The sequence below is a fragment of the Candidatus Kuenenia stuttgartiensis genome, from assembly GCF_900232105.1.
Taxonomy (GTDB): domain Bacteria; phylum Planctomycetota; class Brocadiia; order Brocadiales; family Brocadiaceae; genus Kuenenia; species Kuenenia stuttgartiensis_A.
On record NZ_LT934425.1, the window covers coordinates 115039 to 230381 of the forward strand.

General features: G+C 41.6%; 116 protein-coding genes, 3 tRNA genes, 1 other RNA gene, 4 pseudogenes and 1 riboswitch (1 of these 125 running past the window's edge). Of the genes and pseudogenes, 59 read left to right on the forward strand and 65 right to left on the reverse strand.

The features are described from left to right. The 12 genes from atpD to hemL form a co-directional block, all read right to left on the reverse strand. Window positions 1-980, reverse strand: the 5' portion of a protein-coding gene (gene atpD, locus KSMBR1_RS00595; protein WP_211436038.1) for a F0F1 ATP synthase subunit beta. The gene continues 436 nt to the left of window position 1, outside the view; only the first 980 of its 1416 coding nucleotides appear in the window; the start codon lies at window positions 978-980; the stop codon falls past the left edge of the window. Between the two features lie 137 nt (window positions 981-1117). Further along, window positions 1118-1990, reverse strand: coding sequence for an ATP synthase F1 subunit gamma (atpG, locus tag KSMBR1_RS00600; RefSeq protein WP_099323582.1), 873 nt, complete (start codon window positions 1988-1990; stop codon window positions 1118-1120). 3 nt (window positions 1991-1993) lie between these two features. Beyond that, window positions 1994-3508, reverse strand: a complete 1515-nt coding sequence (gene atpA / locus KSMBR1_RS00605; protein ID WP_099323583.1) for a F0F1 ATP synthase subunit alpha — start codon at window positions 3506-3508, stop codon at window positions 1994-1996. 121 nt (window positions 3509-3629) lie between these two features. Further along, the gene (atpH, locus tag KSMBR1_RS00610; RefSeq protein ID WP_099323584.1) at window positions 3630-4178 is read right to left on the reverse strand and encodes an ATP synthase F1 subunit delta; all 549 of its coding nucleotides are present in this window, start codon (window positions 4176-4178) and stop codon (window positions 3630-3632) included. Next, a complete protein-coding gene (gene atpF / locus KSMBR1_RS00615) occupies window positions 4168-4677 on the reverse strand; it encodes a F0F1 ATP synthase subunit B (RefSeq protein ID WP_157775577.1) in 510 nt (169 codons plus the stop codon). Before atpF ends, atpH begins: the two co-directional genes overlap by 11 nt. 24 nt (window positions 4678-4701) lie before the next feature. Next, a complete protein-coding gene (atpE, locus tag KSMBR1_RS00620) occupies window positions 4702-4974 on the reverse strand; it encodes an ATP synthase F0 subunit C (protein ID WP_099323586.1) in 273 nt (90 codons plus the stop codon). A gap of 173 nt (window positions 4975-5147) precedes the next feature. Next, the gene (atpE, locus tag KSMBR1_RS00625; RefSeq protein ID WP_099323587.1) at window positions 5148-5474 is read right to left on the reverse strand and encodes an ATP synthase F0 subunit C; all 327 of its coding nucleotides are present in this window, start codon (window positions 5472-5474) and stop codon (window positions 5148-5150) included. Window positions 5475-5582: 108 nt separating this feature from the next. Then, complete coding sequence (gene atpB / locus KSMBR1_RS00630) at window positions 5583-6356, reverse strand: F0F1 ATP synthase subunit A (protein ID WP_099323588.1); 774 nt, start codon at window positions 6354-6356, stop codon at window positions 5583-5585. A 234-nt stretch (window positions 6357-6590) separates the two neighbouring features. Then, window positions 6591-7046 (reverse strand): ATP synthase subunit I, encoded by a 456-nt coding sequence (locus tag KSMBR1_RS00635; protein WP_099323589.1) that lies wholly within the window; start codon window positions 7044-7046, stop codon window positions 6591-6593. Beyond that, the gene (locus KSMBR1_RS00640; protein ID WP_157775583.1) at window positions 7009-7263 is read right to left on the reverse strand and encodes an AtpZ/AtpI family protein; all 255 of its coding nucleotides are present in this window, start codon (window positions 7261-7263) and stop codon (window positions 7009-7011) included. Before KSMBR1_RS00640 ends, KSMBR1_RS00635 begins: the two co-directional genes overlap by 38 nt. 8 nt (window positions 7264-7271) lie before the next feature. After that, complete coding sequence (locus KSMBR1_RS00645) at window positions 7272-7892, reverse strand: Na/Pi cotransporter family protein (protein ID WP_099323591.1); 621 nt, start codon at window positions 7890-7892, stop codon at window positions 7272-7274. Between the two features lie 57 nt (window positions 7893-7949). Further along, window positions 7950-9233, reverse strand: coding sequence for a glutamate-1-semialdehyde 2,1-aminomutase (hemL, locus tag KSMBR1_RS00650; protein WP_169702778.1), 1284 nt, complete (start codon window positions 9231-9233; stop codon window positions 7950-7952). Window positions 9234-9357: 124 nt separating this feature from the next. Here hemL and purN point away from each other — a divergent pair, with 124 nt between their 5' ends. The 11 genes from purN to KSMBR1_RS00705 all read left to right on the forward strand — a co-directional run bounded on the left by purN (window position 9358) and on the right by KSMBR1_RS00705 (window position 23391). Next, entirely contained in the window at window positions 9358-9987 is a 630-nt protein-coding gene (purN, locus tag KSMBR1_RS00655) for a phosphoribosylglycinamide formyltransferase (RefSeq protein ID WP_099323593.1), read from the forward strand. A gap of 15 nt (window positions 9988-10002) precedes the next feature. Beyond that, window positions 10003-10872, forward strand: a complete 870-nt coding sequence (locus KSMBR1_RS00660; RefSeq protein ID WP_099323594.1) for a carboxypeptidase regulatory-like domain-containing protein — start codon at window positions 10003-10005, stop codon at window positions 10870-10872. Window positions 10873-11007: 135 nt separating this feature from the next. After that, window positions 11008-12801 carry a TOL_0244 family TonB-dependent receptor gene (locus KSMBR1_RS00665; protein WP_164994912.1) on the forward strand — a complete coding sequence of 598 codons (1794 nt, stop codon included), beginning with the start codon at window positions 11008-11010 and terminating at the stop codon, window positions 12799-12801. Window positions 12802-12993: 192 nt separating this feature from the next. Next, window positions 12994-13872, forward strand: coding sequence for a PhnD/SsuA/transferrin family substrate-binding protein (locus KSMBR1_RS00670; protein WP_099323596.1), 879 nt, complete (start codon window positions 12994-12996; stop codon window positions 13870-13872). 56 nt (window positions 13873-13928) lie between these two features. Further along, window positions 13929-14915 (forward strand): ABC transporter substrate-binding protein, encoded by a 987-nt coding sequence (locus KSMBR1_RS00675; protein ID WP_099323597.1) that lies wholly within the window; start codon window positions 13929-13931, stop codon window positions 14913-14915. Between the two features lie 13 nt (window positions 14916-14928). Next, complete coding sequence (locus tag KSMBR1_RS00680) at window positions 14929-17826, forward strand: hybrid sensor histidine kinase/response regulator (RefSeq protein WP_169702776.1); 2898 nt, start codon at window positions 14929-14931, stop codon at window positions 17824-17826. 249 nt (window positions 17827-18075) lie between these two features. Further along, complete coding sequence (locus KSMBR1_RS00685) at window positions 18076-18321, forward strand: DUF433 domain-containing protein (RefSeq protein ID WP_099323599.1); 246 nt, start codon at window positions 18076-18078, stop codon at window positions 18319-18321. Window positions 18322-18323: 2 nt separating this feature from the next. Continuing rightward, complete coding sequence (locus tag KSMBR1_RS00690) at window positions 18324-18674, forward strand: DUF5615 family PIN-like protein (protein ID WP_099323600.1); 351 nt, start codon at window positions 18324-18326, stop codon at window positions 18672-18674. A 31-nt stretch (window positions 18675-18705) separates the two neighbouring features. Further along, window positions 18706-19713, forward strand: a complete 1008-nt coding sequence (locus tag KSMBR1_RS00695; protein WP_099323601.1) for a GGDEF domain-containing response regulator — start codon at window positions 18706-18708, stop codon at window positions 19711-19713. A gap of 6 nt (window positions 19714-19719) precedes the next feature. Then, window positions 19720-22380, forward strand: coding sequence for a DEAD/DEAH box helicase (locus tag KSMBR1_RS00700; protein WP_099323602.1), 2661 nt, complete (start codon window positions 19720-19722; stop codon window positions 22378-22380). Window positions 22381-22398: 18 nt separating this feature from the next. Next, the gene (locus tag KSMBR1_RS00705) at window positions 22399-23391 is read left to right on the forward strand and encodes an SWIM zinc finger family protein (protein ID WP_197705298.1); all 993 of its coding nucleotides are present in this window, start codon (window positions 22399-22401) and stop codon (window positions 23389-23391) included. A gap of 505 nt (window positions 23392-23896) precedes the next feature. Here KSMBR1_RS00705 and KSMBR1_RS00710 read toward each other — a convergent pair. Further along, window positions 23897-25132 (reverse strand): BaiN/RdsA family NAD(P)/FAD-dependent oxidoreductase, encoded by a 1236-nt coding sequence (locus KSMBR1_RS00710; RefSeq protein WP_099323603.1) that lies wholly within the window; start codon window positions 25130-25132, stop codon window positions 23897-23899. A 428-nt stretch (window positions 25133-25560) separates the two neighbouring features. Next, window positions 25561-26298 carry a carboxypeptidase-like regulatory domain-containing protein gene (locus KSMBR1_RS00715; RefSeq protein ID WP_157775590.1) on the reverse strand — a complete coding sequence of 246 codons (738 nt, stop codon included), beginning with the start codon at window positions 26296-26298 and terminating at the stop codon, window positions 25561-25563. A 461-nt stretch (window positions 26299-26759) separates the two neighbouring features. Between KSMBR1_RS00715 and KSMBR1_RS00720 the strand changes: the two genes are divergently transcribed. From KSMBR1_RS00720 to KSMBR1_RS00730, 3 genes are all read left to right on the forward strand, one after another. Then, window positions 26760-26978: a PTS sugar transporter subunit IIA gene (locus tag KSMBR1_RS00720; RefSeq protein WP_099323605.1), complete on the forward strand. Its 219-nt coding sequence runs from the start codon at window positions 26760-26762 to the stop codon at window positions 26976-26978. Between the two features lie 193 nt (window positions 26979-27171). Next, window positions 27172-28908: an IS1634 family transposase gene (locus KSMBR1_RS00725; RefSeq protein WP_099323573.1), complete on the forward strand. Its 1737-nt coding sequence runs from the start codon at window positions 27172-27174 to the stop codon at window positions 28906-28908. Between the two features lie 36 nt (window positions 28909-28944). Further along, window positions 28945-29229: a PTS sugar transporter subunit IIA gene (locus tag KSMBR1_RS00730; RefSeq protein WP_157775592.1), complete on the forward strand. Its 285-nt coding sequence runs from the start codon at window positions 28945-28947 to the stop codon at window positions 29227-29229. Between the two features lie 511 nt (window positions 29230-29740). On the opposite strand, the pseudogene KSMBR1_RS23870 reads toward KSMBR1_RS00730, so the two are convergent. Then, window positions 29741-29953, reverse strand: a pseudogene (locus tag KSMBR1_RS23870) (IS3 family transposase); the annotation flags it as partial. 423 nt (window positions 29954-30376) lie between these two features. Here KSMBR1_RS23870 and KSMBR1_RS00745 point away from each other — a divergent pair. Both KSMBR1_RS00745 and KSMBR1_RS00750 read left to right on the forward strand, forming a co-directional pair. Then, on the forward strand, window positions 30377-30574 hold the full coding sequence (locus tag KSMBR1_RS00745) for a hypothetical protein (RefSeq protein WP_099323609.1): 198 nt from the start codon (window positions 30377-30379) through the stop codon (window positions 30572-30574). Window positions 30575-30767: 193 nt separating this feature from the next. Beyond that, window positions 30768-31697: a hypothetical protein gene (locus tag KSMBR1_RS00750; protein WP_099323610.1), complete on the forward strand. Its 930-nt coding sequence runs from the start codon at window positions 30768-30770 to the stop codon at window positions 31695-31697. A gap of 57 nt (window positions 31698-31754) precedes the next feature. On the opposite strand, the gene KSMBR1_RS00755 is transcribed toward KSMBR1_RS00750, so the two are convergent. Together KSMBR1_RS00755 and KSMBR1_RS00760 are read right to left on the reverse strand one after the other, a co-directional pair. Further along, on the reverse strand, window positions 31755-32915 hold the full coding sequence (locus KSMBR1_RS00755; protein ID WP_099323611.1) for an amidohydrolase family protein: 1161 nt from the start codon (window positions 32913-32915) through the stop codon (window positions 31755-31757). After that, on the reverse strand, window positions 32915-33664 hold the full coding sequence (locus KSMBR1_RS00760; RefSeq protein WP_099323612.1) for an FmdE family protein: 750 nt from the start codon (window positions 33662-33664) through the stop codon (window positions 32915-32917). The genes KSMBR1_RS00755 and KSMBR1_RS00760 overlap by 1 nt, the downstream gene beginning before the upstream one ends. Before the next feature lie 207 nt (window positions 33665-33871). Between KSMBR1_RS00760 and KSMBR1_RS00765 the strand changes: the two genes are divergently transcribed. Both KSMBR1_RS00765 and mqnC read left to right on the forward strand, forming a co-directional pair. Then, window positions 33872-34726: a menaquinone biosynthetic enzyme MqnA/MqnD family protein gene (locus tag KSMBR1_RS00765; protein ID WP_099323613.1), complete on the forward strand. Its 855-nt coding sequence runs from the start codon at window positions 33872-33874 to the stop codon at window positions 34724-34726. Then, entirely contained in the window at window positions 34716-35798 is a 1083-nt protein-coding gene (gene mqnC / locus KSMBR1_RS00770; RefSeq protein ID WP_099323614.1) for a cyclic dehypoxanthinyl futalosine synthase, read from the forward strand. The genes KSMBR1_RS00765 and mqnC overlap by 11 nt, the downstream gene beginning before the upstream one ends. Before the next feature lie 211 nt (window positions 35799-36009). Here mqnC and KSMBR1_RS00775 read toward each other — a convergent pair whose 3' ends face one another. The 3 genes from KSMBR1_RS00775 to KSMBR1_RS00785 are packed head-to-tail and all read right to left on the reverse strand — an operon-like array spanning window position 36010 to window position 39078. Continuing rightward, a complete protein-coding gene (locus KSMBR1_RS00775) occupies window positions 36010-36960 on the reverse strand; it encodes an alpha-L-glutamate ligase-like protein (protein ID WP_099323615.1) in 951 nt (316 codons plus the stop codon). Continuing rightward, entirely contained in the window at window positions 36960-38486 is a 1527-nt protein-coding gene (locus tag KSMBR1_RS00780) for a UUP1 family membrane protein (protein WP_169702775.1), read from the reverse strand. The genes KSMBR1_RS00775 and KSMBR1_RS00780 overlap by 1 nt, the downstream gene beginning before the upstream one ends. Continuing rightward, window positions 38479-39078, reverse strand: a complete 600-nt coding sequence (locus KSMBR1_RS00785; protein ID WP_157775596.1) for an ATP-dependent zinc protease family protein — start codon at window positions 39076-39078, stop codon at window positions 38479-38481. Before KSMBR1_RS00785 ends, KSMBR1_RS00780 begins: the two co-directional genes overlap by 8 nt. Window positions 39079-39896: 818 nt before the next feature. On the opposite strand from KSMBR1_RS00785, the gene KSMBR1_RS21445 reads away from it, so the two are divergent. The 4 genes and pseudogenes from KSMBR1_RS21445 to KSMBR1_RS20560 all read left to right on the forward strand — a co-directional run bounded on the left by KSMBR1_RS21445 (window position 39897) and on the right by KSMBR1_RS20560 (window position 41137). Further along, a complete protein-coding gene (locus KSMBR1_RS21445) occupies window positions 39897-40229 on the forward strand; it encodes a hypothetical protein (RefSeq protein WP_164994902.1) in 333 nt (110 codons plus the stop codon). A gap of 86 nt (window positions 40230-40315) precedes the next feature. Continuing rightward, window positions 40316-40444 carry a hypothetical protein gene (locus KSMBR1_RS22585; RefSeq protein ID WP_261341075.1) on the forward strand — a complete coding sequence of 43 codons (129 nt, stop codon included), beginning with the start codon at window positions 40316-40318 and terminating at the stop codon, window positions 40442-40444. Then, a pseudogene (locus tag KSMBR1_RS20555) lies at window positions 40429-40545 on the forward strand (hypothetical protein); the annotation flags it as partial. The gene KSMBR1_RS22585 and the pseudogene KSMBR1_RS20555, both read left to right, overlap by 16 nt. Window positions 40546-40954: 409 nt before the next feature. Continuing rightward, window positions 40955-41137, forward strand: a complete 183-nt coding sequence (locus KSMBR1_RS20560) for a hypothetical protein (RefSeq protein WP_157775599.1) — start codon at window positions 40955-40957, stop codon at window positions 41135-41137. 325 nt (window positions 41138-41462) lie between these two features. On the opposite strand, the gene KSMBR1_RS00805 is transcribed toward KSMBR1_RS20560, so the two are convergent. From KSMBR1_RS00805 to KSMBR1_RS00815, 3 genes are read right to left on the reverse strand one after another with little or no spacing between them, the layout of a single operon-like run. Then, window positions 41463-41966, reverse strand: a complete 504-nt coding sequence (locus tag KSMBR1_RS00805; RefSeq protein WP_099323621.1) for a nitroreductase family protein — start codon at window positions 41964-41966, stop codon at window positions 41463-41465. 11 nt (window positions 41967-41977) lie between these two features. Next, window positions 41978-42664 (reverse strand): HAD family hydrolase, encoded by a 687-nt coding sequence (locus tag KSMBR1_RS00810; protein ID WP_099323622.1) that lies wholly within the window; start codon window positions 42662-42664, stop codon window positions 41978-41980. Window positions 42665-42688: 24 nt separating this feature from the next. Beyond that, the gene (locus tag KSMBR1_RS00815; protein ID WP_099323623.1) at window positions 42689-43105 is read right to left on the reverse strand and encodes an EamA family transporter; all 417 of its coding nucleotides are present in this window, start codon (window positions 43103-43105) and stop codon (window positions 42689-42691) included. A 508-nt stretch (window positions 43106-43613) separates the two neighbouring features. On the opposite strand from KSMBR1_RS00815, the gene KSMBR1_RS00825 reads away from it, so the two are divergent. From KSMBR1_RS00825 to KSMBR1_RS22985, 12 genes are all read left to right on the forward strand, one after another. After that, a complete protein-coding gene (locus KSMBR1_RS00825) occupies window positions 43614-44573 on the forward strand; it encodes an ROK family protein (protein ID WP_157775605.1) in 960 nt (319 codons plus the stop codon). After that, a complete protein-coding gene (lepA, locus tag KSMBR1_RS00830) occupies window positions 44540-46342 on the forward strand; it encodes a translation elongation factor 4 (protein ID WP_099323626.1) in 1803 nt (600 codons plus the stop codon). Before KSMBR1_RS00825 ends, lepA begins: the two co-directional genes overlap by 34 nt. Before the next feature lie 13 nt (window positions 46343-46355). After that, on the forward strand, window positions 46356-47861 hold the full coding sequence (locus KSMBR1_RS21730; RefSeq protein ID WP_157775608.1) for a S26 family signal peptidase: 1506 nt from the start codon (window positions 46356-46358) through the stop codon (window positions 47859-47861). Between the two features lie 2 nt (window positions 47862-47863). Beyond that, on the forward strand, window positions 47864-48682 hold the full coding sequence (gene lptB, locus KSMBR1_RS00840) for an LPS export ABC transporter ATP-binding protein (protein ID WP_099323628.1): 819 nt from the start codon (window positions 47864-47866) through the stop codon (window positions 48680-48682). 89 nt (window positions 48683-48771) lie between these two features. Next, window positions 48772-49518, forward strand: a complete 747-nt coding sequence (locus KSMBR1_RS00845; RefSeq protein WP_099323629.1) for a LysM peptidoglycan-binding domain-containing protein — start codon at window positions 48772-48774, stop codon at window positions 49516-49518. Between the two features lie 16 nt (window positions 49519-49534). Next, on the forward strand, window positions 49535-49753 hold the full coding sequence (locus KSMBR1_RS00850; protein WP_099323630.1) for an FmdB family zinc ribbon protein: 219 nt from the start codon (window positions 49535-49537) through the stop codon (window positions 49751-49753). A 381-nt stretch (window positions 49754-50134) separates the two neighbouring features. Beyond that, a complete protein-coding gene (locus KSMBR1_RS00855; RefSeq protein WP_099323631.1) occupies window positions 50135-50620 on the forward strand; it encodes an HIT family protein in 486 nt (161 codons plus the stop codon). A 1-nt stretch (window position 50621) separates the two neighbouring features. Continuing rightward, window positions 50622-51302, forward strand: a complete 681-nt coding sequence (ispD, locus tag KSMBR1_RS00860) for a 2-C-methyl-D-erythritol 4-phosphate cytidylyltransferase (RefSeq protein ID WP_099323632.1) — start codon at window positions 50622-50624, stop codon at window positions 51300-51302. A 51-nt stretch (window positions 51303-51353) separates the two neighbouring features. After that, the gene (locus tag KSMBR1_RS00865; protein ID WP_099323633.1) at window positions 51354-52028 is read left to right on the forward strand and encodes a hemerythrin domain-containing protein; all 675 of its coding nucleotides are present in this window, start codon (window positions 51354-51356) and stop codon (window positions 52026-52028) included. Window positions 52029-52227: 199 nt separating this feature from the next. Continuing rightward, on the forward strand, window positions 52228-52914 hold the full coding sequence (locus tag KSMBR1_RS00870) for a 3-keto-alpha-glucoside-1,2-lyase-like domain-containing protein (RefSeq protein ID WP_157775610.1): 687 nt from the start codon (window positions 52228-52230) through the stop codon (window positions 52912-52914). 103 nt (window positions 52915-53017) lie between these two features. Further along, window positions 53018-54451 carry a lysine--tRNA ligase gene (gene lysS, locus KSMBR1_RS00875; protein ID WP_099323635.1) on the forward strand — a complete coding sequence of 478 codons (1434 nt, stop codon included), beginning with the start codon at window positions 53018-53020 and terminating at the stop codon, window positions 54449-54451. 427 nt (window positions 54452-54878) lie between these two features. Further along, entirely contained in the window at window positions 54879-55217 is a 339-nt protein-coding gene (locus KSMBR1_RS22985) for a transposase family protein (protein WP_419470381.1), read from the forward strand. Here the strand turns inward: KSMBR1_RS22985 and KSMBR1_RS20565 are convergent. Beyond that, on the reverse strand, window positions 55211-55414 hold the full coding sequence (locus tag KSMBR1_RS20565) for a hypothetical protein (RefSeq protein WP_157775612.1): 204 nt from the start codon (window positions 55412-55414) through the stop codon (window positions 55211-55213). The genes KSMBR1_RS22985 and KSMBR1_RS20565 overlap by 7 nt on opposite strands. A gap of 257 nt (window positions 55415-55671) precedes the next feature. On the opposite strand from KSMBR1_RS20565, the gene KSMBR1_RS00890 reads away from it, so the two are divergent. The 3 genes from KSMBR1_RS00890 (at window position 55672) to KSMBR1_RS00900 (ending at window position 61302) form a co-directional block, all read left to right on the forward strand. After that, complete coding sequence (locus KSMBR1_RS00890; RefSeq protein WP_099323638.1) at window positions 55672-56775, forward strand: IS4-like element ISCku3 family transposase; 1104 nt, start codon at window positions 55672-55674, stop codon at window positions 56773-56775. Between the two features lie 448 nt (window positions 56776-57223). Next, complete coding sequence (locus KSMBR1_RS00895) at window positions 57224-58066, forward strand: ISL3 family transposase (RefSeq protein ID WP_099323639.1); 843 nt, start codon at window positions 57224-57226, stop codon at window positions 58064-58066. 1079 nt (window positions 58067-59145) lie between these two features. After that, window positions 59146-61302 carry a Tex family protein gene (locus KSMBR1_RS00900; RefSeq protein WP_099323640.1) on the forward strand — a complete coding sequence of 719 codons (2157 nt, stop codon included), beginning with the start codon at window positions 59146-59148 and terminating at the stop codon, window positions 61300-61302. Between the two features lie 9 nt (window positions 61303-61311). Here KSMBR1_RS00900 and KSMBR1_RS00905 read toward each other — a convergent pair whose 3' ends face one another. From KSMBR1_RS00905 to KSMBR1_RS00955, 11 genes are all read right to left on the reverse strand, one after another. Next, window positions 61312-62895: an N-acyl-D-amino-acid deacylase family protein gene (locus KSMBR1_RS00905; RefSeq protein ID WP_099323641.1), complete on the reverse strand. Its 1584-nt coding sequence runs from the start codon at window positions 62893-62895 to the stop codon at window positions 61312-61314. A gap of 51 nt (window positions 62896-62946) precedes the next feature. Further along, a complete protein-coding gene (locus tag KSMBR1_RS20570; RefSeq protein WP_157775615.1) occupies window positions 62947-63141 on the reverse strand; it encodes a hypothetical protein in 195 nt (64 codons plus the stop codon). Window positions 63142-63357: 216 nt separating this feature from the next. Continuing rightward, entirely contained in the window at window positions 63358-64809 is a 1452-nt protein-coding gene (gene rpoN / locus KSMBR1_RS00910; RefSeq protein WP_164994896.1) for an RNA polymerase factor sigma-54, read from the reverse strand. A gap of 76 nt (window positions 64810-64885) precedes the next feature. Then, the gene (gene recR, locus KSMBR1_RS00915; RefSeq protein WP_099326932.1) at window positions 64886-65491 is read right to left on the reverse strand and encodes a recombination mediator RecR; all 606 of its coding nucleotides are present in this window, start codon (window positions 65489-65491) and stop codon (window positions 64886-64888) included. A gap of 31 nt (window positions 65492-65522) precedes the next feature. Next, window positions 65523-65870 carry a YbaB/EbfC family nucleoid-associated protein gene (locus tag KSMBR1_RS00920; RefSeq protein ID WP_099323643.1) on the reverse strand — a complete coding sequence of 116 codons (348 nt, stop codon included), beginning with the start codon at window positions 65868-65870 and terminating at the stop codon, window positions 65523-65525. Window positions 65871-65880: 10 nt separating this feature from the next. Continuing rightward, a complete protein-coding gene (gene dnaX / locus KSMBR1_RS00925) occupies window positions 65881-67554 on the reverse strand; it encodes a DNA polymerase III subunit gamma/tau (RefSeq protein WP_099323644.1) in 1674 nt (557 codons plus the stop codon). 309 nt (window positions 67555-67863) lie between these two features. Continuing rightward, window positions 67864-68129, reverse strand: an RNA gene (gene ffs, locus KSMBR1_RS00930) — signal recognition particle sRNA large type. A 15-nt stretch (window positions 68130-68144) separates the two neighbouring features. After that, a tRNA-Ser gene (locus tag KSMBR1_RS00935) sits at window positions 68145-68237 on the reverse strand. Between the two features lie 102 nt (window positions 68238-68339). Then, a tRNA-Ser gene (locus KSMBR1_RS00940) sits at window positions 68340-68429 on the reverse strand. Between the two features lie 390 nt (window positions 68430-68819). Further along, window positions 68820-69317 (reverse strand): tRNA adenosine(34) deaminase TadA, encoded by a 498-nt coding sequence (gene tadA / locus KSMBR1_RS00950; protein ID WP_230405770.1) that lies wholly within the window; start codon window positions 69315-69317, stop codon window positions 68820-68822. A 305-nt stretch (window positions 69318-69622) separates the two neighbouring features. After that, window positions 69623-69696, reverse strand: a tRNA-Arg gene (locus tag KSMBR1_RS00955). Between the two features lie 414 nt (window positions 69697-70110). Between KSMBR1_RS00955 and KSMBR1_RS00960 the strand changes: the two genes are divergently transcribed. The 4 genes from KSMBR1_RS00960 (at window position 70111) to KSMBR1_RS00975 (ending at window position 75286) form a co-directional block, all read left to right on the forward strand. Further along, the gene (locus KSMBR1_RS00960) at window positions 70111-70296 is read left to right on the forward strand and encodes a hypothetical protein (protein WP_099323646.1); all 186 of its coding nucleotides are present in this window, start codon (window positions 70111-70113) and stop codon (window positions 70294-70296) included. 63 nt (window positions 70297-70359) lie between these two features. Next, window positions 70360-71916 carry a hypothetical protein gene (locus tag KSMBR1_RS00965; RefSeq protein ID WP_099323647.1) on the forward strand — a complete coding sequence of 519 codons (1557 nt, stop codon included), beginning with the start codon at window positions 70360-70362 and terminating at the stop codon, window positions 71914-71916. A gap of 544 nt (window positions 71917-72460) precedes the next feature. Next, window positions 72461-74197 carry an IS1634 family transposase gene (locus KSMBR1_RS00970; RefSeq protein ID WP_099323573.1) on the forward strand — a complete coding sequence of 579 codons (1737 nt, stop codon included), beginning with the start codon at window positions 72461-72463 and terminating at the stop codon, window positions 74195-74197. A gap of 339 nt (window positions 74198-74536) precedes the next feature. Further along, window positions 74537-75286 carry a hypothetical protein gene (locus KSMBR1_RS00975; protein WP_099323648.1) on the forward strand — a complete coding sequence of 250 codons (750 nt, stop codon included), beginning with the start codon at window positions 74537-74539 and terminating at the stop codon, window positions 75284-75286. 13 nt (window positions 75287-75299) lie between these two features. Here the strand turns inward: KSMBR1_RS00975 and KSMBR1_RS22990 are convergent, their stop codons facing one another. The 4 genes from KSMBR1_RS22990 to KSMBR1_RS00990 all read right to left on the reverse strand — a co-directional run bounded on the left by KSMBR1_RS22990 (window position 75300) and on the right by KSMBR1_RS00990 (window position 77039). Further along, entirely contained in the window at window positions 75300-75449 is a 150-nt protein-coding gene (locus KSMBR1_RS22990) for a hypothetical protein (RefSeq protein WP_420886540.1), read from the reverse strand. Beyond that, the gene (locus KSMBR1_RS00980; protein ID WP_099323649.1) at window positions 75428-76102 is read right to left on the reverse strand and encodes a polyphosphate polymerase domain-containing protein; all 675 of its coding nucleotides are present in this window, start codon (window positions 76100-76102) and stop codon (window positions 75428-75430) included. Before KSMBR1_RS00980 ends, KSMBR1_RS22990 begins: the two co-directional genes overlap by 22 nt. A gap of 4 nt (window positions 76103-76106) precedes the next feature. Continuing rightward, complete coding sequence (locus tag KSMBR1_RS00985; protein ID WP_157775618.1) at window positions 76107-76553, reverse strand: hypothetical protein; 447 nt, start codon at window positions 76551-76553, stop codon at window positions 76107-76109. Between the two features lie 285 nt (window positions 76554-76838). Next, complete coding sequence (locus KSMBR1_RS00990; RefSeq protein WP_099323651.1) at window positions 76839-77039, reverse strand: hypothetical protein; 201 nt, start codon at window positions 77037-77039, stop codon at window positions 76839-76841. A gap of 634 nt (window positions 77040-77673) precedes the next feature. Continuing rightward, a riboswitch (cobalamin riboswitch) is annotated at window positions 77674-77890 on the forward strand. 142 nt (window positions 77891-78032) lie between these two features. On the opposite strand from KSMBR1_RS00990, the gene KSMBR1_RS00995 reads away from it, so the two are divergent. The 6 genes from KSMBR1_RS00995 to KSMBR1_RS01020 all read left to right on the forward strand — a co-directional run bounded on the left by KSMBR1_RS00995 (window position 78033) and on the right by KSMBR1_RS01020 (window position 84339). Continuing rightward, window positions 78033-78803 carry an energy-coupling factor ABC transporter permease gene (locus KSMBR1_RS00995; RefSeq protein ID WP_157775621.1) on the forward strand — a complete coding sequence of 257 codons (771 nt, stop codon included), beginning with the start codon at window positions 78033-78035 and terminating at the stop codon, window positions 78801-78803. After that, on the forward strand, window positions 78787-79149 hold the full coding sequence (locus tag KSMBR1_RS01000; RefSeq protein WP_099323653.1) for a hypothetical protein: 363 nt from the start codon (window positions 78787-78789) through the stop codon (window positions 79147-79149). The genes KSMBR1_RS00995 and KSMBR1_RS01000 overlap by 17 nt, the downstream gene beginning before the upstream one ends. A gap of 88 nt (window positions 79150-79237) precedes the next feature. Further along, a complete protein-coding gene (cbiQ, locus tag KSMBR1_RS01005; RefSeq protein ID WP_099323654.1) occupies window positions 79238-80026 on the forward strand; it encodes a cobalt ECF transporter T component CbiQ in 789 nt (262 codons plus the stop codon). After that, the gene (locus KSMBR1_RS01010) at window positions 80020-80895 is read left to right on the forward strand and encodes an energy-coupling factor ABC transporter ATP-binding protein (RefSeq protein WP_099323655.1); all 876 of its coding nucleotides are present in this window, start codon (window positions 80020-80022) and stop codon (window positions 80893-80895) included. The genes cbiQ and KSMBR1_RS01010 overlap by 7 nt, the downstream gene beginning before the upstream one ends. Before the next feature lie 250 nt (window positions 80896-81145). Next, window positions 81146-82240 carry a threonine-phosphate decarboxylase CobD gene (gene cobD / locus KSMBR1_RS01015; protein ID WP_099323656.1) on the forward strand — a complete coding sequence of 365 codons (1095 nt, stop codon included), beginning with the start codon at window positions 81146-81148 and terminating at the stop codon, window positions 82238-82240. Window positions 82241-82803: 563 nt separating this feature from the next. Then, window positions 82804-84339, forward strand: coding sequence for a cobyric acid synthase (locus KSMBR1_RS01020; RefSeq protein WP_099323657.1), 1536 nt, complete (start codon window positions 82804-82806; stop codon window positions 84337-84339). Window positions 84340-84517: 178 nt separating this feature from the next. Here KSMBR1_RS01020 and KSMBR1_RS01025 read toward each other — a convergent pair whose 3' ends face one another. Both KSMBR1_RS01025 and KSMBR1_RS01030 read right to left on the reverse strand, forming a co-directional pair. Further along, the gene (locus KSMBR1_RS01025; RefSeq protein WP_099323658.1) at window positions 84518-84985 is read right to left on the reverse strand and encodes an MOSC domain-containing protein; all 468 of its coding nucleotides are present in this window, start codon (window positions 84983-84985) and stop codon (window positions 84518-84520) included. A 36-nt stretch (window positions 84986-85021) separates the two neighbouring features. Further along, window positions 85022-85222 carry a hypothetical protein gene (locus KSMBR1_RS01030; RefSeq protein WP_099323659.1) on the reverse strand — a complete coding sequence of 67 codons (201 nt, stop codon included), beginning with the start codon at window positions 85220-85222 and terminating at the stop codon, window positions 85022-85024. An 823-nt stretch (window positions 85223-86045) separates the two neighbouring features. Here KSMBR1_RS01030 and KSMBR1_RS22855 point away from each other — a divergent pair. The 4 genes and pseudogenes from KSMBR1_RS22855 to KSMBR1_RS01050 form a co-directional block, all read left to right on the forward strand. Next, entirely contained in the window at window positions 86046-86465 is a 420-nt protein-coding gene (locus KSMBR1_RS22855) for a reverse transcriptase family protein (protein WP_099323660.1), read from the forward strand. Further along, window positions 86425-86943: a reverse transcriptase domain-containing protein gene (locus KSMBR1_RS01040; protein WP_164995060.1), complete on the forward strand. Its 519-nt coding sequence runs from the start codon at window positions 86425-86427 to the stop codon at window positions 86941-86943. Before KSMBR1_RS22855 ends, KSMBR1_RS01040 begins: the two co-directional genes overlap by 41 nt. 18 nt (window positions 86944-86961) lie before the next feature. Continuing rightward, on the forward strand, window positions 86962-87237 hold the full coding sequence (locus KSMBR1_RS22995) for a group II intron maturase-specific domain-containing protein (protein WP_099323535.1): 276 nt from the start codon (window positions 86962-86964) through the stop codon (window positions 87235-87237). 137 nt (window positions 87238-87374) lie between these two features. Further along, window positions 87375-88525, forward strand: a pseudogene (locus KSMBR1_RS01050) (IS1380 family transposase); the annotation flags it as partial. Window positions 88526-88792: 267 nt separating this feature from the next. On the opposite strand, the gene KSMBR1_RS01055 reads toward KSMBR1_RS01050, so the two are convergent. Together KSMBR1_RS01055 and KSMBR1_RS01060 are read right to left on the reverse strand one after the other, a co-directional pair. After that, on the reverse strand, window positions 88793-89065 hold the full coding sequence (locus tag KSMBR1_RS01055; RefSeq protein ID WP_099323662.1) for a hypothetical protein: 273 nt from the start codon (window positions 89063-89065) through the stop codon (window positions 88793-88795). Window positions 89066-89324: 259 nt separating this feature from the next. Further along, complete coding sequence (locus tag KSMBR1_RS01060; RefSeq protein ID WP_099323529.1) at window positions 89325-89735, reverse strand: hypothetical protein; 411 nt, start codon at window positions 89733-89735, stop codon at window positions 89325-89327. 105 nt (window positions 89736-89840) lie between these two features. On the opposite strand from KSMBR1_RS01060, the gene KSMBR1_RS20575 reads away from it, so the two are divergent. Next, entirely contained in the window at window positions 89841-90113 is a 273-nt protein-coding gene (locus tag KSMBR1_RS20575) for a hypothetical protein (protein WP_131493604.1), read from the forward strand. Window positions 90114-90178: 65 nt separating this feature from the next. Here KSMBR1_RS20575 and KSMBR1_RS21455 read toward each other — a convergent pair whose 3' ends face one another. Next, window positions 90179-90535 (reverse strand): hypothetical protein, encoded by a 357-nt coding sequence (locus KSMBR1_RS21455; RefSeq protein WP_172953461.1) that lies wholly within the window; start codon window positions 90533-90535, stop codon window positions 90179-90181. 121 nt (window positions 90536-90656) lie between these two features. Between KSMBR1_RS21455 and KSMBR1_RS01070 the strand changes: the two genes are divergently transcribed. Both KSMBR1_RS01070 and KSMBR1_RS01075 read left to right on the forward strand, forming a co-directional pair. Beyond that, entirely contained in the window at window positions 90657-91712 is a 1056-nt protein-coding gene (locus KSMBR1_RS01070) for a Mu transposase C-terminal domain-containing protein (protein ID WP_230408029.1), read from the forward strand. Between the two features lie 2 nt (window positions 91713-91714). Next, on the forward strand, window positions 91715-92506 hold the full coding sequence (locus KSMBR1_RS01075) for an ExeA family protein (protein ID WP_099323525.1): 792 nt from the start codon (window positions 91715-91717) through the stop codon (window positions 92504-92506). Window positions 92507-92859: 353 nt separating this feature from the next. Here KSMBR1_RS01075 and KSMBR1_RS01085 read toward each other — a convergent pair. From KSMBR1_RS01085 to KSMBR1_RS01105, 5 genes and pseudogenes are all read right to left on the reverse strand, one after another. Next, window positions 92860-93390 (reverse strand): annotated as a pseudogene (locus KSMBR1_RS01085) (transposase); the annotation flags it as partial. Window positions 93391-93426: 36 nt separating this feature from the next. Continuing rightward, on the reverse strand, window positions 93427-94185 hold the full coding sequence (locus KSMBR1_RS01090; protein ID WP_099323665.1) for a hypothetical protein: 759 nt from the start codon (window positions 94183-94185) through the stop codon (window positions 93427-93429). An 85-nt stretch (window positions 94186-94270) separates the two neighbouring features. Beyond that, window positions 94271-95029, reverse strand: a complete 759-nt coding sequence (locus KSMBR1_RS01095) for a YaaW family protein (protein ID WP_099323666.1) — start codon at window positions 95027-95029, stop codon at window positions 94271-94273. An 88-nt stretch (window positions 95030-95117) separates the two neighbouring features. Further along, complete coding sequence (locus tag KSMBR1_RS01100) at window positions 95118-95495, reverse strand: YkvA family protein (protein ID WP_099323667.1); 378 nt, start codon at window positions 95493-95495, stop codon at window positions 95118-95120. A 79-nt stretch (window positions 95496-95574) separates the two neighbouring features. After that, entirely contained in the window at window positions 95575-95856 is a 282-nt protein-coding gene (locus KSMBR1_RS01105) for a hypothetical protein (RefSeq protein WP_169703973.1), read from the reverse strand. A gap of 23 nt (window positions 95857-95879) precedes the next feature. Between KSMBR1_RS01105 and KSMBR1_RS20585 the strand changes: the two genes are divergently transcribed. Further along, window positions 95880-96077 (forward strand): hypothetical protein, encoded by a 198-nt coding sequence (locus KSMBR1_RS20585; RefSeq protein WP_157775624.1) that lies wholly within the window; start codon window positions 95880-95882, stop codon window positions 96075-96077. On the opposite strand, the gene KSMBR1_RS01110 is transcribed toward KSMBR1_RS20585, so the two are convergent. Beyond that, window positions 96066-96416, reverse strand: a complete 351-nt coding sequence (locus tag KSMBR1_RS01110; protein WP_197705299.1) for a GIY-YIG nuclease family protein — start codon at window positions 96414-96416, stop codon at window positions 96066-96068. The two genes, KSMBR1_RS20585 and KSMBR1_RS01110, sit on opposite strands and share 12 nt — an antisense overlap. Then, window positions 96356-96613: a GIY-YIG nuclease family protein gene (locus tag KSMBR1_RS21735; protein ID WP_315850544.1), complete on the reverse strand. Its 258-nt coding sequence runs from the start codon at window positions 96611-96613 to the stop codon at window positions 96356-96358. Before KSMBR1_RS21735 ends, KSMBR1_RS01110 begins: the two co-directional genes overlap by 61 nt. A 252-nt stretch (window positions 96614-96865) precedes the next feature. On the opposite strand from KSMBR1_RS21735, the gene KSMBR1_RS22590 reads away from it, so the two are divergent. Beyond that, on the forward strand, window positions 96866-96988 hold the full coding sequence (locus KSMBR1_RS22590) for a hypothetical protein (RefSeq protein WP_261341076.1): 123 nt from the start codon (window positions 96866-96868) through the stop codon (window positions 96986-96988). 218 nt (window positions 96989-97206) lie between these two features. Here the strand turns inward: KSMBR1_RS22590 and KSMBR1_RS01120 are convergent, their stop codons facing one another. From KSMBR1_RS01120 to KSMBR1_RS01130, 3 genes are all read right to left on the reverse strand, one after another. Continuing rightward, entirely contained in the window at window positions 97207-98085 is an 879-nt protein-coding gene (locus tag KSMBR1_RS01120; RefSeq protein WP_099323669.1) for a hypothetical protein, read from the reverse strand. A gap of 170 nt (window positions 98086-98255) precedes the next feature. Further along, on the reverse strand, window positions 98256-98621 hold the full coding sequence (locus KSMBR1_RS01125) for a helix-turn-helix domain-containing protein (RefSeq protein ID WP_099323670.1): 366 nt from the start codon (window positions 98619-98621) through the stop codon (window positions 98256-98258). 183 nt (window positions 98622-98804) lie between these two features. Further along, complete coding sequence (locus KSMBR1_RS01130; RefSeq protein WP_099326935.1) at window positions 98805-99542, reverse strand: SagB/ThcOx family dehydrogenase; 738 nt, start codon at window positions 99540-99542, stop codon at window positions 98805-98807. Window positions 99543-99970: 428 nt separating this feature from the next. Here KSMBR1_RS01130 and KSMBR1_RS01135 point away from each other — a divergent pair, with 428 nt between their 5' ends. Further along, window positions 99971-102001: an amylo-alpha-1,6-glucosidase gene (locus tag KSMBR1_RS01135; protein WP_099323671.1), complete on the forward strand. Its 2031-nt coding sequence runs from the start codon at window positions 99971-99973 to the stop codon at window positions 101999-102001. A 112-nt stretch (window positions 102002-102113) separates the two neighbouring features. On the opposite strand, the gene bfr is transcribed toward KSMBR1_RS01135, so the two are convergent. The 11 genes from bfr to egtD form a co-directional block, all read right to left on the reverse strand. After that, entirely contained in the window at window positions 102114-102590 is a 477-nt protein-coding gene (gene bfr, locus KSMBR1_RS01140) for a bacterioferritin (RefSeq protein WP_099323672.1), read from the reverse strand. A gap of 148 nt (window positions 102591-102738) precedes the next feature. Continuing rightward, window positions 102739-103035: a sensor histidine kinase gene (locus KSMBR1_RS01145; protein WP_157775627.1), complete on the reverse strand. Its 297-nt coding sequence runs from the start codon at window positions 103033-103035 to the stop codon at window positions 102739-102741. Between the two features lie 18 nt (window positions 103036-103053). Beyond that, complete coding sequence (locus KSMBR1_RS01150; protein ID WP_157775630.1) at window positions 103054-103431, reverse strand: hypothetical protein; 378 nt, start codon at window positions 103429-103431, stop codon at window positions 103054-103056. 595 nt (window positions 103432-104026) lie between these two features. Then, on the reverse strand, window positions 104027-104506 hold the full coding sequence (locus KSMBR1_RS22265) for an ATP-binding protein (protein WP_164995745.1): 480 nt from the start codon (window positions 104504-104506) through the stop codon (window positions 104027-104029). Then, window positions 104490-104708 carry a P-loop NTPase family protein gene (locus KSMBR1_RS22270; protein WP_099323675.1) on the reverse strand — a complete coding sequence of 73 codons (219 nt, stop codon included), beginning with the start codon at window positions 104706-104708 and terminating at the stop codon, window positions 104490-104492. Before KSMBR1_RS22270 ends, KSMBR1_RS22265 begins: the two co-directional genes overlap by 17 nt. A gap of 112 nt (window positions 104709-104820) precedes the next feature. Next, window positions 104821-105948: a Mu transposase domain-containing protein gene (locus KSMBR1_RS01165; RefSeq protein WP_157775633.1), complete on the reverse strand. Its 1128-nt coding sequence runs from the start codon at window positions 105946-105948 to the stop codon at window positions 104821-104823. Window positions 105949-106577: 629 nt separating this feature from the next. Beyond that, window positions 106578-108056 carry an ISNCY-like element ISCku10 family transposase gene (locus KSMBR1_RS01170; protein WP_099323677.1) on the reverse strand — a complete coding sequence of 493 codons (1479 nt, stop codon included), beginning with the start codon at window positions 108054-108056 and terminating at the stop codon, window positions 106578-106580. 203 nt (window positions 108057-108259) lie between these two features. Continuing rightward, window positions 108260-108667, reverse strand: coding sequence for an IS630 family transposase (locus KSMBR1_RS01175; protein ID WP_099323678.1), 408 nt, complete (start codon window positions 108665-108667; stop codon window positions 108260-108262). A gap of 144 nt (window positions 108668-108811) precedes the next feature. Further along, complete coding sequence (locus KSMBR1_RS01180; RefSeq protein ID WP_099323679.1) at window positions 108812-109366, reverse strand: helix-turn-helix domain-containing protein; 555 nt, start codon at window positions 109364-109366, stop codon at window positions 108812-108814. A gap of 524 nt (window positions 109367-109890) precedes the next feature. Further along, window positions 109891-113298 (reverse strand): IscS subfamily cysteine desulfurase, encoded by a 3408-nt coding sequence (locus KSMBR1_RS01185; protein ID WP_099323680.1) that lies wholly within the window; start codon window positions 113296-113298, stop codon window positions 109891-109893. A gap of 20 nt (window positions 113299-113318) precedes the next feature. Continuing rightward, window positions 113319-114320, reverse strand: a complete 1002-nt coding sequence (gene egtD / locus KSMBR1_RS01190) for an L-histidine N(alpha)-methyltransferase (protein ID WP_099323681.1) — start codon at window positions 114318-114320, stop codon at window positions 113319-113321. 278 nt (window positions 114321-114598) lie between these two features. Here egtD and KSMBR1_RS01195 point away from each other — a divergent pair, with 278 nt between their 5' ends. Further along, entirely contained in the window at window positions 114599-114898 is a 300-nt protein-coding gene (locus tag KSMBR1_RS01195; protein WP_157775636.1) for a DDE-type integrase/transposase/recombinase, read from the forward strand. 23 nt (window positions 114899-114921) lie between these two features. Then, window positions 114922-115089, forward strand: coding sequence for a transposase (locus KSMBR1_RS01200; RefSeq protein ID WP_164995102.1), 168 nt, complete (start codon window positions 114922-114924; stop codon window positions 115087-115089). Window positions 115090-115343: the final 254 nt, after the last annotated feature.

The window sequence follows — 115343 nt, forward strand, 5'->3', positions numbered from 1 at the left end:
GCATCCAGGTGGGGAAATGTTGTTACAGGAGCAGGGTCGGTAAAATCATCTGCAGGAACATACACCGCCTGCAATGAAGTGATAGAACCTTTTTTCGTAGTAGTAATCCTTTCCTGCAAATCGCCCATTTCAGTAGCGAGGGTAGGCTGATAACCTACAGCAGATGGCATACGGCCTAAAAGGGCAGATACCTCAGAGCCCGCCTGAACGAATCTGAATATATTATCAATAAACAAAAGGACATCCTGTCCCTCAACATCCCTGAAATATTCTGCCATGGTCAGACCGGTCAATGCGACTCTTAATCTTGCCCCGGGCGGTTCATTCATCTGACCAAAAACAAGAACGGTCTTATCGATAACCCCCGACTCTTTCATTTCAAGCCACAAATCATTCCCTTCACGCGTCCTTTCACCAACGCCCGCAAAAGCGGAATAACCTCCATGCTCCGTAGCTATACTTCTGATAAGCTCCATAATCAGCACCGTTTTTCCAACCCCGGCGCCACCAAACAGCCCGATTTTTCCACCACGGGCAAATGGGGCAAGAAGATCAATAACTTTCAAGCCTGTTTCCAAAACGGTGGTAGTCGTCTCTCTCTCCTCAAATGAAGGCGGGGCGCGATGAATGGGCAGGTAATTTTTCGCCTCAAAATCTTCCTTGGTGTCAATAGGCTTTCCTAACAGATTAAAAATCCTTCCAAGCACCTCTTTTCCAACAGGAACCGATATGGGACCGCCGTCATCTAACACTTCCATGCTTCTTACAAGTCCGTCGGTGGAAGACATTGCAATACATCGTGCCGTATCGTTTCCAAGATGCTGGGCAATTTCGGCAACAACAGAAATCTTTTTCTTCACATCATTAATACTGACCGCGCTTTTGATTGGCGGCAATTTTCCCGGCTGGAATCTCACATCAACTACAGGTCCGATTACTTGTACAATTTGTCCAATATTACGTTCAGTTATATTTACCACTTATATATCCACTCCTTCCATTATTTCCTCTGTCGAAAACAGATAGTTCGGTAAAAGTATGTCTCTCTATCCAATAACTATCAGCGAATACCTGAAAGCCGCTTAAATAAAATGATATCCTGCCTGATGACTATATATCATGCCAAGGCTTCAGCACCTGAAACTATCTCGAGCAATTCTTTGGTAATTGCCTCCTGCCTTGCTTTATTATAGATGCTCGTCAAGTTATCTATCATATCCCCTGCATTTTCGGTAGCGGCAATCATTGCAACTCTCCTGGCGGCAAATTCAGATGTCAGCGATTCTAAAATGCACTGATAAATCTGCGTCTCGATATATTTAGGGAATATATTATTGAGAATATCTTCGACGGAAGGCTCTACAATATACTCCCTTTTTTCTCTTCCTTCCCCGCCAAATCCTTCCTTTTCAATAGGAAACAAGCGGATGCTTGCAGGAAACGACTGCATTACGGTGTGAAATTTGGTAAAAAATACATGCAACTCTCCATACTCCAGATTATTATAGTCCCGGATTAATTTTGCAGCAAAGGATTTAACCCAATCCAAACCCAGTTTTTCCACACTTTCAGGGATAGACTCTTCGATAGAATAGACGTCTCTTCTTTTCGAAAAATACAGATTCGCCTTTTTCCCTATAAGGATTAATTTTACTTGCCGATTGTTTTCCTTAATAAATCTCACTGTTTTTTGAATAATATTATTATTATATGCACCACATAGTCCCTTATCCGCAGTGATCAGCATAACTTTTACCGGAGAATTTACGCTTTCTTTTTTAGCAAACCAGCGGTAAGCACTTTCCTGCGGCAAAGAAGAAATTAAATCACTTACCATCTGATGAAGTTTTTCTGCAAAAGTTCTCGATGCGTGCACCCTGCTTTCCACTTTTTTCAAACGGCTGGCGGCTACCATTTCCATAGCCCGTGTAATCTGTTTTATGCTTGAAATGCCTCTGATTCTCTCTTTAATTTCACGCGTACTCTGCATCCGCTAACCCTTCTTGTCAAAAATTTGCTTAAATTCCCTGATAGCGTTTTCCAGCTTCGACGATAATTCCTGGTCGATTTTTTTCTTCTCGTTAATTTCCAAACTTATCGAGGCGTGTTTTTGCTTCATGAAAGCAAGAAATTCTTTCTCGAATTTTTTTATTTTGTCAACCGGAATATCATCCAAAAAACCGTTTATTCCGGCAAAAATAGCCATAACCTGATCTTCCACCAAAGCGGGTTCATACTGCGGCTGTTTCAGGATTTCTACCAGTCGTTCACCTTTTGCGATCTGGGCCTGGGTAAATTTATCCAATTCCGAACCAAACTGCGCAAACGAAGCCATTTCCCTGTATTGCGCCAACGTAAGCCGCAACATGCCTGCAACCTTTTTCATTGCCGGTATCTGTGCGTTTCCTCCCACCCTGGATACAGACAACCCTACAGAAATCGCTGGCCTTACGCCGGCATTAAACAAATCGCTTTCAAGATAAATCTGTCCATCTGTAATGGAAATAACATTTGTCGGAATATAAGCAGAATAATCACCGCCTTGTGTTTCTACCACTGGCAAGGCTGTAAGAGAACCAGCACCAAGCTCATCGTTCAATTTCGCCGCTCTTTCAAGCAAACGTGAATGCAAATTAAAAATGTCTCCCGGAAATGCTTCCCGCCCCGGTGGACGTCTTAAAAGGAGAGAAATCTGTCGGTATGCAATCGCGTGCTTGTATAAATCATCATACATAACAACCGCATGCATGCCGTTATCCCTGAAATATTCTCCCATAGCACAACCTGCATAGGGCGCTATATATTGCAATGGAGCAGGATCTCCGGCAGATGCAACGACAACAATGCTGTTGTCCATCACATTATTTTCTTCCAATGTCTTCACTACACTCGCAACCGTCGACATCTTTTGCCCGATTGCCACATAGATACAGTACACCCCTGATGTTCTTTGGTTGATAATAGTATCCACCAAAATCGCCGTTTTCCCGGTCTGCCGGTCGCCGATAATCAGTTCGCGCTGTCCTCTTCCTATGGGAATCATTGCATCAATCGCCTTTATACCTGTCTGTAAAGGTTCTTTTACAGGCTGTCTTTCCACTACGTTCGGAGAATTTCCCTCAATGGGCCTGAATTCGTCGGTAGCGATCGGACCCTTTCCATCAATCGGCAGGCCCAGCGCATTTACTACACGCCCCAACATCGCCTTGCCCACCGGCACCTGAACAATTTTTCCCGTAGTTTTTACAATATCGCCTTCCTTTATTTTATCCTCGGAACCAAGCAAAATTGCGCCCACATTATCCTCTTCCAGATTCATGGCAATGCCATATACATTATCCGGAAACTCCAATAATTCGTTTGACATACATTCATCAAGACCGTAAATACGGGCAACGCCATCACCGACCTGCATCACATAGCCGACATTTTCTAACTTTAACTTTTCTTCGTAGCTCTCAATTTCTCTTTTTATGATTGAAGCAATATCCCCTAACGCCATATACATCTACTCCTGTATAAACCATTAAAATCATGTGGCAAGTTTACACCTGACACGAAACAAACCTGGCCAAGCATATAATACCGTACTGACTTTCCAACTTTAAGAAACCACCAAGCGGCCATGATTAATTTGCCCTGATTTCCATAAGTTTCGACCTTAAATTTCTCAATCGGCTAGCAACGCTGCCGTCAATCATTTTATTTTCAATCTCAACTACAAGTCCACCCAGTATTTGAGGATTCTCAACAACTTCGATCTCCACAATTTTCCCGGTGAGTTTTTTTATGCCTGCCCTGAGATTTTCCAGTCTCTCGCCAACTATAGGTATTGCAGCCTGTATTTTTGCCCTGACCACTCCTTTTTTCTTATCAACAACCTTTCGGTACACATCAGGGATTACGTCCAAAAGCGCCTCTCTTCTGCGATCTACCAATAAATACAAAAAATCAATCATCAGTCCGGAAACGTATTCGCCAAACACCGCTTTGATAGTATCTTTTTTTTCCTTATGTGTTATGGAAGGGTGCAGGAGCATCTTCTTAAAATCTGCATGCCTTGTCATTGTATCAGAAAGCAGATCGAGATCCTTTTCAATCTGTCCTAGCAAATCCCTATCGGCCGCCACTTCAAGGAGCGCATTCACAAAGGTAACCGCAACGCTCTTATCTAACACTCAGCCCCTCCATATCTTTAATCACATCATCAACCAACGTTTCCGCAGTCTGCTGATTGATGGACTGTTGAATTATACGAGAAGAAGCCAGCATAGAAAGGGAAACCACCTGGTTCCTGATTTCGGTAAGGGCCTTTTTCCTTTCCTGTTCAATGCCTTCCTGCGCCTTCAAACGAATCAGTTCCGCTTCATCCTGCGCACGGCTTACAATCCCTTCGCCAAGTTTCCCCCCTTCATCGATCGCTTCCTGAATCTTCATTGCCGCAGCAGTTTCGACTTCAGCGAGTTTCACCTGATAGTCGATTTTCATCTTTTCGACAGCGGACTTATCCCCTTCTATCTTTGCGTAACTGCTTTTTATCCCTTCGCTTCTCTCCTTCATGAGAGCCGATATTTTACCAAAAAGAAACTTTTTGAGAACAAAAAGCAGTATTAAAAACCCAACGCCCTGGACTATAACAGACTTAAAATTTATTCCAAGGGTATTTAAAATGTCCAATGAAATCTCCTCCTACATCAATTCTTACTTGATAGCGTGTTGAATTACCTCTAAAACAGCTTCCGTCTTCGGCAATTTTCCAAGAAGGATAAAAGACACCATCAATGAATAAATCGTCAGAGATTCAATAAACGCAAGACCAACAAACATAACCAATTGTATCTTCCCCGCCATGTCAGGCTGTCTGGCCATACCATTTGCCGCACCATAAACTGCAATTCCCTGTCCAATACCGCACCCAAAGGCAGCGATAGCCAATAATGACACTGCAATAGCTAATAAAGCAAAATATACCACCTATACCCCTCCTTCTAAAAAAAGTAATTTAAAATACAGATATCACCAACTTCAATCGCAATCTTTTTCTGATTGCAGCACAACTTTCTTCTCCTCTTTTTCCCGCACTATACTATTCATCTTATGTAACAAAACACTCTATGCAGAGCGCGATAAGAAGCAGAAAATACCCGTTATTTCGCGCTCAACTGAAGAACTATCCCCGCGGCAGACGAAAGTAATTCTTCGTTTGAAGTATTCTTCCTGAATATTTTAAGAACCTCCTCAGATTTAGGCAGTTTTCCAAACAGCATAAACGATATCATTAGAGAATAAATCGCAAGAGACTCAATAAAGGCAATTCCGATTATCATTGCCAACTGCACCTTCGCCGCAACCGAAGGCTGCCGCGCCATACTTTCAACGGCGCTGCTCACCACTTTTGCCTGAGCGAGAGCACAACCAAACGCTGCAACTGCAACTACAGGAATTCCAATCACTAATGCTACAAAATAATCCATTTCACTACTCCTTTTATTGAAAATTTGAACCATTTAAAAATAGCATCAAACTCTTATTGGAGAGATAAAAAATGAAAACCAGAACCCACTGCGCAGTTGCAGATTAACTTAATGATGTTCTTCTTCATCGTGGATGCCAATAGCCCCTGCAATGTAAAAACTCGCCAGAAGCGCAAAAATCATCGCCTGGATAGTGCTTCCAAGTAAAGCAAGAAATACCATTGGCAGATGTATCGGTAACGGTATAAAACCAAGCAGAAAGGGAGCAAACCCGATAAATATCGCAATCACCGTATCCTCACCCAGGATGTTTCCAAAGAGTCGCATGGATAACGACAGGGGACGGGAAAGCACTTCCTGCATTATATGCAGCGGAAAGGTAAGTGGTGCAAGCCATACAGGTTTACCCACCATATGCTTAAGATAACCAAAAACTCCCTTGCTCTTTATCCCTTGATACTGCGTTGCAAAGAAAACAATAAGCGCAAGTGCAACTGTTGTGTTTAAATTACTCGTAGGTGAATGGAACAGGGGTATCTGCCCCAACATGTTCATGCAAAATATATAAATAAAGAACGTGCCAATAAAAGGTATAAAACGCTCTGCCACCCGCCCCATCTGTGATTTTGTAAAATTTTCCAGCCCTTCAACTATAAGTTCCAACAGGGACTGAATCCTCCCGGGCACCATCCGTAATTTCCGGGTTGCCAGAAGGGAAAATAGTCCCAGAAAAATGATTATCAACGCAGACATCACTATCGGTACCCACTCATGTTTTGTCAAACCAAAAAACTGACTGTGTGCGTCCGATGGAATAAAATCTAAAAATGATGGCAATTCGGTGGAAGTACCACCATCGCCGCCGTGACCTTCAGCAGACACTCTCCCTTGCTCCTTTCGATATGAATTCTATTTTAAACCTAAGCTGGCATAGCCAGAACCAAACAAGCACTAAAAGCGAAATACGAAAGAGAAACCACAGATTATACCGATTTCGTCGTTAGCTCAGCCGAACGATTCCAGAGATTAAAGAAACGGCACAAGCTTATAATTGACCAATTTCACCGTTAAATATTTTGCCAAAAAATGCAAAGAAATTACTAATCTGACAAGATACTAACCATTCACCTTTTCGTAAGGGAATTTTACCCTATTGTTCAATTGCCTTACGAACAAGCTCCCCAATATTTTCAGCATTATTACGGCCATTACCATGCTTAGTCCTATAAACAGAGCGATTATATTGACCTCTAAAAAGACGCATGCAAAAAAAAGCATCCCCCCCGCTATGAAATACTTCGCAATACTCACCTTGAGGATAAACCCCTTTATTTGCGCCCTTTTTTTCTCAACACCAAAACGTATTCCCCACCACGACATTTTAAACAACAACAAACTAATGAAACACCCTATTGCAACACTTAACGTCAATTTTGCGGACATATAAGAAAACGAACCCGCTATTATAATCAGCGATAAATAAAATGACATCTGGAAGACTCTCCCGGGAAATCCTTCATCCAGAGAAAGAGTATCAGTTTTCTCGTCCTGCAGACTTGTTCTCGTTTTCATCAGATATTTTTTTTATTACTTGAAAAAAGTTAATAAAACTGCCAATAGCACCCCAAAACAGAAAAATCATTAGAAACCATGGAGCGGTTCCATATCTTTTGTCAACATAAGTACCCAGGAAATATCCACCGGCCAAAGCGCCCGCCGTTGTAAATCCGAAACTCCCAACCAGACCTATTATTCTGTATGTCTCAGGGTCTTTCTTAATAAAAAACAAGATAGCTCCTATTGGGAAAAATATCTTTCTATCGCCTGCTTAATGTGCATTGCCACTTTTGATTGTGAATCGACAATATTTAAATACAAAGAGGCGCTTTTCGGCTGACATATCCCCATAATCAATCGTTCTTCATGTTCTTCTGAATAATCGCAAACAAGCCTGCTTATGCTATCATATTTATCGCACACATGTTTTCTCAACAACTCATTTTTTGTCAAAATAGCATCCTTAGCAGTTTTTAACACATCCAATGTCTCTTTAAATAATTGTGTCACTTCATTTGCAGCCTTATCGCCAAAGAGTAATTTCTCATTTATTTTGACCCGAATGTGACGTATCATGTTATCCATTACATCCGTGGCCATCTCTATATGTCCCACTACGACTGCCAGAGTTTTAAACCGGTTTTTCTCAGATTCGTCATTTTTATTAACACCGCTTAACATGCTTACCGTCTCATTTTCTTCGTCATGCACCAATCTGCTGATTCTCTGTGCATCATCAAGCAATTCCACTTTATTTTTCAAGAACCCCAGCATGCACAAATTTAAAACAGACTCGGCATTTAAACACATAGAACTTATCCGTTCCAATATCACTTTCGCGTCGTCATTTACATTTGTCATATCAAAACCTTTTTTCCCAACTCTTTGATTTTCGGATATAACCGCATATAAAGATTTTCATAGCGTTTTCACCACTTCGCCAAACGCGGCAATGGTATCATTTATCTCTTTCTCGCCATGCACGGTCGAAACAAAAACCGCTTCAAACTGCGAAGGGGCAAAGTAAAATCCACGCTCAAGCATACCGTGAAAAAACTTTGCGTATCTGCCAGTATCGCATAGTTTTGCAGTAGCATAATCAACCACCGGTTTGCTTGTAAAAAAGGTGCACAACATAGACCCTACCCTGGTATGATATGCAGGAATATTGGCATCATTGCATACCTTCTCCATACCAGCCGCTAATTGTTTTGACCTTTCTTCCAAGCCTTTATAAACAGCATTGTCTTTTAATATTTCCAAAGTAGCAATCCCCGCAGTCATCGCTACGGGATTACCTGATAAGGTACCGGCCTGATACACGGGGCCTACAGGAGATATGCCATCCATAATTTCTTTTTTACCGCCGTATGCACCAACAGGAAGCCCTCCCCCTATAATCTTCCCCAGCGTAGTCAGATCAGGTGTAATGTTGTAAAGCGCCTGCACGCCGCCATGCGCAACCCTGAAACCGGTCATTACCTCATCGAAGATGAGGACAATACCATATTTTTTCGTTATTTCCCTTAATCCTGCCAGATAATTCTTCGCCGGCGGAACGACGCCCATGTTTCCGGCGACTGCCTCCACAATAATACATGCAATTTCATTACCTCTCCTGGAACAAACCTCATTTACCGCATCAATGTTATTGTAGGGAAGGGAAATGGTATGTTTTACAAAATCGCCGGGAATCCCGGGACTGTTTGGCATGCCTAATGTTGTGGCGCCGGAACCGGCCTGTACCAGCAAACTATCCACATGCCCATGGTAACAACCCTCGAACTTAATAACCTCATCGCGTTTTGTATGTCCCCTGGCGAGACGGATTGCACTCATAGTTGCTTCTGTGCCGGAGTTCACCATCCTGATCTTTTCGATAGACGGCATCGCTTCCTTCACAAGTTTTGCCAGTTGTATTTCAAGTTCCGTTGGAGCGCCGTAGCTGGTGCCATTCGCAACCGCTTCGTTTACCCTTTTTACAATTCTCGGGTCAGCATGGCCAAGAATCAGAGGTCCCCATGAACCAACATAATCTACATACCTATTGCCGTCTATATCGGTAAGGCAACACCCCGAACCGGACTTTATAAAGATAGGCGTGCCGCCCACGCCACCAAAAGCCCTCACCGGGCTGTTTACTCCGCCAGGTATGACACTCTGCGCATCCAGAAACGCCTTTTTTGATTTCTCAGTAATTATCTTTGACATATATAACCTAATCTTTGTATATAAGTATAAATTCTTATCTCTAAAGCTGAAATCTTGGAAAGCGGAAATCATAGCAAAACATATTTTTTTTGTCAACTATTATTGCGTATAACCCATGAGAAAAATCATAAGTATCGCTGTTTTAATTTCCGGCAACGGTAAAACGTTGCAAAATTTTATCGACTGCATAAAGTCTGGCTCGTTGCCTGCTAAGATTCAAATAGTCATCAGCAGCAACCCTGATGCAAAAGGGCTGGAACGTGCAAAGATAAATGCTATTCCTACTGCAGTAGTTTCCCGTTCTTCATACAAAGACGTCAATTCGTTTAGCGAAGCAATTACCAAAAAACTGGAGGAATACCCTATCGAGCTAATCACCCTTGCGGGTTTTATGCATTTATATAAAATTCCGGATACATATTCCGGCAGGGTAATGAACGTCCACCCCGGCCTCATTCCAGCTTTCTGCGGACATGGATATTACGGGCATAAAGTGCATGAGGCGGTTATCGGGTATGGCGCAAAAGTATCCGGGTGTACCGTACATTTTGCGGATAACGTGTATGATAATGGCCCCATTATCATACAGAGGACTACGCCCGTATTTGACGACGACACGCCGGATACACTTGCTGAACGGGTTTTTAAGGAAGAATGTACCGCATACCCTGAAGCAATCCGCCTGTTCGCTGAAGGCAGATTAAAGAGAGAGGGCAGAAGGATAGTTATACTAAAAAAAGAGTAAAGGAGTCGGATAATTATGACAAAAACAAGATGGAACTATATTATTCCCTTTATCATAATCATAGCATTAAATCTCTGCGGTTTAAAAATATATGGTTTTGAAGTCAGTACCACAAATAAAGGAAAAGAAATAAAATGGAAAAAAGATACGGTAACGTATCTTATCAACACTACTGACGGCCCTTCCGGCAGCCTTGACGCTATATTGGCGGCAATGCAGACATGGACAGACGTTGACACATCTACATTTGTATTCATTGATGGTGGCACAACCTCAAAAAAAAACCACGGCGAACCAGACGGCATTAATATTATTGATTTTGGAACTATTAAGGAAGAAGGGGTATTGGGGCAAAACTCTTTCTGGTTTTATACGTCCGGAGAAATGTTTGACAGCGATATACGTTTTAACACCAAAAATACCTGGAGCACAGACGGCTCGTCAGACAAATTTGACGTGCAGAATATAGGCACGCATGAACTCGGTCACTCCCTCAGTTTGGCGGATCTTTATAGCAACAGCGATTCTGAAAAGACGATGTATGGCTATGGTTTCGCCGGCGATACCAGCCAAAGGACGCTGCACCAGGACGACATGGATGGGATTACCTACTTGTATCCCTCTACGAAGAACAGCAACATCTCCGGTACGATAATTGACATTGAAGGAACACTACTGGAAAAAGTTAAGCTGCGGCTGAAAAAGGGAAGCAAAACAAAAAAGAAAACAAAATCAGACGAAAACGGTTACTTTGAATTTACCAATTTAAAAGGCGGTTCCTACAAAATTATCGCAAGGAGAAGCGGCTATAAAAAATCAAAGACAGCGGTAGAACTTGGTGAAGCAGAAGAGAAAGAAATTGAAATCATAATGGATGAAAAATAAACATTAATAACATTAACAATGAAAAATACGATTATCCTATTTCTTTTTATTCTGCCCCTGTTTGCTGCCTTCCCCCCTCAATCAGCGCTACCCGAAGATAACATATCTCAACAATCGATATTGCAAAATCAATTTATGGAAGAGTTAAAATGGTTGCAGGAAGAAAGTGTTGTTTCCACCGCATCACGCCGTGAGCAGAAAGTTTCAGAAACACCTGCGGCAGTCTTTGTCATTTCACAGGAAGATATACGCCGTTCAGGCGCAAACAGTATTCCTGAAGTACTCCGGATGGCGCCAGGGGTACACGTTGCACGGATTGATGCAAATAAATGGGCAATAACGATGAGGGGCTTTAATAACCGGTATGCCGATAAATTACTTGTTTTAATTGACGGACGCACAGTTTACACCCCCCTGTTTTCGGGAACATACTGGGATGTTCAGGACACAATGCTGGAAGATATAGAACGTATCGAAGTTATCCGAGGTCCTGGAGGCGCGTTGTGGGGCGCCAACGCCGTTAACGGAATTATAAACATCATCACAAAAAGCGCAAAAGACACCCAGGGCGGACTCTTCACTGGAAGTGCAGGCAGCGAAGAACGGGGCATGGGAGGGCTTCGCTATGGCAGCAAGATAGGCGGGAATGCCTATTTCCGCATCTATTCAAAATATTTCAACCATGACGATTTCGTTCTTGAATCAGGTGACAGCGCAAACGATAGCTGGGAGTCTGCACGTGCCGGTTTCAGGGTTGACTGGGATTACTCAAGTAAAGATGTGTTAACATTTCAAGGCGATATTTACACGGGTGATGAAAGCGAAAGGAATAATTTCAGACAGAGTTCTGACATCTATGTATCAGGCGGTAATTTACGGGCCAACTGGAAACATGCCATTTCGGACACTTCAGACATGATGTTGCAGATATATTATGACAGAACGAACCGCATAACTACAAGCATTGAGGAAGAACGCGACACCTTTGACATTGATTTTCAACATAGTTTGCGTCTTACCGGCTGGAATGAATTTATATGGGGACTTGGATATCGTTACACGCAGAACGACACCGAAGACGATGACGGATTATTGCTTGATCCTCAAAACAGGGAAAACAACTTATTCAGCATGTTTCTGCAGGATGAATTTTCCTTTTTCGAAGATACGGTGAAGGTTACCTTCGGAACCAAGTTTGAGCACAATGATTACACCGGGTTTGAAATACAACCAAGTTTAAGGGTACTCTGGGCATTTACATATACCCAAACGGTATGGGCTGCCGTTTCACGAGCGGTGAGAACCCCTTCCCGTGTTGAATCGGATATAATAATTGATTATTCACCCTATTATTACTTTACCGGCAACGATGACCTGGATGCTGAAAATCTTTTGGCCTATGAAATAGGATACCGCATTCAGTTTTCAAAAAAACTTTCACTGGATATTGCCACGTTCTACAACATGTACGACAGCATAATAAACGATGTTAACGACGAAACGTTTGAAAATATTTTTGACGTAGAAAGTTATGGCATAGAAACAACCTTAAACTGGCAAATAACCAATCAATGGAGATTAGTCCAAAGTTATACCTATTTTGATATTGATTCTACTAATTTTACCTCAACTGATCCCCTGTCAGACCCTCATAGTCAATTCAATATCCGTTCATTATTAAACCTGCCGCACAACATGGAACTCGACGCAGCCCTCTTTTATGTTGACAGTTTTACCAGTCTTGACAGAAATATTAATGACTATGTTCGTTTTGACGTCAGACTCGGATGGCACATCACAAAATACCTTGAAGCAAGCCTCGTGGGAACAAATTTACTTGACGATAACCACCTTGAATACAATGCCAGATCGGTAGCGCCTACCGAAATAGAACGCGCTGTGTATGCAAAATTAACATGGAGATTCTGATGTATTATTACAAAAGCGTCTATTTCCATGTAACACAAGCATCCTGGTTGTAATATTTAATATCCAGGCAGGCAGCCTGCCTCTATACACCCATGCACGCTGACAGGGAAGCATGGGGCAATTTTAAGCCCAAATAATTATTTATTAAAAAAAATCGGGAATGCCCCCGTCTAAAATTTTATAATACGCTACATGATCAAATCTGCCTTTTTGCAAATAACGATTACCAGAGAACCTTCCTTTCTTTTTTCCGTAAAAGCATCCCTTATTTATCTGATATTGTTAATTTTTCTTCTGTTAATACCTTTTCACACCGGGCTTACGGCCTTTGGCGAATCAAAGTGTACGATATATTTTTATAACCCGGAATCAAATATCGACAACTATGCCTCTCTGAAAACAAAATTCGACCTGTACTTAAAAAAGATCGGCCCATACCAGTTTCAACCCTTCAGCGATAGAAAAACTTTTGAGAACAAAACCAGAGGTCAGCATAATTGCATTTTTATCCTCTCAAGCTGGTATTATAAAGAATTAAGGCATTTTACCTCTCTTAATCCCGTGCTCATTGGCACATTAGATGGCAATTCTATACAAAAAAAGGTGCTTATCGCCAAGAAAAACATCGATTCCCTGTCAATGCTGAAGGGCAGCAGCGTTGCTTCTTCAGGCAGTAAAGAATACACGGTAAAATTTCTCCAGTCGATGCTGACTGGAAATGACAAAAACATTCCGGAAACACTTCAAATTCTCAATGTTCCCAAGGATATTGATGCGCTTATCTCTGTTGGTTTTGGCCTCGTCCAGGCAGCATTGACCACTGAATACAGCATTGAGATGCTTGCGGACATAAATAATGGATTATATAAAAACCTTTCCGTTCTTGCGGTAAATGAAAAATCCCTGCTCCCGGTTGTGGCAATACCGACAGAATACGGTAAGGGGACGACGGAGTTGCTGGAAATAATTAAAACTATGGGGGAAACGCCTGAGGGAAAAAGTAATCTTCAGATGTTTGGAATTGATGGCTGGAAAATGCCCGATGAAAGTGATTTGGAGTTATTGCGTTAACGGGTAGAACCCTCCTACCTGAAGAAGAGAGAGAAACCACATATAGAAAGTATTTCATGATCATAACGGTTAAAAATCTGGCAAAAAAGATAAAAAACTGCGCACGTAAAAAAGCGGCTGAAAGGGTTCTCCTTATCACGCTTTCGATGCTGCTGGTTGCGACGGCTTTTCTGGCCGGTATGTTACCGGCAGACGAAAAATGCGGGGCATTGATCATCAATTCCAATGAGTCGGTAAAAAAATATTCCATGATACAAACCGTATTTAAAACTCATTTTGATGGCGCAGTTGCAGAAATTGATATAGGGAGTAACTGGCTTGATGAAAAGGCCTTAGAAAAAACGCTATTAAACAAAAACCCCGATATGATTTTTTCTATAGGTTCAAAGGCTTACCTTCTGGCATGCAGGGTTGCGAAAGACGCCAATATCATTTACTCTTTGGGTATTAACTGGCAGCGTTTCGCGATAACCGACAAAACATATGTTATCGCCAGCGAAGTACCTCCCCTTACAAACGCAATGATGTACCGCTATTTCTTTCCTGACATAAAAACGGTGGGCATTCTCTATAGCAAAAACCACAATAAAGAATGGTTCGGGGCAGCGGTTACCGAAGCCAAACAAGCCGGAATCCAAATTATAGGGAAGTCTATCGCAAAAGAAAAGGAGGTAAACAATGCGCTCAACTACCTACTGCCAAAGGTTGATGCACTCTGGTTAATTTCAGACCCCGTTATTCTTTCCGGTATGGCACAGGTGAAAGAAATCTTTGCTCAATGCGATGCAAGAAAAATACCTGTCTTTTCCTATGACCAACTCTTTACAGATTTCGGCGCATCGTTTATTATTTCGGCGGATGTCGCCACAATGGGAAAACAAGCCGCTAAAATAGCGCAAAATCTTTTATCAAACAAGGGCGCTGTCGAAAAGGTACAAAATCCGGCGGGCACTTATATAGCCATAAACGTTAAAAAACTGGAACTGTATGGCATAAAACTGAATACAAAGGCGTTTTCCTCTGTGAATGAGTTTATTGAATAAATAACATATGACAATGAATATCCGGACAAGAAACAGTATAAAATGGAAACTCCTTATCACAATGCTGGGGTTGATTATTGGTCTTCTGACAATATTGACCCTTGTTCAGATTTATTCTCAAAAGGAAATATTGACAGGGGAACTTGAACAACGGATTGAGTTAATAAAGGATAATCTGCGCAAGCAGGGAAAAACCCTTTCCGACAATCTGGCGTTTCAGGTGGAAGATGCGCTTGCATCATTTAACCTCCTTGATATCTTCAGCAAGACTAATAAAGCCGTGAGGGAAAATACCGATTTGAAATATATCATCCTCGCCGATTTAAAAGGTTTTGCACTCATTCACACATTAAAACCAGAACTGAATGACAGTATCCTCTCAGGCGGTGACGATACATTTGCGATAGCTCAAAAAAATGCAACCATCAATGAGTTTGAAAAAGACGGGACACCCTATATGGAATTTATCGTGCCCATTCACGTCAGCGCTGATCAGTGGGGAGCATTGCGGCTCGGATATTCACTGGAAAACCTCTACCAGATACTCTCCGCTTCACGCCACAAAATTAAAGAGCAGATATTCAACATTATAATACGTTCCGGTCTGACGACTATCGTCTTTATTGCGATCGGTTCATGCCTGGTGCTTTTTCTTTCTTCCCGGCTCGCACAACCGCTTATAAAACTTGCGCAAATGGCACAAGAACTTGCAAATGGAAATTTTTCCGTTTCAGAAAACAGCATCCTTAACTCGAAAGATGAAATCGGCGTGCTCGCACAAACATTCTCCATCATGTCAAAGGAGCTAAAGAATTACTATGAAATACTGGAAGATTACAGCCATTCGCTGGCAATGCGGGTGGAAGAACGGACGGCGGAACTGCTGAAATCAAATAACCTTTTAAAGCAGGAAATCGATGAACGCCATCGGATTGAAGCGGAACTGGAAAAAGCCAGGGAAGCAGCAGTCGCCGCCAATAATGCCAAAAGCGAATTTCTCGCCAGCATGAGTCATGAAATCCGCACCCCCATGAACGCTATTATAGGCATGTCAGACTTATTATGGGAAACAATGTTGACGCCCAAACAGTCTGAATACGTTAAGGTGTTCCGCAACGCAGGGGAAAATCTCCTCCAGATAATCAACGACATCCTTGATCTTTCCAAGGTAGAGGCAGGGCAAATCACCATTGAACACATTGAATTTAATCTGCGTGAACAAATAGAAAAGACGTGCGAAGTCATGGCGTTCCGCGCCCACGAGAAAGGCCTCGAATTGAACTGCCATTTAGCCGAGGATATTCCTACTTCTTTCATCGGCGACCCGGTGCGTTTGCATCAGATACTAACAAACTTAATTGGAAATGCCATTAAATTTACCAGGACAGGAGAGATTCTTCTGACGGGAAAACGTAATAAACTGCCCGGCAAAAAAGGCATGCTGCTTTTTTTGGTTTCTGATACCGGAATAGGCCTTCCGGAAGAAAAGCAAAGTATTATTTTTAATATTTTTTCACAGGTGGATTCTTCCACTACGCGCCAATATGGTGGAACAGGGCTGGGACTTGCAATCTGCAAACGCCTGGTTGAATTAATGGATGGAGAAATCTGGGTAGAAAGCACCCCGGGCAAAGGAAGCACCTTTTATTTTACCGTAACCTTTGATGTTCATCCTAAACCTCAGGAACAAAAAGAAATACCGTTATCGGGCGCTGAAAAACCTTACGTCCTGATAATAGACGACAATGCCACAAACCGCATGATATTACGTGATATGCTGCACGGATGGGATATTCCCGTCGCCGAAGCAGAAGGCGGAGAAAATGGTATAAACGAACTCAAACGGGCAAGGAACGCCGGAACACCTTACAACCTCCTTCTCCTTGATTGTCGCATGCCCGGCATGGACGGGTTTCAGATTGCGCGTTCCGTCAAGAACGATCCGGAGCTTGCCGGTCTGATTATTATGATGTTCACCTCTGACAATAAAAGCGGGGATGTGGCAAGGGCAAAAGAATTAGGAATAACCACATATCTGGTGAAACCCATCAAAAGACATGACCTTCTCACCAGCATTAACGCCGTCATAGACCCACAAAAGACCATACCGTTTACCGGGCCGGCATCTCGCACCGTTATTCAAATACCTGAAAGCGTTCCCACCCGGCAGCTCTTGCTGGTTGAAGATTACTATCACAACCGGGTACTGATACAAGCCTATCTTAATAAAACAAACTTTAAAGTGGACGTGGTGGAAAATGGACTTGAATGTCTGGAAAAATTTAAAAACGAAAAGTACGATCTTGTATTAATGGATATACAAATGCCCGTAATGGATGGTTATACCGCAACAAGGGAAATAAGAAGATACGAAATGGAACTCGGGCTGAAAGCAACGCCTGTTATTGCATTAACAGCTCATGCATTTAAAGGAGATGAACAAAAAAGCATCGACGCCGGGTGCAATTGCCACCTGATTAAGCCAATAAAAAAACAAACGCTTATCGACGCCATACATAAATATGTCCCTTTGCATGCAAATTACACACCGGCGACAGACGGAGAAAAAGCGGCATTTTCAGCAGGTAAGGTTACGAATGAAATTACTGTTGAAAATAAATTATTTGTTTCAATTAATCCGATATTTAAAAATGTTACTCCTGAATTTATTGAAGACGTACGAAGCGATATAATGACGATGACTGCCGCATTACAGAACACAGACTACAAAACAATCGAAACACTGGCGCACCGGTTAAAAGGGGCAAGCGGAGGCTATGGTTTTGACGAACTTACCGACATGGGGAAATTCCTTGAAATAAGCGCTAAAAACAGACACGTAGCAGAAATGCAGAAATGGATTCACGCAATGTCACAGTACATTGAACAAGTGGAGATTGTCTATGAATAACACGATACCGGGAACATTTTAATTTTTTGGGAAAAAAATTACCTATAGGGGCTATGATTTGTAATAGCAAGGCATGCCTTGCCGTTACAAGAAAAATGTTTTATTCCTGATTAATACGAGAAAAGGCCTTGTTTCACTCTTATAATTCCGATACCATAAAAATCCGGTTACGGTATAATAATGTTTTTTAAACATATATAATGACTATTTGAAGGTCAGTTTGAACAGTTTTAAATTTGGGGGAAAATTATGAAAGACGAAGAACTCTTAAAACGCATTACCTTCGATTCTTTAATTTTCAACGGAAAGCCAATTATTCGCGGAATGCGGATAGCTGTTGAACATATACTTGGAATGCTTGCCAGCGGTTCAACAATTGAAGAACTATTAGAAGGCTATCCCTTTTTGGAAAAAGAAGATATCCAGGCATGTTTGATCTATGCATATCGAATGGTTGCTCATGATAGGATTGAACCAGCCCTGGTAAAGAATTGACCATGCAATTTTTACTTGACAGTTGTATTTCAAGTTTTGCGGTAAGAGATCTAAGAAGCGCAAATTATAATGCTTTATGGATACCTGAGGGTGGTGAGGATCCTGGAGACGAAGTGATTATGAGGAGGGCGCTTGATGAAAACCTGATACTGGTTACAGCAGATAAGGATTTTGGAGAACTTATTTTTATCTATAATAAACCTCACCCGGCAATAATAAGATTGGTAGATATTCCCGCCAAAGACCAGGGGAAAATACTACTGCGATTAATAGAAAAGCATAAAGACATTCTTGAAAAAAAAGTAATAATTACAGTTGACAGATATCGTGTTCGCATACGTATAAACGAATGACCCATTGTTAAGAAACAAGTATAAATTGTCTATGAATAACCCGATACTCGTCGTTGACGACTCCAAACACGTACAAAGACAGATAGAAATATTTTTAATACCGGAAGGATTTTCACGATTATTTTTTGTCAATTCCGCTCAGGAAGCATTTCATTTATTGGGTTTGGATGATGAAAACTCAAAAAATAGAAAATGTGAAATTGATTTAATCCTTATGGATATTAACATGCCAGGTACAAACGGAGTGGAAGCCTGCCTGAAAATAAATGCAACAAGGCATTTAAAAAATATTCCAATCATAGTGATAACGGCGGAGGATACGGATGAAGGATTAAAACAGGCATTTGGCGCCGGTGCGATAGACTATATAAAAAAACCTTTAAATCCGGTCGAATTAATCGCACGGGTGAGTTCTGTACTTAAATTAAAAAAAGAAATGGATGAGCGCGAAAACAGAGAGAAAGAACTGCTTACGCTTGCGCAGGTGCTGGAAAAAACAAACCAGGAATTACAACAGGCAAATGAAAAGCTTCATCAGCTCTCGCGGACCGATAGTCTGACAGGACTCGCTAACAGGCGCTTTTTCGACGAAATGCTGCACAATGAATGGAAACAATCCGTCAGATTGGCAAAACCGCTATCCCTATTGATGATTGATATTGATTTCTTCAAAAACTATAACGATACCTACGGCCATCAGAAAGGTGATGAATGCCTTAAACGAGTATCAATGGCCATCCTCAGCGCCCTGAAAAGAGAGTGCGACATAATTGCACGTTACGGCGGAGAGGAGTTTGTCGCCCTGCTTTCTGATACAGATGAAAGCGGTGCCGTTATGGTTGCAAAGGCAATGCAATCGAATATTGAGGCGATGAACATACCCCACAAAGATTCCAATGCCAGCGGCAGAATCACCGTAAGCATTGGCATTTCAAACGAGGTTCCAAGCGCCGCCTCGTCTCCCGAAAAGTTAATTTCCAAAGCAGACAAAGCGCTTTATCTTGCAAAATACGAAGGACGCAATCTTATTAAATGGTAGATTATTATGAATTTTGAACTAAACGCAATAGTCATGCCCAACGGCACTTTACAGTTGGAGTGGAATGAAGTAAAGGAAAGGATAGACAAAAATCAACAACTGCTGCAAAATGAGATACACAGCCGTTTTAAAACCGATTTTAAATCCTTCCTTTTATTCCTTAGCTTTTCAGACCAATCCATCCCGCTCTCACCATCCCTTGATTACTGGCGATATTTCACTTCTGAATTTTCAAATAAGCTGCGCCATATACCCGATCTTGAAACTATCAGAAACAACATAGCCATTCCATTAGGGAAAGAAGATATTGCTGAGATGCTGATTCGTGCCCCACTCATGACGGGTTTCGAGTACCTTAACGCCGAACTTCTTAAACTGCTTTGGCATATGCTCAATGCGCAATTTCAATACGAAATCAGTATTTACCGGGGAACGGTAGAGGATTTCATCCATACCTACAGCCCTGATTTACATATTGTCGGACGCATTTATTTTCATCTCGTTGAAAATAAACGGCAGGATTATCCCTTTGCTTTTCTCGCCACCTATTCCACCCAAGGCGACAAACAGGGCAAATCAAAACACCTCCCCTTAAAATACGCATTGACGGAATATGGAGGGAACAATGAAAAACTGCTGGACCTTCTTTCCACCGTACACCTTGCGGCAAAAGAAAGCGATCTGATCTCCCATCTCGTTGACTCCGGCGAACTGTTTCATCCACTGGCATGGGACGAAAAGGAAGCGTACCGCTTTCTGAAAGAAATTCCCACATATGAAAAATACGGTATCCTGTGCCGTATCCCCAACTGGTGGAAATCTGCATCATCTCCGCTTAAGGTAAACATTCAGTTAGAGGGCAAAAAAGAAACCTTTCTTGGAATGGACTCACTACTCGATTTCAACGTCAACCTGCTTCTTGGCGATACGCCTGTTACCGAAGAGGAGGCAAGAAGGCTGCTGGCGGAGACTGACGGTCTGGCATACATCAAGGGCAAATGGGTTGCCGTTGACGCCGAAAAGCTTGAACAGGTTCTTCACGCCTATGAGAACGCCCGCAAATTAACGGAAGATAAGCATTTCAGCCTGCGGGACGCACTAAGGCTGCAACTGAACCCGAACAATTTGCTTGGTTTGACTGAAAATGATGACAATATTGAAGTATCAAACGGAAAGTGGCTGGAGCAAGTAATGGAAAAACTGGCAAACCATGACTTGATTCCCCCGGCATGTTTGGATCACACCTTTAAGGCACAGCTCAGACCCTATCAGGAAAAAGGTGTTAATTGGCTTTGTTTTCTGGATTCCCTGCACTTCGGGGCATGCCTGGCTGATGATATGGGGCTTGGCAAGACGATACAAATACTGGCATTTCTGCATCTTCTGAAGAATAAAAAAAAGAAAAACGCCAGTCTGCTGATAATCCCAGCATCCCTCATATCAAACTGGAGCAATGAAATAAACCGTTTTGCGCCCGATCTGAACTATTTTGTCGCCCATCCGGAAGCACACAAAGATAAAAAATTTGAGGTAAAAGATGAAGAATCGCTCAACAAACTTGATCTTGTAATCACTACATACACCCTTGTACAAAAATATGAATGGCTGAAAACATATGTATGGCATTATGTAATCCTGGACGAAGCACAGGCAATTAAAAATCCAGGCACAAAACAGACACGTAATATAAAAACATTACAATCACAAAATAGAATTATCATGACAGGAACTCCAGTTGAAAACCGGCTGTCTGATCTGTGGTCATTGTTTGATTTTCTGAACCCCGGCCTGCTCGGAAACGCAAAAGAGTTCGGCGAATTTGCGGGCAGCGTTAAAAAGAATCACACCGGATACACCCGGTTAAAGAAGATCATCAGCCCGTATATTTTAAGAAGATTAAAGACCTACAAAACGGTCATTTCCGACCTGCCGGAAAAGGTTGAAATGTACACCTACGCCGGGTTAAGCAGAAAGCAGGTCGTCCTGTACCAAAACACCGTTAAAGAACTGTCAAAAAAACTCGAAGCAACAGAAGGCGTTCAGCGAAGGGGCCTCATTTTGGCGTCATTAATGAAATTTAAGCAGCTTTGCAACCACCCTGACCAGTTTCTTGGAACAGGCGGATATGAAGAGGCTGACAGCGGAAAATTTATGCGGCTGCGTGAAATTTGCGAAACGATCTATGAAAAGCGGGAGAAGGTACTAATCTTCACCCAATTTAAAGAAATAACCGGCCACCTGCACGCATTTTTGAAAACAATATTTGGACGCGAGGGACTGGTAATGCACGGGAGCGTCTCCGTTGGCATGAGGAAAAATATTGTAGAACAATTTCAGAACCGGGAGTATATTCCTTATATGGTATTGTCGCTAAAGGCTGGAGGCGTCGGGTTAAATCTGACAGAGGCAAATCACGTCATCCACTTCGACAGATGGTGGAATCCCGCCGTTGAGAACCAGGCGACAGACCGGGCGTTTCGCATCGGACAAAAGAAGAACGTTATCGTGCATAAATTCATAACGAAGGGAACTATTGAGGAAAAAATCAATGATATGTTGCGTGAAAAAACAAAATTAACGACAGACGTTATACAAGTCACCGGCGAGTCCATGATAACAGAAATGGAAAATAAAGCGCTGGTTGACCTTTTCAAATTAACATTATAATGGAGGAAAGAGGCAATTATGAGTTACTGGGGATTCCCAAGATATGTTTCCGTTGGGGAAAAACAGCAGAGAGCAAAAAGGAAGTTAGAGCAGTTGATGAAGAAAAACAAAGATATAAAGCCCGTGATACTGGCGGGTAATACCCTTGCAAAAACGTGGTGGGGAAAGGCATGGAACAAAAATTTAGAAGGATACGCCGACTACAGCAACCGTATCGGAAGAGGAAGAAGCTACGTGCGCTGCGGCTCAGTACTTGACCTTCAGATACGCGAAGGCATGATAACCTCACTTGTACAGGGGTCAGATTCAAGCCCCTATTCCATAAAAATAACAATAAATATGCTTGAAAGAAACATCTGGGAAGAGGTAAAGGATTTTTGCAAAGGCAAGCTTGATTCGATGCAGGAGCTTTTGATGGGAAAGTTCCCAAAAACATTAGACGAGCTTTTTACCGCTCATGGGAAAGGGCTGTTCCCATCTCCGAAAGAAATAAAATTTGACTGTAGCTGTCCCGACTGGGCAAGCATGTGCAAACACATTGCGGCTACCCTTTATGGGGTAGGGGCAAGGCTTGATGACGACCCGAATTTATTCTTCCTGCTCCGAAAGATCGAAATTGACGATTTGATATCGGAAACGGTCAAAGATAAAACGGAAGAATTACTTACACGGGCAAAGAGAAAAAGTTCCCGAATCATTGAAGACCAGGATTTGTCATCCGTTTTTGGTATAGAGATGGACACCACACCTGATACAAAAGCAAAAACAAAGGCGAAAATTAAAGGTAAAGATGTTGCGCAAAAGAAGGCAAGCACCGCTACAAAAACAAGCAAGGTCAGCACAAAAAAACCCGCTAAAAAATCTATAAGCACAGGGAAAAAGAAGGCCGCCTTAAAATCTGCAAAGAAAACCTCAAAGGCAAATACAGTGAAAAAACCGGTACAAAAGGCCGTCAAAAAGACACCTGCCAAGAGCAAAAAAACCACTAAAAAGACCATCAAAAAGAAATAACACTACAGCGATATTTTTCATTTCAGATGTTGCAGCAATTTTTTTGTACACTTCCTATGAAGATGAAAGAAACAACCCTGACAGGGTTCCCGGCGGGTTCAGGTTTACAACCTGAACCCATGAGTTTATGCAGATAATGAGGCCTGTACTGCGGTAAAATTCCAAAGCCCAAATCACTAAATCCCTGGCTCGAAAATAAGACTACAAAAAATAACTCAGGCACAGGTACCGCAATATGATATTGCTATAAAACCATTTTCATCGTTTCTGGGTGTTGGAAATGAAACATGATGACTGTTTGGAATTTATTTGTCATTTGTTCTGTTAATAGAAGGCGGGATTGAAAGTATAAAACGTTTGGTTCAGGTCAAAAACCTGAACCCACGAATGTAGTTTCCATTGCCATTACGTACCCAATCAGATACTTCACTATGTTCAGTACAAGGTTTGGGAACGAGTTGTGCTTCGGTAGTTTAATAGATTACGCTGAATAGTTGCTTCTGTTTTAAAGAACAGAATTTCCGGCCAGATATCCTGTGGAAAATGCTGCCTGAAGGTTAAATCCTCCTGTTGGGCCATCTACATCAAGCACCTCCCCGGCGAGGTATAATCCCTTTATTAACTTAGATTCCATTGTTCGCGATTCAACCTCATCCAGGTCAATTCCGCCGCCGGTTATAATAGCTTCTTCAACCGGCCTGTGGGACGATAGGGTAAGGGACAGACCTTTCAACTGGTCCAGTATCTTTTTTCTTTCTTTTGTCGTTATTTGGGAGGCCTTCTTCTTTTCGTCAATTCCGCATATATTCAGTAGTAAAGGAGAAAGTTTTTCAGGAACAAAATACGTAAGGCATGTTTTTATTGCCTTACCGCCGTTAGTATTGATTTTTTTTACCAGTTGCGTGGTTAGCTCGGCAGGCGACATATCTGGTTTGAAATCGATGCCTATTCGTACCGCGCCGTTTCCATGATTTTCCATAATACGTTTGCTTATGGAGAGAATCGCCGGGCCGGATATCCCATAATGAGTAAAAAGCGCTTCACCAAAATGTTGCGCGATTTTTCTGCCCTGCCGGCAAGCGGTAATCTGTGCGTTTTTAATCGGAGTTCCCTGCGCTTGTTTCACCCATGCCTCCTCCGTCTCAAAGGCAATTATTGCGGGATATGTCTTGCAAATAGTATGGCCCAGTGAAGAGGCAAGTGTATAGCCATCCCCCGTGCTCCCGGTAGAAGGATAGCTCAGGCCGCCTGTTGCAATCAATACATTGCGCCCCGCTATAAATCCATCCTCTGTTTCCACACCAATCACTTGTTTATTTTTTTCTTTCACGCAGACTATGCGTGAATTTTTCTTAATGGTGATCCGATGTATGCGAAGATACGATAGCAGTGCGTCCAGAACTGATTCTGCCTTTTGGCTTTTTGGATATACACGCCCTTTGCTTTCTTCAATAGTTTCGACACCATAAGAGTAAAGAAATGACCGTAGTTTTTCAGGAGAGAAGATGCCCAATGACGGGCGCATAAATGGCCCCGCCTTTTCATACGCATCAAAAAAAGCGGCAAATGACGCCGTATTCGTCACATTACACCGTCCGGAAGCGCAGAGAAGAAGTTTTTTGCCCGGATGGGCATTCTTTTCGAGAAGGATTACGCTTTTCCCTCTTTCTCCCGCCCGCCCGGCGGCCGTCATCCCTGCAGGGCCTCCTCCAATTACGATAAAATCGTACACATCTGCCATATCACAATTTCACACATATTTTTACAGAAATTTATCGCGAAAAACCTCCTGTGCCAGAAACCTCATTCCCTTTCGTGTGCCAGCCAGGCCATTTCAAATTGATAATTATCAATTATCAATTTGCCCCCCACTACTTCTCTCTTTGCGTCTTTGTGTGAATATTTTCATTCCCATTTATGAACAATAGGATCATGGCTGTTTCATTATTCGATTGCAGATTAAGCTTAGCCGCTCTATGCGTTACTACTTTTTATTTGAAACGCACGATTAACATTTATAGAGCACATTGTGCTCTCTGAAAGAAATGCATTAACAATGCGGGAGGTGTGTTCAATAAAGAGGTATGAAGTGTATTCTTTCTGAAAAAAAACAAATTATTACAGGTGAGGGGGAAATGTGTATTTATCCTGATTTTGGAAATTGTTTACTTACGATGAAACCTCAAAGAAAAAGCCACCTCCGTTACGTGAACGTATCGTCATCTCTCCTACGCAATAAAAATATTTACCTGGTGGTAATTCGGCTACACGCAGCCCTACATTATCCCCAACCCTTGAATAAGTGTCATCCAGTTTATGCAAAACATACTTCATCGAAGGATAAAAAACAATACTTCCCACAGAACCGTTTTTATCAACACGGTAAAGTGACTTACCCATAACCAGCGGATTATCCGTTTGAAAATCAATAATCCTCAGGGTATTCCCGTTAATTTTTGTCGGTGTGCCTTTCACGTAAAACCTTTTTTCTTTACTGGTACTTTCTGAATCATACTTTGCTTCATTTATTTTTACATAATCATCTTTCCCTACAAAAAATAATCCTCCGCCAGGAGGCACCTTCCACAGGGTAATATCATCCAGGGCAATTTCATCAATTACTTCAACCATAAATGAATAACTCAGCGGGACAAATTCAGTTTTTTTTGCCATTAATTGAATATTGCCGGGAGAATAAGTTACAGAAAAATTACCGGAAGTATCCGTTGTCGCCATATGTTTTGAGCCATTTGAAGTCACTTCAATATCAGCAAACGAAACCGGTTTCCCAAAACCATCAATAATCCTGCCACGCAACGTTCCTGAATCGAACGTATAGCCATAGCTTGTTACCGCCTTTAAAACAATGAATACGCATACAATAAAAACAGGAAGCCTTCTTGACATAATCTGAAATCCTTTATGAATTAACAGCAAAATAGTACACAGATACAATGTAACTAATTTGTAACACATCATAACAAGAATTGTCAAATATTTAAAAAATGGTCCAAGGTCATTCGCTATTCGTTCCTAATTTATTAATGTGGAATACGGTACAGCCGGCAGTTTACAGTCGGCAATCAGCAAATTTCGGATTGTAGACTGTTGAAGGTGGAAATTATTATAAAAAACCTCAACTTATTGAGAAGTTACCTATTTACCCTGTTTTTTATGTCCCATGTATTTTACAAAAAGCTAAATTGTTACAAAATAATTGATTTTTTTAAATTAAAAATTACAATGTAAAAAAATGATAACACTATAGTGTTTTATTGCGGAGATACCTTGGAAGAAGATATTTTTTACTTTATGTATTGTCACTGGTATAATGCGTTAGAAATTATTTGGGTAAAGGGGAGGCAAATGTGAAACTTTCTGATGTATTAGCTAAAGAACATATAATTATTAATCTATATGGAATGAACAAATTTGAAGTGTTAGAAAAAATGGTGAAAGTAACAAAATCTTCCGCAAAAGTTGTAGATGAAGTAGATTTGCTGGAAAAAGTAATCACACGGGAAAAGATTAAAAGTACTGGAATTGGCGGTGGGATTGGAATCCCTCATGCACAAACACTAGCGTGAGTTTATCACGAAATAAGGTGTAAGACAAAGACATCAAGTTGCAATCCAATGATTTGTATCGGGTTGCGACTTTTTTTGTCTAAAAAATTATGTATACACTGAATAATACTATATTTATATTGCATTATATGCCTGTATATACTATTATACACGGAGTATTAATCTATTACGTATACACTAACAACTAATAGCCATGGCTACCATTCAATCTAAAAACTCCAGAGGTTATAAATATTGGTATATTGTCGAATCGCGGCGCGTTAACGGCAAGCCCAGGCCCATCGTCCTGGCCTATCTTGGCAAGGCAGACGATTTATTAAAACAACTGCAAGGTCTTACCGAAAAATTACGGCTCAAATCTTATTCACATGGCGCGGTAGCCGCATTGCTAAGTGTGGCCAATGCCCTGGACGTCCCTTCCGTGATTAATAAATATATAAAGTCGCCACGGCAGTATTGTGCTAAAAAACCTGTTCGAAATAATCTGACCGCCGGAAGTACCCTCTTGTTGGGTGCCGTGGGGAGAGTGTGTGTGCCTACCAGCAAAAGAGGATGGTGGGATTGGGCAAAGACGACTACTGCCGAATACTTACTCAGACACAGCTTGAGTAAAATAGACAGTCAGCATTTCTGGGATTTGATGGATGCACTTCCTGAAGAATCCATTGCAGAAATCGAGCGCGAATTAATTGAAAAGACATTTAAAACATACAACCTTCAAAGCGACACACTGTTTTTTGATACAACCAATTTTTTCACGTATATCGACACAACTAATCTGCGATGCACTATTGCCCGGCGGGGGAAAAACAAACAAAAGCGATACGATCTCAGGCAGGTCGGGTTGGCGATGGTCGTTACACGTAACGACATGATACCGTTGTTTCACCATACCTATCAGGGGAACATGGCGGATGCAAAGGTGTTCAGCGCGGTTCTTGAGACGATAAAAGACAGGATGACCGGATTAGGTTTCGACAGCAAAAAGCACACTATTGTTTTTGATCGTGGAAACAATTCCATGGACAATATGGCTATTGTAGAGAGATTGGCATTGCATTACGTTGGAGCGCTTACACCGTATCATCACAAGCAGTTGGTAGGGGATGCCATGTGTAATTTCAGGGAATATGACGTTGACGGCAGTAAGATACAGGTGTACCATGACAAACGGGTTATTTGGGGGCAGGAAAGAACCGTTGTCGTATTTATTTCCGAGAAATTAAAGGTTGGGCAATTAAGGGGAATGTCTCAGTCTCTGGAAAAGGCAGAACATCAGTTAAAGCTCTTACAGCAGCATCTGTGTAATCCAAAGGGAAAGATGCGGGACAAAGAGGGTCTGGAGGATACGATAAGAAGTGTAGTGAAATGTCAATTTGCGAAGGATGTTATCGATTGGTCGTTAAAAGAGGTATCTGAAGGCAAGTTTCAATTGAATTTTTCAATCGACCAGAAAAAGCTCGAAGAAATAGAAGGGGAACTGGGGTTCAGGATTCTTATGACAGACCATCACGATTGGGATACCGCGGACATTATAAAAGCCTACTATGGGCAATCAAAAATTGAACATGCCTTTAGAAATCTCAAGAACCCCTATCACCTTGCTTTAAAACCGCAATTTCACTGGACGGATCAGAAAATCAGGGTGCATTTTTTTATTTGCGTCCTCGGATACCTAATGGCGGCGATTGTGTGGTATCAGGCAAAAGCGCACGCACAATTTAGTGGAACGTTAGATACCCTGTTAGACACCCTTAATAATATAAGGCTTTCTGCTATGCTTGAAGAAACAAAGGCCAGAGGGAGAGTTAAGGCTACCTACAAATTGGAAGAAATGTCCGACAAGGAATCTCTGTTGATGAATGCGTTAGGCATTATGGATTTCCACAAACATCGGCTGAAACTTCAAGGACTCAGTGTATACAATTGATGTTGTGCTTAACGCATTGACTGTATTTATGTTACGTTGCTTCATGCCTTATTTTGTGATAAACTCACGCTAGGAGTTACTGATTTTATTGCGTGTTTGGGAATATCACAGGATGGCATCGATTTTAATGCCCTGGATGAAAAACCCGTACATTTGGTTTTCCTGATCGCAACAAAGGAAAGAACAAATAATATATATCTGGAGCTTCTCAGCAGTATAGCAAGGTTATTTGTCGATGAAACATTTAAACAAAAAATAATTAAATCAAAATCTCCGGATGAAATAATGCAGCTTATAAGTGAAAAAGAAGAAGAAAATTAATGAGATGAAGACTTAAAATATAGAATACCCGTATCTTCTGTTAAATATATATTTGCCAAAAATTTTATTATTATAAAATTAGGTGAGGGGAAACCATTACAAAATACTTTATCATTACAGCGGCATTTTTTGCAAGGAATCCACCAATAATAAATAGAACCGCTAATAAACGTTAGTATGAGTTTTTTTGTTAGCGTCCATTTGCATTTATTCTCGTTTAAATAGAACTGTCTAACGGATTTTACCAACAACTTATCCCCACAACGCCATTTGCCAAATTTAACACTATATATTGTGTATCTATTTCCAAAATATAAAATCCCAATGAAACATTCATGATATGGTGGCTCACAAAGGGGAATGAAAATATCCGTAACACTTTAGTATTTTAAAAAAATACTTGTTAAATCGTTGCAAACAAATAACTTGCGCTGTTTGAGGTGTGCCCTATTGTCAAGACAATATTTTGATAGAAATAAGTTAAAATTTATTTTATCCAAATGATATTAAATGGATAAATCGCATATAAATCCATCTGCCTCATGAGTCGTTTTACCCTATTACGATTTACTTCATACCCCTCCTTTCTTAACCATACCGTCATCCGCCTTACACCATAAAACGGACTCCTCGTGTACTACCCTTCAATATTATTCATCAACTCAAGGTTATGTGCGCTCTCTCCTATCAGCGTGTAATAAAAACCCGACCTTTGTAGCCCTAACAATTTACATTGACGGGCTATGCCGATCTCTTTGTTCTCCAACTCTACCAAACGCCTCTTTGCCTCAACTGGTAAGTCCAGCTTTTTTTCAACTCAGTCTAACTCCACTTTCAATTGCCCTATTTGCTGATACAACGATGACCTTATTTCCTCCGCCTTGCATTCTTCCTTTCGGGAAATTCACGACGAACTGTTTGTCGGATTTATAATATATATTATTACGTATTGCCAGATAATACAGAACAATAGTACAATCAAATCTGATTTTAGAAGTTTGAATATAAAATGGCTTTCTGAAAAATAGATTTATTTGACTAAGCATACTATCAAACTCTCCCTGAAGCCCCTCTTGATAGAGAGGCCTGATGGGTGTAAATTTTTCGAAAACTTTATTTGTTTGACTATAAAGGAGGGAAATAAGATATGGGAACCATCGATAATTTAAGAAACAGAAAGGGTTGGAATAAATTATTTGCGGGCCTGATTATGTTTATTATGTGGTATGTACTTTTCGGTAATCATAAATATGCCATTTATGGAAAAAAAGATGCTGAAACAAAGGAGACACCAACCGTAAACGAAGAATACAAAAAGCCTGAACTGGAAGTTGAGACGCCATAATTTTACAACGTATTCCGTTCACAATGCCCAGCATGGTTCTTTTTACATTTTTTTCCGTGGCCATGCCACTCTATCAATCACTCTTTATCTATTACTAAAAAACATGATACACAAATCAATAAAAACCATCGGTAAACTATTTATAGTTTTCTTTTGCACGGTTGTTTTCATACATACACCATGGAAAATCTGCATGAGTAAGGAGGTAAAAAATAATCAGGAAAGGGGACAATGGGATTCATTATTGTTTCAAATAAAGGATGTATATGACGCCATGGCAGATATGGATACAAGCAATATACCGCTGAGAGATAAAATCAGAGGATGGGAGATTTTTTTAAATACAGATGCGGTACAGCTTGATAACCCGCATTCAGATGAAGACGATTCAATCCGCAAGAAAATAAAAGAAAGAATCGAATACTGGAAGTATATTGAAACCCTTGCATTAGCGGATTTGCACGAAGAATCAAATAAGCCTTCAGAAATGCGCATTGTGGCAGATGCTCAATGGCAGAAAGAGATACTGGCAAATAAGTATTTTCTAAACGCAAAAAAATACATGGATAAGGGCGATTATATTAACGCTGAGATCTGTTTTGAAAAACTCATGTCATTGGGGACAAGACTATCGCCCAACGTATATTATTTACGCAGCGCCATTCAGGTTGAAAGTGAGAAATATGAAGACGCTGTGCAGACGCTTAACGACTATTTGGGACAAATAGGCAGTTCGTCTTATTATGAGGAAGTTACTTCATTGTCCGCTGACGCACGGGAGAAAGAGGTGGAAAACCGGGGAAAAGAGGGAGATATCCTGAAAAGAGAAATGGAGGTCCGGATTGAAGATGCAAAAAATACCCTTAACGCTTATCGGAAATTGTTAGAACGCCGGGCAGAGGTTTATCGCGAGGAACTCGAATTGTTGTCCGACAGGGGTGAAGATATTTCAGGGGATGTAGTGAGGGATTACGAAAAAGAAGAAATCTCCCTTAAACCGGAAGAAAAAAATAGAATCGAAGAAGCAAAAAAGATGTTAATTACGTATTTGAAACAAGCGGAACAAAAACCAAAGGCTTATCAGGAAGTATTGAATTTACTCATGAACCCTGATAAAAACTGAGATAAAAAAAACGAAGTACGAATTACGATTTTAAATCGTAATTCGTAAATCGTAAATCTAAAGATGAAGCAAACGTCCCTCACCATACACAGTAACGGGATAGCTGGTTAGATCAAACGGGTCTCCGTTCCAGCATACAAATGACGCCCATTTATCAGGTTCTAAAGAGCCTAATATTGTATCTATTCCCAGTATCCATGCATTTTTTGCCGTGATGATTTCAATTGCCTGTTGTTTGCTTAATCCGAAACGAATAAACCAGCGCAGTTGCAAAAGAATCATTCTCTGTAATATTACTGGATGGTCTGACATGAGGCCGAACGATACGTTTGATTCCAAGAGGTATCGCAGGTTTTTCCAGTTTTCGTGTTTTAATTCTACCTTATACGCCAGTGAATCCATAGGCCCGTAAATAACAGGTATATTTCTTTCCCTTAATTTATGGAATATATCAATTTTATGAACATCGCATGCGTGGTCAATGGTAAACTTTATGGCATACTCAGGGTGTATTGCCTTGAATTCGTCTGCAAACCGCAGAAATGATTCGATATCGTCCGTCTTATGTACGTGTACCCTCAATACTATTTTTCCGCAGAGAATGTCACGCAGGATTTCATCTTCACGGGAAAAATCTATATCTTTCATTTCTGTGCCCTTCGCTATTTTTTCCATTTTTTTTATTACGGCATATAGTTTTTCCCTAAAGAGGGCCAAAGCGCCCATGCGTGTATATGGGCGTTTTCCCTTCCATTCACGTGTTGACATGGGATTGTATCCCAGCGCCGCTTTTATGCTAATTGGCGCTTCCCTGATGAGGGCGTTTGTGGTTGTGCTTCCGTAGTTGCGGATAACCGCCGAGCTACCGCCAAGAATATTCCCGCTGCCTGGCAAAACACAGGAATAAAGTATGCCTGCTTCTATTGAGTCGGCGAAAGATACATCATCCATTTGTACGGAATCAATGGCGTTTGCAAGTGTTAAAAATGTATCCATTTTCTCATTTGCTTCTTCTTCACTCGCAGGTTCTCCTGCCCTGCACATCCCTATATGGCAATGGGGATCAATAAATGCAGGGGTGATTACCGGATACTCACCAAGCATTTCTCCCTGACGTGTATTTGAAACGTTAGCTACCGTATTGTGGTCAAAATTAATGAAAGCGTCTTTTATGACCTCTTTGCCGGTATAAATAATAGCGCCTTTCATCGAAAGCATTATTGTTTCTCCCTGATAATAAACGTGCCTTCCGGTGGTTGAAAAAGGATAGTTTTTACCCGCTCCTGCATCAGATTGCCAAACAACCTTGCTTGTTCATCAGTTGCTTTGCCGGAGAGCGTCAGAGGCATAAGTTTTTCCATGCGTTCATCCGCATGTGCCAGTGCCGGGTCGTAAGTGATTTCAACCGTTTTCCCCGTGTCCCTTCGCTGAAATAACAATGTACACGTTGCTTTTGTATCTGTCTTTTGTTCAGGAGCAAATGACATCAAATTGTACCGTCCATATTTTCCGGCAGGGCCAAAGCCCTTAAAACCGTTCTCGGCGGCTGCGCCGGTTATCATGGACACAATCTGTGATATTGGCCCGTTTACATTTTCATCGACGCCACCCATGATGGTCACACTTATATTTCCCCTTACCGGCGTCTCCTTGCCGTATAATGCCTTCAGCGCCAATTGGGTTGATTTGTACGCACCGGCAACTGCAGGACAGGAATGTCCGGCAAACTTTACCGCATCGGCATACGTAAAAACAAACGCTCCATCGTTGTCAATTGCGCCCAGGATGACCGCCAACGGATCTTTAAGTGTGATCGGTTCAGCAACGTCAAAAAAATCCTGCGCAAATTTCGTTTGTCCTTCTGCGAATACCAAATTACCATTAAGCAACTTACACAAAGGGAGTAATAGCATAAAACAAAAGAAGACTCGTTTTGCCAGCAGGGCAACAGTATGTGATTTATTCATTGGTGTAAAATTCCTTTTTAATAATAACGTCAATGTAATTCTCTATTGAAGAAAATACAATAGTCATATAAAATGTTTCACTTGTGGTAAATTTTTTAATCTATGTAATCTATGTAATCTGTAGTTCCGCCTTTCGTATTTCATGCTTGATTGGTGCTGGCTATGCCAGTTTAGGAATATGTTAAGTAATATAGCTTCAGGGCCTGTATGAAAAGTAAAGTAATAGAGGCTAGTTTATCTAAGAATAAAGATTTAGGCAAGTGCAATATGACAGAAAAGATCAGGATAGGCATTGTCCCTTATATGAACGCAAAGCCTTTGATATATGGACTTGAATGCCATAAAGATTCCATAGAATTGTTATTTGAAGTGCCTTCGCTTTTGCCTGGCATGCTGAACAATGATCGTATTGATGTAGCCCTCATTCCTTCCATTGAATATTTCAGGAATGGGTGTTTTGCAATTATACCGCATATAGCAATCGCTTCCCACGGGGCGGTTGAAAGCGTTAAGATATTTTCTAAAGTACCGATTGCAAACATACAAACTGCGGCATTAGACACAAGTTCATTAACTTCCCGCGCACTTACAAGGATTATTTTACATGGTCAATATCACCTTACGCCCGGGTACACGCAATTTAATGAACAGTATAACATTGCTGAAACAAGGGCAGATGCTGTTTTAATTATTGGCGATAACGCTATCAAGGCGGCAGACAATGGGTACGTTACCTTAGACCTCGGACAGGCATGGTATGAATATACAAGACTGCCTTTTGTTTATGCGGTCTGGGTGGTGAAACGAGGGAGAAAAATACCCGGACTAAACGAATTACTGTTGAACTCAAAAAAAATGGGCATTCAGCACATAAAAGAAATTGCCGTGTCTGAAGCAAAACGGCTTAATATATCATTCGATACATGCCTGCATTATCTTACAAATGCTATTCAATACGATTTAGAGAAGGAGGAGATACAAGGGCTTAAGAAATTTTACCAGTGTGCGGTAGCAATAGAATTAGCGCCCAAAGGAGAAAGGGTTATATTTAATGACACCTGATTACTGCCCGGCAGACAAGCATCTGCAGGAAGTACTTTTAAAACCGGTACAAAATAAAAGAATAACTGCTGATGAAGGTGCATGTCTCTTTGAATATAAAGAGCTTCTCATGTTGGGAATTGCTGCTGACGAGGTCTGCAAGATGAAACACCCGGAAAACTTCCGTACCTACATTATTGACAGAAACATCAATTATACGAATATTTGCACATCAGGGTGCAAATTCTGCGCCTTTTATAAAAATATTGAACATAGTGATGGATACATCATTTCAAAAAAGGAGCTTTATAAAAAAATAGAAGAAACTTTAGCATTAGGCGGTAAGCAGATACTCATGCAAGGGGGACTGCACCCAGCGCTAAAGATAGATTTTTATACTGATTTATTACTCTCCATTAAGAAAAACTTCGATATACACATACACGCCTTTTCTCCTCCGGAGATAATGCATTTTTCCCATCTAAATACCCTACCAATGCCGGAAGTGATACGTATATTAAAAGAAGCGGGGCTTGATTCCATTCCAGGCGGCGGCGCTGAAATATTGACGGATCGTTGCAGAAAAATCATAAGCCCAAATAAATGTTCTGCGCGGGAATGGCTGGACGTGATGCAATCTGCCCATGAACAGGGCATGAAAACGACTGCTACAATGATGTTTGGCCATATCGAAACTACGGAAGAACGCATCGAACATTTTGAAAAAATCCGGCAGCTCCAGGATAAAACAGGCGGGTTTACCGCCTTTATCGCATGGACATTTCAACCGAAAAACACACAATTGGAAAACGCTCTTTCCGGCAGTCATGATTATTTAAAAACCTTAGCCATTTCCCGGCTGTATCTTGATAACATTGAGAATATCCAGGCATCATGGGTCACACAAGGCGCTAAAATAGCGCAACTCTCTTTAAAATTCGGTGCGAATGACATGGGGAGCACAATGATTGAGGAAAATGTTGTGAAGGCAGCGGGAGTAAGTTATACCATGGAAAAAGAGGAAATTGAATTTTTGATAAACGACGCCGGCTACCAGGCGAAACAGCGCGATTTATATTATACCCTCGTGTAAATCCATTGTCTTCCGAATAAGAGAGAGAATTATGTGGGATGGGTCAAAGCCTGTGTCCCGAGCATGCCGAATGGACGAAGCAGACCCATCAGTAACATTTCTATACTGTAAGAGTTCACAAACAGGGATTTCTAAAATTAGATTTAACTTTTGTTGACATAGATAGTTATAGCATTTCTGAAATCACATTTTGTGAACCCTTTGAGTATATCTATGCTGAAATATTACAAATATTTTGTATGAAGGAAACCCTTTCTTCCAAAGTGTTTAGTTCTTTGTAGCGTTGCTCAACGATTTTCAGACGCGGCAATAATCCTGCGCAATTGGCGATTTGGATGTTGAGACCCGGACGCGCATTCAATTCTAAGAGCATAGGCCCCTTGTCTCTGTCAATAACAATATCTATTCCCTGATAACCTAATCCTGTGAGTTGGTAACACCGTGCGGCCAGGTTCAATAAATTCTCCCAGTTTGGGATCTTTATGCCGGTTATTTCAATACCTGTATCCGGGTGTTCCGTAATAATATCATTAAACCATACCCCTGTAGTGGTGATACCTGTTGCTATATCAATACCAACGCCTATTGCACCCTGATGCAAATTTGCTTTGCCATTCGATAAATGTGTTGGCAGGCGCATCATTGACATAACCGGCACTCCGAGAAAAACAATAATGCGAATATCAGGCATTCCCTGATAGGTAAGGTCTCTGAAAAATGGGGCAAGCTGCACCGTATATTCTACGAACGCCCTATCGGTATGTCCTCCTATACTATATACGCCGCTAAGAATCTCTAAAATGTGATTTTCAAGGAACTCTTCACTAACGATCGTCCTTCCCAGGGTTCGATATCCTTTCTTAGAATGGCCGGTGATAACGATTATGCCATTTCCACTGCTCCCATGGGCAGGTTTAATAACGAATGTGGAATGTTTTTTGAGAATGGCATGTATATCCCGTGCCTGATGGTTTACTGCTACAACGGCATACAATTCGGGGACGTTAATGCCCGCCTGTATTGCAAGTTTCTTGGTAAGTAATTTGTCATCCACAAGCGGGTATAGGCACCGCTTATTATACTTTGAGATATAATCGATATTACGGCGATTAATTCCAACAATTCCTAATTTATGCAATTGTTTTATGAGTTTTGGAATCATTATTTTATCTTATTAAACTCCTTAAAACGGAATAACTCTACTAACCTGTACCCTTTATACCTGCCCAAAAGCATGGCGATTGCCAGTATCTGCAAAAGCATCTCCGGATATACGAATATTAAGTGTCTGCTATATTTGTTAAACATAAAAAAGTATACAATGGAAGCGGCGATTAAACTTCCCACACATTGTTGCAATGCGGCTTTAGACCCCCGTTCCTCCCACGTAATGGTCATTCGTTCTATCGTCATAGTGAGAATGACTATTGGGAATATTGAGATGGAGAGTCCTATCTCAATATGAAGTTTGTAGAATAAAATATCGAATATCCCGATGAATATAATAATGATAATAAGTAAGGATGCGAGACGGGATACCATCAGGAGCCTGAAATTCTCAAGATACAAACGCACAGCCATTCCAATCGCAACCAGTATGCTAAATAATATAATACCTGAAATTAAATGTGTTTCCCTGAAAGACAGAGCGATAAGCACAGGCATAAAAGTGCCAAATGTCTCAATACCAATAACATTTCGCAGGATAACCAAAAATAAAACGCCAATAGGAATGAGCAGCAACAGATGATAAACTGCCTGAAAATGGAGCGGCAAGCTGAATAAAGAAAAATTTAATAAATACGGGTTCATTGTTTCCGCCCTTTTTATAGCGGCATTGATAGCATCCTCTTCCTGAAGACCTACAGAAATATTTGTTTTCAGATTTTTCCCGCCGGATAACTGTACTAATGGTTTTGTTCCCCTCCACCAGTCCAGATAGTTCCCGGAAATTAATGATGTTCCTGAAACCGGATCGTAACCCGTCCACTTCCCGCCACTATACACTTCTATGCACCTTTCTATTTTCGCATCGTTTGTTCTGGTGGTTACTTTAATACCATTTACTACCCTGGCAGGAATGCCTGCAAGAGCAAGCAATTGAACCGCTAATTCTACCTTTTTATCCACAGAAACTTCTTTGTCCAAAAGAATCGCAACGTTTTCATCTGGCGGTTGGGCATTCAGAAGCTTGAATAATTTCATCACAAAAGAATCAGTATCTGCTGATTTTCTCAGGATTTCAACAAGAAGGGCGTTGGCTGCTGACCGATTAGGTTCCAAAAATTCAGGAACTTCCCATTCAAGAGGGGGTGCGCTATCCGGAGGATTTCTTAATTTTACTTTATTCACCTGGATGCGGTAGAGAAGCACCTGACGCTTACTTGCCTCGTGAATAGCCCATGTTGCGCTCCGGTTAATGTTGTCGGTAGAAGTGGTTATACCATAAGACCTCGAGACAAAATTTTCAGATGAAATAATAAAGTTTCTTGAATATCCGGGCAAGAATAACACCACCTTTGCCGGTTCGTTCTGTGCATCAAAGGAAACATGAACTTCAATATTCCAAAAATTAGCCTTTTCCTCCGGGACTATAGGAAAACCAAATACAAAATATTTATAGGCGATCAAACCACAGCTTATGAGTAAGAGGCTGAAGATAAAAAAGTAAAAATGTGTTCTATTCATCGCCGAAAACACTCTCGCATTTTGGTTCTTTGGAATAGGTGGAGGATACATCTATGAAAAAATCGTCCAGCAAAAAATTTCTCCCTATAAGCATCTGATACATAAACCGTGTCCTGTTTGAAAGAGTTACTTCAACCTCCTTATAAATACCTCCTATGCAAATGCCAAGTTTAATAACGGGGCGTTTTTCTGACGGCATTCCTATACGCTTTACTGTTGCTGTGCGTATGACCCTTTCCTCAATATTCAACTTTTCTCCTTTTTCATTTATCAATTCAAATTTCACCCATTTTTCACCATCCCGCTCAAATAAGGTATAAACAGGGGCATTTATGGAACAGGTTTTGGCGCCGGTATCTACTTTTGCTTTTAAAACAATGTTCCCGGGGAAAACAAGAATCTTCTCTACCCGGCCCAAAATTTCTTTACTTTTTGCATCTGCCAACGAATGGAATGCAAAAACCAAAAATAAACTGGCTATAATAAATATGCTTTTAGTTTTATACAATAATAAATGGGAAACAAATCTTTGTAGAAATCCGGCAGTAGCTATTTCACAAGCCCGAAAAGGGGGAAACATAGATTTTATCATTGAAATAATGCCTCCAGAGCAATTGAATCTAAAAAAGAAATGTGAATTGTCCATAATAGTTCCTTAAATTACACTAAAAATCATTTGCAATACGAATACTGTGCTTCATTGTTTGACCTTTTTTCTGTTTTTCTTCACTGACAGGCATTAAATAATCATTACCGTTAGGTGAAAATGGTAAATACAAAGTATCACAGTATTTATAAAACATAAAAATAACATAGGCTATTTTAAAAAGAACGTGCCGTTAATGTCAAATGCTTATTTATTACGGTGATGACAGAAAAGTATCAGGCAATATATACTGTAAGAGTTCACAAATATTGATTTTTGAAATTAGATTTAACTTCTGTTGACATAAATAGTTATAGCATTCCTGAAATCACATTTTGTGAACTCCTTGAGTATAAGTATCACAAATCCGGCCTGACCCTTTAATTTAGAGGCGTTGCAGATAAAGTTGCCGGGATTATAGGGCAGTCACGAAAAAAACTTGCTTTGTGCCGTAAAAGCCAATAAATATAAGGCTTTTACGGCATTTTTTTAAATTGGTGTGAACATCCGTTTGATAGTATGCTTAGTGTAGGGGCGAAGCATCGATATTTCGGTCTCTATGCCGAGATTATGAACGGGCATTGGGTGAGCATGGATTTATTCAGAGGGGGTTTAACCGGCGCAGGAAATTTAAGAAAAGGAAGACTTCTCTATGGGAGGGATTAATAGCTCTCAGCCTCCGTACCGGCCGCAGCGCCCGGCAACCGGTTATCGGGGTACGGCCCAACCGATGCCTGCGCGAATATTATAACAAAAGGAAAACCATGTTTCAAATAAAAGTTGACGATTCAGGGGTGGTAAAACTCCTGGGCGAATTAAAGCAGAGAACCTCAAATCTAAATCCGACCATGCAGGTTATTGGCGAACTTGTAAAAACTTCGGTCAAGAGAAACTTTGAGGTGGGCGGGCGGTATTCCATGGAAGGAAGTTGGGCGGGAGGATCAAAAACATGGTTGCCACTAAGCGCCGCAACCCTTTTTAGCGGCAGAAAGAGCAAATATATAACGAGGAAAGGCTCATACCGGAAAGGGGTGGAAGAAAAGCTTAAAAAATTGGAATTTTTCAAAAAAAACAAATTGTTACAAATTTTCAATTAAAAATAAGGGTGGCATTGACAAACTTTGTTTGTTCGTGTTGAACCAGACATTATGACGACGGTTTTTTATAATGTAAGAGGGTCAGAATGAAAGCGAAAATATCAGTCATTGATGACGAAGAAAGCATACAGAGTATACCTTCAGGGAATTTCTCTCAGATGAAGGGTATGACGTTGATACTGTTGAGAATTATAAGGATGCGTTGTCAGCTTTGAAAAAAACAAACTACGATGTGGTATTTACCGATATTGTCTTAAAGGGGAAAACGGGTATAGAGATTCCTGAAGCTATCAGACGTAAAAATATGAACTGTTAGGTTATTATTATTACCGCCGCTCCGGAAATTGAAAGCACCACATCAGCGGTGAGGCTTGGCGCCTTCAATTATATTCCTAAGCCTGTAACGCAGGAGCAACTGTTAAATATTACGAAGAAAGCGTTAGAGAAAAAGATAGCGCTTGATAGAAAAAAACAATTATTTCAATATGAAGGCCGTACTCAGAAGCGTAAATGATGCGATAATTATCATGAACAAAGACCTGACCATATTATAAGCAAACGATTTGGCCATTAGAATATGTGATCTGGCCGATAGTGCAAAAGGCAGGAAATTTATCACATATACTGAACATTGTAGCGGAAAATGCCTTCTATCGATTGCAAAAACTTTGAGAAATAAGCAAACAAAAGAAATGTTCTATGTGCAATGTCAGAAAAGCAGCAATATGAATCAAATAGTTAATGTTACGACTTCTCCGCTTCTTAACGAAAAAGGCGCTATTATCGGGATAGTACTGGTGGTAAAAGACAAATCCGTATCAGAAGAAACAGCAAATAATAGCCACATTGAATCAAATAAATTTCATCGTAGTTATCAGCAGATCAGAAAAAATGCAATCGGTTTTTAGCGACTATTAAAAATCTGGCAGATGTGCAAACACTACCGCGTTAATCACCGGAGAAAGCGGTACCGGCAAAGAATTTGGTCGCTGAAACGATCCATGAGGTTGGTATTTACATACACCTGCAAGGCGCTACATTAATCCCAAAATAGCCCTTGTATTTTACGGCAAATGGCAGATTCTTTCCATAAGCGTCCTGCGCATCCTGAAATGCATAGTTCATAAATAAATAATTGTCGTAACAGTTCACCCCTTCAGGATTGTACCGGTATTTGAAAAGGGACTACCCCCTAATCCTTTCCTAAGAGGGAACTTGCCAAATTCCCATACATCATATATATTTTGTCAATTCTTTCAGCGATTTACGATGAGTAGGGTCAGGCATAATTTCAGGATAACCAAGCGGCGTAAACGCAACAGGTTCAATGCCGGGCGGAAGATGAAGGACTGATTTTACGACAGATATCTTAAAAGCGGCAACCCAGCAAGTAGCCAGTCCCTCTTCTGTGGCGGCAAGGATGAGATGGTCCATCGCTATTGCGGCGTCTATATCCGCATAATTTTTTCCGTCACCTCGTTTCCACGCTACTTCCGGAATACTGCATACGCCAATTATCACAGGGGCGGTGTAAAACCATTCTTCGCTATACGCTTCTTTCAGTTGTTTTTTCACATTCTCATTCTTAATCACAAAGAAGCATACCGGTTGGCGGTTGGCGGCGCTTGGCGCATTTCTTGCCGCCTCCAGTATTCGTTCCAGTTTTTCTTCAGGAACAGACTCTTTCTTGTAAGAACGCACACTCCGTCTTTCTTTCATAATATTGTATATATTCATTTGCTATCCCCTTAAAAAGTAACCATTTTCCACTGATTCGCCCTGGCATACAACCAAAGCATAGGACTTGCGTTTACCGCTACCGGGTATCCCACTATACGCAAAAATTTTACATCCACATATGCGTTGCCAAAACCATAGGAAGATGAAAGATCCAAACTATATTCTGAAACAAGGCGTTCAATAATCTTCACCTTCCCACCGCAGTAAGAATGGATGCCGTCAATCTCACCGGTAATCCTGCCTTCATTGTCAACGGCAAGTTTAGTCCCTATCCCAATATCGGCATTGCAAACTTTTGTAAAGCATTCTACCATTGGACTCAGCGTACCTGATAGTAAAATGATCAGATATCCTTCATTTTTCAGTCTCTTTATTTCCTGTAACGCATATTCCGATATATGCGGCAATATTCGCTTATGAAAACATTCGTCTATATTGCCAATAATGTTTTCATAATCATTATTCTTTAGATAGTATTTATTCTTTCTGAAAGACAGCCCCTTTAAACTGAAACATTTCCGGAGAAAAGCTGCGGCAAAACGCAACAGACTACTGAAATTTATTACCCTCTTTTCCAGAAGATAATAAAATAAAACCCTTTCGGAGGAAATACCCTTAATTATTGTTCCGTCGATATCAAAAATAGCTGCTTTTCTCACGCGCAGGATTTTACTTATTGAATATGTTTCTTTCAATAAAAAAAACTATAAGGGTGCTTTCTAACGAAGCAACATCAGCCCCCCTAAAATTAACAGCATACCCATAACTTTGGAAAAGGTAACCTCCTCTCCCAAAAAAATACAACCAAAAAAAAAGGTAAACAACGGGGCGCTGCTGGTAATAGGAACAACTTTTGAAATTTCCCCCGTTTTAATTGCCTTAAAAAATATCACCTGTGCTATAAAACCCGCCAAAAGACCTGCAAGCACAAGGCAGCAAATGGACTTGATTCCCATCCTCCCGACGGCTGACAGATTTGAAGTAAACAACACGATAATAATAACACCAATGACTACGCCCGAACTTCGCACTATATAAGCCGTCATAGGTTCAACAGAAGAAAGCCCTACCTTTTCTAAAAAAGCAACGGTACCCCAGAGAATAGCGGTAATAATTGCAAGATAATATGGCGCCATATTGCCTTACCTCGAATAGTTGTTCTGAATGCTGAATAGTGTAGAGGCGAAGCATTTGCTATAGATTGTCATAAATGCGTTCATACCCAAACGGGCAAATGCTTCGCCCCTACGTGCATTGTTTGCAGATTAAAACTTTATATGATTCTTGTGAAACGGACAATGAAATTCTCCAGATACAGTCGGCAATAGGCAATCGGCAATCTACAGTCGGCAGTCGGCAAATTGCAGATTGATGACTGGGGATTGGAGACCGGAGATTGGATATTGGAGACTGGTGCCTGAGGGCAGTCGTTATTTCCCGGCAAAATGAAGCTTTTATCCGCACCGCCATGCACTTTTAACCCCGTATGATGCATGGTGTTACGTCCTATTACGTTTCAGCCTGATAGCTTTATATGCCTTGATTTGCCGCAATACTTTTGTTACCATTTACCATTTATAAAATTATTTGTAAAATGATTTTTTTTAAACCGTAAGCAGAGGTTTACCAATAAAGGTGCTGGATTTGTGCAAATATATCATCGGCGTGGATTTAGGCGGCACTAATTTAAAAGCCGGCATTGTTGGGCGGGATGGCAACATTTTGTATCAATTTTCAATAAAAACGAACGCCCATGCGGAATCACAGGTAATTTCCCATCAAATATGTGAACTTATCGCCGGAATAATAAAAAATGTCCGCATTGAGAAGTCCGATATTCTTGGTATAGGGCTTGGTTCTCCCGGACTTATTGATAAAAAAGGCGAGACTATTTTGTTTTCACCAAATTTATCCAAATGGCGTGATATCCCCATTAAAAAAATTATATCCGATACATTTGGTTTGCCCTGCATCCTGGAAAATGATGCAAATGCAGCCGCCTGGGGAGAAAAATGGGTAGGGGCCGGGAAAGACGTCAGTTCATTGGTAATGTTAACGCTGGGTACGGGAATCGGTGGCGGCATTATCCTGGATAATAAGTTGTGGCGGGGAATAAATAATACTGCCGGAGAAATAGGCCATATGTCGATACAAACAGACGGCCCTCTGTGTAATTGCGGCAATTATGGATGTATTGAGGTGTATGCATCCGCGCCTGGCATGGTAAGACGATTCAGGGAGTTATTGGAAAGCGGCAAGGCTTCATTATTAAAAAAGGATGAGGAAATTACCGCTAAGAGGATCAATGAAGCTGCCGTACAGGGAGATGGTGCATCGTTGAGTATCATTGAAGAAACAGGACGCTATCTCGGCATTGCTATCGTTAATATCATACACATATTGAATCCCGGGGCTGTTGTATTGTCAGGTGGCCTGATTGGTTCTGGAGAATTGTTAATGCGTCCGGTTAAACGGACAATAGAAGAAAGGGTTTTAAAGGCATCATATAAGGATACGAAAATACTATTTTCACAACTTGGTACTGATGCGGGAATAATAGGAGCTGCCGGATGTCTACTGAAAGAATTAGAAATTTCTGCATAATTGCACATATCGATCACGGAAAGTCAACCCTGGCAGACCGCCTTCTGGAAAGGACGCAGGCGATATCTACGAGAGAATTCCGGAATCAGATGCTTGATGATATGGATTTGGAACGTGAACGCGGCATTACCATAAAGGCAAGTGCGGTGGCATTGACGCTCAGGCGCGGGGAAACAGAGTATAATTTAAACCTCATCGATACCCCGGGCCATGTTGATTTTAGCTATGAAGTATCGAGAAGTCTGGGTTCATGCGAAGGGGCTTTGCTGCTGGTGGACGCCTCGCAGGGTGTGGAGGCGCAGACAGTCGCCAATACCTACCTTGCAATGGAACATGATCTGGTAATTATCCCTGTGGTAAGTAAAATTGATTTGCCGCAGTCACGCCCTTATGAGGTATTAGCTGAAATGGAAAAGACCCTGGGCATTAGCTCTGAAGAGGCATTAATGGTGAGCGCAAAGAGCGGAGAAGGCGTTGATCAGATTTTTGACGCTATTATTAAATATATCCCACCGCCAAAAGGCGATCCCAGTGGGCCGCTGCGGGCGTTAATTTTCGATTCGGAGTATGATGCGTACAGGGGCGTCATTATTTATCTGCGTGTCTTTGACGGATCGTTAAAAGTGGGCGATGAAATATTCATGATAAAAACACGGCGTTCGTTTAAGGTGGAAGAGGTCGGCGTCTTTAAACCAAAAATGGCACCCAAAAACGGACTGTTTACCGGTGAAGTAGGATATTGCATTGCCAATATTAAGTCCATTCACGATGTTAAAGTAGGCGATACTGTCACCTTAAACAAGGAAAAAGCGGAAAAACCGTTAACAGGCTACCGGCAGCCAATACCAATGGTCTATTGCGGTATCTATCCTGTGGACAATGCTGATTTTAAAGTGCTTCGTGAGGCACTGGAACGTTTAAGCCTGAACGATTCTTCCTTCAGCTTTATCCCTGAAACTTCTCAGGCGTTGGGATTCGGTTTCCGGTGCGGATTTCTCGGGCTTTTACATATGGATATCGTTCAGGAACGTCTGGAACGGGAAAGTCATATCAATATAGTGCAGACGGCGCCTAACGTAACCTATGAAATTTTAAAAACAAATAAAGAAGTAATCAGAGTCGATAATCCTGAAAGTGTTCCTCCGGTAAATGAAATAGATGAATTTCGCGAACCAATGGTGCGGTCAAGTTTTGTCTTGCCTACAGAATATTTAGGCGCTATCATGCAACTTGCTGAAGCAAGAAGGGGCAGATACAAAAGCACTGAATATTTAAGTGAAAAACGTGCGATTCTTGTATACGAACTGCCCTTAGCGGAAATCATTTTTGATTTTTTTGATAAAATGAAATCAGCCACAAGAGGCTATGGAACATTGGATTACGACTTAATAGGATACGAATCTGCCGATCTTGTAAAATTAGATATCCTGGTTGGCGGGAAAAGAGTAGACGCCCTTTCAACCATAGTACACAAAAAGGATGCAGAGGTCAGAGGAAGAAAACAGGTGAAGAAGTTAAAAAAAGAGATTTCCAGACACCTGTTTGAAGTGGTACTGCAGGCAGCTATCGGGAGCAGGGTAATTGCCAGGGAGACCATTAAACCTATTGCTAAAAATGTTACGGCCAAATGTTACGGCGGAGATATTACGAGAAAAAGGAAACTTCTTGAAAAACAGAAAGAAGGGAAAAAACGTATGAAATCGGTGGGAAACGTGGAAATACCCCAGAAAGCATTCTTGTCCGTACTGTCGATTGATGATGATGAATAAAAAAGGGTGGTTTGTGTTCAAAAATAAGGAAAACACTAAAAAGACAGATTTGCCGGATAAAAAGAAAAAGCGTAAACATAAGTTACGCGAAAATATAGAATCAATAGCCATAGCGGTGGCATTGGCATTCGCTATCCGTTATTTTGTCGTAGAAGCATTTAAAATTCCAACAGGATCGATGGCGCCTACTCTGTTGGGTGTGCATAAGGACGTCAGTTGCCCTAACTGTAACTGGAGTTTCTATGCCGACCGCCAAAGCGAGACCGCTACCTGCCCCAATTGCCAATTTGAAATAAATACCTCTCTTTACTGCACTGCATGCAATGGCAAGATCCGATACAACTGGCCCCCCTGGCTATGGAGAAAAGGCACATGCCCCGCTTGCCAAACAAAAATAGCATGGAAGGATTTGTCAAACCGGGTCACGCATGGCGGTAACAGAATACTGGTAAATAAATTCTGGTATACATTTACCAAACCGAAACGCTGGGACGTCATGGTCTTTGTCTATCCGTTCTATGATATAAAATGTAAAAACTGTTCGGTTCTGATACCTGATGTAAAATGGCGTGACAGTTTATCCTGTCCGCGGTGTGGTTCTACAAAATTTTCAAAAAAGAAGAAGAATTATATTAAACGGCTGATTGGATTGCCGGGTGAAAAGCTGCAGATCGTAAATGGTGATATTTATATAAACGACAAAATACAAAGAAAACCTGAAAAAGCACAGAATGCGTTATGGATGCCTGTTTATAACGGTAATTACACCATACATGAAGAAGTGGTTCCTACCTGGATAATAGACAATGAATTTTGGAATGTCACTGAGAAATCACTGTCATTGAATAATCTGAATAAAGATAATTCCGGGACGTCGCTGGTTACTTTTGGGCAACAAATATCCGATCAGAACGGTTACAATAACCGTTCCGGAGAAAATGAAGTGGGAGACATCAAAATAAGCCTTAACGTTACTCCGGCAAAAGGGTCGCATCGATTGGAATTTGTTCTTGAAAAAAATGAAGAGGTCTTTTCCGCCAGTATTCCCATCGAAGATATCGCAAACAAGTGTACTCTTTCGAGATCAAATAATGTTGTAGTGGAAAAAGATTTTCATTTAACCGTCAACCAGACACATAAGATAGAATTTTCCAATGTAGATCATATCGTATCGCTTAAAGTAAATGACGTTAATGTATTTTCATTCGACTATTATAACGGGAGTATCCCCGCGTTCCGCCCATTTGACTCAAGCAAGGTGCGTTTTGGCGGGACGAACGCAAAGGTGAAGTATGACAATATTCAAATATATCACGACATTTATTATACACGCCTTTCGGACGATACCTATGGCACTTCCCAGCCAATTCAATTGAAGGAAAAAGATTATTTTGTATTAGGGGATAACAGCAGAAACAGTAACGATAGCCGCGTGTGGAAGTTTGTTCCAGAAAAGAATGTTATAGGGAAGGCATTTTTTGTATTCTGGCCATTAGAAAACATCAACTTTATTAAATAGATATGAACTTACTCCGAACAGAAGGGCTAACAAAATCTTTCGGTAAACGCACTGTTGTAAACAATGTCAGTTTCGAAATAAACAGAGGCGAGATAGTCGGATTGCTTGGCCAAAACGGGGCAGGGAAAAGCACCTCTTTCAATATGGTTATTGGAATTATTCGCCCAGATAGCGGAAGGGTAATATTTCAAGGCGAAGACGTTACCCATATGCCTATATATTTACGGGCGCGTAAAGGCATGGGATATTTATGCCAGGAACCGTCTGTTTTCCAGCGTTTAACGGTGGAAGAAAATATTCTGGCGATCCTGGAAACCCACAGATACAATTCTCATGAAAAATACAAATTACTTGTCGATTTGCTTACCGAATTCAATTTGAAATCGCTTTCAAAACATAAGGCATTTACCCTTTCCGGCGGAGAAAGAAGGCGTCTTGAAATTGCGCGGGCGCTTGCAAGCTCTCCTTCCATGATTTTGCTGGACGAACCCTTCACCGGCGTGGATCCTATTGCGGTAAATGAGGTGCAGGAAATCGTTTTAAAACTCCGAGATAAGGGCATCGGCATTCTTATTACCGACCACAATGTCCGGGAGGCGCTGAGCATTACCTCTCATTCATATATTATCAGCGAAGGCGAGGTTGTCGCAAAAGGCACAACACAGGAAATATTAAATAATCCGGTCGCACGCCAGTCTTATCTCGGTGATAATTTCCCGAACAGTGAACATCGGTTAGCCGATTTCGATTATCAGCACAGGAAAACATCAACAAATAAAAAGAAAAAACCCATTGTTCGAAAAGACGCCATTATAAAATAGTGTCTTAAGCAGTAGGCAATTCTACAGTCTACAATCTACAGTCGGCAATCGGTAGTTAATGAAGGACTAAGGATGAAAGACCACTTAATATGAATAGCATAAAAAGTTATTTACGTAACGTTTATATCATCTTTCTCTCAGCCGTGTCTGCATTGTTTTTTCTGGGTGGGTGCGCCACTCAAAAAGAAAAAACGGAAATTCCATTGCTTAAAGAAAAGCCGGTAGCTTCTGAAGAACCACAAAAGGCGATGACTACCTATACGATTATGAAAGGGGATACATTGTGGCGTATTTCAAAAAATTACGGTGTGTCGGTCGAGTCAATTGTGGCGGCAAATCAAATAAAAGATATACGGGATTTAAAGATAGGACAGAAAATTACTATTCCTTCGAACAATGTTTCCTATACATATAGCAACCCAACAGTAAGCGCAATGCCGTCTCAAAACCGGGTAGTTTCTTCAAAAGGTTTTATCTGGCCCGTAAAAGGGGATATCGTATCGCATTTTAATCAAACAAGAAACGGCAAAAAGTTTATGGGTATAAGTATACAACCCCATTCAAGACAAGAAATCGTTGCGGCAAAAAAAGGAACGGTAGAAGCAGTTTCCGGTTCGGACAATAATTTTTATGTGGTCGTAATCAAACATGATGGGGAAGTAAGAACTTTATACGGCGTCCATTGCATACCAATTGTCAGCGAGGGAAACTATATTGAACAAGGGCAGACAATTGCCACTTTTGATCCCCTCACAAAGGAAAGCAGCACAAAAGAAATTCACTTTAAAATATATGTAAAAGATAAACCTGTTAACCCTGTCTCTTATTTACCTTAATAATGGAGAAAGCAGTATGCCCGTATATGAATTTAAATGCAATAAATGCAACATAACATTTGAGGAATATTTTAAAAGCACCTCTGAACAAAAAATGCTATTCTGCCCTTCCTGCCGAAGCGAACACGTTGAAAAAATATTTTCCGTTTTTGGAGCCTCAGGAACAGGCAACGGCAATCCTGCCCCCGCAGGAAACAAGGCGGGCGGCGGTTGTGGTTGTTGTGCAATGGGCTAATGAGCCTTTTCCGGCGCTTCGCCACTGCATCTGTTGATAATGTTAATGTAGAGACGCATTGCATGCGTCTCTTTGTTTTGTAAACATTTTCATTACGCATAGCAGTTTCCAGACGCATACAATGCGTCTCTGCAAAATATCGAAAATTCCTAAACTGGCAGCACCGGAACCAAACAAGCACGAGATAAGAAATACGAAATACGAAAAAGGAACCACAGATTGCACAGATTAAAAAATTAATCACAAACTTAACAATGACTAATTCAGAACATATTTCAGATTTCACAATTAAATATTTTGCAAAAAAACACGCACTGACGAATGGAAGTGTGCAAAGAAATTACTGATAAGGTAAATGTTAAAATAAAGGATTTTTGAATTATGAAAAATATATGGGCGCCATGGCGTGTGACGTATATTAAGAACGCGTCTGAAAAAGAGGCATGTTTTTTATGCGAAGCGTACAACGGCAGTTCGGAAGAAGAAAAACATATCGTATGCCGCGGCGAGCAATGTTTTTGCATTCTGAATAAATATCCCTATAACAGCGGACACCTTATGGTTGTCCCAAACAGGCATGTGGCAGATATCACCGAACTTGCCGATAGTGAATTATTGGAGATAATGAAGATGGCGGGCAAGATGCAAAAACACCTTTCATCGCTTATGAAACCCGATGGTTTTAATATAGGCATTAACCTGGGAAAATCAGCCGGCGCGGGGTTGCCAGGCCATATACATTTGCATATAGTACCAAGATGGAACGGCGATACGAATTTTATGCCGGTCTTTTCAGACGTAAAGATCATATCTCAGTCATTGGAATATATTGCTGCGGAACTTAAAAAAAGCATTTCGGGTGGGTAAAGTGAAAGTATCGGGCATCCTGGTTGGCGCCGGACTTGGGTTACGTATGGGAGGGGATGTAAAAAAACCTTTCATTCAGATCAACGATAAACCGGTATTCCTTCATACAATAGACCGGTTTTCACAATGCAGCCTGATTAGCGAAATTGTTCTGATTGTCGGAGAACCGGAGATAAATGTTGTTCTGGATACGTGGCGGGATTCGCTGAATGCATACAATATAAAAAAAATCGTTCCGGGAGGAAAAAGAAGACAGGACAGCGTGTTTAACGGTTTGTGCAATGTCGATGCGGATACGGAAATAGTGCTTATCCATGATCTGGTACGGCCGCTTGTAAAAAAAGAACATATAGAAGCGGTGGTTTACAAGACAAGGGAATATAAAGCTGCAATCCTCGCCGCGCCAATGAAAGCAACAGTAAAAGAAGTAAATGATGATTTATCAATAAAGAAGACTATTCCCAGAAACAAGCTATGGATGGCCCAGACCCCCCAGGGGTTTGAGAAAACGTTGATTATTAACGTATTTCGTCAATTTCAGCACACCGGTAGAGAATTTACCGATGACGCACAAATGGTGGAGGAGGCCGGCCACCCCGTATATATTGTTCCCGGTTCTGATGAAAATATAAAAATCACTACCCCTGATGATATACGTATTGCAAAGGCATTGTTAAAATAGGCTGTGTTTATCCAACGGCATTCATTTTTACTTTTTCAAAAATCTAAATACATGAAAAAATATTGTCTCCTCTGTATCATTATTCTTTGCCTGCCAGTTTTTTCCTGCGCCAACAAGGAACGCATAACCTCTGATAGTTTTAAAAACTATGAAGGGTCTCATGCGTTTACCACGGAATTGCTGAGAACTGATTTTGCGCTGCAGAAAAGGGTTTTAATAACCCTTGAGAAGGCAATAATGCTCATGGAAGACAATGTTGATTCCGTCAGCAAAGAAACATTTGAAAAGAGTATAGAGGTTATAAGTTATTTTTTTGATATTTGCCATATTGAAAAAGAAAACGAAATACTTTTTCCATTTGTCAAAAATATACAAGGCGGTATGGAAAAGAAAGATTTTCTGGGGCGGCTATTAATGGAACATATATCGGCGAGAGACCGGAAAAGGGCTTTATCAGATGCAGTGAAAGGAATATCTTTAGGCAAAAAGGCGAGAAAGACTATCAAAAAAGCTGGTTACAGGTATATCAAATATGTAAAAAAGCACCTCCAAACAGAGGAAAAGGCTCTTTTCCCATGGATAGATACACTACTATCTCACGATGACCAGTTAGCACTGATAGAACGGTTAAATGCGGTTGAAGAGAAATATATCAGTAACGGACTGCATGAAAAATATTTCATAATGGTGGAGACCCTTGAAAAACAATTAGGGATATTACCATGAATACGATTTTAGGATTTTAAATCGTAAATCTCCGCGGGTTAAGGTTGCAAACCTGAGCCCGCCGGGAGTTGATGGACAGTAGTATGTAGTACGACGAGGTTCGTCGCACTACAAATGACAATTTCCCATGTTCGTTTATGTAGGTTTTACTTTTCTCTTGTTTATTTTTTTTTTACTTTTTTAACATATGGAGTTTGTTATGGAAAAATACGCACTAATTATTTTTGTTTGTATGAATTTTTTAATAACCAGCGGCGCTTTTGCACAGCAGGGACAAAAGGTGACTGTAGCCGAAATATTGGGAGAAAGGAAAGAGTATTATTTTGACAACGACGAGTTATCCAACACGCCTAAGGGATTTTTTGAAGCCCTTACCGGCAACGGCAAAAAGGGACAATGGAGGGTGCTGAAAGTGCAGCACTCACCTTCTTCAGACAATGTAGTTGTACAGACAAAAACGGATAAGACTGCTAAGCGTTTCCCTTTGCTGATGGTAGAGTATATCGATTATAAAGACGCCATGGCATATGTAAAATTTCGCGCTGAAGGTGGAGAGATAGACCAGGCGGCAGGACTGGTCTTCAGGTATAAGGATAATCAAAACTATTATGTGTTAAGCGCCAATGCATTGAAAAACAATGTGCATTTATATAAAGTGTCAAATGGACAGCAAAAATTGCTCGGAGAAAAAAATATGCCCGTATCCTCAAACGAGTGGCATTTGTTAAAAGTTGTTTATGACGGGAAAAAGATACGCTGTTTTTTTGAAAATGCAATGGTAATTGAAGTTTTAGACGATACGTTTTCTTCCGGCGGCATAGGGCTTTGGACAAAATCCGATTCGTATGTATTGTTTGACGACCTCGTAATACAAGAAAATTCCTGACCCAACTACACAGAAAGATTAACGCAGTTCCGCACTCTGAAATTGAGTCGATTGATGAAGATATTTCAATATGAATATTTGTTGCCAAAGGATGTAAATAGTAATGGAAAAATATGAACAGGAACGTTTTACAAAGCTGCAGAAATTGAGGGATAAAGGCGTCGATCCGTTTGGCGGACGATACGACAACGTACAATCAATACAAACGATCCTTGAGGGTTTCGCGCCTGACCGTGATGATATTAAGGCTAAGGCTGCCGGCCGCATCATGACGATGCGGCCACACGGGAAAACGGTATTTTTGGATATACGTGACCGTACGGGCAAAATACAGGTGTATATAAAGCGCGATAAAGTAGGAGAAGATACATTCGAAATCTCCCATTTACTCGACCTTGGTGATATTTTAGGCGTAGAAGGCACTCTTTTCAAAACGAGAACGGGAGAAATTACGATCTTTGCGGACAATATCACCCTCTTATCAAAATCACTGCTTAACCCCCCTGAAAAATGGCACGGGCTGAAAGATATTGAACTCAGACACAGACAGCGGTATGTTGATTTGTTTACAAATCAGGATGTTATGCAAACATTTTTAAAACGCATACAGATTATCAATCACATACGCGCATTTTTGAATGAGAGGGATTTTGTGGAAGTGGAAACACCCATGATGCAACCAATACCCGGCGGAGCGGTGGCAAGGCCCTTTATTACCCACCATAATGCCCTGGATATTGATTTGTATTTAAGAATCGCACCTGAACTGTATTTGAAAAGACTGCTGGTGGGCGGCATGGAAAGGGTATATGAAATTAACCGCAATTTCAGAAATGAAGGCATTTCCACACGCCACAACCCTGAATTCACAATGATGGAATTATACCAGGCATACAGTGACTATAACGGCATGATGGAATTGACGGAAGAGCTGATCACCTCGCTGGCAATGAAAATACAGGGGAAATATGAACTCTCCTTCGGCGAAATAACGGTCAATATGACGCCCCCATGGCGACGCGCTACTTTCTGTGAACTTCTGAAAGAACACAGCGGCATATCATACGACGATGAAGAAGGGTTAATAAGAAAATCAAAGGAATCAGGCTTAGAGACAAACGGTATCAGCAGGGACAACATCGCCAATACCCTTTTTGAGGAACTGGTTGAAAAAACGCTGGTAAACCCCACCTTTGTGCTGGATTATCCCACTTCAATCTGCCCTTTGACAAAAACGTGTGCGCACGACCCTCGTTTTGCCCAAAGGTTTGAATTGTACATCGCATCTATGGAAGTGGCAAATTCCTATTCGGAACTTAATGATTCGATAGAACAGGACAGAAGACTTCATGAACAAATTGGCACAGAAACAGATATTACCGGAAAGATTGATGAAGATTTTTTAACCGCCCTTAAATACGGAATGCCACCGGCAGGCGGTCTTGGGATAGGCATCGACAGGCTTATTATGCTGCTCACCAATAACGTTTCCATCAGAGAAGTTATCTTGTTTCCGCTGCTAAAACCGAAGCAATAGAGAAGTACGAGGTACAGCTTGTCCTTGCGAGCATCTCCGCTTGTCATTGCGAGGGCCTTTTCCGAAGCAATCTTTTTTATAATGCCAGATTCAATCAAGGTAATTGTAATGGATAAATTATACTCCGTTTACATAATGACGAATAAAAATAATAAAAGGTCTTCTCCCTACTGAGTGAGTAAAAATGAGCGAAAAAAGTCTTGCGACCCGCAATTAGAGGGAGTTTTCAGCTTGTTTTAGCGTCTAAAAATGTGATATAAAATCGCATGAGAAAAAAACGATCACTTTATGATGCATATCAGTTTTGTAGTTTTAAACCACAACACAAGGTATCAGGCGTTTTTGGCGACTCCAATGCCATGGTAATAAAGCTTACCCGACAGGGAAAAAAACCGTCTGCGGTAACTGCGGTAAAGTATACCGAACCATCTATGACCGCAAGAATAGGCGAGTGCGTGATCTTTCCAGCGGCAACAGGCGTGTATACCTTGAACTTGAGATTCGTCGGGTTTTCTGTATTTGCTGCAACAAGGCGAAGCAAGAGAAGCTGAAGTTCCTTGCGGATAATCCTTTCTACACCAAGCGCTTTGCCTTCTATGTCGGCAAGAGATGCAGTACCCAGGCGATTAAATACGCTGCCGCAGAATTGCACCTGGACTGGAAAACTGTCAAGGAACTCGAAAAGCAGTACATGCGGGAGAAACTCCGCCGTGCCGGGAATCCAGGTGGGTGCATTCACGATTTTTTGCAAAAAAACAATCAGTAGGGGTTAACAGTAACGTAGAGACAGGTTTCAAACCTGTCTTTTACCAGGAGCATTTCCGATTTTTTGTAACCGTTTGTGTGATTGGGGCAAAACAACGCTGCAAGGGATGTGGCAAGCCTGTCCCCCGCTGGCGGGGGATTAAGGGGGTGGAATTGTCTGCGGAGGAAATCTGGGCGGTTTATAACATGAATAGCCATAAATTTTTCTTCTCATTCCTACGTTCTGCGGGAATGCATGTCACGAAACAGGATAAAATTGTCCATTTGACCAGTCTGCGGAGCGTGGGAAAGAGGGTCAAATTTGTTTTAATAATAAAGGGGTAGTTGAATCGATGGAGAAATCCAGTCCACCCCCTGCACCCCATAAGCGCTAACTTGTTTTATTGACAAATTTTATTCATCATGGTATTTTTATGTTAATTATCCCGCTAATCACTCTATAGGAGGATAAAGCCATGATGAGAGAAGATTGGGATCTTCTAAGAACTTTCTTCCCAAACGATTGGAAAAGTTTAGCCGTTGATACAAATGCTTTAAAAGGCTTGCGCAAGGATAAATCTGAAGAAAAGCTTCTTCGAACATTATTAATTCATTTAGGATGTGGCTATTCATTGCGTGAAACAGTAGTTCGAGCCAAGCGTGCTAACTTAGCAGATTTATCCGATGTTGCCTTATTAAAGCGATTAAAAAAGAGCAAAGAATGGCTATATAAATTATGTTTATCTTTATTCCGTGAGCGTGGCCTCCAAATTAATAAACGGAATAATTTTCATCTTCGCTTATTTGATGCAACAACAGTAAAGGAACCTGGGAAAACAGGAAGTCTTTGGCGCATTCATTATAGTATTGAGGTTCCTTCATTATCTTGCGATTTCTTTAAACTTACGGGAACTGAAGGAGAAGGCACAGGAGAATCTTTTCGGCAGTTTCCGATGAAAAAAGATGATTATATTATAGCTGACAGAGGTTACTGTACTGGCCAAGGAATTCATCATGCAACAAGGAAAGGCGCTTATCTTAGCGTTAGAGTTAATTCGCAATCTCTACGGATATTCGGCGAAGAAAAGAAACCCTTTCCTTTATTGAAAGAAATCCAATATTTAAAAAGACCCCTTGCTATAAAATCATGGAACGTTTTTATTCCAAACGTTGATAATACTGAATATGTCAAAGGTCGTCTTTGTATAATACACAAAACAGAAGAAGCCATTAAAATAGCTCATAAAAAACTTAAAAGACATGCAAGCAAAAAGGGCATTGAACTAAAACCGGAGACCCTTATTTATGCCAAGTACGTAATAGTATTCACAACGTTTCCTGAAAATCAATTTACCGCTTTTGATATCTTAGAATGGTATCGAGTTCGATGGCAAATTGAACTGGTCTTTAAAAGATTTAAACAAATAGCACAATTTGGACACTTACCTAAATACGATGATGATAGCTCAAAAGCTTGGCTTTATGGCAAACTATTCGTTGCTCTTTTGACAGAAAAACTAATAGATTTTGCTACGTCTTTTTCCCCCTGGGGATACTTCATTGTCAAGCAAGAAGACTAAAAGCAAATGGCGTGAATTTGCTTTTATGCCTAATCAAGTAAAACGGGCTATAGAACCAGCGTTATCATTACAGGAAGTTCTTAAGTGCTGGAATGACATTGCTTGTTCTTTAGCAGAAAATACAAGAATCCGAAAAACACAGATATCAAAATACTTCGAGCATACCTAAAACAAGTTAGCGCTTATGCCCCTGCACCCCCGCCAGCGGGGGACATAGTTTGAACAACAGGCGCATTCCCGATTTTTGGTTAACTAATTGTACATTGTAACACAAGCATCCTGCTTGTGGCATTTTACCCTCAAACAGGAAACTTGTGTTACTATTCCTTTCCCTCTCCCCGCTAATGGCATTTTTACAAAAAATCGGGAATGCTCCCCTTTTACCGCTTGAAAATGACAGAAACAACCCTGACAGGGTTCCAAACCCTGTCAGGGTTAATCAAACAAGATGTTTGCGATACAATACCTGTCAACCAACAGGCATGTGCGAATATTTACAAAAAATCGGGAATGCACCCTGAACAATCCTGGTCCAAAGGTAATCGGTATTGATGAAATTTCTATTCGTAAAGGTCACCGTTACCGTATCATAGTAAGCGACCTTGAGAGGAAGCGGGTGATTTGGTTTGGCGGCAAAGACCGTTCAGAAGATAGCATGAATCTATTCTGTGAAGAACTGGGGCTTCAAAAAATCAGGGAAATACGGCTTGCAGTTATGGACATGTGGAAGGCTTTTGAAAACTCCATCCGCCATCATGCACCGCAAGCTGCCACACTCTACGATAAGTCTCATGTCATGAAGCATCTGCACGAGGAATTAGACAAAGTGAGAAAGAGCGAATATGCCAGACTGACTGGCAAAGACCGTAAGTTTATTAAAGGCCAGAAATACACGCGGCTCTCCCATCGTGAGAATCTCACGACTGACGGGAGAAAAGCATTAAAGATACTTCTGACTGCCAACAGGCGGCTGAACACTGCCTATATCATCAAAGAGACATTCGGGCAGTTATGGAGCTATACGTCAGAGGCCTGGGCCAGAAAGTTTTTTGATAACTGGAAGACCTCGATAAAGTGGCAACGGCTTAAACCATATGAGAAGTTTGCAGAACTGGTCGAACGCCACTGGGATGGCATTGCCGCCTTCTGCAAACCAGAGAATAAGGTTTCGCTCGGATTTGTCGAAGGTCTGAATAACAAAATCAGGGTAATTCAACGTCGGGCTTATAGCCTACGAGATGAAGAATATCTCCTGCTCAAAATCTTGACCTGCATGCTCCCTGATATCTAATTCAATACAAAAATGGCTCATTTTTACCCACTCGATAGGGAGAAGACCCAGTATAATCATTCATTAAAAAATTTAAATTTAGAGAGCTTCGCATCATATATTTTTTGTAGTGCGACGATGTTAGTCGCATTGCTTTAAATCAGGCGGAGTTTTAAAAGACGAAAATCCAACGGCATTTATTTTTTCATACAGGAATTTCCGCATGGCAGTAATCGTATCAAAGGAGACAGGAGGAAACTCCCGCCACCTCGGGAAATATATTTATACCATACCAACTGATGTTATGTAAGTGGGTAAACAATTTTGGCAGGTCATTTTCTGCGTATATTTCAAACAGGCGGAGCTATTACTATTTGCGGGTTAAGGTTTGCAACCCAATGTCATTAAGTTAAGCAACCTGCCAGAAAAGTCCCCCTTAAAAAAGGGGGATAAAGGGGGTTGTTTTTAATCAAATATCCTTAACTTAATTATATTGGTTTGCAACATGAACCAAACGTTTTATACTTTCAAGATCTGTCTTCTATTGGCAGAACAACTGACAAATAAATTCCAGATTCAAAACAGGGATTTTGTGGTTTGGGCATTAGAATTTTACCGCAGTACATGGCCCCATTATCCGCATAAACTTATGGGTTCAGGTTACAAACCAATGTCATTAAGTTAAGAATTATTGTAACACTTTGGTTTAAAAAAAACGTATTACCGATAAGCTCCGTAGGAGCAACCTGTTTGTAGTAGATAGGATACCATAACAGATATTAGCTCCGTCAGGAGCGGCCTGTCTTCCTGTCAATCATATACAGGCCGCTCCTGACGGAGCTATTTACCTGTTGAATTTTATTGCGCTACAAACAGACCGCCCCTAAAGGGGCTACATTGTTTTTTAGGCTCTTCAGGCAGGTTGCTTAACTTAATGACATTGGGTTACAAGCCCGAACCAGCCGGGAGTGTGTAAAACACCCCTAAACCTGGCAAGGGGGATGATTCGTTAAATCGTTTCAACCACTTAACCACTTCACCATTTGACTATTCGACTATTTGACCACTTAACTATTCCATAAAGCAAAAAGGAAGAAACAATGGATTTGGATACAAACACAAACAAAACGGCGCAGGAACTTTCTCTTTCTGCAAAGCAGGTAAGCGCAGTAATAGCCCTTTTGGATGAGGGGAATACGGTGCCTTTTATTGCGAGGTACCGGAAAGAAATGACCGGTAGCCTGGATGAGGTGGCGATATTGGCAATAAGAGACAGGATAACCCAATTGCGTGAACTGGATAAACGAAGAGAAACTATTTTAAATTCATTGACAAAGCAGGAAAAACGCACACCTGAATTAGAAAAGGCGGTGAAAGAAGCAGAAACCCTAACGGCGCTTGAGGATATTTATCTGCCTTACAAGCCAAAGAGGAAAACGAGAGCAACTGCCGCAAGGGAAAAAGGGCTGGAACCATTCGCGAAACTGATTTTTGAACAGAAAGAGTTTGATGTGCGTGCCGAAGCTGCCAGTTATATTGATGCGGAGAAGGGGGTAACGACAGAAGAAGAAGCATTGCAGGGAGCCAGAGACATCATTGCCGAATGGGTCAATGAGGATGCGGATACCCGAAAGGCAATGAGGGAACTGTTCCTTAAGGAAGGTATTCTTACCTCAGAAGTGATAAAAGGAAAAGAAGAGGATGCGCAAAAATATAAGGATTATTTTGAGTGGAAGGAACCTGTCGCTTCCGTTCCTTCACACAGGATGCTTGCCATGCGCAGGGGAGAAAAAGAGCAGTTTCTCTTGCTGAGCATAGCGCCCCCGCAAGAGATGGCAATCGATCTTTTAAAACGCAAATACCTTGTTTCGAAAAACGAGATATCGGCACAGGTAGAACTAGCCCTAACGGATGCGTACAAAAGGTTGCTGAGCCTCAGCATGGAAACCGAGATACGGCTGAACGCCAAGAAGGAAGCAGATGAAGAGGCGATACAGGTGTTTGCAAAAAATCTCAGACAATTATTACTGGCATCCCCGCTGGGACAGAAAAACATCCTCGCCATAGACCCCGGTTTCCGCACCGGATGCAAGGTGGTATGTCTGGATAGACAGGGCAAGCTGCTCCATAATGAAACAATCTTTCCGCATGAGCCGCAAAAGAAGATTGCTGAATCGGCTTCAGCGCTGCAAAACCTTTGCAAAAAATTTGCGATTGAAGCAATCGCGATAGGAAACGGCACGGCGGGTAGAGAAACGGAACGTTTTGTAAAAGGCATAGATTTGCCCGGCGGTATTATTACCGTGATGGTAAATGAAAGCGGGGCGTCCATATATTCTGCCAGCGATATTGCCAGGGAGGAATTCCCTGATTATGATATAACCGTTCGCGGTGCGGTATCCATTGGCAGAAGGCTGTCTGACCCCTTGTCAGAATTGGTAAAAATAGAGCCCAAATCCATTGGTGTGGGACAGTATCAGCACGATGTTGACCAAACGGCTCTCCGGCAGTCACTCGATGATGTAGTGATGAGCTGCGTGAATTCTGTGGGTGTGGAACTGAATACGGCAAGCAGTGAATTGCTTTCATATGTTTCCGGACTCGGACAGCAACTGGCAAAAAAGATTGTTGAATACAGAAACGAACATGGACCCTTCCGTAGCAGGAGGGAACTGGTTGAAGTGCCGAGGCTAGGTGATAAGGCGTTTGAACAGGCGGCAGGGTTCCTGAGGATAAGGAACGGCGAAAATCTTCTGGACGCCAGCGCAGTGCATCCGGAAAGTTATTATATTGTTGAAAAAATGGCGGAAAATTTGAATTGCGGCGTAGAAGATCTCATGAAAAACCCTGCGCTTCGCAACAAAATCGACCTGAAGAAATACGTGACTGAAGAAACAGGTCTGCCAACGCTCAATGATATTCTCAGTGAGTTGGATAAACCAGGACGTGACCCAAGGGAAAAGTTCGAGGCTTTTTCTTTTCAGGATGACATTAATGCAGTAGAAGATCTGGAAACAGGGATGACATTACCGGGGATTGTCACAAATATTACCAATTTTGGGGCATTTGTAGATATAGGGGTTCATCAGGACGGGCTGGTGCACATCAGCAATATGGCGGATAAATATGTTAAAAACCCTGCAGACGTTGTCAGCGTTCATCAAAAAGTAATGGTGACAGTAATCGAGGTGGATATTGGAAGAAAGCGGATCTCGCTTTCAATGAAGAGTGACCCGTTCGGGAAAGAAAGAAAATAATGGGGATTGTCACGATGTTTTCCGCAAAATTTTACCGTTTTTAATGCCGGAGTGTTTACCCTTCTGCACGGTAACGTTTCCATTTACAATTACATATTCAACTCCAACCGAATATTGATGAGGGTTTGCAAAGGTACTCTTGTCAGTAATTGTTTCCGGATTAAAGATTGTTATGTCGGCAAAATATCCTTCTTTTATGAAACCCCGCCGGTCTAATCCCACCTTTTGAGCCGGGATACCCGTCATTTTCCAGATCGCCTCTTCTATCGAAAAAAGCTTTTTTTCTCTGTAAAATGTCCCCAATACCCTGGAAAACGTCCCATAACTTCGCGGATGAGGGTTGCCATCAGCAAGTACACCCTCGCCGGAGCGGGTGGAACTATCGGAACCCACGCATACAAAATCCCAACTCAATATGCTTTCCAGATTTTTTTCAGACATATTAAACAAAAAAATATCCACCCTGGTATCCTCTTCTATCAGAAGATCTAACACCTCCTCCAGCGGAGGCTTCTTCTGTATCGCAGCAATTTCTGCAATAGATTTCCCCACCATCCACCTGTTTTTCTGAGTAGAAACAGATGAAATCACTATATCTGACCAAAATGGAGACTCATCAGTTTTTGACATCTCTCCAGCAATGCGCTTTCTTACCGCACGGTCTCTTAATCTTTGTATTTGATCTTCTGTGCCTCCATCGTATACCCAGGCAGGCAAAATGACATCGAGGTCCGTCGCTGCTGCTGTATAGGGATAGCGATCACAGGTAACATTCACCCCTTCGTTTATTGCATACGCTATCAATGCCTTTACCTTCTCCAATTTGTGCCAATTTTCCTGTCCCATTGTCTTAATATGCGATATCTGCACATTAACGCCGGTCTCTTCCGCCACCTTTATCGCTTCAGCAATGGCATTTTCCAGGTCATCGCCTTCATTTCGTATATGGGTGGCATAGAGTCCGCCATATTCTTTCACTCTATTGCACATTGTTACCAGTTCATCAAATTCCGCATAACAGCCCGGCGGATAGACCAGGCCGCTGGACATGCCAAAAGCGCCGGCTTTCATAGCTTCTTCCAGGTACTTGCACATTACCGATAATTCATCCTTAGTGGCAGCCCTGCCATCATATCCTAAAGCACACGCTCTGATATTCCCATGGCCCACAAGAAAAGCCCTGTTGACGGAACTATTTATCCCTTCCGCAACATCAAAAAACCCTTGGGCAGAACGCCATGAGGGAACGATGCCGTATTTTGACAATCCTTGCCTGCGCCGTTCCAATAATTTTCCCCGCAACGGAAAAGCAGACAACCCACAATTGCCACAAACCTCCGTAGTGACGCCGTCCAGTATTTTGCTTTCACTTTCCCGGCACGCAAGCCACAGAAAATCGCTATGAGAGTGAATGTCAATGAATCCCGGAGCAACGATCATCCCCTCTGCATCAATTCGTGTGCAGGTATTACAGGAAATATGATCATCTATTACTTCAATCTTATTTCCCTTTATACCAACGTCCATTTTTTTACCAGGCATTCCGGTACCGTCTATCAATAAACCTTTTTCTATTATCAAATCAAGATCCATTTTTCGTGTTATCTCTTTTCGTTCTATTCTGTAAACAAGGGGAAAGGGATTTTATTCTTCCACTAATGAGGATGGTTTATCCAGCCCCAGTACTGTATCTACATCTTTGTGGAGTGAATCGAGGTCTGTCTTGATGGTGTCGATGTGCCTTTTGCAGTGTGTGGATGAGCAACCGGTAAAATAAGGAAGAGCTGCTATTAAAAAGACTGGCAGAAAGAAGTGTTCTTTAAAAGAATTTCGTTTCATGGTTAAATGTCCAAAAAATAAGTGTTCTTTTTATAAATGTTTCATCCGGCAAAGAAAATCGGCAATCTACAGTCGGCAAATTGCAGACAGTGGATTGTAGAAATTATTATAAGAACCTCAACTTATCGAGAAGTTACATTTTCCTGTAGGCAGTGCCTACCCGGCGCGGGTTCAGGTTTGTAACCTGAACCAAACGTTTTATACTTTCAATCCAGCCTAATATGCTTTTCGCTGTCTTGACGAGGGTATTTTCAGAATACGGCGGTATTTGGTGACCGTTCTCCTGGCTATGTCTACCCCTGAGGCGCCTAATTTATCTGCAACCTCTTCATCGCTCAATGGGTTTGATTTATCTTCTTTTGCAATAATTTCAATAAGTTTCTGCCGGATAGATTCCCATGATTCCATATTACCGTCGGCATTCTGAAAACCTCCTGTGAAGAAAAATTTCATTTCAAAAACGCCCTGCGGGGTTTGGATATATTTATGGGCAATTGCACGGCTCACCGTTGAAACATGGACGCCAACAATATCGGCAACGTCCTGCATCTTCAATGTTCGCAGGCGGTGAACTCCTTCATCTAAAAAGCCCTTTTGCATGCTTACAATTTTGCATGCTACTTTATATAATGTACTCCTCCGTTGCTCTATGGCATCAACCAGCCATTTAGCAGATTCAATCTTCTTCTGTATATACTGGCGCGTTGAACTATCAATATTGCTTTCACTCAAGGATTTTCTATAAAAGGAGCTAATATGCAAATGTGGTATATTAGCATTATCAATCAAAAACACCTCATATTCCCCGTCAATTTGTTCTACCTTCACTTCAGGGACCACATACGGAATTGTTTCATCGTTAAATACGGAACCGGGTTTTGGGTTTAGTGTACGAATAAATTCTACCTGTTTTTTTATAGTTTCAAGGCTATATCCTGTTTTCTTTGCTATGGCAGGATATTTTCTTGATTCGATTTCTAATAAATAATTTTGCAGAAGATCCTTTGTTATGTGGTAATTCGGGTCACGATTGTCTAACTGTAACAGTAAACATTCCTGTAAATTTCTCGCACCGATACCAGGCGGTTCCAATGTCTGTACAATTTCTAACGCCTTTTCAGCATCCGCCAAAGAAACAGGTTTTTCAAAAGATGAAACTATTTCTTCTAACGAACCTGATAAATACCCGGAGGTATCAACAGAATAAATAATGTTCTCACATGCTTCATAAAGATGTTCAGGAACTTCCATAAGCGATAACTGCCCCAGCAGGTAATCATGAAGCGACATTGGTTTGGTGGCAGTATTTTCCAATGCCTCTTGTTTCTGATCGCGTTCATCAGAAAGGGCACTCTTCCGGATTGTCGTCTTCGAATAATATTCATTCCAATCTTCCGCCATCTCATTATGCCGGTCAACCTCTGCCTTTTTGGCGTCATCCCATTCGGTTTGAGCAGCATTTTCTCCGGCAATTGAGCTGTCTTCTGAGACAGGGCTATCTTCTTTAGGTTGTTCAACCACCTCCTCAAGAACCGGGTTATCCAGCAGCTCTTGCTGTATGCGCTCTGCCAGGGCCAATAACGGAAGCTGGAGTATTTCTATAGACTGAATTATCTGGGGAGACAACTTCATCTTTTGCTGGAGTTGCGGCAATAAAGAAGACTGCATTTTCATTAAAAATCACCTTCCCAAAAATTAACTATAAATAACTGGTGTTGTGTTTCAGTAAAAAACATACGTTAAATTAGTTCCTCATCTCATTCCTATCACTGACCGCATCGGCTACAATAGCGGTATTTGCATATTCAAGATAACTGCCCGTCGGCAACCCGCGGGCAATCCTCGTCACTTTAACGCCAAATGATTGTAATTGTTTATGTATATATACGGCGGTTATATCCCCTTCCATATTCAAATTAGTGGCAAGTATCACCTCTTTAACGCTGCCGTCTTTTACTCTTTGCAAAAGTCTGCCAATAGTGAGTAAGTCGGGGTCAATACCCTCAAGGGGGGAAATATGTCCCTGGAGTATATGATAATGACCATTATATTTGCCAGTTTTTTCAATGGTTAGTAAATCTGCGAACTGTTCAACAACGCAAATAATTGAACTATCCCTGCGTAAATTACTACAAATATGGCATGGGCTATTTTCTGAGACGTTAAAGCAAACAGTACAGATTTTCATATATTTCTTTACATCGCGAATAGCATACGCCAGCTTCATAGCATCGTCAACCGGCTGTTTTAAAACATAACAGGCTAACCGTTCTGCGGTCTTCTGCCCAATCCCTGGCATTTTCCCAAACTCACTAATAAGGTTATTCACTGTTTGCGGATAAGTATTCAAAGTACATACCTCTTTAAGATCAATGAACGAATCATCCTCCAAACATTCCTTGCATGCCTGGAATATTTAGCCCACCGGTAAATTTTCCCATCTCGGATTGATATAATTCCTGAGATTTTTTCAACGCCTGGGAAACGGCGGAAAGGATAAGATCTTCCAGCATCTGAACATCTTCCGGGTCTACCACTTCCGGGTCAATTTTTATAGAAAGGATTTCCTGCTTCCCATTCATGTGTACCGTAATCATACCGCCGCCGGAGGTAGCCTCTATTACACGTTCTTTCAAATCCCTCTGTGCATCCTCCATCTGCTTTTGCATTTTTTGCGCCTGCTTCTGCATCTGTTTCATCATTTCTGTCATATTGCCAAAACCCTTCATGTCACCCCCCCTATCGGTTAACTTTAATAACACGACCGTCAAATAATTCTAACGTTTTTTTTACTGCCGGTTCTGAAAACACCGTATCGTTTATTTGCTGTGCACCACCATTGTCCAAACTTTGGCTCTGTCTGTTCTCTTCCGGCTCTTCTTTTTCAGATAGTACAAGCTTCAGTTCCATAAACCCCGGCACCACTTCTTTCGCACAATTTTCGATAAGTTTTTTTTCTTCCGGTTGCTCCAACCTTTCTTTCTGAAAAAGAAATTTTCTGGGAAATGCAACTACCAATACTCCAGCATCGCTGCTTACCAGCCGGCCTTCCTTGAAAAACGCCCAGGTAGATTTTTTCTTTTTCTGAATGCTTTTAAGGATATCCCCCCATACCTCGTTTTTTTCCATTGCGATACCTGGAGTTATTTTTTCTTCTTTTGCAGGAGGTATCACGTCGCCTTCTTCTATTGATTTTTCCGACACTGTCTGCCGGGCAAACGATTCTGCGGGAAGGAGAATAGCACTACCTCTCTTGCCAGGGATATTGTCAACTTGCTCCAGTTTTTCCTCTAATGTCGTTATGCGTTCAATAAGACCAGACAATGCGTCGATAGATTCCATCCGGCACAGTTTTATAATGGCCATTTCCGCAGAAATCCGCTGCAGCAAAGAATCCGTTGAACGTATCCTCATCACGGAAAGCATTTGAATCATATACATCAGTGTATCGCCGGAAAATGATTTTTCAAAGCGCTGAATAAAAGACTCGTCATACTCCGCCCATACTGCTTCCTGGCCGCAGGACGAAAACACCAAAAGATCTCTTAACCGCAGAAGCAACTGATCAATAAACTCCGCCGGAGTCTTTCCCTCATTCAGAATATCATCCACAATTCTCAGCGCACCTGAAGTATCTTTGTTCACAAAACACTCAAACATACTATAAATCTTATCATCATCAATATACCCCAGCACATAATTTACATCCGCCGAAGTTACGTTGTCATCGCAGAAAGAAAAGAGTTGATCAAGCACAGATTGTGAATCCCTTAATCCTCCCTTTGCATATTTTGCAATCGTATGGAGTGCAGCAGACTCTATTTGTTTCCCTTCCGTTTTGCATATTTCCAAAAGGTGTTTTTCAATATCATTAACGGAAATATTCTTAAAGTCAAACCGTTGGCACCGTGATTGAACTGTTTCAGGAAGACGGTTTGCCGCAGTTGTCGCAAATATAAACTTAACATGAGCTGGTGGTTCTTCGAGGGTTTTAAGAAGGGCATTAAATGCTTCACGGGTAAGCATGTGTACTTCATCAATAATATAAATTCTATACCGCGCTCTCGATGGGGCAAATCCTACATTTTGGCGTATATTTCTTATCTCATCAATTCCACGGTTTGAGGCGCCATCAATTTCCAGAACGTCTATGTCGCTTCCTTCGGAAATGCTCTGGCAGATATCGCATACGTTGCAGGGGGTGTCAGTAGGACCATTAACACAATTTAACGCCTTTGACAGTATACGCGCCGTGGAGGTCTTGCCTACGCCCCTCGGACCAGCAAACAGATAAGCATGGGCTACCCTGTCTGTACGTATTGCATTTCCAAGGGTTTTTACTATAGGCGCTTGCCCTACTATGTCGCTAAAGGTTTGAGGTCGGTATCTACGGGCTAATACTACATAAGACATTTAAAAATCACCTACATTCCTTTTCAACCATAGAGTTTTTTAACACACTTAAGTAACTTCTCAATAAGTTGCGGAAATGAAGCCATACGTTGGTAGTGGGTAGTGATAGTTGATAGCCACAATTGGTAGTAAAAAATTTAAAAACAGGGAAATCTTTAAATTTTTTACCAGAATAATTCTACAACTATCAACTACCAATTGAGAAGTTACAACCGTTACTTCTACTTCAAAATTGGTGTAAGCAATTTATGCTTTTATATTATCAGAATCTATCGATAAAAACCACCACATAAAAGGTTTTATAAACGGCCGTGCACTTTTTTCGTGCCCCCTTCTGTTAGTTTACCAATGCAGTTAGCTCAGGCCAGACTAACTCACGGCACATGAGGACAAGTGTTTATGGCTGCTTGCTTCCGCATCTGACCAGATTCGCATCGTCTCCCATTGCATGAGATCCAACCTTCATCACCACTTACATTGACAAAGATAACAGTCGTGAGCCCTCAGAAAAGCGATCAATCCTGCTATAGCGGGTTGCAGGTTACAGGGTACCGCTAGCTCCCCATCTAGCACGGCCAATTTTTCAATGATGGCGGAGAGGGCGGGAGTCGAACCCGCGATACCGTTTTAAGCGGTATACGCGCTTTCCAAGCGCGCTCATTCGGCCACTCTGACACCTCTCCATCTTTAATCTTCCAGTGCTATTCATTTAAAAAATAAACGATTATTTCAGTCACCCTTCATCACTACTTGCAATAAAACGTTACCACATTTTCCGTTTTTGATGGCGGAGAGGGTGGGATTCGAACCCACGTTCCGCAATCGCGGAAAACGGTTTTCGAGACCGTCCCGTTCAACCGCTCCGGCACCTCTCCGGCTTTTCACTATAAAAAAACTGTAACTATTGAAAAAATCAAATGTAGAAACGCATTGCATGCGCCTCTGCAGAAATATTGAAATTCCTAAACTGGTATATCCAGAACCAAGCAAGAAAGAAATAAATAAATACGAAATTCGAAGTACGAAACAAATCCGAATAACAAAGCATAAAATTCAAAACAAATTCAAAACATACAACAATGTGAAGCGCGAAATACGAGAGACAAAAAAGGCTTTTGTTTAGAATTTCAAATCATTTTGTCATTAGAATTTGTTTCGGATTTCGGATTTTACAGTTACCGGATTTCACCATTAAATATTTTGCCAAAAAGCACGCACTGACGAATGGAAGTGTGCAAAGAAATTATTGCTAAGGTACTAAACATTTACTTAATGCGGCAATTCTCTAAAAAAAATCTCTTTAATATATCCCTGCATTCATCAGCAAGGATATCGGGTATTACTTCCAAACGGTGATTCAACTTAGTATTTTGGACAAGATTCATGACAGACACGCAAGCGCCCGCTTTTTTATCAACAGCCCCATACACAAGCTTATCAATCCTTGACTGCACCAAGGCACCGGCACACATTACGCAGGGTTCCAGAGTTACATAGATAGTAGACCCGGTTAGTCGCCAATTTTGCAAATACTCCGCCCCTTGGGTTATCGCTATCATTTCCGCATGGGCTGTCGGGTCTTTAAGCATTTCCCTTTGGTTATGCGCACGGGCAATAATCCGGTTATCATATACAATTACGGCGCCTACCGGAACTTCATTAATATCCGCAGCCTTTTCCGCTTCTTTAATCGCTTGCCGCATAAAATACTCATGATTACTGCTTGCGCTTTCCATACCCATTGCCTTATTTAATACTATCATATTATCCTTGTAAAAACGCTTTTGTAGGAGGAGGCACGTTACAACATGCCCTTACAATGTCCGTCGTGTTCTCTGTGTGTTTCGTAATTAAAATCTTTTTGGTTGCGGCTATGCTGCGTTGTGAGATAGGTATAAAATCTCAATCTTGGTATTGTTAAGAAAATAATATATATCCGCGCTCTTTAATTTATGAATCAATTCCGATGCCGTTCATCTATGATAAAACACCTCAGCTTATTTGGTATGCATTTTATGGGGCAAAACACAAACGGGTATAGAAAAGACTATCGCTCGTTAAGTAAAAACGCGCCCAGGAGGACTTGAACCTCCAACCTCCGGATTCGTAGTCCGTGACTCTATCCAATTGAGCTATGGGCGCAAAATCTTAAAGGCTTAAAAAAACTGCAACAATATCGTTTGCGATATTTACAGCATTTACATCAAAATCGTGAGTGTTTTGAGCCAAATGGCTGTAAGTTTTATATTCGAATGTTTTGTCAAGTTTGTCGTATTTAGTAAATAACGTATGGTTTGGAAATTTTATAAGAAACGTTCGTTTTAGTCAAGAAGCATTTCAACAAGCTTGAAAGTCAAAAGGGAGCTATTTACCGTTGGAAAAGCAATAGTAGAGATACTGTAGAATTAGAAAAGATTTTATAATCCTACATTTTTAGAAGTACGATTTTTTAAATCTAAAATCTAGAATCGTAAATTCAAAAAGGAGGTTTTGCAGGCAGCAATAAACGTTGAAAATCAGGCAGAACAATGATAGGATTCTAAACAGGAGACTAAAATGCCAATAACCAAAGAACTCAGTAATATCAGAAAGTTAGAAGCGGTCGGATTCCCGCACGAACAAGCCGAGGTGCTTACGGACATAATAGAGGAATCCCACGTTGACGGACAGCAGAGTTTAAAAGACTTTATCAGCAGAATGCCTAGCGCGGCCTTTGGCCGCAACCAAAAAGGTGATTTTTAGTTTATTATAAAGTATAGTAGTATCCTCGTAAATAGTAATCAGACAATTTGGAGGACACTACTTATGAATAAGTTGATGGAATTATATCGAGACAGGATCGTGGGTGCAATAAGCGGTCTGGACAGGATTCGTTTTCGCGGGACATTGCGGTGGTTGGCCAGTGAGCGTGGGATGGGAACATTCATGAACCAAGCGAGAATTCTGCTTAAGGATTTTTCCGGTTGGGTCAATGGGCTTACGGCACAGGTGCGAGACAGTTGTGAATCGCGGGCGAAAGATTTGGGTATCGAGGTGCGGTATTTGATGAGCAGCGGTGTTGATAAGGAGAAGTTGGCTCGCCAGATCGCGGCGGATAAGAGGATTACGGAAGGTTCCATCTGCCTGTTGAGTGTGGTAGAGCCTTGTATTGCGCCGATGGTCAAGGGCAACAAGGCCAGCAAGAAGCTCGAGTTGGTAATGGCGCCCCGCAAGTGTGTCTTTGTGTATCATTATTTTAACGATCCAGTGTTTGGTTTTGGTCATGTTCGTATCCAGAGTTGGGCGCCGTTTAATATTTTCATTTGTCTCAATGGTCGTCATTGGCTGGAGCGGCAACTTCAGAAGCAAGGTATTGATTATGTTAAGGACGGCAACTGTTTTGTGCGTATAGAGGATATTGCGGCTGCGCAGGTTCTGCTCCATGAGCAGCTTAAGACTGACTGGGCGAAGCTGCTGAACGGGCTTGCGTTGGGCAGTTGCCCGGCATTGTCGCAGATTCTTCGTCCGTTGGAACCGGAGTATTACTGGTCTGCGGATGAGACGGAGTGGGCGACGGACATCATGTTTAAATCGGTTGAGGCATTGGAGGAGTTGTTTCCATCGTTTGTTCATCATGCGATGCGGGTTTGCGACAGTTCTTCGGTGATGAAGTATTTGGGTAGGCGTAACCTTGCAGGCGCTGCCCCTGATGAGGTTATCAGCGACTATCGAAGACGCTATGAAGGTATACGGGTCAAGCACAGTGTGAATTATAATTCAGTGAAGATGTATAACAAGAGCGGTAGTCTCTTGCGTATTGAGACAACGATCAATAATACGCGGGACTTTAAGGTCTTTCGGAGTCCCAATGATGATGAAGGCAAACCGGCGTCATGGCAGAAGATGCGTAAGGGCGTAAGCGATCTTCATCGACGGTGTGAGGTGAGCCAACAATGCAATGATCGTTATGGGGATGCTTTGGCGGCGGCTCAGGTAGAGGAGAAACTGAAAGAAGTGGTGAGCAGCGCTTGTAACAAGGTTGTCAAAGAGGGCAAGAGGTATCGAGGTTTGAATCCCTGGCAGCAGGATGATTACCAGATGCTGATGTTCCTGTCCAAAGGCGAAAACGCGATAAATGGATTCCGCAACCATGATTTGCGTAAGTGGCTTTACCGGGAATCCGAACAATCCGGCAAGGATCAGCAAAAGAAATATTCCGGACGAACGACCCGACGGATAAAGATGCTGCGGGCACACGGTCTAATCCGCAAAGTTCCGAGGGCCAACCGCTATGTTTTGACGGAGAAAGGCCAGAAGTTCTCTTGTTCACTGATGACCGCTTCAGCCCTTGATATTAAAGCACTTACGGAAATGGCGGCATGAAAAACACGCATAAAAAACAAGAAATTGATGGATAGTAGTACGAAGACACAAACAGGCAATTCGACGAGATTAATAAAAGATTCGACGGCGTTAATAAACAATTCGATGAGTTTCGCAAAGAAATGCACACAGAAATGACTACTTTGGAATGGCGCATAAAAGCCTCACACTCCGATCTTCTAATGAAAATATTCGCTATCGTCGCAGGCTGCACGAGCATTGCAGTTGCAGTCGCAAAGATATTTTAATATCTCTCCCATTGTGTTATAAACTTCGAAAATCAGGCAGAACAATGATAATATTCTAAAACTAAAGGGATTTGTCCACAACGAAAACATCTACCTAGCGTGAGTTTATCACGAAATAAGGTGTAAGACAAAGACATCAAGTTGCAATCCAATGATTTGTATCGGGTTGCGACTTTTTTTGTCTAAAAAATTATGTATACACTGAATAATACTATATTTATATTGCATTATATGCCTGTATATACTATTATACACGGAGTATTAATCTATTACGTATACACTAACAACTAATAGCCATGGCTACCATTCAATCTAAAAACTCCAGAGGTTATAAATATTGGTATATTGTCGAATCGCGGCGCGTTAACGGCAAGCCCAGGCCCATCGTCCTGGCCTATCTTGGCAAGGCAGACGATTTATTAAAACAACTGCAAGGTCTTACCGAAAAATTACGGCTCAAATCTTATTCACATGGCGCGGTAGCCGCATTGCTAAGTGTGGCCAATGCCCTGGACGTCCCTTCCGTGATTAATAAATATATAAAGTCGCCACGGCAGTATTGTGCTAAAAAACCTGTTCGAAATAATCTGACCGCCGGAAGTACCCTCTTGTTGGGTGCCGTGGGGAGAGTGTGTGTGCCTACCAGCAAAAGAGGATGGTGGGATTGGGCAAAGACGACTACTGCCGAATACTTACTCAGACACAGCTTGAGTAAAATAGACAGTCAGCATTTCTGGGATTTGATGGATGCACTTCCTGAAGAATCCATTGCAGAAATCGAGCGCGAATTAATTGAAAAGACATTTAAAACATACAACCTTCAAAGCGACACACTGTTTTTTGATACAACCAATTTTTTCACGTATATCGACACAACTAATCTGCGATGCACTATTGCCCGGCGGGGGAAAAACAAACAAAAGCGATACGATCTCAGGCAGGTCGGGTTGGCGATGGTCGTTACACGTAACGACATGATACCGTTGTTTCACCATACCTATCAGGGGAACATGGCGGATGCAAAGGTGTTCAGCGCGGTTCTTGAGACGATAAAAGACAGGATGACCGGATTAGGTTTCGACAGCAAAAAGCACACTATTGTTTTTGATCGTGGAAACAATTCCATGGACAATATGGCTATTGTAGAGAGATTGGCATTGCATTACGTTGGAGCGCTTACACCGTATCATCACAAGCAGTTGGTAGGGGATGCCATGTGTAATTTCAGGGAATATGACGTTGACGGCAGTAAGATACAGGTGTACCATGACAAACGGGTTATTTGGGGGCAGGAAAGAACCGTTGTCGTATTTATTTCCGAGAAATTAAAGGTTGGGCAATTAAGGGGAATGTCTCAGTCTCTGGAAAAGGCAGAACATCAGTTAAAGCTCTTACAGCAGCATCTGTGTAATCCAAAGGGAAAGATGCGGGACAAAGAGGGTCTGGAGGATACGATAAGAAGTGTAGTGAAATGTCAATTTGCGAAGGATGTTATCGATTGGTCGTTAAAAGAGGTATCTGAAGGCAAGTTTCAATTGAATTTTTCAATCGACCAGAAAAAGCTCGAAGAAATAGAAGGGGAACTGGGGTTCAGGATTCTTATGACAGACCATCACGATTGGGATACCGCGGACATTATAAAAGCCTACTATGGGCAATCAAAAATTGAACATGCCTTTAGAAATCTCAAGAACCCCTATCACCTTGCTTTAAAACCGCAATTTCACTGGACGGATCAGAAAATCAGGGTGCATTTTTTTATTTGCGTCCTCGGATACCTAATGGCGGCGATTGTGTGGTATCAGGCAAAAGCGCACGCACAATTTAGTGGAACGTTAGATACCCTGTTAGACACCCTTAATAATATAAGGCTTTCTGCTATGCTTGAAGAAACAAAGGCCAGAGGGAGAGTTAAGGCTACCTACAAATTGGAAGAAATGTCCGACAAGGAATCTCTGTTGATGAATGCGTTAGGCATTATGGATTTCCACAAACATCGGCTGAAACTTCAAGGACTCAGTGTATACAATTGATGTTGTGCTTAACGCATTGACTGTATTTATGTTACGTTGCTTCATGCCTTATTTTGTGATAAACTCACGCTAGCGCTTCGGATAAAGGCTTATCAAGCCGACCCACTTATACAGTTTTCAGCGATAGTTGCTGGCTTTATCAGCACAACCCACGCAATTGCAAAATTTTGTAACCGTTTAGTTTATGTGGTAGGTCAGAATAGAGAAAATTACCCATGCAAATAAATTTAAAGCTATTTTTTAATGAGGAACAAGAAGATTGGGCGAAATTAACACCTGAACAGAGATACATTGAAAGCTCTAAACTTTGGCCGATATATTTAGAACTTGGAGGGAGTTTTGATCCAGAACCCGATTCACAAAGCCCTTTTGACTTTCCAGAATTGCAGCGTTCGATACCTGCTTATGGGAGGCCAGGCGTGCATTTTATACGGCGGATCTGAGTTCAGTCGTGATATAGATTTTTCTATCGGGATTGATACAAAGAACATTTCAGCTATAAAAAAGGCACTGAAATGTTTGAAAGCTGAAACCATATTTGTACCGCCACTGGGCAAACAAGTACTCAGACGAGGTCATGCATGCCATTTCCGTTGCAATGCAGAAGGGGTAGAAGGCTTGCGCATTGATATGATGGCTAAAATGCGAGGCTGTTCCGATTTTGAGCAATTATGGGAGAGAAGGTCCATTGTGAAGTTGCCGGAGATTGGTGAGATGGGTATTCTTTCACTACCGGATTTAATTCAGGCTAAAAAGACGCAGCGCGAAAAGGACTGGCCCATGATTCGCCGTCTCATTGAAACCGACGTCACGCAGGGTTATAGAAAAGCCGGGAAAGAAAAGATTATTTTCTGGCTCATGGAATGCAGGACTCCTGTTTTACTCATGGAAATAGCAAGGAAAAATGCTGCATTATGTAAAAATCTTATACCTACCCGGTCACTGCTTAAAGCAGTATTAAACCAAAACGTGGAAGAAATTGAATCTCTCCTCATACAAGAAGAAAGTGCCGAAAGGAAAAAAGATCGGGAATATTGGCTGCCATTAAAAAAGGAATTGGAGCAATGGCGCCTTGGCCGTAAATCATAACTTTAATTCTGTGTTAAAACAATACAGATGATGCCTGTCTCACCCCGGAATCATATTTGTAAAGTTGCAGGACATTTATGATGCCTTCAACATATTTTGAAAAACCCTGCCGCTGGAGATTGAAATGCCGGATAAGATCGATCATCCATAAGGGTACCTGCATGGTGTAGCACTTGAGTTCCAGTATGACGTTGCATTCTGGGCAAAAAGCGTTTCGTCATCCAGCGAAACCACTTTATTCTCATCCTGAATAATACAATATCCCCCTGCCGGCTGATATCTCAGGTCGGTGTCGAACGTTACCCTCGCATATTCATTCACATTGGATACATATGCCTTCCTCCAATATTGAGACAACATTTTAGGCGTTGCATTATAGAAATATGCCGTCTTCAGGAAATGCGTTTTGGACGAATTCGGGTCAAAGTCTTTTTCTTCACACGATGAATAATCCAGGTCTTCAAACATCCTGCGCCAGTTTTCATCATAAAGAGGCGCCCTGTATTTGTTGACAATATCCCCGGTCTTCTCTTTCACTTCAAGAAAACAGCGATACTTTTTGGAATTGGGGTACGAACGAATCCTCAGATGAAGTCTTCTGTTACATTTGTCCAGCCTTTGCATAAGAAATAAATAATCTGGAGTATCAAAATGCAGATTGTTTATGCAATAAAAACCATTATCAGCATTTGAAGAATATTTGTCGGGAGAACAATAAATAGAAGCAAAACGCGAAATGGGTTCTATCATTTCTTTTGGAATGACAAATTCCAACTCGTATCGCCTCCGGATGGTCAGCGCTGTCTCTTCAATCATATATTTAGAACTCTATTTGCCCTAAGTCCGGGGAAAGATAATTTCGAATAGGGAGTCTGGTTAATTGCCCTGAGATATCCAGGTATTCAAGGTACTTTGTGTAAATTTCATATTGCCATTGCTTAATGAGGATGTCCGTTTTAACAATGCTTTCCTGCATATCGAGCAGCATTAGCGGATCGATGCCTTCTGTTTCCATATATTTTTTTAGTGCTGATTCCGTGCCGCCCGTTGTTTTTTCTTCCATGAGCACATCATACTGCCGAAATATGTTGTTCATTTCCCCGGAAAGTAATCGCACATTTTCTCCCAAAGACCTTTTTAGTTCTTCGTGCTCGCCCTTTGCAGATAAAAATTGAAGTTTTCTGCGATTGACATCCATGCGGTTGGAATGAATGAAGGGGAGGTTTATGCCTACCCCAAAAGAAATTGAACACCGATTTTCACACACACGTAAACCATCATAATACACCCCTTAAAGTCGTCTGTATTTGAAGGCTGCAGAGCGGAGAAATTATCTTGCCCTTACCTTGTAAACTCATATTACAAAATAGTCTATGCCTTGTATTTCCTTTTCCCCCTTTTCAGTTTTATATGATAGGCGTAATCAAGGCGATTGCCCTGCACCATATCACGGAGTGTAATGAGCGCAAAGATTTTACAATAGTCATGAAGAACCTTTTCAAGCATATTTTTTGAAGAGGGAAGATTTTAAAGATTAAACCACAACATGCCGTCAAAATAACTGGTTTGTCCGAATGGGGAAAAATACAGGATAACTGCAATAACACAAAAAACCAATAACGCCGCCTGTCGCAATAGTATACCCTTTGACTCCTACAGAAATACCTGCCGCGAGGCTTGCAAACATGAAGATAATATCTCTTGGGTCTCTGAAATTGGTTCTGAACCGAACAATTGCCAATGCGCCAAGCATACCGGGCCCCTTGCAAGGCTGTCCCCTATCGCCTGCATAACAGTTGCCGCCACTACGGAACTGAGTATGAGCACCTGAACAAAATTTCTTGAGTAGGAAAGCCCCCGAAAGGTCTTCTCATAGGTAATTGCAATTAAGGTTGAAAGCACAAACTAAAGGAGTACGGCATAAATGACTGATGTTGGCGTGGTATTGCCTGAATTTAGTTGTAATTTTGAAATATCTAACATTTTTAATGGTTCTCATTATTTGCGGAAAATAGTTTATCCATTTGGTTTTTTGAAATATATACAGTTACCGTAGGGAGCATTCCCGTTTTTTTGTAACCGTTAATGATGGGGTCAGGACGAAACAACCCTGACAGGGTTTCAAACCCTGTCAGGGTTAACACTACTGCAACGTTTCATTAAAACATAGCGGAAGTTACAAAAAATCAGGAATGCACCCGTTACCGTATGCATATCAATAGAATATATGAGCAAATATAAGGGTTTTGCATGGTTACCATTAACGCTGCAATTGATAAAATGCATGGTTTACAGTGAAGCGTTTTATTTTCCATTTGACAAATTTGACTTGCTCAAAGTAGAATCCCGAAAGTCTTTCGTGCATCAGACCGCTCTTTTATTTATTATTACTATGTTCGATTACAGGTGATTTCTCATTATTGCAGAAATAAAAAGGGAATCCATGCCGCAAAACAGAATTTGCGGCGAGGAGCGGACCCGCCGCTGTAACCGGGGACGAACGTCACAACGCCACTGGAAAAGTCGCTTAAACGGCTTTCCGGGAAGGAGTGACCAGTAGAACGATCCGGGAGCCAGAAGACCTGCCTGTAATTGCTTCACGAAATCTTCGATGGTAAAGAAGGTGAAGTTTTTGAGTGTAATTATTTTCATGAGAATAGGCGGCAAGCCTATTTTTTCGATAAAATAGAAAACCCATATCTTCAACATTGAAGGTATGGGTTTTTTTGTTTTACGGGAGAAAGTTTTGAAAAGTACAAAAATGTTTCTGTTAAATATAACGGTTTTTTTGCTCGTGTTCCTTGTTTCCGATAAGGCTGCATATGCAATGCACATTACAGAAGGAATTCTGCCCACAGAATGGGCAGTAACATTGTTTGCCGTCTCGATTCCTTTTTTAGGTATTGGGATTTACCAGGTGAAACGGAAGAAAAGAGAGATGCATAGTTACCTGCCGTTAGTTGGCATGCTGGGAGCGGCAGTATTCGTTTTTTCGTGCTTCCCCGTTCCCGTCGTAGCATTAAACGGAATGGCAACTTCCCATCCATGCGGCACAGGCATGAGTGCTATTTTGCTGGGACCTTTTGTCAGTGTACTGATAGCGGGCATTGCCTTGCTTATTCAAGCCTTGTTTTTGGCGCATGGCGGGTTAACAACGCTGGGCGGGAATATATTTTCCATGGGTATTTTAGGCTCTTTCTCCGGATTTTTTGCGTTCAAAATAACCCGGCGCTGCGGCATGCCATTATTTTGGTGCGGCTTCTTTGCAGGTGTAATTTCTGATTTATTTACTTATTTGGGTACCTCTATTGAACTGGGATTGCTCGTAATAAATAATGGTGGGTCTTTCTTCAGGGCGACTGCAGAAATATTTGGCGTCTTTATGATGACCTCACAGGGGGTCTTATGTATTGTGGAAGGCGTGGTTGTTGGATTTATTCTGGTTTTTATAGAAAAAAGAAGGCCGGATATTTTGGTTCAACTTGGGATGATAAAGAAAAATGCAAAACCTGTTTAAATTTACCGTGTATATCGTTTTTTTACTTTATTTGGCCGGTATGGTTTCATTTTTATCTGCGGCGCATGCAGATAATTTTGAGATGATTCGTGTAACCGAACATGAAAATCAGGCAAAAGCCACTGAAATAACAGGAACAATCCATTCAGTTGAAGGTGAAGGTGCGTGGACCGGAATTGATGTGAGCATAGTAGGAAAATATGCCAGCCAGTATGGACGTCCACCCCGTGATCCTTACATTAATACTGATCAGGGGGATTTGCTCCTGTTTGTATTCACACTTGCCGGTGTAATAGGAGGCTTTGTTATAGGGTTTAACGCCAGAAAGATATTTTATGAGAAATAATGTAGTATCTTAAGAGGTAATGCCTCAGACCGGCAAAAAGGATTTTAACCACAGAGCAGAGAAAGTTTTTTAGAGAAGGCGTCTCATTATGGGATTTTTTCATCTCACATTTACAGACAGGTATGCCCGGAGAGATAACTGGTTGACGAGGATCGATGTAAGGGTCAAGTTGATCTACATCTTATCAATGCTGGCAATAAATATATGGGCAAAAAATGTTTTTGTGTCTCTCTCTTTTCTTTTCATATCGTTCGTTTTTCTGCTTACACTGAAAATTTCTCCTCTGGCAATAATAAAAAAGATGGTATTGCCATTATTATTTGCGGTTATGATGCTAGTGGTCAAGGGATTGCATGAAGGACAAGAGGAATGGGTTTCTTTTTCCATTGGGGGATATATCATGTCCTTAAAGAAAGAAGGTCTTCTTGGCGGACTGCAAACTGGAGGCAAAATACTCGGGGGGATTTCTCTGGTGATTTTATTTGCCTTCACTACAACAATGAGTCGGCTAAATGCAGGACTTAAATGGTTTCGTATGCCGGATACCGTTCTGGAACTTATGTCTTTTATGTATCGGTACATTTTCCAATTATTGGATGAAGTGTCTGCAATCTGGTTTGCGCAAAAGGCGCGTTTAGGGCATGCCTCATGGTTAAAAGCAATAAAATCCCTCGGGATTTTGGGTGGAATGCTTATTATCCGTGCCGTTGAAAGGGCGGAGCGCACTTCTGAGGCGATGTATGCACGGGGCTATAAGGGAGGATGTATATTAACCTGCCATTTAAAGCCCTTGGGTAAAAATGAATATATTTATTTCTCAGGGATGACCCTCTTTCTCCCCTTTCTTCTCTATGCGGGGAATATACGGATATGGTAATACTTCAGGCTAAAAATATCCGGTATAAATATTCGGACGGGACACTTGCCCTTGGCGGGGTATGTTTGGATATTGAAAAAGGTGCATTTTGGGCAATTCTTGGGCCAAACGGGTCTGGGAAAACCACCTTATTAAAACATTTCAACGGTTTATTGAAAATACAAGAGGGGGAGGTTCTTTTAGACGGAAGACCGTTACGGAAGTATCCTTCCCGTGAGATAGTTCAACGCGTAGGTATTGTGTTTCAGGATCCGAATGATCAGTTGTTTGCTCAAACAGTACGGGAAGACGTGGCATTCGGGCCTATGAATTTAGGGCTTTCAAAAGAAGAAATTGAGCGGAGGGTGGAAGAGGCATTGATGTTAGTGAATATGCGACACTGTGCAGATAAGTTTGTTGGGTATTTAAGCTATGGACAGAAAAAAAGGATTTGCATTGCCGGGGTGCTCGCAATGAGGCCGGAAATTCTTTTACTAGACGAACCCACGAGCGGTTTAGACCCAGCCGGAGTAACACAACTTATGAGGCTGCTTCAGAGACTTAACCATGAATGTGGGATTACCATTATTATGGCAACAAATGTGGTAGATGTTGTGCCTGTTTACATGAGCAGGATGGCCGTTATGTATGAGGGAAATATTGTGTGTGAAGGCACGCCGGAAAACGTTTTCTCGAAAACAGAGAAATTGGAGAAGATGTATCTCGAATTGCCTCAAATAGCGCAACTTATGAGGCTGTTAAGGGATAAAGATTACATTTCAATGGCAAATTTACCCCTTACCATTGGTGAGGCAAGAAAATTTTTGGTACAAAAACTAAATGGGAGTCATACGGCAAAATCAGCCGCATTGAATATTTCAGAAGAGTAGTTTAAATGGCAGACATTTTCAGGTGAAAATACTTTTTATCCGCAGATATGGTGAAATACGAAACAAATTCTAATGACAAAATGATTCGAAATTCTAAACAAATGCCTCTTTCGTCTCTCGCATTTCGTGCTTCATATTTGTTGTGTGTTTTGAATTTTATGTCTTGTTATTCGGATTTGTTTCGTATTTCGTACTTCGAATTTCGTATTTTTTAAAAGCAGAGTTTCAGGCATAGAATCCGGAGTGTAATATGTTTAAGGGTCATGGCGGATATAGAGAGCATACAAATGTACATACCAAAAACGCTGTTCTTGATTTCAGCGCGAACATTAATCCACTCGGATATCCGGAAGGCGTGCACAAAACAGTTTTCGAAAATTTCGACGATATATTGCATTATCCCGATATTGATTGCTACAGTCTGAAAAAATATATAGCGCGGAAAATAGCGCATTCCGCCAACGAGATTGTTGTAGGAAATGGCTCTACGGAATTATTTTATCTGGCGCCCCGCGCTTTAAAACCTGTAAAAGGAATTATCCTGCAACCGTCTTTCAGTGAATTTCCAGAGGCTTTAAAATGCAGCGGCACGGAAGTAGTCCCGTATGCCCTCAATGACGAAGACGATTTTTCTTTCCACTACAATAAAAATTATTTCCAGGATGAAAAGGCGGGCATGCTTTTCCTCTGTAATCCGAATAATCCCACCGGATTATTAATTGAGAAGCGTACGCTATTGGCAATGATACAACAACATTCAAATGTAATGTTTGTAGTAGATGAGGCATTCATGGATTTTGTGGATGAGCCGGAGAGATACACGGTGATAAATGAAGCAGGTACACTTGAAAACCTCATTGTAGTACGGTCTCTTACAAAATTTTACGGATTTCCTGGTTTGAGAATAGGATATCTCGTCGCCCACGCAAACGTTGCGGAAAAGCTCCTGGAATATAAGGAACCATGGACGGTCAATACCTTTGCCCAATATGCCGCAATGGTTTCAATGGAAGACGATGCGTTTATTGCCGCAAGTAAAGAATTCATAAGAAACGAACGGGTGTTTTTATACGAAGAGTTGTCAAATATTCGAGGATTGATTCCTTATAAACCTGCGGCGAATTTTGTATTTGTTAAAATCAACGCAGAAGGGATAAATTCTGTTTTTCTGAGTAAATGGATGCTGGAGCAGGGCATCGCTATTCGTGATTGTTCCAACTTTGCCGGACTCAATGATGAGTATTTTCGTATAGCGGTTAGGACTAGGGAAGAAAATACAAAGTTAATCAATGTATTTAAAAAAGTCCTATCCAGTCGGGTTTGCAACCCAATGTCATTAAGTTAAGAATTATTGTAACACTTTGGTTTTAAAAAAAACGTATTACCGATAAGCTCCGCAGGAGCAACCTGTTTGTAGTAGATAGGATACCATAACAGATCGTAGAGACAGGTTTGAAACCTGTCTCTATAATCAGGAGCGGCCTGTCTTCCTGTCAATCATATACAGGCCGCTCCTACGGAGCTATTTACCTGTTGAATTTTATTGCGCTACAAACAGACCGCCCCCAAAGGGGCTACATTATTTTTTATATCCCCTTGGATTTTTCAAATAACTAAGGTGTTAAGAATTATTTTATTAAAAACAACCCCCCTTTTTCCCCCTTTATTAAGGGAGACTTTTCTGGCCGTTTGCTTAACTTAATGACATTGGGTTACAAGCCTGAACCCGCAGTAGTTCCCTTAACAGTGATTTCTTTACACACTTTCATTTGTCAGTGCGTGCTTTTTGGCAAAATATTTATTGGCCTTTTATGCAGTTTGGCAATCGATAAATTGCAGATTAAGGATTGAGGATTGTTTTCGTATTTGTTTGGTTCTAGCTATGCCAGTTTAGGGACGTGATTATTTATGAAAAACAAATCAATAATGATACAGGGCACCGGTTCTCACGTAGGAAAAAGTATTCTTGTATGTGCCTTGTGCCGGATATTAAAACAGGATGGTTTTAGCGTGGCCCCCTTTAAGGCGCAAAACATGGCGCTGAATTCTTTTGTGACAAAAGAGGGTAAAGAAATGGGGCGTGCACAGGTAGCGCAGGCAGAGGCGGCAAAAACAGAGCCTGTGGTTGAAATGAATCCTATTCTTTTAAAACCTACGGGAGATTGTGGTTCCCAGGTTATTGTTATGGGAAAACCCGTTGGGAATATGACGGCAAAAGAATATTATCAAAAAAAGGGAGAGTTGGTTTCGGTCATACAGGATGCCTACACTGCCTTACAACGGCAATTTGATATTATCGTTATAGAAGGGGCGGGAAGCCCGGCGGAAATAAACCTGAAAGACGGCGATATTGTTAACATGGGAATGGCGAAAATGGCCTCTGCCCCGGTATTGCTCGTTACGGATATAGACAGAGGAGGGGCATTTGCCTGGATAGTGGGAACAATGGAACTGCTGAATACAGATGAAAGAGAAAGGGTGAAAGGCATTGTCTTTAATAAATTCCGGGGGGATAAAAATATATTGAAACCGGGTCTGGAAATGCTTGAGGGACGCATCAAACGGCCCGTCATCGGCGTAGTGCCATATCTCCATAATCTTAACATTGACGATGAAGATTCCGTTTCACTCGAAAGCTATAAGAACAATAACAATGGGGCAGAAAAGAGATGTTTGGATATTGTAGCGATTAAACTGCCCCGCATATCGAATTTCACAGATTTTAACGCACTGGCGCAGGAAGACGATGTAAACATGAGGCTTGTGGATAATGCGGATGAGATTGGCAAGCCGGATATGCTCATTATCCCCGGCACGAAAAATACCATAGGCGATTTGCATTTTTTGAAGGAAAGAGGTATTTTCAACAAAATCATAACCCTTTCAAATAGCGGAACAATGATTGTTGGTATCTGTGGCGGCTATCAAATGATGGGGAAACAGATTAATGATCCCTATCATGTTGAATCGCAAGCGGACGGTGCGCAAGGTTTGTGTTTAGTTAACAGCATTACTACTTTTGAAACATCAAAACAAACGTTTCAGGTAAGAGCAAAGGTTGGGGCGTATAAACCATTCGCCGGCATGCAGGAGGACATTCAGGGGTATGAAATTCATATGGGAAGAACACGATTTGAAGACGCGAACACCTGTACGCCATTTGCAAGGATTATTGAACGGGCGGGCAAACAGGTTGATATCCCGGATGGGTGCATATCCCACGATGGAAATATTATGGGAACATACATACACGGGATTTTCGATAACGACGGGTTTCGTTCGGGACTCTTATTTTATCTGAAACAAAAAAAAGGCGTTCATGCCACAAAAACCTCTTCCATAAAGACCCAAAAGACAAAAGACGACAATTACAATGCATTGGCAGAGGCGGTCAGGGAAAATATAAATATGAATATGTTATATGATATATTGCAGATTCCATAGCACAGTAAAGTCGCAACCAAAGATACCCTCCCCGCTCCTTTTTATCATCTTCTTTGTGTCCTTTGTGTTCTGTATTCTTCGTACCCTTTGTGGTTAAACTCTTTTTGGTTCCTGAACCCGCAATGAGTGAGTACCTTAGTAAGAATATTCTGACAATTACGGCAAATGTTTCGACCTGCTATTCTTCTGCAATTCCTGTGATTTCTGCTGTTTGGCAGATCGTTACATCGTCGCCAATGGAAATTTTTCCCCCTTTTATCACACTGCATTTTACCCCACAACGCCAAAACGATTCCAGAGAACCCATTAACCCATGCGCAATCTCATCCATGCGCCAGCACGGCGTTGTCTTTCCATTTATTTTCAAAACAACATCTCCTACGCGCAGGAAAGTATCTTTCGTATCAACAAGAGACACCCCTTCTATAAACAAATTCGCCCTTCTGTTTGTCCAGGGCAATATCTTCTTTATGTCGGCACATGCTTCGTCCCATGCTTCATGTGTCAATACCGTGATTTGTCTTTTTTTAATACTTCCTTTATAATCGTTTTCAATACCATCGTTAATAGTAACATGCGCCTCGTTAACGATAATCATTGGCTCGCGTGAAGCCTTTTTTAAAGCAATACCAAGTAGTTTTCCCATGACATTTTTCTACAATACGTTGTTTATTCTTTCAGACTATCTTACGAATATCACCGCACTAAAGTGCGGATTTAATGGATGTGAGACTTGCTTGCACTCGCGCCCCTCTGCCCTCTTTTCGATTGCAGCTTTATCTTTCATTATTAATGGGTATTCGCTTAAATGAGAAATGGTGGTGATTAACATCGGCATTCGTTCCTCAAACTCGTTTTTAAGAAAACGCGTTTGATAACTCATAACATAATACTCAAGGGTTATACTATACTTTATGAGTTCACAAATAGGGATTTCTAAAACTAGATTTAACTTTTGTTGACACAAATAGTTATAGCATTTTTGAAATCACACTTTGTGAATCCCTTGAGTATAATGTGTGCCTTGAAGTATGGAATACCTGAGTGGTTGAAAATACCACCTCTGCGAGCCTAATCCTCGTAGAGAAGTTTGTGCCTATGCGCACACAATGGAGCAATCCGTATGCGTAGAAAGATAGCATATACCCGTGAGGGGTATGACGGAGTTACGAGGTACAGACGACCTTTTGGGGTGTATGAGTGTGGCGTGTTATTCCGTGCCAACTGCCATTTCTCAGCGAAGCACTGACAATGTCCTTTGTTGGAGATGGATAAACAGATTAAGTAAAACCATCTCTGGTTAATGCGTTTGAACATACATCACGAAGGGAAAAGGGGTAATCCATATGACCGGGGGAGGACTTACGCCTTGGGCAAAATTCCCTAACAGCAAGGTATAAGGAAATTCCGAAGTCCGAGCTGTATGAGATGGTGATAGACAAGCTTCTCTCACAAGTCTATCTTTGAAGTCGTCAGCATTGCTCATAATAGTTTCCGGTGTGAATCGGAAATGAAAGGGGCATAACCGTAGTGGAATTGATGAAAGTGGTAGATTGAATACGTTCAATGAGAAAAGAAACTCTTTTGCGTAGGTAAGCAGTAACAAGAGCCTCTCTTGTTTTGCCTATGTTTGGGAGAATCCGTACCCAGGAAACACGATTGACAAATCTATTATCCGTAATCAATCGAAAGGAATATATCGAGAGATGCTTAAGTATCATTCATTAAGAGACAAGGTGTTTAGTCTGAAAAACCTTTATGCTGCTTTCAAACACGTAAAGAAGAATAAAGGCAAAGCTGGTCTTGACAGGGTAAGTATTAAGCAATTTGAGTCCAATCTTGATGTGAATATCATGAGTATCCATCAGGAACTCAAGACTGCCATATACAACCCTGCGCCTGTCCTGCGGGTATACATCCCCAAAGGCAGGCATGACAAGAGACCTCTTGGCATTCCCATTGTTAAGGACAGGATTGTACAGCAGGCATTCAGGCAAATCATAGAGCCAATATTTGAGAAAGGATTCTCAGATAACAGCTTTGGATTTCGCCCTGACAGATGCTGTCACGATGCTATCAAACGGCTTGAACAGTATAAGCAGGAAAGGGTATACCAGCGTCCTTGATGCCGATATAATGGCATTCTATGACACCATACCCCATAAGCTTATTATGGACTCCTTACGTGAGAAAATCGCTGATGGATGGGTTTTGAACAGTATTGAGAACATGCTCAAAGCAGGGGTCATGGAGGACGGCATCGTGCACGAGACAAACAAAGGCACTCCGCAAGGAGGCGTCATTTCCCCTTTGCTTGCAAACCTTATCGGTGACATCATCGACAAGGAACTTGAAAAGGCTGGATATAAGTTTGTCCGATACGCCGATGATTTCGTTGTCATGACTGAAACAAAAGATGAACTCCCAGCCGCCCTCAGCTATGTCAAAGAAATCATTGCAGGGAAACTTGGAATGAAGCTGAGCGAGGATAAAACCAAGCTCACCAACTTCGAAAGAGGTTTCAGGTTTCTCGGATACGATTCCAAGGGCAAGTATAAGGGTATAAGCACGAAATCACTGAACAAACTCAAGAGCCTGTCCTGAGCCTGCCGAAGGAACAACATCAGAGACATCACCAGACGTACACAGGGCGTCAATCTGCAAGCCATCGTTGATACATTAAACCCCGTAATTCGTGGGCATGTCAACTATTTTCGGCTGGGCAATGTACAAAAGGTATATCGCTCATTAGACTGTTGGGTACGCATGAGACTGAGATGTTTCAAGTTCTCAAGAAAATGGAGAACAGACAACAAGCGTTTCCCTGTTCACCGATTCTTTAAAATGGGGTTACTCTCATTCGAAAGAGAATTTCTTAAGGCGTGTGCTAAAGCATGATGTTTGACTTTTCTCTGTTATAGAGCAACACTTCGGGGTCGCTGACTACGAGAAAGACGTATGGTTTAAAAAGGATGCTTTGTCACGTTGTCCAAAGTATCTGGCGACGAGTGGGGGTTGGAGGCTAATGGCCTCCAGCCTACCAGCTACCTGATCCTACAACGGCGAGAGATTTTACAAGGCGGTTTGACCGTAATGATATTGAGAGCTGATGGAGATTATCAACAGGGTATGAGAGCGTGTGTGGTAGGAAGGGTGGAAAGAGGCATTGGAAGAAGCGTTGATAGATGTGGATGGAACGATAGTGGGGACATACGGAGAATGTAAAGAGGGGATGAATATATCGCACAAGGGGATATGGGGATATACGCCATTTATTGTGTCATTGGCAAACACGAAGGAAGTGTTGTATATTGAGAATCGTCCGGGAAACGTACCGAGCCATAGCGGCGCAGTGGAGTGGATAGACAGGGCAATAAACTTGGTAAAACCACATGCGGAGAGGGTTTGTTTAAGGGGAGACACAGACTTTTCATTGACAGGGAATTTTGATCGCTGGTCAGAGCAAGTGGACTTTGTGTTTGGGATGGATGCACGAGGTGGGCTAATAAAACTAGCCGGGGAGTTGCCGGAAGATGCATGGAAAGAACTAAAGCGTAAACCGAAATACAAGGTAAAAACAGAGGAAAGGCAGAAACCTGAAAATATAAAAGAACGGATAGTTAAAGAACGTGAATACAAGAATATTCGGTTAGAGAGTGAGCAAGTGGCTGAGTTTGAATATCGGCCTGAGAAATGCAAGAAGAGTTATAGGGTGATAGTGCTGAGAAAAAATCTGAGTGTGGAAAAAGGTCAGAAACGATTATTTGACGACATTCGTTATTTTTTCTATATAACGACACTGAGGGACAGGACGGCAGAGAAGATAGTAGAGTTGGCAAACGGTAGGTGTGATCAGGAGAATGTAATAGAGCAGTTGAAGAACGGGGTAAATGCGATGAAGTTGCCTGTAAGGGATTTGGAAAGCAACTGGGCATACATGGTAATAGCGTCATTGGCCTGGAACTTCAAGGCATGGTTTGGCATGTTGATGCCAAATGTAGGAAGGGGAGAGCAGGTGTTAAAGATGGAGTTTCGGCGGTTTCTCAATACTCTGATAATGATTCCCTGCCAAATAGTGAAGACAGGGCGTAAGATTGTATATCGAATGCTCGGATATAATGACTGGTTAAAGGATTTTTTTGCAACGTGGGAACGAATCCGAAGATTAAAACTGTGCATGGAATAGTAGTTTAACAGTAAAAAAGAAATAGAAAGCAGAAGAAGAGCGGGAGCGGTACGTAATCACCTTGCAAAAGTATGGTAGTTTTCTCTATCAATAGTAATATTTTTCTTTTTAGTAAGATTTTTTCGCGACGAAACAAACAAAAAATACATTTAGAGACGCATAATAGTCCAAAATATTATCCCATTGTCTGTAGAGTGTTAAATCGCGCTTGTTTTAGCGGATGTTCACCCCAAGTCAAAAAACAAAAGTGCCGTAAAAGCCTTATATTTATTGACTTTTACGCCGAACAGCAAGCTTTTTTCTAGTGACTACCCGTATGTTCCGGCTTGGCAATACTTCTGGCAACTTTATCTGTAATGCCTCTAATAATTCATGTGATTGTTGCCGCGGACGCGGGATCTTCTGGCAACTAGCTTTTTGGCCTTTGATTGTTACTTCCATCGAACAAATGGTCGTCAATTGTGCGAGACCTTCCTCTACCGTCAAGTCAAAATTCTTCCACGCTCTGCGCAGCCTTCGAATTATCATGTACGCAAGCATTACTGCTACGTCTTAGAATAAATGCTCCAAAAATGCCCAATTAGTCTCAGAATATTTGAGTCTAATACCCAGCAAATGATTTGAAAAATCTTACCCAGCTACCCCGCATTTTTTTTATCCTGCGTAAGTATTTCACTTGATTTTTTGTTCACGTTAAGAAAAATACATCGTTTACCCCGTTAGAAAGAAGTTCCGTCCGTAAGGCGGAGTAAAGCCTCATTAAATAGTTTGGAAGGGGTTAAAACCACTTCCAAACTTCCTAACGGCGGTTTACTTCCCAGTTCCCCGTTTTCACGAGGACAAGTTTTGTAAGATTTTTCCGGAACATAAAAAACTCAGGGCAGGAGGACCGAACGTTGGGAAACTTCATCCTCCTGCCCATTTCCCCCCTATACAAAGGAGGCAGTGCGTGAATATTATAGAAAAAATCCACAAGCATGAAAAGCTTATTGCGACAAAACAGAAGCCATGCTTTTGTCCAAAGTGCAAGAGTACCCATGTCAATTTCACCCTTCATGAATGCAGATATCGGTTGTTTCACGTTATTATCGACTCCCTTGTTCATACGATAGAATCTTTCCTGGGACGTTGGAAATGTTCCTTGTGCAAGAAGACGTTTACTTCCTATCCTGAGTATGCGCTCCCTTACAAGCGGTACGTAAAGGATCACTGTCTCTCCTTCAGTCAGGCTTATGTCAAAGATGATACAGAAACCTACCGGAGTGTCTCCTCTGCCATCGGATATACTACCCGAACACAGGAAATAGACAACCGCATGCTTGCCTGGTCAACCGTTTGGAGGTGGCTGCGTTTCTTTGGCTCACTGAAATACACACTCCGCAACGCCTTTGACCTCATCAGGCAGGCCGACCCCAACTCTCCGGTTTTTCGCCAAATGTTTCCCATTTACCACGGAAAGTATAAAAGCAAACAACGAAAAACCTCCCTCGATCAATCGATTCAATTGTTCAGCGCCGAGCCGGAATATCACCGAATTTTTGGGCATTCATTTTTCCCCGAACTGGCAACAAAAAGCGGCTGGTCTTGAGTTACAATCACCTCCACACTTAAAAAAGGAGGTGAATTATGAAATCGAAAGACGAAAAATGGGCTTTATTCTGGTGCAATCTTCTGCATCCTGTCATCTTCGGTGAGATTGAGAAGGAGCAGACCAACCTTTTTCTGAAAAAACTCTGCCTTCAGGAGGTCGTATTCCCCAACGGAAAGCGGAAAAGACCCACTATCTCTACCCTCAGGAGAAAACTCAACCGCTACCGCAAAGATGGATTTCAATCTCTTGCAAGAAAGGCGAGGAGCGACCGTGGCGCATCCAGAAGGTTTTCTCGTGAAATTATCGACAAAGCCGTTGAACTCAAAAAAGAACAACCACGCCGCAGCGACGATTGCCTCAACCGCTTTCTTGAGAAATACTATGGGAAAACGATCCCCAAATCCACCCTCTACCGCCATCTCAGACTCGCAGGGGCGACCCGGCTCAAACTCGGCGTCTCACAGCAAAAGGTGCGTATACGCTCTTAGCCGTGAGCATACCCACGACCTCTGGATTGGCGACTTCCAGGAAGGCCCTTTCGTGCTCGTTGACGGCGAGGCGCTTCCCACAAACCTCTGTCTCTTTATCGACTGCTACAGCCGTTATGTGGTCGAAGAACGGTATTATCTCAAACAAACCCTCGATATCCTTATCGATTCTCTCATCAGGGCCTGGACTATCCACGGCTCGCCCAAAGAACTCTACCTCGACAATGCCAAGGTCTACCACTCTGACGCCCTGCGCTCTGCCTGTTACAACCTCGGCATTAAACTCATCCACAGACCACCACGCGACCCTGCTCCCGGCGGACTGGTCGAACGTTTCTTCGGCACCAGCCAGACACAGTTCGAGTCGGAAGTCCGCTCCGGCGACATTATCACCCTTGATGCCATTAACCAGGCCTTCTCCGCTTACCTTGCCGTTGTCTATCACGCAAGAATCCACTCCGAAACCAATCAATCTCCAAAACAACGCTACGACGAGGGGCTTACCGTCATCCGACACGTCGATATGGACGCCGCTCTTGCCTTCTTCATGAAACGCATCCCCAGAACCGTTGACAGAACCTTTGCCGATGTCCGCATTGATAACCGCTTTTACCGTGTTGACCCCAAACTCAGAGGCGATAAAGTAGAAGTCCGTTACGACCCATACGGCGATCTCAAAAAGGTCTTGATCTATTCCGCAAACGGTGAATACCTCGGCTCGGGAAATCTCTACCTGCGCGACCAGGGCGCTGAAACTCCAGCCGCCTCACCTTCAAAACCAAAACATAATTACCTCGACCTTATCACTCAGAAACACAAATCCATTCTCCAGGCTCAGGCCAAAGGCATTGATTACCACCAAATCATCTCCGAACGACCCTGGCCATTCATGGCATTCGTCCAGAAACTCGCACTCCTCATGGGACACAAAGGCTCTCTCTCCGCCTTCAGCTCTCATGAACTCGAATCGCTTAAAAAATGCTACAACCGTATCCCCGCTCTCAACGAATCATTGCTCACGGAGGCATTCCAAAATGCCTCCGTGAAAACCTTACCCTATATCATTCGTGAATTACAAATCGCTTACTCGAAAAAGGAGGTCTCTTAACCATGTTTACTTCTCATTTTTCCATGACTACTCAGCCGTTCTCTGAAAGAATCAACACCAGCCTTATCATGAAAGACGAACGCTTTACCCAGGGGCTTGCACGACTCCAATACCTCTTACACTCAGGCTCTATCGCCGTCCTCTACGGACAGACGGGAGTCGGAAAATCCACACTCCTCAAACTCTTCCTCTCACAAATCCCCCAAAACCTGTTTCTCCCCATCTACCTCCATTTTACCCACCTAAAATCATCCAGCCTTCTCTCCTTAATCGTCTCCCAGCTCGGTGAAATACCAAAACACACCAAAGACCGGCTCTTCCTCCAAATTATGGATAAATCCTTGCGCTCAAATCTCACTCCCATTATCGTTATCGACGAGGCTCATCTCCTGAAAACCGACGCCATCACAGACCTCAGACTCCTTGTCAGCTCTCCGCTTGATTCTTCCACTCATCTCAAAATCATCCTCTCGGGACAGGAACACCTCAAATATATCCTCAAAAGAGACATCCATGCCGACTTCGCACAACGCATCTCGGTACATTACCACATTCATCCCCTTACTAAAACTCAAACCGCTGCATACATAGACTTCCATCTGAAATCTTCCGGCGCATCCGATAAAATCTTTGACTCAGACGTCAAAGACCTGATCCATGAGTTCTCCGCCGGCATCCCAAGGCAAATCAACGCCATTTCCACCGCCTGCCTGATTAACGCTTCCATCAGACAATCACAGAAAATTACCCAGGATATCTTCCATCAGGCTCTTGCTGAAATTCAATCTTTTTAAGGAGGTCTACCATGGCCCGTCTCTTTTCCCCTCAACTCTTGCGCTCATTACGAAACGATATCCCCATCGATCGACTCATCGCTGATGTCCTCTCCATACCTCATAAATACTCCGAAGGCTATTTCCGCTTCCCCTGCCCTCTCTGTTCTGAATTTAATTCCGCCACCAACCCAAATACGAACCTCGCCAGGTGTTTCCGTTGTAAAAAAAACTTTAATACCATCGACATCGTCATGGTAGATTCCAACTCCTCTTTCCCAGATGCTGTCTATCTGCTAAAATCCGTTTTACCTCAATATATTAATTCCACTTAATCTGAGAATTCCAGGTTCATTTATTGTGGGGCTTAGCATCTTGTGCGGATTATATCCTACCTCTGCACCCTCCTGTTTCCCATATACACCATCTACGGTAGAATCAACATCTATCCATACTTCGCAAAGAGCACTCCTGAGTTTATGGCCTGATCTCACCGCACGCTTCCATATCTTTCCCCTAAACCGGTGGATCACCCCCGTCAGTTCCACTATATCTCCCTGACTCGCCAGCTTCATAATACGTCCTATCGTAGTATCTACAGGTACCTCTTTCCACCCGGACATCTTCTTCAATACCTCATCTGTACACACCTTCATCACCTCTACCATCGATGTCGCCCCTGCTATCAACCCTATCACTACCATTTGTACCGCATCGACAAACTGATACCGGGCATTTGCTCCACGATCCTTATGGACCGCTTCATGGACTCTCTCCCGGAACATCAGCTTACCCATAAAATTCAATACCGGTAAAAGCCCTGCATGTACCGTTAAGCCTTTCCCGCTCATCTCTGCCTTGATTTTCGGTTGTCTTTTGCTGTATTTTTTTGCTATATTCTTCATCGAAATGGTGAATCTCCTTTCAGGTGTTTTTTGTTATCAATATACCGCCGAATACCTTGGAAATCCTACCATTTCAATCCTATTCCTGCAACAAGGCTTTGCCTTGTTTGCAGGATTTAGGTGAAATTGTCTGGACGGCATGATTAGGGTGTTTTTATGATGGTTTTCATGCCTGTGAAAATCGGTGTTTAATAAGAAGCCGGGAATAAAGGAAAGGTTTAACATTTTTATGCTAACAGACCTCGTATTCCCGGTAAAGTCGCAGGAATCATAGGCAAGCTCGGGTTTAACGGGATACGGTGTGTTTAATACGAAGTGCCCATCATTGAATGTGACGCTGAGATCGGGTGCATAATTTTTGATAATTTCGTTAACAAATACTTCCGTTACCACAAAAGTGCCGGTGGTTATGTCTTCAATAGCCTTTTTCAAAGATTCCAGGCTTGTGCCTTTTAATAGTTCTTTGTACTTTTCCATAATTTCCGGGTTGGTCAATGCATCACTTGCCATGTCCTTAACCTTATCTATTTTGCCCTTATGCTTGTCTATAAAACCATGCATTGACGGGTCTTGTTCGGCACTGCAGTCGGATGGCGGGGCTTCAGCCTTTTTGTCGGAAAAAAGTTTTTTCGCGTGTTTCATCGTTCTTCTCCCAACCATTCCGCCCAATTTGCCCCCTGGTTTGCTTAGTCCTACTTGACCACCAATGACTGTCCCTGCTACTTCCCCTGCCTTCACTACCACCGTTTCCAGCACCTTATTTTCCACTGCATTTTTCAATTTATCCGATACCATAATTATTCCTTTCCGTAGAAATTCAAGTTTTACACATCTACCGTTCGTGGCATTTAATAAGCCTTTGGGTTCCGCCTACCCATGCCTAGCCTTCCGCCCTCTGCCTAATCCTCGCCATACACAGCAAAGGCACTACGGGTACTATCTTGCGCATGGCAGGTCCACTGATTATCCGCATAACATCCCACGCCATCCAGACTCCCATCACAATGTTCAGCCCTGGAATGAAGAGCGCCGCGCTCTTCGTCACTGCATTCATAGCAATCTTAATCCCTAGCGTTCTGCCTATAGCAGCCATAACAATTACCAATATTTGGTACGACAAAAAACCGCCAAAGCTAAATGCCATCCCAGCCGACAATAATACGCCAGGCGCCATACCGCGCATACTGTTAACATTGAGATATTCCAGCAACTCTTTCAATTTCTCAGGGTCTTCGGCACGCATTTGGTCTTCGAATTCACATACTGTTTTCTCGTATTCCCGCCTCTTGCCCTCGTCCATCTTTTCCCATGCCTTGTCTACGATGATTCTCAATATCCTTTGTTCTAAATCTTCAGCCGTTGTATTGTCTGTATATTTAGCCTTAACAGACTTTGCTACCCTACGAACGATTTTTCCGTATGTGGCCCAATCATCGCTGAAAACTCCGTCTGTTATCCAATCGCTGCCGGCATATCGTATCTCTTGTTCAAGGGCAAGGTCATCCCTTATCACACCATATTTATTTTTCAACTCCTCAATACTATCATACTTCAAAGCCTTCGCTATTTCATTTTTCTCTTCCTCGTTTAGTTTTTGCAAAACGCCTACCAAATCACCATCGCGCTGTTTGAGATCCATATGAACCACTGCCTCCTATATGTTTAATTTGTATAGGCTGGGCGATCCCTATATCGCCTAGCCGGAATAGCTACACGCCCAAATATGGTTATATCTTTTCCGCAGATGCCTCTACTCCAAACCAATTTTTCAATTTCACCGAAGTCTTAGTCTTTACTTCATCATTGATGTATACAGCCACTGTTGCAAGCGCAGCCGCCAAAGCGCCCAGGTCATCTGCAAAGCCGACAACCGGTATCACGTCGGGTATCGCGTCCACCGGACATATAAAATATGCCAGTGCGCCGTAAATAACAGTCTTTGCCCACAGGGGCGTTTCCGGTCGCTGGGCAGCATAGTATAGCCACAAGCTTTTTTCGATTACCTCCTTGCCTGCAACTTTTGCAAATTTTTTAACCTTTTCCCAAAAACTTTCATCCGAATACCCATCCGGAATAGCCACCTGCAATTCACCATCTTTGCTCATTTCAAAATCTCCTTTCTAAGAAAAAACCTACCGCACAAATCCTATAGTAATTATGGAAAGATACATTTTTCGCCACCGATTAATTTCTTTTCCTCCGAAGCCATTTAACGAGTTTATAAACACCATAGCCAGCGCCAGCAGCAGCAATTGGCGCAGCGGCTACAACTGCAAGTCCAGCCGCCATACCCCCACCGACCACGGTACCAACTGCGGCCAGGCCGGAAGTAATTCCAGTTGCCCCAAGCCCGGAAACACCACCTACGGCAACCGCCGTTACAGCGCCGCCTGCACCAGCTACAGCACCGGTGCCCGTTGAAGCCATTACGCCTACCACGGAAGAACCATCTTTATCGTTGCCCATCAACTCCTCCTTTGAAAAAAACAATGATAACCGCCCCCACACTTCCCATACCCTTACTCCCCAAACCGGAATCAAATGATCTTGCCTCCAAAACATTCAACAGCCTTGCGCTTTTTTATGTCCGCATCCTCCTGCATGATGTAGGGCGATGGACGATGGACGATGAATTACGGACATCCTTCGTGCTTCGTCTCTCGCTCTTACGTTTTTCAAAAGACTAAAGTGTTATGAATATTCTTCTTTAAGTCCTCAAGACATTTCCGGTCGAACTCCCCCATACCTCTGCAAAGCTGGTGAAAAAAGGTAATATTCATAATCAGCGAATCCTTGTCCAGCTTATTTTTTGGGGATATAGTATCAGAATCTTTGGCAAACACAACATCTTTCCAGTCATTTATCGAATCGTTTATTCTCACGATAATTTCTTTTCTGTTAATTTCATCTATTTTTTTAGCCCTTGAGCCACCCTTAATTTGCTTCTCCTGCGATATGGCGTTTTTTACGTCACGAAGTATCTCGTAGTATACTGATTGCTTCGGAAAAAACCCTCGCAATGACAAGCTGAGACCCTTGCGATGACAAGTTTTGTAACATTATACTTTTTTGTAAACCCCTCGACCCTTTTCTCTCTATGCTCATATACTCTTCTTTTAAGATTATTCGTAACCCCTGTGTAGAGTACGGTATTATTTTTATTCGTCATTATGTAAACGGAGTATAATTTATCCATTACAATTACCTTGATTGAATCTGGCATTATGAGATTGCTTCGGAAAAAGCCCTCGCAATGACAAGCTGAGACCCCTGTAGTGCTCCTGCAATAACAAGCTGAGCCTCCTGCAATGACAAGCTAACACTTTTTGGATGGCCCTATAAATTTGAACCGGTACAGAAACATAAATGCCAGACGTTTCCGACTCGAAAGTAAGACTACAAAAAATAGCTTAAGTACAGATACTACAACACGATATGGTTATAAAACCATTTTCATCGTTTCTGGATGTTGCAAATGAAACATGATGACTGGTGGCTTATTTTGTCAACACAAGGGTATCCGCTTGTCATTGCAAGGGTCTTTTTCGGCTTGTCATTGCGAGGGCTTTTTCCGAAGCAATCTCATAAACAGTCATAGAGAGCCTTCCATCCTGCATCATTCCATTAACTAATTCTATTTTTTTGTAACACTTTAGTTCTATGAAAAAAACGCTCGTTACCAAGCTCCGGCTTGGGAACGGGATTGTTTGAGAAGCTCCAGCTTCGAATGGAAAAGAGAATGGGTCCATGTCAGCTTGTACTTTTCAGTATGTTATCAATATATTTGGAGTCCCATTTTGAGCCAAATAATTCTTGCTAAATTGAAGCGAGAGCTTCCAGTCTTTTTTTTAATTTTCCTATCAATTTGTCCTCATCCATTTCAACCTGATTTGAAGAATCGCACGAATTCAGAAATTCTGTAATATCTTTCTTACGCATGTTTGTCTGATAAAAAACGGTTATGTCCGGCGTTGATGTGGCAGGAGTCCTTGTTGTCATTTCATACAGGACGTAGTCATTCAGGTTTTCAGGCAGGTTTATCCGGTGCACCCTAAAGATTTCCCCTTTATGAAAGAATTTTCCTTTAAGATTGGTCAGTAATTTTCTTATGCTGTCAACAATTGGCTGCGCTTCGGATGCATACTGTCTTGTCGCATCCCGAAGGCATGGATCACTGTTAATCTGATTAAGGATAGAGGCGATTATTGAATCTTTGGCGCTGGAGACAAATTGTCCTACTAAGTCCTTGCGCTTATTGCGCAATTTGAATATTTTCAAGCCGATTGTTTTATCAAAGGCCGATGTGTTTATTTCACAAAGATTGCCATGCAAAATATTCTCTAGCCAATTATTGAATGCTGATTCGGTTGCCCTTCCAACGTTCTCTGCATATTTATCCTTAATTCCCGAAAGCCGATTGCAAAGGGCTTCCATATTCATGGCAACATCATATTGCCCTCCTTTCATGTAACGTTTCTTAAAACACGGCTCGCAAATGATTTCATTATGCAAGTAGTAGCCTTCAGTATTGGGATTTGCAGTTGGTTGGCCGTATCTTTTTGTCAGCGCTGTTTGTTCGTATATCCGATTATCTCCGATTTGAGTTAGGCAAGCGCCACCCTCGTATTCGACCTTAACAATTTCGGAACATTTCAGGCAATGGTACCTATTTCCCTGAATATTCAGCCATGACATAATTTGGTTTCCTATTTGTGGTTGTTGGTGTTTAAGGTAGCATGTGGAAATACAGTCTCTATTTTCTTTAAAAAGCAGGGGCGAAGCATTTGCTGTTTGGGTATGAACGCATTTGTGACAATTTATAGCAAATGCTTCGCCCCTACAATATGCGTGGCAAATTATTGTTTTTATTTCGGTTTTTTATTCTTTTTGAAAAGGTCCAATATTTTTCCGGTGTTTGAGGATTTTTTTATGAGTGAAGTTATTGCCGCCCCCCATGGATTCGTTATGACAAACCCTGCGATTACTGCCGTGGCTATAACGCCGCCTATGCCCATCAATCCCAGCATCTTCCGGATTTTTTTCTGATCTACGTCTTTATTATCAACCAATTGCTTCAGCGCAATGAGCTGTTCTTCCTGTGTATCGTCAGGCTGTGAAATGCCGCTTTCCCACCTGCTCACTGTTGAAAAGCTGATTCCCAATGCCTTTGCAAACTCGGACTGGGTTGCACCCAGCTTTTCACGAAGTTCCTTAATTTCTTTTGCACCCATTATGCCACCGCTCTTTCACAAAATTTAAAAGGTATTCATAGTGAATACTTGTGGAAGTATATCACAAATTAACTATTATGCAAGGCAAATAATTTGCATATGCAAATTATTTGCGGCTGATTTAACGTTTTTTCTTCTCGCTTCCATGTGAAGCCGGAGCTTGGGAACGAGTGTATACTGGTGTTATTTTTTACCTGCGGCTGCCAAATATATTACAAATTCCTCATCGCCATCGAGAGAGAGTAAATCGTTTATATTATCATCAGAAAACGCCGCAATTGCGCATGCCCCGCAATCAATTGATTCTGCGCTTAAATACAAATTCTGGCAGACGTGTCCTGCATCCAGATGCATATATCTGTATCCGCGTTCTCCATATCGCCATTTCATACGGTAAGCTACCGCAGACCAAATGAAAACAACATCGCATAGTTTTATTATATTCTGCCCCAAACACGCTTCTGTAATTTTATCAGCAATATCCGGTTGTAAATTTACCTCCATCAGCTTATGTTTAGATGCAAGAAATCTGTATACGCCTGGCAACAAACCCGTTATGTTATTTATCAATAAATACGTTTCCAAAGAATGCCGCGCCCCCGCTGACGGCACGTTTCGATACGTTGCAGTCCCGGGTATTACTTCTTTTACATCCTGAGTGCACCACAGCAGGTAAGATAATTCTTCAAGGGTTAATGGTTTTTTAGAATAATTACGTATACTTGTTCTTGATTCTATCACTCTTCGTACATCAGCATTTTTTACAACAATATCCTCCGGTTTCGGTAAAGCTATAATCGATTTTGACCGGTCATAAGGAAGCTCCAAAGGCGGCTGTTGTATCCCTTTCATCTGATCCGATGCCGCTAAATACTGATATTTTGTCATGTGCATAAACTCTTTTCCAATTCCGTTTGACATAATCACACTCCTTTTTTGGCAAAAATTTATTTTTTTAGAAAAAGCATGGGGCGAAGCATTTGCCTGCGTACAGTATACTCGTTCAGTGGAACGGTGCCGGCGCATATACAGACAACTTTTTACGTCTTTGTTCCCTATGCCGGCAAATGCTTCGCCCCTACAATTTATCATTTTGCGAATAAAAAGCTATAGCTTTATGCAGTGAAAAACATGTACAATTTGCTTCCACTGTATTTGATGTATAGGAATTTCAATATTTTTAGTTAAGCAATGCATAAACCCACCCCCTGCCCCTCCCAGGAGAGGAATTTGATAAGTCCCCTCCTGGGAGGAGATTGAGGGGTGGGTAAAAATAAATGCCGTTGGATTTTTTGTCTTTTAAAAACCCGGCATAATTTATATTTTAATCGTAAACAGCACTTATTTATATGACTATCGTTTTTAAAAAGAATATCTGTCAAACGGTTTCTCTTTCTTTAGAAAAAGAATGGCTGGAGGCAAACGGGATTGGTGGCTATGCCTCATCTACAATTATTGGCGCCAATACAAGACGTTATCATGGGTTGCTTATGGCGGCAACAAAGCCGCCCCTGGGAAGAATGTTAATGCTGTCCAAATTAGAAGAAGCGCTCTTTGTTGATGGGCGGGAATATCCTTTGTCCACGAACATTTATCCTAATACGATCTTCCCGGAAGGATACAAACATCTCGTTCAATTCCAATCAGATCCGTTTCCTGTATGGGAGTATTCTGTAGAAGGAATGCTGATTAAAAAAACGGTTTTTATGGTGTATGGTCAAAATACCACCGTGATTATGTATCAGATACATCGGGAGAATGAAATGCTTCCCCCCCCTGTTTTATCAATTCGTTTTATGATTGCTTTTCGTGATTATCACAGTCTGACTCATGAGAATCCCTGTTTGAATACCGGTTATACAAATCTGCGCAATGGGGTTTGTTTAACGCCATACAAGGAACTCTCATCTCTGTATGTTTTTTTTAATGCAACATCAATCGACTCAAATTGTTTTTGGTATAAAAATATGAAATATCCTAAGGAGATTGAACGGGGAATGGAGGCCTATGAGGATCATTTCAGCCCTTTTGCTATCAACTTCAGTCCAATACAAAACGATGCAATCTATTATGTTGTCGCATCAACGGAAAACTATGATTGCATAGATATTAATGAACTCTATGAAAAGGAAACAGGACGCAGAAATGCGTTGAACAACAATATCCAAAGAAATCAAATAATTTTCCCCTTTGTTTTTCCAGGAACAGGAGACGAAAACACCGGGAATTCTGACATTCTGAACTGCTTACTCTCCACATCAGACACTTTTATTGTAAAGAGGGGGAATTGCAGGAAAAGTATTATTGCCGGATACCATTGGTTTGCTGATTGGGGAAGGGATACGATGATTTCGCTTCCAGGCTTAACCCTTGTTCAGGGGAAATATGATACGGCAAAAGAAATATTGCTTACGTATGCCGGCCATGTCAATAAAGGCATGATTCCTAATCGTTTTCCCGACTACGGAGAATTGCCGGAATACAATACAGTGGATGCGTCTTTGTGGTACATACATGCGGTGTATAAGTATTATCTCTATTCTAAAGATATACTAACAATTCAGAATAAGCTGTATCCGGTTTTACACGAAATCGTCTCCTATTACCGTAAAGGCGCCCGCTATAATATTCACATGGAGAGCGACGGTTTAATCTATGCCGGTGAAGAAGGCATTCAACTGACATGGATGGACGCAAAAGTGGGTGATTGGGTGGTGACCCCCCGGATGGGCAAGGCGGTTGAGGTCAATGCCCTTTGGCATAATGCATTGAGGATTATCTCTTTTTTTGCGGAAATCATGGATTTAGAAAATGATTACCGTGAATATTCTGCGTTATCTGTAAAGGCAGGCAATTCATTCAATGAACTGTTTTGGTTCGAAGAAGGCGGCTATCTTTACGATTATGTTGACGGCGGAATGAAAAACTCTTCAATCCGCCCGAATCAGATATTTGCCATAAGTCTGCCATTCGTGTCATTACCCTTCAGAAAACAACAGGCTGTTTTTGAGATCATAAAAAAACATTTATTAACACCTTATGGATTGAGGAGTCTTTCCCCCGCCGATAAAGATTACATTGGTGTTTATCGAGGAAATGTTTATGAGAGGGATAGGGCATACCATCAGGGTACCGTATGGGCATGGCTGATAGGGCCATATCTTGATGCATTTTTTAAAATATACGGCAACAATATTCATACAAAAAGAATGATGGTTGAATTACTACAACCATTGTGTAATCATATTTACGATGCCGGAATTGGTTCTATTTCGGAGATTTTTGACGGAGATTATCCCCACACGCCGCGCGGATGTATATCACAGGCCTGGAGTGTCGGCGAATTGCTGCGGGCAATGTTTGAAAATTTGGCAAAGTAGCATCTATTTTGTGACACTTTAGTCTTTTGGAAAGGCGAAAACGCTCGTTCAGGAATTCCTGCCTGGTAACGAGCGTTTTCTAAACGAGCGCATCTTCCGCTATTTCTTTACACTACTCATCTTTTTTTATTACCTGAACAGACAAATAATTTTCAATCCCCATATCCTTAATTTGCTGCAAGTGTTCCTCCAAATCATTTGCGTGTTTTTCTTCATCGGTCAAAATATGTTCAAGCAACTCCCTGGAACCGGCGTCTCCAACCTCAGCGCACAAGGTGATTGATTTTTGGAGTCTCTGAATTGCAATTTTTTCCAAAGCGTAATCATTCTCCAGTTGCTCCTTAACAACCTTTCCTACAGTAATTTTACCAAGATCCATTTTTGGTATGCCTTCTAAATACAACAAGCGTTCAATGAGTTTTTCCGCATGCTTCATCTCTTCTATGGAATTTTTCTCATTAAATTCATACAGGCGTTTATATCCCCAGTTTTCACACATCTTGGCATGCACAAAATATTGGTTAATCGCTGTAATTTCAGCCATTAACAACTCGTTTAAAACCACAATAACCTTTGGATTTCCTTCCATAAAACACCTCCTTTATGTAATAAAATAATACTTATGTAATAAAGAGGAAATGGCGATAGTATCGCCACTCCGTAAACTTATGAAAGTATTATAACATTGAATTAATGTTTTTTGCATAGGGAATTAAATACTTTTTATCGCAATAGTTTTAGTCAAATAATAAATCTATAAGGGAGGGATTAGACCGCATAAAACGCTGAGTTCCTGATGCTGTTCTTTCTTTTATGCATTCATTCTCAGGGAATGTAAGCCAAAATATGCTCCCATTGTCAACATTGCTTTCTACACCTACCATTCCTCCATGTAATTCAACCAGTCTGCGTGTAAGTGCAATCCCGATTCCGGCGCCGTTGGAATCTTTATCTTTTGTGCTGTTTGACCGGTAAAATGCCGAAAATATTTTGTCTTTTTCATCATCCTCAATCCCAATACCCGTATCTCTCACCTCTATTCGTATGGATGATTACCATTCTTTAGAGATAATAACATCAACGGTACCGTATTCAGGGGTATATTTGAGCGCGTTGGAAGGCAGATTATACATAATTTGTTTGCACTTCCTGATACGGGAAAAACGAATATCAAACAAGGAATTATGAATGTCGAAGGGCAAGAAAACTTCGTAATTCGAAATTCCTTGTTCTGCTGTACGATATTCTCTTTTCATCCTACTAAAACGACGGGTTACAAAAAATCGGGAATGCTCCCGAAAACACTCGATTTCCCAGTTCTTTGCCTGGAAGCGGGAGCAAGGCATGAGCGGACGCTGTAAGGCGTCAGCTGCAGCCAGTTGTTCGGCCAGGTGCATCTGGATAGTAGCAGTGCGGCAAACTCCTGCCATGTCTCCCGTGGGACATGGAGAGCAAGACGACGTCATAACTGCTAAGCCCCACAATAAATGAACCTGGAATTCTCAGATTAAGTGGAATTAATATATTGAGGTAAAACAGATTTTAGCAGATTGACAGCATCTGGGAAAGAGGAGTTGGAATCTACCATGACGATGTCGATGGTATTAAAGTTTTTTTTACAACGGAAACACTGGGTCGTTATGGCAATAGAAAAGTGTACCAGATGGCAAAGTAAAATATACTCAAGAAGTTCACAAAATGTGATTTCAGAAATGCTATAACTATTTATATCAACAAAAGTTAAATCTAATTTAGAAATCTCTATTTGTGAACCCTTACAGTATAGTACCACTCTGGACAAAAAAAATTTATTATCACAATATGATATTGTCGACTACAGGCTTCTGTGATGCAACGGAAGGAACCCGTAGGGTGACTGGAGTTGCATCACAGAAGCCTCAATTTTGCAATCTCCAATTCACCGATAAAACAAAAGATGTTTTTCCCTCTTACACCTCCTTCCCTTTTTTATTCTTCATACTCTGTTTAAATCGATAGCTTTCTCCATTGAACGTAAGAATATGGCTATGATGTGTTATTCCGGTCTAAAAGTGCCGACGTCATTGTGGGATCATTCATAAATTTCGTCCAATCAGCAAATTCCAGGTTGGAACTAATAATGGTCGCTCCATTTTCGTAGCGATCTGCAAAAAACTGAAACAACAACTCTGATCCTTCTTTAGACAAGGGTAAATACCCTAATTCATCCAATATTACCAATTCGGCCTTGATGAGTCTTTTCTGTAGTCGAGACAATTGCTGCTCCGATCTGGCTTCCAACAACATATTCACCAGCTTCGCGGCAGTAAAAAACAATACGGTTTTTTTCTTCTTGCAAGCCTCAACTCCCAACGCTATCGACAAGTGTGTCTTTCCCGTTCCTGTCTGACCTATAAAACAAATATTTTCTGATCTTTCTATATAACCACATTCACTCAGTCGAAATACCTCTTTGGCGTTTAAACCAGGAATCTCTTCAAATGCAAAATCAACAAGCGTTTTGATGAATGGAAAATTGTGCTTGTTTTATTAAATTCTTCACCCGATTCTGGTCCCGGTTTACAATCTCCTCTTCGCTTAACGCTCTCAAATACTCTTCATACGGCTGGTTGTTTCGTGTCGCATACTCAGCAAATGATTTATGATGCTTCGAAAACATGGGAAGCTTTAATTGTTTTAAATTCAGTTCCAATATTGCATGATTCATTCGCACTCCCTCCCCAATTGCATCAAAGAATTATAACGATTTAATGCTACATGAGGCACGTGCACATCGAGACGGGAGCTCTCAGACACATCCAGCCGCTCACTACGTACTACTATCCATCAACTTCTTGTTTTTTATGCTCGTTTTTCAAAATGCATAACCGTAAGGCATTGATTAGATGAGGATTACGTAAAGTTTGGAGCATTGGGTTTTTTGTCATTTGAATTTGTTTCGTATTTCGATATTCGTATTTTGAATTTGGTTGCGGCCAAAGGCCGCGCCAAGGACTACTATGTCTTAATTGAATTAATACCTGTTTGACTCCTTCCACATCATACTGCTCATACGACATGGCCATTTCTATTGCAATTCCTAACTCTTCTACCGAATAGCTCCTCAATAATTCCAACACCTTTATACATTCCCTGGCAGTTCCATATCCCTTATGATATGCACACTCAAAAAACTTCCTGAATATTGCCGGCAATTGACGAATCGGCTTGCTATTGATTGCAGTATACGGCTTCTCCGTATATACCGAAAGATAATGCAGTGGGTCGAATATTTGCCTGCCCTTCTGATCTGTCCTTTGATGGCGGGCAATCTCTTCTCCCTTGTAACTGGCTATTACCTCCTTTATCGTTATGACTATATCCACTTGATGGTACGCATATCTGGTTGGCACAGAATAAAATGCTCCTTCCACTGATATCAGAGAATAGTGATTGGCTTTCGCGATCGCATGTATACCGACATCTATCTCCTTCAACGGCAATGCACGAAAACACCTTCTCTCTTCTTCGTAACGCTCACCAACAAGCTCCCCTGTCCCATATACCTTACGCTTTGCCCGAAGACTTTTACACCACTCAGATAATTCCCGATTACATTCTTCTAAATCACGTATCGTTGGCACTGGAGAAAAACAATTCCTCCTGACGTACCCTACCAGACCCTCGACATCTCTCTTTTGCCACCCCTTGCCTCTTTCACAAAATTCTGCTTCAAACCCATATAGCTCACGAAATGTTCGAAAATGATCAGACTCCTCTCGTAACTTCCCCCTCAGGATCCGCTTCACCGCCTGGCTTAAATTGTCATACCGTACCTTTTGTGCTATACCATCAAAATATTCAAAGGCCAATTTGTGAGAATAAAACAACGCTTCCTGTCGTTCACTCTCAGACACATATACAAAAATATCGTTTGAGTAGATTAATTGATAACAATGCAGACACAATTCTACCTCTTTACCCTTGTAACACGCCTTTATATAACCAAAATCAAATTATATATACTCTCCTGGCGTAACTATTCCGCGAAAATAATTTAGAATTTACTTGACAGCAGAAATGTTATAAACAAGCAATTTACCTGGTAGTGTATGTATATGTTTGTAAATGCGTTAAAAACAGGCAGCAAGATGCCGTGCATAGAGACGTGTGTGGGGTCTGTTCAGTGATAGAATTTCGAGCCTTTGTGGTGTGTTATAGAGCGAAAGAAAAGGGTGAAAAAACCTGTGGTATAATATAGTCAAACAAATCAGATTTTCGAAATTTGCTCGCCAATAATTTGAAAATTTTCAGTTAAAAGAGTAGACAATTCATCTGTATACTCGTTAATATTTTTGAAAAAACTTAAACATTTGTTTTTAAACTTCTCATAAGTAGTGTCTGAACGAAAACTATCTTTTTTATGCAAGATTCTTTCTCTGAGCAAATTTAAATTTTTTTAAATTGCCCCTTTTTCAACTTTTTCTTCTACGCTTTAATCTATGATACGGTTGTTTTATTCATTTCCCTCGTTTTTACCATCTTTTCATGTTCTCCGGACATACTATCCCTCATGGATTTTTATTCGAGAGTGTTTTTACGCTGCCTTACGTACTGTTTCTTTTTCTTCCCGGACTTTCTTCTGCAATATACTCCCCATCGTGTGCAAATTTGCCGCCAGCACTCCTAATGCGCAGTATCTTTTAAATCCTTCTATCCCTTTGTCTAAGCATCTGTCCAGCCCATGATGTTCTAACCGGTTAATATCTGACTCCACCGCTGAGTGCTTGTGCCTGAGTTTTTTAAATGTACTCTCCGATTCTTCTTCTGTCTCCGCCTTATTCCTTTTTCCTTTCTTCGGTATGATCACTTTCGGTATATAAAGACTTATCAGTTCCTTGTATTCCTTCTTGTAAAAACCCTTGTCTGCACTTATACTTTCTATCTCTTCTTCACCAAACAAATTTAATAGCTTGTCTGCTAACGGCAGAATTAACGCCACATCTGCTTCTTTTTCCACTACTTGGTGATATCCGATAAACCCCCATTGGTCACTTGCTATCACCAGATTGTGGCCTAATTCCACCCTCTTATTCGCCTTCCCTTTACTCAACCATTCTGTGTGTGGTTCAAACAGTGAATATACCTTTTCCCCTACCGGTATTTGCTCTTCCTTGATAATTCTCCTCTCTACCAAATCTCTGTGCTTCTCCAGCATCTGATAAAAATATTCCATCGACTCCAATGCCTCTTTCTGCATTTCTTCCGCACCCATTGTTAATATTTTTTCGTACACCGCTATTATGCTCGCACCTATCTTCTCACTTAATCTCTTTGCTAATCCAAGATACTCTTTTACTTGCTTCTTAACCGCCTCCTCTTTCTTGTTTCCACCACCACTTGCCGCTTTCGAACTACTCCTCATCAGACTCTTTAGCTCTTTCCTCCAATTCTTTACCTTTCTCCATCCTTTCCCGTTCAATACCCCTCCCTCTATAAATGCCTCTATCCCATCAAGGCACTTCCTACCCGCATCCCACAGCAAATTCATGTCCGTAGGAAAATGTACGTTTGTCTCCACCACATACGTATCCGTCTTTATGCGGAGCTTCTCCTCCCGTCCGTTCTTTGCCAGCCTCTGGCCTGCCTTTACCACCACATCATTAATCTTCCCCAACGTCTCCTCATCGAGCAATCTTACGTTATCCTTGATGCTTTGCAGCGAATACTTCTTACCCCTCCCAAATACGGTATCTACTCCCATTATCTGACGAATCAGACTATGGTGATTCACCATATCTTCCAACCTGTCATAATCCGCATCTAATCCCAATCTCACCACTCCTATTACCATTATCTGCCATAACTCCATACCATTACGCCCTGTCTCTTTCTTCCCACCCTTTACCTTTGCTTCCAATACCCTGAATACTTCCTCTCGTAATTCCTCTGTAACAAATATGTATTGTAATGCCCTCAAAATCGGCGCTAACTCATCCCTGCTCTTTTCGGGAATTTCTACCTCTGATATTGGTGTGCTTCCAAGTCTCCTTTGCGGCTCGAATCTTTTTCTCATGGCGTGGCAGTTCTCCTTTTGATGACTCTGTTTTTCTGATGTTTTGGGCGAATGTTTGTCTCTTTTCACCCCTTGGTACCCTCGCTTCCCTTATTCTACGCCCTAAGTTTAACATCTACTCACTATACTTTCAACCCTTCATGCAGATACTTTCAACCTCCTTTACCACGTATTTCAAGGCTTACAGCGTTTTCGTTCAGACACTAAGTATCATAATACTTGTTATACAATATTTTTTTGCGAAAGAATTTCCATAATCTTTCAATGAGATTTAAATTGGGTGAATAGGAAGGGAGAAATTTGATCTTTATTCTCGAATTTGCAAGGTATTCTTTGACCAACTTAGACCTGTAATATTTAGCATTATCAGAGATTATGTAAATAGTACCGGCTTGAGCATACCTTGACTCTATTTCATGGAAAAGCTTTATTGTTGATTGAGCATTGATGCTTTCATCTTCCCGGATTGTTACTTCAAAGGTTTCTATGTCAATAGCACCGTTTAAATTTATTCTTTTCCTGCCGGTATTAGAGGGTATTTCCTTCTTTTTGCCTTTCTCTATCCAGCAATATGCAGACGTAGAATTGTGCTGTGGATGAACTCCATCCATAAAAAGTATCTTATAGCCAAACAAATATGATTTTAGAGATTTGGCGATAAAATGGCTTTCTAAAAAACAGATTTATTTGACTAGGCATATTATCAAACACACCCCTAAATCCCCTCTTGATAGAGGGGACTTCTTATCTCCCCCCTAAAAAGAGGGGCCGGGGGTGTGTAAATTTTTCGAAAACCTTATTTGTTTGACTATATCTCCAGGGGCTTTCTCTTCTTTGAGTTGTTTGTAGTTTTCGATAAATTCTTTTTGTTTTTCAGGGTTTGCTTTGCCTGGAACTATTGTGGTTTTCTTGTAAGTAAAGCCTAATCTATCGAGGGTATGTACCATTCCTTCGGGTGTATAGGTCTTATTGAATGTCTGTTTTACATATTCAACAATTTCTTTTGCCGCGCTATAGTTGTTTTTCCTGATATGATCTTTTAATTGTTCTTCTTGTTCGCAAGTGAGTTTTGGCATACAGCCAACATAATTGTCAGATAAAAGCCCGTCGAAACCTTTATCTTTGTATAGTTTTTCGTAATTCCTGATTGTTTGATCGTCTAACAAGAGCGCTTCTGCTACTTCTTCATAACTCCATCCTGAATCAAGAAGAAGTATAGCTTTGATTCGGTCGGCATGACGTCTATGAGGCTCTTTCTTATGTGCTTTTTTAAATTCTATTCGGGTTTTTTCACTGAGAAATGGATTCATGCAGAATTTAATACTCTAGAAACAATTCAAATGCAAGAAAAAAACAGATTTTTATAAAAATAAATGCTTTTTACTATATTTTTCGATTTTCTTTTTCCAACGTTTTTATTTGCTCAGCAAACTCTTTTTTCCCTTTGAGTTCTTTTTTATACTTTTCCATTACTTTGTTAAAAATCAACTTAGCTCACGACAAAGTCTTTGGCTTGTTGCATGGACTTTCACCTATTGGATCAAACAAAATGCTTATCTTACGAAAATCCTAGAAACGAAGCCTACTACCTTCAACGAAATCAAACAGGCGGCCATTCCTTACTCGGATTTGCCTCTACCAACGCCTTATCAAAGAACGAAAAACTCGCCAATGACTATTTTAAATTTAAATCCAAACACTTAAAAAGAAATTGGTCACTTAATTTTTAACAAAGTAATGTACGACATGTCTATACCAACAAACTATTTTACTTTTTTCAACACTTCAACCCTAAACAGAAACTTCTATTTTGTACACACCTCAAAACAGTACTTCAGCGGCAGGGTACAAAGCGTACCATGGTTTTCTTGTCTCTGATAACTTCTCCAAGAAGAGTAATGGTGCGGTCAATTTCTTCCATCATATTACCAAATCCCAGTGAGAAACGCAGTGCACAATGCGCCTCTTCTTCTGTAAGTCCCATTGCCAGCAAAGCGTGTGAAGGTTTAGGTGATCCGGCACGGCATGCAGAACCTGAAGAAAGGCTTATACCTTTCTGGTCCAGAGCAAGAACCACCGACTCTCCACGTATACCAGGCAAAGTCATGTTTAAAGTATTTGGTAATAGTGCCTCTGGATTTCCGTTCATTTTTGCCTCGGCCATTAACTCTCGTATGCCTGCTTCCAACCTGTCTCGCATCCTCTTGATTCTATCCATTTCATGAATGCGCCGTACAGCCAGTTCTGCGGCTTTACCGAGCCCCACAATTCCTAACACATTTTCTGTCCCTGCACGCATTCCACTCTCCTGTTTACCTCCATTCACTAAGGGTTCCAGAACAATTCCTTTACTAATATACAAAGCACCAACACCCTTCGGACCGTATAATTTATGCCCTGACATTGTAAGCAAATCCACGCCAAGAGCTTCCACATCTATTGGGATCTTACCAACCGCCTGCACACAATCAGAATGAAATAGAACGTTGCGTTCCTTCGCTATACGGACCAGAGCTGCTATAGGATTAATAGAACCTGTCTCATTGTTCGCCATCATCACACTTATCAGGCATGTTTTTTCTGTGATTGCTGATTTCAAATCTTCCGGATTAAGCTTCCCGGTTTTATCAATTTTAAGGTATGTTACCATAAATCCATGTCTTTCAAGCCACTCGCATGTATTGATAACTGAAGGATGCTCTATGGTGGTTGTAATAATATGGTTTTTAGAATTCCAGTTTGCAAAGGCCACACCCTTTACAGCAAGGTTATTGGCCTCGGAACCACCACCGGTAAATATTATACGCCTTGCAGTACAATTGAGCAGCTGAGCCACACTCCGACGTGCCGCCTCAACTGCAAACCGAGCATCTTTTCCCTCGGTATAGATGCTCGAAGGATTTCCGTGACCATTCTCTATAAACTGCAGCATTATTTTCTTTACTTCAGGGTCAAGGGGAGTGGTGGCATTGTGGTCAAGATATATACGCTTCTCAATGTGCCGAGGCTTTACACTGGATTCTACCATGCCAGCAGTATCACAGTATTCACCGGAATCTACTTCAACTATTTTCTCTCTTTCTGTTGCCTTGGCCACGTCACACAGAAGGGTTTTATATACAGGGAAGCCTGAGATTGGATCATATCGCTGGAGATCTGTTAATTCATTTACATTGCAGTTCTGCCACTTCTCCGGTCCAACCGGTCCTCCACCACCCATATTGGCATCAATGGCGCCCTGAACAATATCATCAGTAACCAGCGCACACATCGTAACTGTACCGCGCTTTGTCATAATATTTACCAGATCTCCACTCTTAATGTTACGGGCTTCCGCATCCAGGGTATTAATCGTTACAGTCGGTTCGGGTCTTTCTTTCAGTAATCCGGATATACCATGATGCTGAGAACGGAAATCCGTGGTTACTCGCGACCCCGAATTGAAAACAAGTGGAAATTCCTCTGCAAGATCAGGCTGTGAATGAGGGCCTTCTCCCGGTTCTGTGTAGATGGGTAAAGGATCATAACCGTGCTCCTCAAGTATAGTTGAAGCTATTTCAAATTTTCCTGTTGGGGTATCAAATCCGGGCTTACCATCAGTGCGCAATAATCCCTTTTCCCATTTCTTATACTGCATCATTACTGTAGGCGTCTGCACCGTTCCTTTTGCATGCTGAACATCTTCCAGTGCGAATCCTGAACCCTTTAATACATGCCTAAGGAGCTCTTCCTCATTCTTCGGATAAAGGTGTCCATATCCAAGTCTCCTTGCCAGTTCCGACAGGATAAAGAAATCATTGCGAGCTTCTCCAACAGGCTCAATAACCTTCTCTCTGATTCGAAAGATTGGACCATATGTCATGTATGATTCAATTTCATACATGGTAGTTGCCGGAAGGACAATATCTGCATAAGCGGCATCTGCCGTTAATTGGCGATCGACAGATACAAGAAAATCAAGTTTATTCAATGTCTTACGCCAGACAGCAGGTTGAGGCCAGGCGGTAATGATTGACCCTCCAAGAATGATGAGAGATCGGATACGATAGGGTCTTCCCTCAAGTACAGATTCCGGTAACGCAATTGCATGAGATTCACCACGGTATGCACTGTAAACAGGAAAGCGTTCTCTGCCCAATGCTTTTCGTACATCAGGATTGGCAATGCGATCTTCACGATTGATAGGGAAATTGTTCTGGTGCATGGTAAAACAACGCCCACCTGGCACATCAAGCTGTCCTGCAAGCGCCCAGAGAACCATTGTTGCGCGTATTGCCTGAACGCCACTGTCACTATACTCAAGTCCGCTATACATGATGGGTGAAGCGCCGTTTGCCTCTGCAATTCTCCTGGCAAGAGATTTAATTGTCTCTGCCGGCACACCCGTAATGCTTTCTACGGCATCCGGCCCGAAGTGTTGAACATATCTGGCAAGGTCATCAAAACCAACTGACCAATTTTTTACAAAGTCCTCGTCATATAATTCCTCTTCTATGATAACATTGCACATACCAAGAGCAAGGGCTCCATCAGTACCAGGGCGTATTGGAATCCACTCCGCATCGGTAAGCTTTGCTGTCATGGTTCTTCGTGGATCAATTACGACAATCTGCGCACCTTGCTTCTGTGCATTAACAATTCTATTAAGATCAAACGGCGGACAATCGGTAGCAGGATTTGTCCCCCAGACTACTATCATCTGGGCATTTTCAAGATCCGAAAACATATTAATCAGCATCCCCCCCATAGTAGTATGAGGAGCAATCATAGCAAATGAAACGTAACAGAGAGCCCCCACACCAAGAGTATTTGGTGAACCAAATGGAAACAAAACGCTTGATGCCGATGAAACAGCCACGCCCTTCGGCTGAAAGATGTCACACATGGCAAGCTCAAAGCTTCCCCGTCCGGTATAAATAGCAGTAGCCTCCGGTCCTGACTCTTCTTTAATTTTATTAAGGTTTTCAACGATAATATCATAAGCATTATCCCAGGAAATCCTCTCAAACTCATATGTCCCCTTTGGACCCTTTCTCCGCATCGGGTAGCGAAGTCGATCTTTGGAATATACAATTTCCGCAGAGTGTTCTCCGAGCTTGCAAATCATCCCCAGATGAGAGCTTCGATCAGGGCATACTTTATCAATCATTCCCTTCTCATCGTAGGTAACGGTAACCCAGCAGCCTGCCGGGCAGATTCCGCAAATTGCATGTTTATCATTAATACTGCTTCTTGATTCCATAAATATTCCTTTTACTACTATTAATCAATAGACGGCGCAAACAGGTTCAGGCTGAAAAACCGTTCAGGGTCAAACCATTGCTGTTCCACATAAAGGCCTGTCTTTTCTGCCAGCGTATCAATATCGTCGAGTGAATACTTGAATGAGTTTTCCGTGTGGATAGTTTCATTCGCCTTAAAACAAACCTCTAATTCAATGTCACGGATGAAGACCTTCTGATCAATATTACTGATCAGGTACATCTCAATTCGTCCAACTTTTTCATTGTAAATTGCCTTATGATCAAATTTTTCGATATTAAAATTACCTCCAAGTTCTCTATTCACGTGTGTGAGGAGGTTCAGGTTGAACTCAGCAGTGATACCCTGTGAATCATTGTAGGCATTTTCTATAATAGTTTTATCTTTTTGTAAATCTATGCCGACCAGAAACCTGTCATTGGGGAGCATTATTTTCTGTATATGTCGTAGAAGAGTCGTCACCTCTGACCTACCAAGGTTACCAATACTTGACCCTAACCATATAATGAGTTTCCGTTGTGCTGCCTGGATATTTAATTGATGAATTCCTTCATTATATCGAGCGGCAATTGCATTTATTTCCAGATTCGGATATGCCTTGAGCAGAGAATAAGAACTTTCCTCAAGCATTTGGCGAGACACATCTATAGGAGAATAATAAGCCAGACTTTGATGTTTAAGGAAGGTCTCTATTAAAATTCTTGTTTTTGTTGAGCTCCCACTTCCTAATTCTATAAGAGCAGTCTCTTTCGGAAATCGAGAGACAATATCATCCACGTTTGTCTCAAGGATATTCGTTTCTGTGCGCGTCGGGTAGTATTCCGGGAGTTCACAGATTTTCTCAAACAACTGTGATCCGATATGATCATAGAAATAAACAAAAGGAAGGTATTTGGACTCAGAGGCAAGACCGATTTTGACGTCTTCGGAGAAGTTATTTATGAAGATCTCGTCATCGGTTGTTGTAAGCATAAACCGCTCTTCAATTTTTGAAGTTGGCATTAGATGTTTCTCCTCCAAAGATGACAGGAAATTGCCTTTTTCTATCGGGTGTTCAGTTTAATAAAAACAAAGAAAATTACAAGATCTTTTTATTTTATCAGCCCTATTGAACACCAAAGAAGAGAGGCGTAGGGAAGAAGGATGTGGAATTATAGGTGAACTATAAGAAAATGGATAATGTGCAGCACATTACCCGATTTTATACAAGAAATTGACAAAGGCTTGCTCCCATGCAAATGGGGAACGGCAAGACCTTCCCCATATCCTGCAGAGAGAGTATGCGTGCCGTTTTAGACGGTTATAGCAGACAAATAGTCCATTGGGAAATCCGGAAAACAATGAAGGAAACGGAGGTGGAAATTATCCTGAAACGGGCTAAAGAGAAGTATCCAAATGTCAAACCAAGGATCATTTCTGACAATGGTCCACAGTTCATAGCAAAGGATTTCAAGGACTATCTCCGGATAAGCGGGACGGCACATGTTAAAACAACACCTTTCTATCCTCAAAGTAACGGAAAAATAGAAAGATGGCACAAGACAATAAAGCAGGAAGTATTCGCTCCTATTGCCCTGTAAACCTGCAAGATGCCCGGCGAATCGTGGATGAATTTGTTGTGCATTACAACACGAAACGATTACATAGCGCAATAGGTTATATCGCCCCGCAGGACAAATTGCTCGGACGTAAAAAAGAAATCTTTTTGGAACGAGACCGAAAATTAAGTGAAGCGCGGCAACGGCGGGCGGCTAAACGAAAGATCGTTTGACAGAAAGGCGGTGAAGGAATAGAATCGTGCCGTCCGACAAAACAGAGGCGGGCTCTGCTGGGGAGCAATCCGCCGAGGGATAGCCGGACGAGGAACGACGGATCGTCATTCCGAGAGAGGAGGCAAATCGATCCTATTTCGCTCACAACCAAAGAATGACGAACCAGAGTTCCTCTTATACCTAAAATAAACCATGGGGGTCTGGGGTAAAGCTACAGCTTTAGTAGTTTATTTTAAATTCGAAAATTCCCATT

Bases quoted from the DNA above. Each gene is read 5' to 3' on its own strand.
- KSMBR1_RS01100 (WP_099323667.1), bottom strand. From the start codon at position 95,495: ATGAGCAAAGATGGTGAATTGCAGGTGGCTATTCCGGATGGGTATTCG.
- purN (WP_099323593.1), top strand. From the start codon at position 9,358: ATGAGAAAAATCATAAGTATCGCTGTTTTAATTTCCGGCAACGGTAAA.
- atpA (WP_099323583.1), bottom strand. From the start codon at position 3,508: ATGTATATGGCGTTAGGGGATATTGCTTCAATCATAAAAAGAGAAATT.
- KSMBR1_RS00980 (WP_099323649.1), bottom strand. From the start codon at position 76,102: ATGATTGAAGAGACAGCGCTGACCATCCGGAGGCGATACGAGTTGGAA.
- KSMBR1_RS22270 (WP_099323675.1), bottom strand. From the start codon at position 104,708: ATGAATCATGCAATATTGGAACTGAATTTAAAACAATTAAAGCTTCCC.
- KSMBR1_RS00870 (WP_157775610.1), top strand. From the start codon at position 52,228: ATGGAAAAATACGCACTAATTATTTTTGTTTGTATGAATTTTTTAATA.
- KSMBR1_RS01010 (WP_099323655.1), top strand. From the start codon at position 80,020: ATGGTAATACTTCAGGCTAAAAATATCCGGTATAAATATTCGGACGGG.
- KSMBR1_RS00865 (WP_099323633.1), top strand. From the start codon at position 51,354: ATGAAAAAATATTGTCTCCTCTGTATCATTATTCTTTGCCTGCCAGTT.
- KSMBR1_RS00710 (WP_099323603.1), bottom strand. From the start codon at position 25,132: ATGGCAGATGTGTACGATTTTATCGTAATTGGAGGAGGCCCTGCAGGG.
- KSMBR1_RS00815 (WP_099323623.1), bottom strand. From the start codon at position 43,105: ATGGCGCCATATTATCTTGCAATTATTACCGCTATTCTCTGGGGTACC.
- KSMBR1_RS00695 (WP_099323601.1), top strand. From the start codon at position 18,706: ATGAATAACCCGATACTCGTCGTTGACGACTCCAAACACGTACAAAGA.
- KSMBR1_RS00690 (WP_099323600.1), top strand. From the start codon at position 18,324: ATGCAATTTTTACTTGACAGTTGTATTTCAAGTTTTGCGGTAAGAGAT.
- KSMBR1_RS21455 (WP_172953461.1), bottom strand. From the start codon at position 90,535: ATGGCGGTAGAGGGTGGATTTGGGGATCGTTTTCCCATAGTATTTCTC.
- KSMBR1_RS01090 (WP_099323665.1), bottom strand. From the start codon at position 94,185: ATGGTATCGGATAAATTGAAAAATGCAGTGGAAAATAAGGTGCTGGAA.
- atpG (WP_099323582.1), bottom strand. From the start codon at position 1,990: ATGCAGAGTACGCGTGAAATTAAAGAGAGAATCAGAGGCATTTCAAGC.
- KSMBR1_RS01030 (WP_099323659.1), bottom strand. From the start codon at position 85,222: ATGAGTTATCAAACGCGTTTTCTTAAAAACGAGTTTGAGGAACGAATG.
- lepA (WP_099323626.1), top strand. From the start codon at position 44,540: ATGTCTACTGAAAGAATTAGAAATTTCTGCATAATTGCACATATCGAT.
- KSMBR1_RS01150 (WP_157775630.1), bottom strand. From the start codon at position 103,431: ATGGCAGGAGTTTGCCGCACTGCTACTATCCAGATGCACCTGGCCGAA.
- KSMBR1_RS22585 (WP_261341075.1), top strand. From the start codon at position 40,316: ATGAAAGCGAAAATATCAGTCATTGATGACGAAGAAAGCATACAGAGT.
- KSMBR1_RS21445 (WP_164994902.1), top strand. From the start codon at position 39,897: ATGTTTCAAATAAAAGTTGACGATTCAGGGGTGGTAAAACTCCTGGGC.
- KSMBR1_RS00660 (WP_099323594.1), top strand. From the start codon at position 10,003: ATGACAAAAACAAGATGGAACTATATTATTCCCTTTATCATAATCATA.
- cbiQ (WP_099323654.1), top strand. From the start codon at position 79,238: ATGGGATTTTTTCATCTCACATTTACAGACAGGTATGCCCGGAGAGAT.
- KSMBR1_RS00850 (WP_099323630.1), top strand. From the start codon at position 49,535: ATGCCCGTATATGAATTTAAATGCAATAAATGCAACATAACATTTGAG.
- KSMBR1_RS00845 (WP_099323629.1), top strand. From the start codon at position 48,772: ATGAATAGCATAAAAAGTTATTTACGTAACGTTTATATCATCTTTCTC.
- KSMBR1_RS20575 (WP_131493604.1), top strand. From the start codon at position 89,841: ATGCTTGCCTGGTCAACCGTTTGGAGGTGGCTGCGTTTCTTTGGCTCA.
- KSMBR1_RS00990 (WP_099323651.1), bottom strand. From the start codon at position 77,039: ATGCTTGGCGCATTGGCAATTGTTCGGTTCAGAACCAATTTCAGAGAC.
- KSMBR1_RS00900 (WP_099323640.1), top strand. From the start codon at position 59,146: ATGGATTTGGATACAAACACAAACAAAACGGCGCAGGAACTTTCTCTT.
- KSMBR1_RS00920 (WP_099323643.1), bottom strand. From the start codon at position 65,870: ATGAAGGGTTTTGGCAATATGACAGAAATGATGAAACAGATGCAGAAG.
- cobD (WP_099323656.1), top strand. From the start codon at position 81,146: ATGTTTAAGGGTCATGGCGGATATAGAGAGCATACAAATGTACATACC.
- lysS (WP_099323635.1), top strand. From the start codon at position 53,018: ATGGAAAAATATGAACAGGAACGTTTTACAAAGCTGCAGAAATTGAGG.
- KSMBR1_RS20560 (WP_157775599.1), top strand. From the start codon at position 40,955: ATGAATCAAATAGTTAATGTTACGACTTCTCCGCTTCTTAACGAAAAA.
- KSMBR1_RS00675 (WP_099323597.1), top strand. From the start codon at position 13,929: ATGATCATAACGGTTAAAAATCTGGCAAAAAAGATAAAAAACTGCGCA.
- KSMBR1_RS00780 (WP_169702775.1), bottom strand. From the start codon at position 38,486: ATGAATAGAACACATTTTTACTTTTTTATCTTCAGCCTCTTACTCATA.
- KSMBR1_RS01020 (WP_099323657.1), top strand. From the start codon at position 82,804: ATGAAAAACAAATCAATAATGATACAGGGCACCGGTTCTCACGTAGGA.
- KSMBR1_RS00805 (WP_099323621.1), bottom strand. From the start codon at position 41,966: ATGAATATATACAATATTATGAAAGAAAGACGGAGTGTGCGTTCTTAC.
- KSMBR1_RS00635 (WP_099323589.1), bottom strand. From the start codon at position 7,046: ATGAAAACGAGAACAAGTCTGCAGGACGAGAAAACTGATACTCTTTCT.
- KSMBR1_RS00715 (WP_157775590.1), bottom strand. From the start codon at position 26,298: ATGTCAAGAAGGCTTCCTGTTTTTATTGTATGCGTATTCATTGTTTTA.
- rpoN (WP_164994896.1), bottom strand. From the start codon at position 64,809: ATGCAGTCTTCTTTATTGCCGCAACTCCAGCAAAAGATGAAGTTGTCT.
- KSMBR1_RS00745 (WP_099323609.1), top strand. From the start codon at position 30,377: ATGGGAACCATCGATAATTTAAGAAACAGAAAGGGTTGGAATAAATTA.
- KSMBR1_RS00765 (WP_099323613.1), top strand. From the start codon at position 33,872: ATGAAAAGTAAAGTAATAGAGGCTAGTTTATCTAAGAATAAAGATTTA.
- KSMBR1_RS00755 (WP_099323611.1), bottom strand. From the start codon at position 32,915: ATGCTTTCGATGAAAGGCGCTATTATTTATACCGGCAAAGAGGTCATA.
- KSMBR1_RS00680 (WP_169702776.1), top strand. From the start codon at position 14,929: ATGAATATCCGGACAAGAAACAGTATAAAATGGAAACTCCTTATCACA.
- KSMBR1_RS00685 (WP_099323599.1), top strand. From the start codon at position 18,076: ATGAAAGACGAAGAACTCTTAAAACGCATTACCTTCGATTCTTTAATT.
- KSMBR1_RS00760 (WP_099323612.1), bottom strand. From the start codon at position 33,664: ATGAATAAATCACATACTGTTGCCCTGCTGGCAAAACGAGTCTTCTTT.
- KSMBR1_RS00725 (WP_099323573.1), top strand. From the start codon at position 27,172: ATGGCTACCATTCAATCTAAAAACTCCAGAGGTTATAAATATTGGTAT.
- KSMBR1_RS22990 (WP_420886540.1), bottom strand. From the start codon at position 75,449: ATGCAGGTACCCTTATGGATGATCGATCTTATCCGGCATTTCAATCTC.
- dnaX (WP_099323644.1), bottom strand. From the start codon at position 67,554: ATGTCTTATGTAGTATTAGCCCGTAGATACCGACCTCAAACCTTTAGC.
- atpE (WP_099323587.1), bottom strand. From the start codon at position 5,474: ATGGATTATTTTGTAGCATTAGTGATTGGAATTCCTGTAGTTGCAGTT.
- KSMBR1_RS00785 (WP_157775596.1), bottom strand. From the start codon at position 39,078: ATGATAAAATCTATGTTTCCCCCTTTTCGGGCTTGTGAAATAGCTACT.
- KSMBR1_RS01135 (WP_099323671.1), top strand. From the start codon at position 99,971: ATGACTATCGTTTTTAAAAAGAATATCTGTCAAACGGTTTCTCTTTCT.
- KSMBR1_RS00670 (WP_099323596.1), top strand. From the start codon at position 12,994: ATGATCAAATCTGCCTTTTTGCAAATAACGATTACCAGAGAACCTTCC.
- KSMBR1_RS01095 (WP_099323666.1), bottom strand. From the start codon at position 95,029: ATGGATCTCAAACAGCGCGATGGTGATTTGGTAGGCGTTTTGCAAAAA.
- tadA (WP_230405770.1), bottom strand. From the start codon at position 69,317: ATGATAGTATTAAATAAGGCAATGGGTATGGAAAGCGCAAGCAGTAAT.
- KSMBR1_RS00750 (WP_099323610.1), top strand. From the start codon at position 30,768: ATGAGTAAGGAGGTAAAAAATAATCAGGAAAGGGGACAATGGGATTCA.
- KSMBR1_RS22590 (WP_261341076.1), top strand. From the start codon at position 96,866: ATGAAACATGATGACTGGTGGCTTATTTTGTCAACACAAGGGTATCCG.
- KSMBR1_RS00645 (WP_099323591.1), bottom strand. From the start codon at position 7,892: ATGACAAATGTAAATGACGACGCGAAAGTGATATTGGAACGGATAAGT.
- KSMBR1_RS20585 (WP_157775624.1), top strand. From the start codon at position 95,880: ATGATAACCGCCCCCACACTTCCCATACCCTTACTCCCCAAACCGGAA.
- KSMBR1_RS00960 (WP_099323646.1), top strand. From the start codon at position 70,111: ATGCCAATAACCAAAGAACTCAGTAATATCAGAAAGTTAGAAGCGGTC.
- KSMBR1_RS01105 (WP_169703973.1), bottom strand. From the start codon at position 95,856: ATGGGCAACGATAAAGATGGTTCTTCCGTGGTAGGCGTAATGGCTTCA.
- KSMBR1_RS01025 (WP_099323658.1), bottom strand. From the start codon at position 84,985: ATGGGAAAACTACTTGGTATTGCTTTAAAAAAGGCTTCACGCGAGCCA.
- KSMBR1_RS20570 (WP_157775615.1), bottom strand. From the start codon at position 63,141: ATGAAACGAAATTCTTTTAAAGAACACTTCTTTCTGCCAGTCTTTTTA.
- KSMBR1_RS00895 (WP_099323639.1), top strand. From the start codon at position 57,224: ATGTTTGCGATACAATACCTGTCAACCAACAGGCATGTGCGAATATTT.
- egtD (WP_099323681.1), bottom strand. From the start codon at position 114,320: ATGCCAACTTCAAAAATTGAAGAGCGGTTTATGCTTACAACAACCGAT.
- KSMBR1_RS01170 (WP_099323677.1), bottom strand. From the start codon at position 108,056: ATGAGAAAAAGATTCGAGCCGCAAAGGAGACTTGGAAGCACACCAATA.
- KSMBR1_RS22855 (WP_099323660.1), top strand. From the start codon at position 86,046: ATGCTTAAGTATCATTCATTAAGAGACAAGGTGTTTAGTCTGAAAAAC.
- KSMBR1_RS00700 (WP_099323602.1), top strand. From the start codon at position 19,720: ATGAATTTTGAACTAAACGCAATAGTCATGCCCAACGGCACTTTACAG.
- KSMBR1_RS20565 (WP_157775612.1), bottom strand. From the start codon at position 55,414: ATGGCTATTCATGTTATAAACCGCCCAGATTTCCTCCGCAGACAATTC.
- KSMBR1_RS00970 (WP_099323573.1), top strand. From the start codon at position 72,461: ATGGCTACCATTCAATCTAAAAACTCCAGAGGTTATAAATATTGGTAT.
- bfr (WP_099323672.1), bottom strand. From the start codon at position 102,590: ATGGAAGGAAATCCAAAGGTTATTGTGGTTTTAAACGAGTTGTTAATG.
- KSMBR1_RS01195 (WP_157775636.1), top strand. From the start codon at position 114,599: ATGCGTGCCGTTTTAGACGGTTATAGCAGACAAATAGTCCATTGGGAA.
- mqnC (WP_099323614.1), top strand. From the start codon at position 34,716: ATGACACCTGATTACTGCCCGGCAGACAAGCATCTGCAGGAAGTACTT.
- KSMBR1_RS00890 (WP_099323638.1), top strand. From the start codon at position 55,672: ATGATGAGAGAAGATTGGGATCTTCTAAGAACTTTCTTCCCAAACGAT.
- KSMBR1_RS01180 (WP_099323679.1), bottom strand. From the start codon at position 109,366: ATGAATCCATTTCTCAGTGAAAAAACCCGAATAGAATTTAAAAAAGCA.
- KSMBR1_RS00905 (WP_099323641.1), bottom strand. From the start codon at position 62,895: ATGGATCTTGATTTGATAATAGAAAAAGGTTTATTGATAGACGGTACC.
- KSMBR1_RS01120 (WP_099323669.1), bottom strand. From the start codon at position 98,085: ATGTCATGGCTGAATATTCAGGGAAATAGGTACCATTGCCTGAAATGT.
- KSMBR1_RS01125 (WP_099323670.1), bottom strand. From the start codon at position 98,621: ATGGGTGCAAAAGAAATTAAGGAACTTCGTGAAAAGCTGGGTGCAACC.
- KSMBR1_RS01175 (WP_099323678.1), bottom strand. From the start codon at position 108,667: ATGGATGGAGTTCATCCACAGCACAATTCTACGTCTGCATATTGCTGG.
- lptB (WP_099323628.1), top strand. From the start codon at position 47,864: ATGAACTTACTCCGAACAGAAGGGCTAACAAAATCTTTCGGTAAACGC.
- KSMBR1_RS01185 (WP_099323680.1), bottom strand. From the start codon at position 113,298: ATGGAATCAAGAAGCAGTATTAATGATAAACATGCAATTTGCGGAATC.
- KSMBR1_RS01130 (WP_099326935.1), bottom strand. From the start codon at position 99,542: ATGTCAAACGGAATTGGAAAAGAGTTTATGCACATGACAAAATATCAG.
- KSMBR1_RS00775 (WP_099323615.1), bottom strand. From the start codon at position 36,960: ATGATTCCAAAACTCATAAAACAATTGCATAAATTAGGAATTGTTGGA.
- KSMBR1_RS00705 (WP_197705298.1), top strand. From the start codon at position 22,399: ATGAGTTACTGGGGATTCCCAAGATATGTTTCCGTTGGGGAAAAACAG.
- KSMBR1_RS00665 (WP_164994912.1), top strand. From the start codon at position 11,008: ATGGAAGAGTTAAAATGGTTGCAGGAAGAAAGTGTTGTTTCCACCGCA.
- KSMBR1_RS01055 (WP_099323662.1), bottom strand. From the start codon at position 89,065: ATGCTTGCGTACATGATAATTCGAAGGCTGCGCAGAGCGTGGAAGAAT.
- KSMBR1_RS00965 (WP_099323647.1), top strand. From the start codon at position 70,360: ATGAATAAGTTGATGGAATTATATCGAGACAGGATCGTGGGTGCAATA.
- KSMBR1_RS00855 (WP_099323631.1), top strand. From the start codon at position 50,135: ATGAAAAATATATGGGCGCCATGGCGTGTGACGTATATTAAGAACGCG.
- KSMBR1_RS01000 (WP_099323653.1), top strand. From the start codon at position 78,787: ATGCAAAACCTGTTTAAATTTACCGTGTATATCGTTTTTTTACTTTAT.
- KSMBR1_RS21735 (WP_315850544.1), bottom strand. From the start codon at position 96,613: ATGCCAGATTCAATCAAGGTAATTGTAATGGATAAATTATACTCCGTT.
- KSMBR1_RS01075 (WP_099323525.1), top strand. From the start codon at position 91,715: ATGTTTACTTCTCATTTTTCCATGACTACTCAGCCGTTCTCTGAAAGA.